Genomic DNA, 113,438 nt, shown 5'->3' on the forward strand with positions numbered 1-113,438 from the left:
GCGCCGATGATAGTGCGGATTCCCGTGTGAAAGTAGGTCATCGTCAGGCTAATATCCGGCAAACCCCTCGATTGGAAACAGTCGAGGGGTTTTGCTTTTTGGGCGTCGCAAAGTTTCTCGCTGCTTTCGGCGCTCATGCCTTAGAGATTTGAAGCATCGCTGAGCCATTTTTGCTCGAAGCTCCGAGGATCTTTGCCGCGATCAACTGGTCCACCAGTTCATTGGACCAATGGAGCAGGTCCCGGTCGGGAAAGAATCGTCGCCAAGCACTCACAAAGATGGGCGTTGATACCAGCCAGGCGAGCAACGCGTCGCGGGTACTGTGAACCACCTCAAGCATATGAAACGCAGTGAGGGCCTTCACCGCGTGCACCGCGTGGCGATGAGGTTCCCGTCGAAAGTAGTCCAAGCGCTCGCGTGCAATTCCGATGGCCTTGGCGATGTCCGTAAATGGCGCCCCGTGACCAGGAATGATGATTTCGGGTTTCAACCGTTCGATGATGTCGAGTGTGGCAGCCACTTCCTCGAAAGCGTCTTCGCCATCGAGTTCCGGAAAGACAATTCCGAAGCCCCGTTCCCACAGCGCATCTGCGGACAGCAGCGTCCCGCTGGATGGTTCATACAGGATCACCGAATGCGGGTCGTGCCCCGGCGCGGCATGGACATGCCAATCCCTCCCTCCCTGACGAAGCACTTGGCCGGGCGTGAGCTTTCCCGCTGGCGTGAACCGATCGCAGCGCTGGCCGGTCGAGCGGTAACTCAGCGCCGCCTCGTCCCAAGTCGAAATCGCGATGTACTCGCCCGGAGGAATGAGGATGGGACACCCATGCCGCTGCGCGATCAACGCATTCCCTCCGCAATGGTCGGAATGGAGATGCGTATTGACGATCAGGCGCAGCGACTCAGCCGGCAGCAAGCTGGCATCGAGTAAAGCGAGGGTCTGCTCTGCATGGCTGGCGTAGCCGGTGTCGACAAGGACTGCGCCCTCCTCCGGGGATGCGCCATGAAGCACGACGTTGTTGGACGAGAGCCAACCCCGCTCCAGGACGGAGACACCCGACGGCAACACGCAAGCGCCGCAGCCGTCACCGCGCGAGGCGCCCATCACTGCCGCAGTTCGCGTCGCAAGATCTTGCCGACGTTGGTCTTGGGCAGCTCATCGCGGAATTCGATGTACTTCGGCCGCTTGTAGCCCGTCAACTGCTTGTGGCAATAGGCGGCGAGGTCCTCCTCGGCGAGCGCCGGATCCTTCTTGATGACGAACAGCTTCACCGCCTCGCCGGAGTGCTGATCCGGAACGCCGATCGCCGCGCACTCGAGCACGCCGGGATGCAGGTTCACGACCTGTTCGATCTCGGTGGGATACACGTTGAAGCCGCTGACCAGGATCATGTCCTTCTTGCGATCCACGATGCGGGTGAATCCCTCCGCATCCATCACACCAATGTCCCCGGTCTTGAAGAATCCATCCGGTCCAATCGCCTGCGCGGTTTCTTCGGGACGATTCCAATAGCCAGCCATGACCTGCGGACCTCGGATGCAGATCTCGCCGCGCTCGCCGATCGGTAGATCCTTGCCGTTGTCGTCGCGGATTGCGATCTCGGTGTTGGGCACGGGCAAGCCGATCGATCCATTGAACTGGGCCAGGTCGAGGCGATTCACCGTCGCCACCGGAGAGGTCTCGGAAAGCCCATAGCCCTCGACGACAGGGCAGCCGGTAATGCGCGCCCATTTCTCCGCAGTGGCCTGCTGCACCGCCATGCCGCCGCCATTCGAGATCACCAGCTCGCTGAAATCGAGCTTGGCGAATGCGGGATCATTGGCCAGCGCATTGAACAAGGTATTGACCGCGGGGAACATGTTCACCCGGTAATTGCGCAGCGTCGCGATGAGCCCCGGAATGTCGCGGGGATTCGGAATCAGCAGATTCATGATCCCCATCCGCGCGCCCAGCATGTAGCAGGCCGTGAGCGCGAAGATGTGATACAGCGGTAGCGCGCAGACGATGGTCAGGGGCTTGTCGCCGAGCTTGTTCAGCATCGGCGCGAACCAGGCCTCGCTCTGCAGGATGTTGGCCACGATGTTCCGGTGCAGCAGGGTCGCGCCCTTTGATAGGCCCGTCGTGCCGCCGGTGTATTGGAGGAAGGCGGGGTCGTCCGGGCCGACCTGCACCGGCTTCAGGGACATGGCCGCGCCCTGCGCCAGCGCCTGATTGAAGCGGGAGACGCTGCGCCCGCCGGTCAAGGGTAGGCGGAATTCCGGCACCATCTTTTTCACGTGCCGGACCGCGAAGTTGATCAGCGGGCCACGCCACCAGCCCAGCATGTCGCCCAGGCCGGTCAACACCACATGCTTCACCTGCGTGCGGTCGATCACCTCCGAAAGCGTCTTGGCGAAGTTCTCGAGCACGATGATCGCCTCGGCGCCGGAGTCCTTGAGCTGGTGTTCCAGCTCGCGCGGCGTGTACAGCGGGTTCACGTTCACCACGACGAAGCCGGCCCGCAGGATGGCCGCGATGGTCACCATGTACTGCAGGACGTTGGGCATCATGATCGCCACGCGCGCACCGCGGACCAGGCCGCGCTGCTGCAGCCAGGCGCCCAGCGCCGCGGACAGCTCGTCGACCTGCGCGAAGCTCAGGCGCTGGTCCATGCAGGCGGCCGCGTCGCGGCGCGCATGCTTGCGGAATGCCTCCTCGAGCAGGGCCACCAACGAGGGATAGACGTCGACCGGGATCTCCGCAGGGACGCCCGGTGGGTAGTTCTTCAGCCAGGGCTTCGCGGTCGGTGGGGCGGTCGCCGGCGTCGCGGCGGTCGGTGCGGTGGTTGCAGTCATGTCTCCTCGTCGCGTTCTTGATGTGTCGGAGGGGCGCGCCCCTGAGGAACTGTCCATGCTGGCTGCTGGCGCGAAGGCGTCGTAGCGGGGATGCCCTAGGCCACCTCGTCACGTGAGGGACAACCGGTCGCCATTCCTTGGCCAGGCATGTCCATGCGCAGAGTTTTCCGAAGCGACGCCCTGGTCCAGCCCGCGCCTACACTCGTCGTTTTGATCGGGAGCCCGGATGAACGGCAGGCTGCAGCGCCTCACCTCGTTGTTTCGTTGGATCGTTGGACCGCTTTTGAGCCTGTGGGCCGGCAGTCACTGGGGGCCTTGGGTGGGGCTGGCGCTGCTCGCGCTTTTCGTGGCGGGGCCGCCCTTGGCGATGCTCCCCCACTTCCTGGTGTTGCGCTTCGTCCCGCCCGCGCCGGGGCTGCCGACCGCGCCGCTGGGCGACTTGCTGCAGGCCTGGTGGCGCGAGGTCGTCGTGGTCACGAGGGTGTTCAATTGGCAGCAGCCCTGGGCCGAACATCGCGAGCCGGACTTCCTGCCGCCGCCAGCGCAGGCGCGCGGCCGCCGCGGCGTCGTGTTCCTGCACGGCTACAGCTGCAATCGCGGCCTGTGGAACGGTTGGATGAAGGCCCTGCGGGCGCGCGGGACGCCGTTCATCGCGCTCACCCAGGAGCCCGCCTTCGGTTCGATCGACCGCTACGCGCCGCAGGTCGACGCCGCCATGCGCGCGCTCCATGACAGGACCGGCCTGGCGCCGCTCATCGTTGCCCACAGCATGGGGGGATTGAGCGCGCGCGCCTGGTGGCGCAGTCAGGGGCACCCCTTCGACCGTATCCATCGCATCCTGACGCTGGGCACGCCGCATCACGGCACGCTGCTGGCGAAGCTGGGCACCACCGAGAACGCCCGCCAGATGCGCGGCGATTCGGAATGGCTGAACGAGCTCGCGCGCCAGGAGCCGCCGCAGGTCGCGAGCCATTTCGATTGCCTCTACGGCCATTGCGACCAGATCGTCTTCCCGGCGGAGACGGCGGTGCTGCCCGGGGCCCGTGTGCTGCACCTGCCGGCGCGTGGCCACCTGCAGCTCGTGTTCGAGCCGCAGGCCTTCGAGCGGGCGCTGGCCCTGCTCGATGAGCCGGCCCAAATGAACACCGCCCAGCGGGTGAGCCGGGCGGGTTGAGTCAGGGGCGCGTCAGCGGGAAGTCAGCGCGGCGAGGCCGGCCGACATCCCGGACCATCAAGCGTCCGCCTTGAGCACGCCACGGCGGATCTGGTCAAGTTCGATGCTTTCGAACAGGGCCTTGAAGTTGCCCTCGCCGAAGCCTTCGTTGCCCTTGCGCTGGATGATCTCGAAGAAGATCGGGCCGATCACTTCCTTGGTGAAGATCTGCAGCAGCAGCTCGTGCGGCGCGCCCTGGTGCGCGGCGCCGTCGATCAGGATGCGCAGGCGGCGCAGTTCGTCCAGGTCCTCGTTGTGCTCGGGCAGGCGCTTGGTCACCAGGTCGTAGTAGGTGTCGATCGTGTCCTGGAAGACCACGCCCGTGCCCTTCATGCCTTCGACGGTGCGATAGATGTCGTCGGTACCCAGCGCCACGTGCTGGATGCCCTCGCCGTGGTACAGGTCCAGGTACTCGGCGATCTGGCTCTTGTCGTCGCTGCTCTCGTTGATCGGGATGCGGATCTTCCCGCAGGGACTGGTCATCGCCTTGGACTTCAGGCCGGTCAGCTTGCCCTCGATGTCGAAGTAGCGGACCTCGCGGAAATTGAACAGGCGCTCGTAGAACTCGGCCCATTCCTTCATCCGTCCGCGGAACACGTTGTGGGTCAGGTGATCGATGTAGGTCAGGCCATGGCCCTTGGGCGTGGACTGCACCGGCTTGCCCTCGGCATCGAGCAGCGGCACGAAATCGACGTCATAGATGCTGATGTTGCCGATCTCGCCGGGCGCCGCGCCGTTCTTGCCTTGCCAGCGGTCGACGAAGTAGATCAGCGAGTCGCCGATGCCCTTGATCGCCGGGATGTTCAGCTCCATCGGGCCGGCCTTGTTGTCGAAGCCCCAGGCGCCGAGCTCCAGCGCGCGGTGGTAGGCGAAGGCCGCATCCTTGACGCGGAACGCGATCGCGCAGATCGACGGCCCATGCAGGCGCGCGAAGCGCTGCGCGAAGGCGTCCTTCTCGGCGTTGATGATGAAGTTGACGTCGCCCTGGCGGTACAGCGTCACATCCTTGTGGCGATGGCGGGCGACGGCGACGAAGCCCATCGAGGTGAACAGCGCGCCCAGCGCCGCGGGATCGGGCGCGGCGAACTCGATGAACTCGAAGCCGTCGGTGCCCATCGGGTTGTCCCAGGGGGTGAATGCCATGCTTGTCTCCGCTACCCCGTCAAGGGGATCTGGTCAGGAATGCGATGGCGTCACTGTAGGGGGAGGGGGGCGCAGGATTTTTGCGATCCAAGGCGCCCGAAAGAGGGATGGCGCAGGAATCCTGCAAGAATCACGGGATGGACAAGCAGATCGAGCTCGATGCGATCGACCGACGCATCCTCCACGCCCTCCAAGCCGACGGCCGCATGACCTACGACGCGCTGGCGGCGCAGGTGAACCTGTCCTCGTCGGCGGTGCTGCGGCGGGTGAGGCGGCTCGAGGAAGGCGGCGTGATCACCGCCTACGTGGCGCTGGTGAGCCCGGAGCGGGTGGGCCTCGGCCTGACGGCCTACATCAACGTGCGCCTGGAGAAGCACACCGAAAGCCACAAGCGCACGCCGATGGACTTGTTCCGCGCGGCGGTCCAGACCTGGCCCGAAGTGGTGGAATGCGCCGCCCTGACGGGGGAGATGGACTACCTGCTGCGGGTGCTGGTCGAGGACATGAGCCACTACGCCCGCTTCATCAGCGACACGCTGCTGCGCCACCCGAGCGTGCAGGACTGCAAGACCAGCTTCGTGCTGGACCGGCTGAAGGACACGACGGCGCTGCCGGTATGAAGGTAGCGGCGCGGCTCAGCGCCGTTCCAGCACCACCGCGAGCTCGAACCATCCCCGCTCGTGCGGGCGCTGCGTGTAGGGCGGCGCCGGCCATTTCCACAAGGCCAGCGGGAACAGCGCCCGCATCGCATTGACGTCGCAGTGGTAGGGCGGGCCGATGACCTGGCCGTGCTCGGACTCGTCGCGGCGCGCCTGCATGAACAGGGCGAGCAGTCGGCCGCCGGGTTTGAGCCAGCGCTGCAGCTGCTCGGCATAACCGGTCCACTGGTCGGGATGCAGCGCGCAGAGGCAGGTCTGCTCGTAGATCAGGTCCACCGGATGATCGGGCCGCCAGGCCAGCACGTCCGCCTGCTCGACACGCCCGGGCACACCGGCCTCCTTGAGCGCGGTCCGGGCGATCTCCACCGCCGCCGGCGTGTAGTCCAGCCCGATCACGTCCAATCCCGCGCGTGCCAGCACCGACAGCTCATGGCCGCGACCGCAGCCCGGCACGACGATGCGCGCGCCGGTGGGCAACAGCCCGTCCGCCAACCACGCGGCCAGTTGGGGATGCGGCGCGCCGCGGTCCCAGCCGGTCTGCCCGGTCTCGAAGCGTTGTTGCCAGAACTCGCGGTCGGGGCCGGCCATGGTGTCTCCTCGCGTCGGTCGCATGCTGTCGGAGCGCGCAGCGTAACGCCGATGCAGCGCCCATGCGATGGCGTCGCGGCGATCCGCCGCCGCACCGCAGTTCAGAGCACCCCGTCGACCTCGTGGACCAGCTTGAGCGTGTGGGCGGGCGAGAGGTTCATCAGCGCGCCGATCTCGATCAGGTCGTCGGGCACGGCGGGGTTCTCCCAGCTCTGGGCGGTATGCCGCGCCAGCCGCACCGCCAGCGTCACGCTGCGGACCTGCGGATCGTTGGCCTTCTTGTCGTCGACGATGTGGGCGAGCAGCTCCGGCAGGTGCCAGCTGCGCATCAGCGCCTGTTCCAGGTCGCCGAGCTCGATGTTGAGCACCGCGCGCTGCGCCGCGACGCTGCGCAGCGCGGGATCGGCCTGCTGGCGGCGTTGGATCTCGAGCGCGAGGTCGGGAGCCTCGCACCACAGCAGCATCTCGGAGAAATCGTGCAGCAGCGCGGCGCTGTGGATGACCGCGGCATCGGGATCCGCGCGGTGCGCCGCGAAGCCCAGCGCGAAGCGCGCGGCGCGCTCGGCGCGATGCAGCACCCGCTGCACGCCGGCCAGCGCGTCCGGGCGCGAGGCCAGGCGCTGCTCGACCGTCGGCTGCGCGCCGAAGGCCTTGAAGAAGGGAGTGATGCCCATCAGCACCAGCGCGGCGGTGACCGTCTCGGTGTCGGTCAGCAGCCGGCTGGAGCGCTGCGACGCGGCATGCGCCAGCAGCTTGAGCGTCATCAGCGGATCCTTGCTCAGGATCTCGCCGAGCAGGTGCGCGTCGACCGCGTCCTCATTGGCACGCCAGATCTCCAGTTGCTCGGCCGTGCTGGCCAGCACCGGGATCTCCATGCCGCGCAGGTGCGCCGTCCACGCCGCCAGGTCCGGCAAGGGCCGGGTCAGCGGCTGGAACGGCGGGGGAACCGGCGGATTCCCCGCTCCGCTCCCGGACGGGGCAGAGGCAGCGGGCGGAACGCTCTGGGTCATGAAGCGAGGTCGCCGCGCGGGCGGCGATACACGGTGATCGTTCATCGTATATCGGCTCGGCGCCCGCGAGCTTGATCCCCACCGCGGCCACGGCGACCGCGAGCCAGACCGGCATCACAGCCGTTGCACACCCGCGAGGGTGCCCTGCAGTTGGCCGTCGACGTAGAGCCGGCCGGCGCCGTCGGCGTCGCCGTGGAACTCCAGCCCGGTGGCCGGTTCATCGCGGCGGGGCGCCGGAGCGACCTGCCACGCCCAGCTGATCAGGCGCCCGCCGGCGCCCAGCAGCAGGATCGCCAGCCAGCCCCGCAGGGTCTGCTGGCGGGCCAGGCCATGCATGCGGCCCGGCATCAAGGTGATCTCTTGCATGTCTTGTCTCCCTGGGCGGCCTGCGCCGGACCGGGAAGACGTCCCGATCCGTCGGAGGCGGCCCGTTCAAGGGCTGAAGTCGTCGTGCCGCTGAAGCGCGCGCTTCAGGGCTTGCTGTTCCTGCTGGCGTCGACCGCCGGCGGTGGGGCCGTGACGGCCCGCTGAACGGCCGTGGCTCAGCGCCACGAAGGGATTGCGCGGCTTGCGCGGTGTCGTTGCGAGACGCGGACGGGGAGTGATGAACTGGGCCATGGCAGCCTCCTGTGATGACGGACGGGACGGAAGGGAAAGGGGAGCGCCTCGGTCCCGGGACGGGCGCCAACTGCGCGGCCGTTGCGGCGGGGGCTCCAAAGTTGCGCAGATGATAAACATCTGATTATCAAGCGCAAGCGGTTTTTATCTGGCGTTGTCCCTCGGCGACGGGACGACGCCGCGCCGGGAGCCAGCGCCTCGGCGGCGGGGTGGCAACGGTTACGCGCGCAGGCGCGCACCTACGCACGCCGAGGGCCGAGGACCAGGCGGGACGGAAGGCGGAACGGAAGGGGCGAGGGACGTCGAAAGGATTGCCGGCGCGACGCCGCCGGGCGCGCGCTCAGCGCTTCTTCGGCTTCAGCGGCGCGATGCTCTGCTGCAGCTTGCGCCAATCGTCGACGTCGGAGGTCGCCGGCGCGGCTGCCCGCGGTGCGGGCGCGGGCGGCGCATTCGGCGCGGGCGGGGTCAGCACCTCGCCCAGGAGGTCGAGCAGCCGGGTGCGGGCCCGCTGCGGATGGCGGCGATAGTAGGTCAGCACCAGGCCGACGATGAAGCGCTCGTCATCGTCCTGCGGCAGGCTGGGGGAGTTGTCCGCTGCGGCCGGCCGGTGCGCGCTTGATAAAGCCCCGTTGCTCTGGGAGATACCGCCCGAGCCCGCGGCGGCGGTGCCCGGCGCCCCGTGTTCCTGGTCCATCCAGCCGTTGGGCTTGTGGCTGAGCTGCTCGAACTGGCGGGCCAGCCGCTCGCCGATCTGGCGCGAACGGCTCTTGATCTGGCTCCAGTAGCTAGGCTGGATCTGCAGGCGCTCGGCAAAGCGGCGCTCCAGGCCGCGCAGGGCGGCGGCATCGGGATGCTTGATCGTCGCGGCGACGAACTCGTCGAACAAGCGCATCGCGTTGTCCAGGCGGATCTGCGCGACATCGCGGGGGGCGGAACACATCCCGCAATGATAAAGCTTCGTTCACAAACGCCTGGCCCGCCGCCTCCGACCGGCCCCCGCGTCACAGGGGATCGGCGCCCCAGCGATCCCCGGCGGATGGGGGATTACTCCTCGTCCTTCAGGTGGTAGCCCGCCGCCAACTGGGCCTGCGTGTTGGGGGGCACCGGTTCGTAATGGGACAGCACCATCGTGTAGCGCCCCTGCCCGCTGGTCATCGCATTGAGGCGGTTCTGGTAGGCGCTGAGCTCCGCCAGCGGCGCCAGTCCCTCGACGCCGATCTGCCCCGGCACGCTGGCGCGGGTGCCCAGCACCTGGCCGCGCCGGGACGCCAAGTCGCCGGTGATGTCGCCGGTGGCGTGTTCCGGGGCGCTGATTTCGACCTGCACGATCGGCTCCAGCACCACCGGGCGCGCCTCGCGCACCGCGGCGATCAGCGCCTTCTTGCCGGCGGTGATGAAGGCGATTTCCTTGGAGTCCACCGAATGGTGCTTCCCGTCGAAGACCGTCACGCGCAGGTCCACCACCGGGTAGCCGGCCACCACCCCCTGGGCGAGGGCCTGGCGCACCCCCTTCTCGACGGCCGGCATGAACTGGCCGGGGATGGTGCCGCCCTTGACCTCGTCGCGGAACTCGAAGCCGGCGCCGCGCGCCAGCGGCTCGATGCGTAACCAGACCTCGCCGAACTGGCCCGCGCCGCCGGTCTGTTTCTTGTGCCGGTAATGCCCCTCCGCCTTGGCCAAGATCGTTTCCCGGTAGGCGATCCGCGGCGGCTGGGTCTGGACGTCGAACTTGTAGATCTCCTTGAGCCGCTCCAGCAGCACGCGCAGGTGGAGTTCCCCCAGCCCGTAGACCAGCGTCTCGCCGCCCTGCGCGCCCAGGCCGTCCTGGTCGCCGCCGCGTTCCAGGCGCAGGCAGGGGTCCTCCTCGACCAGGCGCGACAGCACCTCCCACAGCCGCTGCTCGTCCCCATGGCGGCTGGGCCGGATCGCGATGCCATGCACCGGCGTCGGCAGCGCCACCGGCGCCAGGTGCAGGTGCTCGTCCTCCGGCGCGTCGTGCAGCACCGCGTCGTAATGCAGCTCCTCGAGCTTGGCCAGCGCGCACAGGTCGCCGGGCAGCGCCTGCTCGATCTCCACATGCTCCTTGCCCTGGAGCATGAACAGATGCGCCACCCGCACCGCCTTGCGCGCATGTCCGACGTAAAGCTGGGCGTTCCTGCGCAGCGTGCCCTGATGGACGCGCAGCATCGCCAGCTTGCCGAGGTAGGGGTCGGACTGGATCTTGAAGACGTGCGCCACCACGTGCCGGGCCGGGTCCATGGTGATGACCAGCGGCTCGGCCTCCTCCCCCTCGCGGCGCAGGAACTGCGGCGGATTGGCCTCGTAGGGGTTGGGCAGCAGCTTCTCGATGACGTCGAGCAGTTCCGCCACGCCGGCGCCCGTGCGGGCGGAGACGAAGCACACGGGGATCAGGTGGCCCTCGCGGAAGGCCTGCTCCAGCGGCGCGTGGAGCTCGGTCGCCGGCACGTCGCCGTCATTGAGGTAGCGGTCGACGAAGTCCGGATCGACCTCCACCACCTGCTCCACCAGCGCCCGGTGGGCGGCCTCGACGGAGCCGAAGTCGCTGTCGCCGCTGCAGCCGAAGAAGCAGTCCTGGACGCGCGTGCCGCCCGCGGCCGGCAGGTTCAGCGGCAGGCATTCGCGCCCGAAGGCCTCCTGCAACTGGCCCAGCAGCGCCTGTGCGTCGACGCCGGGCGCGTCGATCCTGTTGACGACGATGAGCCGCGTGAGCCCGCGGCCGGCGGCGGCCTCCATCATCCGCTTGACCATCAGCTCCAGGCCGTTCTGCGCGTTGACGACGATCGCCACCGACTCGACCGCCTCCAGCGCGGGCAGCGCCTGGCCGATGAAGTCGGGCGCGCCCGGGGTGTCGAGCAGGTGGACGCGCAGGCCGTTGTGCAGCAGGTGCATCTGGGCCGCCTGCAGCGAGTGCTGCATCCGTTTCTCCAGCGGGTCGTGGTCGCTGACGGTGCTGCCTTTCTCGATGCTGCCGGCGCTCTTGATCGCGCCGGCCTTCAGCAGCAGGGCCTCGGCCAGCGAGGTCTTGCCGGCGCCGGCCGGGCCGGCCAGCGCCAGGGTGCGGATCGCCGCGATGCCGGGATGCTGGGGCACCGCGGCGCTGCCTGGGCTGCCGGCGGGGGCGCCTTCCAAGTCAGGGGTGGGACTGGGGCACATGGCTCGCTCCTCTCGGGAAGAGTTGGACGTGGGTCTGGAGCCGGATTGCGGCCAGCGTAGAGGAAGCGCCGGGCCCGCACAAGGCCAGGGCCATCCGGGCCGCGAGTCGCCAGCGGCGGCGGCGTGCACGCCGATTGCCCCGCGCGAAGGTCGCCATCGACGACGGCGGGGCCGATCCGCGCACCCGGTCGCACCGACGCGCGGGACGCCTAGACTCCCGGACTTCACGGCATCGTGACGCGGCCGCCGGGGCCGCGGCCTTTCACCCGGATCAGGAGAGTGGACATGAGCGTGGCGGAATGGATGTCGACCTTGGCCGTCGCCGCGGCGGCGGTGGCCTGCGGCGGCGGTGGCAGCGGCGGTGAAGACACCGCCGTGCCGTCGCAGCCCGGCGGCGGTGCCGCGGCGCCGACGCTGCAGACGCTCAACAGCGGGCTGGACCGCCCCTGGGGCCTGGCGCAACTGCCGGACGGCCGGCTGCTGGTGACGCAGAAGGGCGGCGCGATCGTGCGGCTGTCCGCGGCCGGCCGGACGGAGGCCACGCTCTCCGGCGTGCCCCCGGTGCTGGACAGCGGCCAGGGCGGCCTGCTGGGCATCGCGATCGATCCGGACTTCGGGACCGCCGGCAGCAACTGGGTCTACTTCGCCTACGCGGAGGCGGGCAGCGGCAGCGAAGCCGGCAAGGCCGGCACGACCGTGGCGCGGGGCCGGCTCGAGGGCGACGCGCTGACTGGCGTGCAGGTGATCTTCCGGCAGGCGCCGAAGGTCGACGGCAGCGGGCATTACGGCTCGCGCCTGGTCTTCGCGCGCGACAAGACGCTCTACATCACCACCGGCGAGCGCATGAAGGGCAGCCCGTCGCAGGACCTGCAGCAGACGCTGGGCAAGGTGATCCGCGTGAACCGCGATGGCGGCATCCCGTCGGACAACCCGAGCTTCGCCGGCGGCGCGCGGCCCGGCATCTGGAGCTACGGCCATCGCAACATCCAGGGCGCGGTGCTGCATCCGCAGACCGGCGAGCTGTGGATCACCGAGCACGGCCCGCAGGGCGGCGACGAGCTCAACATCGCGCGCGCCGGCAAGAACTACGGCTGGCCGGTCAAGAGCTACGGCTGCCCGTACGGCTCGCCGGTGGGTGATGCCTGCCGCATCGGCGGCGGCACGCACGCCCCCACCTACGTCGAACCGCTGACGACCTGGACGCCGATCTCGGTCGCGCCGGCCGGCCTGGTGTTCTACACCGGCAGCATGTTCCCGGAATGGCGCGGGCAGCTGATCTCGGGATCGCTGGCGGGCACGGCGCTGTGGCGCATCGCGATCAACGGCGAGACCGTCACGGCCAAGGAAAAGATGTTCGGCGACCTGGGCGAGCGCTTCCGCGACCTGATCCAGGCGCGCGACGGCGCGCTGCTCATCGTCACCGACGGCGGCAAGCTGATGCGGCTGTCGCGCTGACCGCTGACGCGCATCGCGTCAGGGCAGGCGCTTCCAGTACAGCGCGGTGCCGCGCAGCTCGCCCTGCGGGCTGGTGGCGAAGTCCGGGATCTCGCCGGCACGCTGGAAGCCCTGCGCGCGATAGAAGGTCTCGGCCGGCGAGTCGACCTCGGTGTCCAGCACCAGCAGCCGCAGGCCCTCGTCCCGCGCGACGCGCTCCAGCGCGGCCATCAACTGCGCCGCCACGCCGCGCCGGCGTGCGTCGCGATGCACCATCAGCTTCTGCACCTCGGCGCGATGGCGCCCGTTGGGCTTGCCGCAGAGCGACAGCTGCACCGTGCCGAGCGCCCGGTCGCGATCGCGGCAGACCCACAGGCGGTGCCGCGGGCCGAGCTGGTCGAAGACGCCCTCCCAGTACTCGCGCATCTGCGCCTCGTCGATGTCCTCGAGGAAACCGAGCGAGCCGCCGCCGTCGATGACGTCGAAGAACAGCTCGCCGAGCGCGGGCATCCAGTCGCGGTCGGTGCCGCGGAGGTCGATCAGTTCCATGGGGATTCCTGGAGGAGAGGGGAGGAGGAGGCCTCGAAGCGGCTCGCGCCGGAATCGCCGCTGAGCGATGCCAACCGTTGGTTGAGCTGGTGCATCAGCAGCACCTGTCGGGGTGGTCGACCGACACCGACTCCAGCATCACAGGAATGCAAGGCGCGGCGGATTGGCCAATCGCAGGTGTTTGTGGCATTGTTCAGGCTTCGTTTGAACCAATGATCAAATCCTAACCAATGGTCAGTAAATCGACAAGCGGCGGTCGAGCGCCCCTGCCGGATCCGCGCCCGAGCGGTCCGAAGGGCCTGCACCCCACCGCGGGCGTCGTGCAGGCCGGCCCGGCGGGCGCGGCCGACGCGCGTCCGGCCGCCAAGCCGCAACCGCGCGTGCGGCAGAAGGTGGCCAAGCCGGAAGGGCCGCTCAAGCGACAGGCGCAGCGCAAGGCGATGAGCGATGCAGGCGCCGAGGGCGCGAACGCGCTGGCGCCGTCAGACGAGGCGGGGCTGCCGCCGACAGCGTCGCAGCAGCGTCGCGCGGCGCACAAGCAGGCGCTGGAAGCCGGCATCCTGGCCGCCGCGCGGGAGCTGTTCGCCGAGCGCGGCGCCGAGGCGCTGACGCTGCGCGAGGTGGGCGCGGCGGTCGGGTACTCGCACGCGACGCTCTACAGCTTCTTCCATGACAAGGGCGAGCTGCTCGCGCGGCTCGCGCAGGACAGCCTGCAGGCGGTGCTGACGCGGCTGCAGGGCGCGGTCGACGGCGCGGCGCCCGGCGGCGAGGCGGCCGCGGTGGCGCGGGCCTTCGTCTCCTGGGGCCTGCAGCATCCGCACGACTACCGGCTGCTGATGCTCGACACGCCGGTCGCGTTGCGCGAGGCGCTGATCACGGGCCTGGACGCGTTGATCGCGCCGGCCGCCTTGCCCGCCGCGCGCGCCGCCGCGCTGTGGTCGGGCCTGCACGGGCTGGTGATGCTGGAGCAGGACGGGCTGGCGCTCGGCGGCGCGGTCTCGCGGGCGAAGCGGGTGGAGGCGCTGCTGGCCGGGCTGGTCGGCGCCGGGTGAGGCGCGCCGACCGTCGTCCAGGCGCGGGCTCGGACCGGGCGCGGGCTCAGACCAGGTGCGGCAGGCGCTTGTAGTACAGCACCGCGGTCTGCAGCTGGCCTTCGGCGCCATGGCAGTGGTCCGGGATCTGGCCGGCGCGTTGCCAGCCGAGGTGCGCGAAGACCGCCTCGGCCTGCGAATCGGCGCAGGTCTCGAGCTGCAGCAGAAAGCGCCCCTGCGTCGCCGCCGCGCATTCCAGGCGCGACATCAGCTGGCCCGCCACGCCGCGGCTGCGTTCCTCGCTATGCACCATCAGCCGCTGGACCTCCCCGCGGTGGTGCGCGTTCGCCAGCGGGCACAGCGAGAGCTGGACCGCGCCCAGCAGCCGGCCGGGACCTTCGGACTCGCAGGCGATCCACAGCATGTGGTGCTGGCCCAGTCGCGCGAAGACGCCATGCCAGTAGTCCAGCGCCTGGTAGCGCGACAGCGGCGCCAGGAAGCCCAGCGTCGCGCCGAGATGGACGTTGTCGATCAGCAGGTGGGTCAGCGCGGGCAGCCATTGGAGGTCGCGGGACGACAGCTTGAGGATCTCGATCGGCGCCCGCTCCAGTCGTGGCAAGGCGGCGGTATCGCTGGCCTGTGGATGGAGGGCGCGCGCGGCTCGGGGGTGGACGGCCGTGGGGCTGAGGGCGACGTGCATGGGCGGGAACTCCAGGTGGGACTGCGGCTGCCCGACCGATCTCGTGAATCGCGGCCGGGACCTGGAAAACCCTGACGCAAACGTCATGCCAGGTCGGCGCGGGGCCGCATCGCGCGGGCGATTGCCGCGCGGTGACGGCTCAGGCTCAGGCGGGCACCGCCACGCTGAGTTCCGCCTCGAGCCCCGGCTCGGCGCACAGGCGGCCCTTGCCCTGGCGCTTGGCGGCATACAGCGCGGCCTCGGCGCGGTGCAGCAGGTCCTCGATGTTGCGGTCGCCGTTGCGCAGCTTGGCCCAGCCGGCCGAATAACCGAGCGTGAAACCGAGCTCGCGCGGCGCCAGCGCCAGCAGCGCTTCGCGGACGCGGCGGTCGAGCGCCGGCGGACCGACCAGGTCCGAGCGCGCCATCATCACCGCGAAGCGCTGGCCATCGATGCGCGCGATGACGTCGCCCAGGCGCTTCTGCTCGTCCAGGCAGCGGGCGAACAGCGCGATCGCCTGGTCGCCCTTGAGCTCGCCATGGGTGGCGTTGATCGCCTTGCAGCCGTCCAGGTCCATGACCAGCAGCATCAGCGGCTCGCTGTAGCGACGCGCCATCGAGATCATGTCCACCGAGCGCTGCTGGAACGCGCGCCGGTTGGCCAGCCCGGTGGCGGCGTCGACCTGGGAGAGGCGGCGCAGCTCGACCTCGCTCTCGCCGCGCCAGGCCACCAGGATCGCGATCGCGGCGGCCAGCACGCAGACGTTGGCCACGACGGCGAAGGCCATGTTGAGCGGATGCGGCGCGTCGAAGCGCGGCAGGTTGCCGGTGTCGAAGCCGGCCAGGTAGGCGCGGGCCAGGTTGAGCAGCGCCAGCAGGCCCAGGCTGACGGTGAACAGCAGGCGCCAGCGCAGGTGGCCGACGGGGCCGCGCTTGACCGGCTGCATCAGGCTGACGCCGAACGCCAGCATCTGCAGGCCGATGCAGCCGTTGGACCAGGCCAGGCGCAGCGCGTAGTTGTCCCAGCCGGCGCCGTAGCCGACCATGACCAGCACCGGCATGCCGTACTGGAAGAAGCGGCCGAGCCGCCCGGGCAGCCAGCGGTCGGCGGCCATCCACAGCAGCGTCACGCTGGCGCTGAGCAGGCCCAGCGCCACGGTCGCGGTCAGGCGCGAGCCTTCGGGCGGCAGTAGCAGCAGGGCCCAGCCGGCGGCCTGGGCAGCGGCGCCGAGTTGCGCGCGGCGGGCGGCGATGCTGTCGCACCAGCCCAGCAGCAAGGGCAGCAGCAGCGCCAGCGCCAGGGACTGGATCAGCATCAGGCTGAACAGCGTCGGGACGTCGAAACGCATACGCGCGGCACCCGCCGGCGAGGCGGGCGTGAGCTGGTCATGACCGGCGATTGTGGCCCCGATGCGGCCGCGCACGTAAAGTCGCGGCCCCCATGAGCCTGACGACCACCCTCCCGTCCGCCCCGGCTCGCCTGCCGGGCGTGCCGTTCGCCTTCGCCGGCGGATATGGACCGCACTGCGGCGGCGTTCACGCGCTGGTGCGGGAGAACGGTGGTCGCGTGTGGGCGCGGCTTGCTGCGCCGCTCGAAGGCAGCCCGACCTGGCTCCATCTGGCCGAGGGCGGACGGCGGCTGCACGCGCTGCTCGAGGACAGTCACGAGCTCGCGAGCTTCGCGGTCGATCCCGACGACGGGGCGCTCACGCTGATGTCGCGGGTCGCGACGGGCGGCACGCTGCCGGTGCATCTGGCCTTCGACGACAACGCCGGCCGCGCGCACGAGGCATGGATCGCGCATTACGGCGATGGCAGCGTGCGGCGCGCGGTGGTGGAGAGTGACGGTGCGCTGCGTGCGCCCGATCGGTCGATCGCTCCCCGGCCCGGCACCGAGCCGCATGCGCACATGGTGCGCCGGCATCCGCGCTGGCCGTTGATGCTGGCCACCGACCTGGGCCAGGACTTGCTGCGCGTGTGGCGCGTCGATGAAGGCGGGGCGATGCCGATCGAGCTGGAGGGCCTGTCGCTGCCGCCGGGCAGCGGGCCGCGCCACCTCGTCTTCCACCCGATGGATGCGGGGCAGCTCTACCTGCTCAACGAGGCCGCGAACGCGCTCGACTGGCTGGGCCTGGACGCCGCGGGGCGCTTGACCCATCGGCTGCGCATCAGCAGCCTGCCGGCGGGTTTCGAAGGGCTGAGCTACGCGTCGGACCTGCTCGTCACGCCCGACGGCCGCCGGCTCTTCGCGCTGAACCGGCTGCATGACGCCATCGCCGTCTTCGACGTGGATGCGGACGGCCGCCCGTCCTGGCGCGGCGAAGTCTGGGCCCAGGGCAGCTACCCGCGCAGTGCGACGCTGAGCCCGGACGGCCACGAGCTCTGGGTCAGCCTGCAGCGCAGTCATCAGCTCTGCGTGTTCCGGCTCGACGGCGAGGCGCTGCCGCGCTTCGACGGCCGCTTCATCGCCATGCCGGGCGCGGCCTGCGTGGTGTTCCGCTGAGGCTCGACCTGATCAGCCGAACTGTCGCCGGTAGCGCGAAGGCGCGGGCAGTCCCAGCAAGCGGAAGTGCCGCCGCATCGACTCCGGCGAGCCCAGCCCCGAGAGATCGGCCACCGCCTCCACGTCCAGCGACTCGCGGGTCTCGAGCAGCTCCTTCGCGATGGCGACACGCTCGCGCGTCAGCCATTCGAGCGGCGCAAGGCCCGTGGCCGCCTTGAATCGGCGCTGCAGGGTGCGCGCGCTCATCGCGGCGCGATCAGCCATCGACGCGACCGTGTGGACCTCGCGCGGATGCGCGCGCAACCAGTCCTGCAGCACGGCGATGGGGCTGGATTCGTCGCTGGGCATCGGCCTGGGCACGAACTGCGCCTGGCCGCCCTCGCGATGCGGCGACATCACCAGCCGCTGCGCCACCGCGTTGGCGATGCGCGCGCCGTGGTCGCGCCGCACCAGGTGCATCAGCATGTCCAGCCCGGCGGCCGAGCCGGCCGAGGTGATCACCTGGCCCTCGTCGACGTAGAGCGCGCCGGGATCGACCTCGATGCGGGGGAACTCACGGGCGAGGCGCTCGGCATAACGCCAGTGGGTGGTCGCGCGCCGGCCGTCGAGCAGCCCCGCATGCGCGAGCACGAAGACGCCGGAGCAGATCGTGCACAGCCGCGCGCCGCGCGCATGGGCGGCGCGCACCGCCTTCAGCAGCGGCTCGGGCGGCCGCTCGGCGGCATCGCGCCAGCCGGGGATGACGACGATGTCGGCGCGACGCAGCATCGCCAGCGTGTGGGGCGCCTCGACGCGCACGCCGCCGGTGCCGCGCAGCGGGCCGGGCTCGGCCGCGCAGATCGCGTGGCGGTACCAGGCCACGCCGAGCTCGGGCCGGTCCAGCGCGAACAGCTCCACGGCGCAGCCGAACTCGAACATGCAGAGCCGGTCGTAGGCGAGGATCGCGACCAGCGGCGCCTCGGTCGAGGCGGCCGCCTGGGCCGATCGGCTCGACTTGGCGGCGTTGGCGCGGGCGGCGACGGGCCTCGCGCCGGCGGTGCTGCCCTTGCGGGGAGGGGGGCTCGATTCATGACGGGCGCGTGGCATGGCGCGATGTTACCGATACGCGGCATTCCGGCCACTCGTGCATGACACCACGCTTGGCGACACTGGGTGCCATCGATCCCCACCCAGCAAGGAACCCCTGATGAGCTCGCATGTCTCCGCCATTCCCGCCGCGCCCAGCGCCCAGGCGCTCGCCCACTTCGAGCAGGCCTTCGCCTTCGAGACCGACTGCTGGGACGTCCACGATGCGTTCTCCCGCGGCGTCCAGGACTTCGTGCTGCTCGACGTGCGCAGCCACGAGCTCTACCAGCGCGGCCACCTGCCCGGCGCGCTGAGCCTGCCGCACGGCAAGATCACCGAAGGCAAGATGGCGGCGTACCCGAAGGACACGCTGTTCGTCGTGTACTGCGCCGGCCCGCATTGCAACGGCGCGCACCGCGGCGCGGTGCGGCTGGCCCGGCTCGGCCGGCCGGTGAAGCTGATGATCGGCGGCCTGACCGGCTGGATCGACGAGGGCTTCGAGGTCGAACGCGCGCTGTCGCCGGTCGTCGCCGCGCCCTGACGCGATCCTCGGCGAGCGTCAGAGCCGGTCCAGCACCGGCGCCCAGTGCGCGCTGAGCTTGCGGTAGCCGGCGCTCGTCGGATGGATCTCGTTGAGCCAGTCGGCGGTCGCGCCGGTGTCGGTCACGCGTGCTGGCGTCAAGGTGCCCTGCGTGTCGACGACGTGCACCGATCCATCGGGCGTGGTCGCCGCGATCTGGAACAGCAAGGCCTTCAGCCGACGCAGCATCAACGCGCTCACGGCGGCCCATGCGTCCTGCGGGACGCCGTACTTCACGAGCGAGGGCTGCAGCCAGGGGCCGCGGCCGAAGCCCGCGCCGCTCGGACGCGGCACGGCCAGGTCGTAGGTGTGCAGCACCACCGGGATGCCGCGGTTGAGGCCCCGGTCGCGCTCCCGCAGCAGTTGCCGCATGACCGCATCCAGGTGAACGCTGAAGGTCTGCCAGCCCGCGTCGGAGAGATAGCGGTCCTCCGCGACGCCGGCGCCCCACTCCGCCTGCGTGGCCAGCAGGCGCAGCGCCGCCGGCTGCGTCGGGTCGACCGCGGCCGCCTCGATCAGGTCGTTGCCGCCGCCGGACAGCAGCAGCGCGCTCCAGCGGCGGGACAGCGGGCCGTTGAGGTGACGCAGGAAGCGGCGCTCCCGGACCGTATCCGTCATGCGCCTCAGCACGGCGCCGGGCGAGGCGAAATTGACCGCGCAGGCAGCGGTCCGTGTCGACATGCCGTCGAACAGGTTGGAGGACTGCAGCGGCAACCCGCCCATCGAGAACCAGGAGTCGCCCTGGGCGATGAACTGCCGGTTGAAGTCGGACAGCGGCGCCGGTCTGTCCGGGTGCTCGACCTCGTCGGGCGTGAAGACGGTGATCACGGGCATGGAGGACCGCCGCGCCTCACTTCACCGGGATGACGGTGCCGCGGTCCACCGGCACGGCGGTCACGCTGTTCTGCGGCGAGCCCTCGATGACGCGGTCCGAGTAGGTCAGGTAGACCAGCGTGTTGCGCTTGGCGTCGACCATGCGGACGACGCGCAGCCGCTTGAACACCAGCGAGGCGCGCTCGGAGAACACCTCCTCCTGCCGCGGCAGCGGCTTGGGGATGCTGATCGGACCGACCGCGCGGCAGGCGATGGAGGCCTCGGACTTGTCCTCGGCCAGCCCCAGGCCGCCCTTGATGCCGCCGGTCTTCGCGCGCGAGACGTAGCAGGTCACGCCGTTCACCGCCGGGTCGTCGTAGGCGTCGACGACGATCTTGTGGTTCGGGCCGATGAACTTGAACACCGTGCTCACGTCGCCGATCTCCTCGGCGTTCGCGCCCATGCAGGCGGTGGCGAGCAGGCTCAGCGCCAGGGCGCCGAGGGACAGGACCGCCGGACGGCGAGGGCGGGAGGAACGGGGGCTAGGCATGCTGGGGACTCCTTTGGCCCGCGGTTGTAGCACGCGTCGCGTCAACAAACTGCGACGGGATCCAGCGGTCGCGCCAGCCAAGGAAAGGCCGCTCGACCGTCCGGTAGAGCAGCCATCCGCCCAGCAGGCAGGCCGCCGCGATCACCGGCACCGCCGCGCCCGAGGTGCGCGTCAGCCCGACCGCCGCCAACGGCTGGATCAGCGCATGGGCGATCGGCTTGTGGGTGAGGTACAGCGCGTAGGACCAGCGCGCCAGCGCATTCGCGCCCGGGACCTCGACGCGGGACAGCGCGCCACGCGGTGCGAGCGCCGCCAGGGTCAGCAGCCCGAAGCTCCATGCGAGCGCGCTGTAGCCCCAGCTGCTCATCGCGTGGCCATAGCCGTAGCCGTCGATGTAATAGAAGTGCAGCATCAGCGTGAGCATGCCCAGGCTGGCCGCGACGCCGACGACCAACAGCATCCGCGAGCGACGCATCAGCGCGGCCCACAGGTCCGCATGGCCATGCTTCAGCAGGGCGATGGCGACGCCGGGCAGGAATTCGTCCAGGCGCGCGAGGCTGCCGTAATAGAGCTGCGGGTAGTAGCCGAGCGACGGATCCTGCGTGCCGTAGCGCCGCCACAGGTGATCGCGCCACGCGATGGCGGCCAGCGTCAGCCCGGCGATCAGCGACCAGGCCAGCACGCGTCGGCCCGACTTCAGTGCCGCGCCCAGCATCAGCGCGGCGGGGAGCATCAGGTAGAACTGCTCCTCGATGCACAGCGACCAGGCGTGCGAGAACGCCGTGCCGGGCGCCAGGCCTATGTTCTGGGTGAAGGTCAGGAAGCGCCACAGCGGCGGCGGCTCACGGCCGCCCATCAGTGGGGGCAGCAACAGGTAGAGCGCCAGCACGACGTAGAAGTTGGGCAGCGTGCGCAGCAGGCGCCGGCCATAGAAGCGCGGCAGCGACAGGCGCTCGCCGCGCGCGATCCCGCCCATCAGCTGGTTGGCGATCAGGTAACCGCTGAGCACGAAGAACAGGTCGACGCCGGCCCAGCCGATGCGGCTCAGCCAGCCGAAGGTCGACTCGCCGCTGACGAAGACCTGGTAGTGGTAGGCGAAGACCAGCAGGATGGCCGCGGCACGCAGCGTGTCCAGGCCATGCAGGCGCGGGGTGCCCGAGCCGGGCAGGGAAGGGGAGGACATGGGAAGCAAGCAGCCGGCTTCGAGGCGGCGTCGTTGGAATGGCGGCGATTCTCGGCACGCCGCGCGGCGCCGGCGCCATCCTGCGACGAAATCGCCCGCGCGATGGACGAGTCGGCAGCGCGAGAACCGTTACGCGCGTTACGCGGCTCTCGAGCGTCGCGCGACCGATGCGCCTATCCCGACACCGCCGATGCCGCCGACATCACCGGCGCCATGGCACTTCAGGCGCGATGGCGCTCGCGACTGTCCGTGGGCGCCTCGTCGCGCGCCTGCATGCCGTAATCCCGCAGCACCGCGGCGACGCGCAGCCGGTAGTCGGCGAACACGCCCGCGCGGCCCTCCGATTGCGCTTGGCGATGCGCCTCCAGACGCCGCCAGGACTGCACCGCCGCCTCGTCGCGCCAGAAGGACAGCGAGAGCAGCTTGCCCGGGTCGGTCAGGCTCTGGAAACGCTCGATGCTGAGGAAACCATCGATCTCCTGCAGCAGGGGCTTGAGCTCGGCGGCGAGCTCGAGGTAGCGGTCGCGACCGTCGGCGCTGGGCGTGACTTCGAAGATGACGGCGATCATGGGAAAAGCTCCTCGTCCTTGAATTGCGGAATGTCCATGTTGGGCAACGCCAGCGGCGCGACGGCGGTCGGCGGACGCAGCCCCGATTGCTCGGCGAGCCACTGCAGCGACGCGAGCGACGTGCCCAGCGCCAGGCCTTGTCCCGGGCAGCGGTGGGCGCCGTCGCCGAAGGGGTGGTCGGTGCCGGCCAGCGGCACAGTCACCGGCGCGGGGGGCTGCTGCCGGACGTCGAAACGCCGGGTCACGCGCACGGCGCCGCCCTCGCGTGCCAGGCGCAGCAGGGCCTCGCGCGTCGGCGCGCCGCCCATCCACGAATCACCGAGCAGCGCATGGCCCAGCAGCGCGGCGCCCGCTTCATGGCTCTGCCAGATGAGGGCGAGCCGATTTGCGGTGAACGCGGCGCGGTCGGTCCAGCGCGAGGGCGCGGCATGCCGGAGCAAGGTCCATTGCAACGGCGCATCGGGCGCGCGGTGCTCGGCGTCGTCGAGCGCGCCCAGCAGCGTCGCCACCGCTTCGCCGCCCGCGCGGACCGCCTCGCCCGTCGCCTGGGCGCCCAGGCCGGCCGCCATCGCGCGCAGTTGCCCGTGCAGTCGACGCTGGGCCGCGAGCTCGTCCATGGGCAGGCCCAGCAGGCTCGCGACCGTCGATGCCGGAACCGCCCAATGCCAGTGGGACCAGCCGCCCCGCGCGGCGATGGCCGCCTGGCGACGGGCATGGGCGCGGACGTCGTCATCGGACAGCGCCAGCAGCGCGCGCGACAGCACCGCCTTCTCCGGCGCGTGGTCCGCGTCGTCGCGCTGCCGCAGCCAGCGCGAGAAGACCTCGGCCAACGGCCCGCCCTGGGCGCGCAGCGGCGGCGGCAGCGGCTCGTCCGGCGGCCGCATCCGCAACGCGGGGTCGAGCAGTGGCGCGAGCGGCGCGTCGATGCTCAGCGCGTCGGCGATCGGGGCATCGGCGTCAACGGCGCCAGCGGCGTCAACGGCCTGGGCATCGGACTCGTGCCGCGCATGGAAGGGACAAGTGGTCATCGCGTGGGCGCCCGGGTGGGCGAGGGGAGGGGAGATGGGGGAATCTTCGCGATGGATCGCCGGGAACGCTTCGCTTAGCATCGAAACATGATTGACGCCCCCACCGCCGACGAGGCACTGGCGCACATCGCCGCCAGCATGGCCGAGCCGGTCCGCGCGCGCATGCTCTGCTGCCTGATGGACGGCCACGCGCGCACCGCCACCGAGCTGGCCGCCGTCGGCGAGGTCGCGGCCTCGACCGCCAGCGCCCACCTGGCCAAGCTGCTCGCGCAGGGGCTGGTCGGCTGCATGGCCCAGGGCAAGCACCGCTACTACCGGCTCGCGGGCGCCGAGGTGGGCCAGGCCCTGGAGGCGATGCTGGTGCTGGCCGGGCTGCCGCGCCCGCGCTTCGAGCCCAGCACCCCGCCCGCGCTGCGCCAGGCGCGGCGCTGCTACGACCACCTGGCCGGCCATTGGGGCGTGCGGCTGCACGACCACGCGCTGCGCCAGCGCTGGATGACGCCCGATCCCGACGAGGCCCGCGGTTACCGCTGCACCGACGAAGGCCTGGACGCGCTGCGCGCGCTGGGCGTCGATGTCGCCGCCGCGACCGGCGCGCGTCGACGGCGCCTGGCCTGCGCCTGCATGGACTGGAGCGAACGCCGGCCGCACCTGGGCGGCGCGCTGGGCGCGGCCTGGCTGCAGGCGATGCTGGCGCAGGACTGGCTCGACCCCGATCCCGACAGCCGCGCGCTGCGCGTCACGCGGCGCGGACAGGCCCGACTCGAACGACTGCTGGAGGACACGACGACATGAGCACCTCGATCCATGTGGGCATCGGCGGATGGAACTTCGAACCCTGGCGCGAGACCTTCTACCCGAAGGACCTGCCGGCGTCGCGCGAGCTGGAATACGCCAGCCGCAAGCTGACCGCCATCGAGGTCAACGGCACCTACTACTCGACCTTCAAGCCGGCCACCTTCGCGAAGTGGCGCGACACCGCGCCCGAGGGTTTCGTGTTCTCGCTCAAGGCCAACCGCTTCGCGACCAACCGGCGGGTGCTGGCCGAGGCCGGCGAATCGGTCATGCGCTTCATCGACAGCGGCGTCGCGGAACTCGGGCCCAAGCTCGGGCCCATCGTCTGGCAGTTCGCGCCGAGCAAGCGATTCGATCCCGTCGACTTCGGCGCCTTCCTGAAGCTGTTGCCGGCGCAGTCCGGTGGCGTGACGCTGCGCCATGCGCTCGACGTGCGTCACGAGAGCTTCCGCAGCGCCGAGTTCCTGGCGATGGCGCGCGACCACGACGCCGCCGTCGTGTTCACCGAGTCGGACGACTACCCGCCCATCCCGGACCTGACGACCGACTTCGTCTACACCCGCGTGATGCGCACCCGGTCCGAGCTGGTGACCGGCGTCACCGAGGAGGAGCTCGACGGCATCGCCGCCAGCGCCTCGCGCTGGGCCTCGGGCGGCCAGCCGGACCGCCTGCCGCTGGTCGAGGCCGACCGCACGCCGCCGCGGCGGCCGCGCGACGTGTTCGTGTTCTTCATCAGCGGCGCCAAGGAACGCGCGCCCGCCGCCGCGATGGCGCTGATCGACCGCCTGACCTGAGCATCTCTTCCGGAGCTTCGTCCGAGCTTCGTCCGGGTGCCACGGCTTGACGCCACCTTGACGGCTCGGGCCCGCGATGTAGGGGGACGGCCGTCGGTCCGGGATCACTACACTCGCTCGTCATGGCGTCCATCCACATCCCCACGCTGATGTTGGCGCTGCTGAGCGGCTTCGCGATGCTCGGCGTGCAGCTGTGGGCGGCGCAGCGCAGCCGGCTGCGCTACCTGGATCTGGCGGTGTGGACCTGGGGCTCGTGGACGCTGCTGGCCGGCTTCGCGATGCTGACGGCCCGGCTGGTGGTGCCGGTGTGGGTGTCGGCGCTGCTGGGCAACGGCCTGATCGCGCTGGGCATCGTGTTCTACAACGAGGCCATCCATCGCCACGTGCTGGGTCGCTCGCTGCCGCGCTGGATGTGGTGGAGCGCCCCGTTGGTGGCCTGGACGCTCACGGCCTGGATGCTGACCTGGCCGCTGGCGCTGCGCACCAGTGCGATCTCGCTGGTCTTCGCGCTGCTGCTGTGTCCGGCCATCCTCGTGCTGCTGGGGCCGGGCTGGCGTGGCGAGTCGTCGCTGCGCGCCGTCGGCCTGACGCTGGTCGCCGCGGCGGCCAGCCTGCTGCTGCGCAGCGTGCATGCGCTGACCAATCCGGAGGAGTACCGCGACCTGATGCAGAGCAGCCTGGGCCAGGGCCTGACCTTCCTGTTCAGCTTCATCTGCCTGATCGGCGCGGGCTTCGGTTTCGTGCTCGCCAACTTCGAGCGCATCGCGCGTCGCATGGAGGAGATGGCCTCCACCGACGGCCTCACTGGCTGCCTGAACCGGATGACGGCGGATGCGCTGCTGCGGCATGAGCTGGAGCGCGGTCGACGCGAAGGCACGCCGCTGGCCTTCGTGCTGCTGGACCTGGACCACTTCAAGGATGTCAACGACTGCCACGGCCACCATGCGGGCGACGACGCGCTGCGCGCCTTCGCGGCGGAGGTGCGCGCCCGGCTGCGCGCGTCGGACGTGGTGGGGCGCTGGGGCGGGGAGGAGTTCGGGCTGATCCTGCCGGCCACCGACGGACCGGGCGCGGCGCGCCTGGTGGAACAGATCCGCGAGGCGGTGGCGACGCTGCGGCTGTGCGACGGCGAGGGCCACGACTTCGCCCTGACCGTCTCCGCCGGCATCGCGGTGGCGGCGCCCGGCGGGCAGTTGACCGCCGACCAGCTGTTCATGCGCGCCGACCGCGCGCTCTATCGCGCCAAGGATGGCGGCCGCAACAACGTGCAGCTGCACGACAGCGGCTGGGAGCTCGGCATGGAGAGCCCGGCGGCCTGAATTTCAGCGGCGCTCGTACTTCCAGTTGCGGCGCTTGCCTTCCGCCATCCACGCGATGGCTTGCGCCAGGCGCTTCTCGCGGGTGCCGGCCTGCTTCGCCTCGACGATCCACTCGATGTATTCGCGCTGCTGGCTGGGTGGGAAGGCCTCGAAGGTCGCTCGCGCCGCCGCGTTGGCCTGGAGCGCCGCGCCCAGGTCGTCCGGCGTCGCCAGTGGTGGCCGGGGCGCGGCGGCCTTGGCGGGCCGGGCCTTCACGCCGTCCTCGATGAGGCGCATCGCGCGCCGCAGGATGGCCTGCTGCTCCGCCGGGGCCGGCAGGTCCTGGAGCGAGGCGACGCGGCCGAGATCGCCCATGGCGCCGTCCTTCGCATGCGCCGCGCCGACGGCGGCCGCCCCGTGCCAGAAGCCGATCGAGCAATGCGCCTTGAAGGCGGCCATGCCGGTCAGGATCCGGTCGCGGTAGGTGAAGTTGGGGAAGCCCCACTTGATCGTCTCGACGACCTCGGGGCAGTGGGCGTGCACGGTCGCGCGCCAGTGCCGCAGGATCTCCTGCGCGAAGGGAGCGGCGCGCTCGATGTAGGCATCGACTCGGGGATCGAGGGTGGGCATGGCGTCGCAGCCTAACGCGTCCACGGGCGGTCGACCATCGTGGTCTATGCTCGGTCCCCATGCGCGCCAAGCCCTCGAACTCCCTTCTCGCCCGCCTGCCGGCGGCCCTGCCGATCTGGACGCTGCTCGCGCCGCTGGCGGCGATCCTCGCGCTGCTGGGGCTGACGGCCGGCGGCAACTCGACGCTGGTGCTGGCGGTGGTCAGCGTCCTGCTGATCGGCGCGGTGCTCGCGGCGGTGCATCACGCGGAGGTGGTCGCGCACCGGGTGGGCGAGCCCTATGGCTCGCTGGTGCTGGCGGTCGCGGTGACCATCATCGAGGTGGCGCTGATCGTGTCGCTGATGCTTGCCGGGGGCGAGTCCACCAACACGCTGGCGCGGGACACGGTGTTCTCCGCGATCATGATCGTCTGCAACGGCGTGCTGGGCCTGTGCATCCTGGTCGGCGGCTGGAAACACCAGGAACTGGCCTTCCGCGTCGAGGGCACGAGCCCGACGTTGGCGGTCCTGGCGGCGCTGTCGGTGCTGACGCTGGTACTGCCGGCCTTCACGACGAGTTCAGCGGGGCCGACCTTCACCACCGCGCAGTTGCTCTTCGCGGGCGGCGTGTCGCTGGTGCTGTACGGCGCCTTCGTGTTCGTGCAGGCGGTGCGGCACCGCGACTACTTCCTGCCGGTGGCCGGCGTCGACGACCAGGACACGCATGCCGAGCCGCCGAGCTGGCGCGTGGCCGGGCTGAGCCTGGCGCTGCTGCTGGTGTGCCTGGTGGGCGTGGTCGGCCTGGCCAAGCTGCTGGCGCCGACGATCGAGCGCGGCGTGCATGCGATCGGCGCGCCGCCGTCGCTGGTGGGCGTGATCGTGGCGATGCTGGTGCTGCTGCCGGAGACGGTCGCGGCGGTGCGCGCGGCGCTGCACAACCGACTTCAGACCAGCTTGAACCTGGCGCTGGGATCGGGCCTGGCGAGCATCGGGCTGACGATCCCGACGGTGGCGGTGCTGTCGCCGCTGTTCCCGCATTCGCTGGTGCTGGGGCTCACGCCGCTGAGCATGGTGCTGCTGTTCCTCACCTTCATCGTCGGCGGCCTCACGCTGGGGGGCGGGCGCGCCACGGTGCTGCAAGGCGCCGTGCACATGGTGGTGTTCGTCGTGTTCCTGTTCCTGGCGGTCGTGCCCTGATCGGGCACGTGCCGCTGCCATCAGAAGGCCGCCATCGGGCGGCCTTCGTGCTTTCTGGCGCGCCGCGCAGCTTCTTGACCAAATCGGTGGCCGGGGACGCCCGGCGGCTTGCTTCGCGTGCGCAGCTCACAACAATACGAAGGTCTTCGTACACCGTGAATCTGATGTGGGTGTGATCGGAAATGAAGATCTTTCATGACGGCGACCATGGCAAAGCGCTTTGCGCGGATTGCGACGACGTGGTCAGGACCACCTACCGGCGACGCGACGTTCCCTTCAGCGACGGCAACGGCATGGCACGGAACATCCTGGTTGGCGTCTGCGATCGATGCGGCGCGACCGTTGCCATTCCGGCGCAGTCGACGCCGGCCATCTCGAAGGCCCGCAAGGCGGCCATGCGACCCATCGAGGCCAGCCTGCCGGCCATCTACCTCGACGTGCTGGACCATGCCGTTCAACGGATCGATGGCCAGGCTTCGACCGACTTCAGAAGGGCGCTGCTGACCTACTTCGTGCACAAGACGGCGATGGATGCCCGAGCCGCAGTGGTGCTTCGCTTGTCGCATCGGAGGGCGATCCAACGCTTTCCCGAAGAGCGTGGCGCTGCCCGCCGCCGCATTTCGATGAAGGTGCCCCAGCGCGTCACGGAGGACTTCCGGAAGCTGGAAGCGTCGTCCGAGCTGAACACGACGGAGCTGCTGAAGTCGGTGGTCTTCCTGATTCACAAGCAGGTCCTCGAGCAGCCAAAACCGCGATTGATCGGAGAGCTGCAAGCCCTCTCGGCCATCTGGGCCTGACGCGCCCCCCTGCCTCCTACGCCGCCAGCCTGAACGCGCTCACCAGCGCGTTCAGCTGCTCCGCCTGCGAGCGCAGGCTGCCGGCCGCGGCGGCGGATTCCTCGACGAGCGCGGCATTCTGCTGCGTCATCTCGTCCAGCCGCTGCACGGCGACGTTGACCTGGCCGATGCCATCCTTCTGCTCGGCGGCCGCCGTGGCGATTTCGCCGACGATGTCAGCCACGCGGCGCACGCCCTGCACGATCTCGCCCATCGTCGTGCCGGCGTCCTGCACCAGCCGCGTGCCGGCGTCCACGCGTGAGACGCTCTCGCCGATCAACGCCTTGATCTCCTTGGCCGCGCCCGCCGAGCGCTGCGCCAGTGCCCGCACCTCGCCGGCCACCACCGCGAAGCCGCGTCCCTGCTCGCCGGCCCGCGCCGCCTCGACGGCCGCGTTCAAAGCCAGGATGTTGGTCTGGAAGGCGATGCCGTCGATGACGCCGATGATGTCGTTGATGCGCCGCGAGCTCGACTCGATCTGCTGCATCACCTCGACCACCTCGCTCACCACGTCGCCGCCCTTGGAGGCCGATTCGCGCGTCGCGCTCACCAGCGCGTTGGCCTGCTGGGCCGAGCTCGCCGTGTGCGCCACCGTGCCGGTCAGCTCCTCCATCGACGAGGCCGTCTGCTGCAGGTTGGAGGCCGTCGCCTCGGTGCGCGCCGACAGGTCCTGGTTGCCGGTCGCGATCTCCTGCGTCGCGACGTTGATGGTCTCGGTGCCGTCGCGGACCTGCCGCACCATGCGCCGCAGCGCGTCCTGCATCGCGCTCAGCTCGCGCAGCAGCACGCCGATCTCGTCGCTGCGATCGACGACGATGTCCTGGCTCAGGTCGCCGCTGGCGATGGTCTGCGCCACCGCGCCGGCGCGCACCATCGGCGCCCGCACCGACTGCGTGATCCGCCACGCGATGAAGACGCCCAGCACCACCGCCAGGCCGGTCAGCGCCAGCATCAGCGTCGCCGCCTGCGAGGCCTGCTCGCGCTGGCGCGCGGCGTAGGCGTCGGTGTCCTCGGAGATCAGCGCCACGAGCTTCTCGACCGACGCGAGGTAACTGGTCGCCGCCGGGATCAGGGTCTGGTCGACCTGCCGGCCGCCCACCGCCGGGTCGGCCTTGATCGCGGCCATCACGCCCTTGCGGATGTCGACGTAGCGCTGGCGCTCGGCGGCGATGACCGGCAGCTGCGCCTTCTGCTCCGGGTCGTCGATGGCCTTCTCCAGGTCGGCCTGGAGCTGGTTGATGCGCTCGGTGGTGCGCGTCATCTCGCCGGAGAGGAATGCGGTCAGCCCGTCGTGACCGCCGGACTTGGCCATCGCCATCACGCGGTTGAGGTTGAGCTCGGTCGCGGCGCGCCAGTTCGTGGCCATCAGCCGGCGCTGCTCGAGCACGTGCAGGCCATCGCTCAGGCGCACCATCTCGCGCAGCTTCATCACGCCCACGCCGGTCATCAGGGCCGCCATCGCGAGCACCGCCGCGAAGCCGACCTGGAGCAGGGTGGTGATCTTCATCCGGTTCAGCGTCTGCAGCATGGCGGACTCCCGTCGACGTGGGTGCGATCGATTATGGGAGTGCCCCCTGGACACGGCAAGGCAGGGAAGGCCCGGGCCCCTCGGGTCGGGGGCTGTGCGGCAGGGGCCGGGTCATGCGCCCGGCCGGGCTCACATGCTGCGCCGATATTGCCCGCCGACCTCGAACAGCGCCGCCGTGATCTGCCCCAGCGAGCAGACCCGCACCGCGTCCATCAGCACCTCGAAGACGTTGCCGTTGTCGATCACCGCCTGCTGCAGCCGCTTGAGCATCGCCGGCGACTCGGCCGCGTGGCGCGCATGGAACTCGCCCAGGCGCGTCAGCTGGCTTTGCTTCTCGTCCTCGGTCGAGCGCGCCAGCTCGATGTGCTCCGGCACCGGGTCGCCATGCGGGTTGCGGAAGGTGTTGACGCCGATGATCGGGTACTCGCCGGTGTGCTTGAGCATCTCGTAGTGCAGCGACTCCTCCTGGATCTTGCTGCGCTGGTAGCCCGTCTCCATCGCGCCCAGCACGCCGCCGCGCTCGGCGATGCGCTCGAACTCGGTCAGCACCGCCTCCTCGACCAGCTCCGTCAGCTCGTCGATGATGAAGGCGCCCTGGCTCGGGTTCTCGTTCCTGGCCAGGCCCCACTCGCGGTTGATGATCAGCTGGATCGCCATCGCGCGGCGCACCGATTCCTCGGTCGGCGTGGTGATCGCCTCGTCGTAGGCGTTGGTGTGCAGCGAGTTGCAGTTGTCGTAGATCGCGATCAGCGCCTGCAGCGTGGTGCGGATGTCGTTGAACGCGATCTCCTGCGCATGCAGCGAGCGGCCCGAGGTCTGGATGTGGTACTTCAGCTTCTGGCTGCGCTCGTTGGCGCCGTACTTGTCGCGCATCGCCACCGCCCAGATGCGGCGCGCGACGCGGCCCAGCACGGTGTACTCCGGGTCCATGCCGTTGCTGAAGAAGAAGCTCAGGTTGGGCGCGAAGTCGTCGATGTGCATGCCGCGCGCCAGATACGCCTCCACGAAGGTGAAGCCGTTGGACAGCGTGAACGCGAGCTGCGAGATCGGGTTCGCGCCCGCCTCGGCGATGTGGTACCCGCTGATCGACACCGAATAGAAGTTGCGCACGTCATGGTTGACGAAGTACTGCGCGATGTCGCCCATCACCTTGAGCGAGAACTCGGTCGAGAAGATGCAGGTGTTCTGGCCCTGGTCCTCCTTGAGGATGTCGGCCTGCACCGTGCCGCGGACGTTGGCCAGCACCCAGGCGCGGATCTTGGCGGCCTCGTCGGCGGTGGGCTCGCGGCCGTTGTCGGCCTTGAACTTCGCCAGCTGCTGGTCGATGGCGGTGTTCATGAACATCGCCAGGATCGACGGCGCCGGGCCGTTGATCGTCATCGACACCGAGGTCGTCGGGTTGCACAGGTCGAAGCCGTCGTACAGGACCTTCATGTCGTCCAGCGTCGCGATGCTGACGCCGGAGTTGCCGACCTTGCCGTAGATGTCGGGCCGCGGCGCGGGATCGGCGCCGTAGAGCGTGACCGAGTCGAAAGCCGTCGACAGCCGCTTGGCCGGCATCCCTTCGGACACCAGCTTGAAGCGGCGGTTGGTGCGGAAGGCGTCGCCCTCGCCGGCGAACATGCGGGTCGGGTCCTCGCCCTCGCGCTTGAACGCGAAGACGCCGGCCGTGTACGGGAAGCTGCCCGGCACGTTCTCCAGCATCAGCCACTTCAGCAGCTCGCCCTGGTCCTCGTACGGCGGCAGCGCGACCTTGCGGATCTTGGTGCCGGACAGCGAGGTCGACACCAGCGCGGTGCGGATCTCCTTGTCGCGGATCTTCACGACGTACTCGTCGCCGGCGTAGGCCTTCTGCATGTCGGGCCACTGCGCCAGCAGCTGGCGCGCGTCGGCGTCGAGCCGGGCCTGGCGCGAGGCGGCCAGCGCCTGGAGCGCGGCGACGTCCGCGGACGCATCGGACTGGCCCAGCATCGCGGCGCTGGCGCTGAGCTGCTGGATCTCGCGGGCCAGCCGCGCCTGCGCGCGGGCGCGCTTCTTGTAGGCGCGGACGGTGTCGCCGATCTCGGCCAGATAACGCGCGCGCGCCGGCGGCACGATCGGTGTCTGGTGGGTGCTGAAGCGCGTCGCGGCGACCGGCAGGCGGCCCACGCCGTCCTGCAGGCTCAGGCCCAGCTCCGCCAGACGCGGCTTCAGCGCCTGGTACAGCGCGGTGACGCCGTCGTCGTTGAAGCGGCTGGCCATCGTGCCGAAGACCGGCATGTCCTCGGCCTTCCTGCCCCAGGCCTCCTTGTTGCGCTGCACCTGCTTGGCGACGTCGCGCCAGGCGTCGGCCGCGCCCTTGCGGTCGAACTTGTTGATCGCCACGAACTCCGCGAAGTCCAGCATGTCGATCTTCTCGAGCTGGCTGGCGGCGCCGAACTCCGGCGTCATCACGTACATCGGCACGTCCACGTGCGGCACGATCGCCGCGTCCCCCTGGCCGATGCCGGAGGTCTCGACGATGACGAGATCGAAGCCCGCGACTTTGGCCGCGGCGATCACGTCGGGCAGCGCCTGGGAGATCTCGGAACCGAAGTCGCGCGTCGCCAGCGAGCGCATGTACACGCGCTGGCCCGCGGCCCAGGGCGCGATGGCGTTCATGCGGATGCGGTCGCCGAGCAGCGCGCCGCCGCTCTTGCGGCGCGACGGGTCGATCGAGATCACCGCGATGCGCAGCGCGTCGTCCTGGTCCAGGCGCAGGCGGCGGATGAGTTCGTCGGTCAGCGAGGACTTGCCGGCGCCGCCCGTGCCGGTGATGCCGAGCACCGGCGTGCGCAGCTCACGCGCCGCGCCACGCAGCGACTGGGTGAAGGCGGCGTCGGCGCGGCCGTTCTCCAGCGCGGTGACCGCCTGCGCGAGCGCGCGCCAGGCGGCTTCCGAATGGCCCTGCAGCGCGGCGATGGCCGTGGGCGCGGCGGCGCTGAGGTCCTGGTCGCAGCGCATGACCATCTCGCCGATCATGCCCTGCAGGCCCATGCGCTGGCCGTCCTCGGGGCTGAAGATGCGCACGCCCTGGTCGGCCAGGTCGCGGATCTCGGCCGGCACGATCACGCCGCCGCCGCCGCCGAAGACCTGGATCCTGTCGCCGCCGCGCTGGCGCAGCAGCTCGACCATGTACTTGAAGTATTCGACGTGGCCGCCCTGGTAGGAGCTGACCGCGATGCCCTGCGCGTCTTCCTGCAGCGCGGCGGTCACGACCTCGTCGACCGAGCGGTTGTGGCCCAGGTGGATGACCTCCGCGCCCATGCTCTGCAGGATGCGCCGCATGATGTTGATCGCCGCGTCATGGCCGTCGAAGAGGCTCGCGGCGGTCACGAAACGGACCTTCTGGGTGGGGCGGTACTCGGCCAGGGCCTTGTACTCGGCGGACATCTCGGTCATGCGTGTGTCTCCGGCTGGGGGGCGCGGTCGCCTGCGGACGGCGAGGGTGGTCCCGCCGCGGCGCCTGTCGTGGGTCGATCCCTTCTGGGGACCGACCATGGGCGCCGATTCTAGGTGCCGGTTGACGTTTACGTAAACGTGAGAAGCCCGCGCTTGTCGAGGCGCGAAGGGCGGGTAATCCCTAGGGCGAGGGGCTAGCCGCGGCGGCGTCGGGCCAGCGTCGCCAGCAGCGCCAGCCCACCGAGGGTCAGCGCACCCATGCCCGGTTCAGGGACCGCGACGACCACGTCGGCGAAGGACTGGGCGTAACTGACGCCGGCGCCGTTCAGCGCGGTGAAGCCGCTGATGGCGTTGCCGTCGGCATCGGTGACCGAGGAGATGCCGTCCCAGTAGAAGCTGTTGGTGAAGGCGGCGTACGACTGCGCGGTGAGGGCGCCGATGACCGTATCCGCGCTGTCATGCAGGAAGGACGAGGACATCGCGGTGCCCTGCCACAGCATCTCGATGGGACGGCCGAACTCGAACTCCAGTTGCAGGTTGTAGATCCCGGTGCCCTCCCGCGAGCCGCCAGCGACGACGCGGTCGTTGACCATCGCCAGATAGTCGTACCCGTACTGCGACACCCAGCCCGGGCCGGGGAAGTCCGCCGCGACCCCCGAGGCACGCATCGTGAGGTTGGCGCTCCAGAAATAGGACATCTCGCGGTCGGGACCGGGGATGGGCTGCCCCGTCGTCGAGTTGGTGGAGGAATGGCTCATGCCGACGTCGCCCTCGAGCACGACGCGGAAGTTCATGACCCCGCGGGTGCCGTCCACGCAGGTGAGGCAGGTGATGACGAAGCTGTCGGCCCCCTCCGCGCTGGCCATCGACTCGGCACGGGTGCCGGGCTGCACGCCGGACACCGAGGTCTGCGTCGTCGCGGTGCGCGATACGAAGGTGAGGTGGCCGAAGGTCGCGGTGGCCGAGGAACGCGCCTCGGCGTTCTGCACGAGGCTGGACGACTGGTCCAGCAGCACGGCGTCGGCGGCCGACCAGATGGACGAGCCGCCGGTCTTCCATTCGCCGATCTGCTCGGCGCTGCGCGCCGCGGTCTGGCTGCTCGCGGTGGCGATGGATTTGAACTCGGCGGCGCCGGCGGCTGCGCTTCCCAGCGACAGCAACGCGACCAGCAGGACCTCGACGGACACTCGATGCGAAATGTGGCGCATGGCGCTCTCCCTGCGGCGGGGGTGCCGCAAGCTGCGACAGTACGGCGATCCGCCGCATCGCGCGGCCCCTCCCAAACAGGACCGCGGGCACGGTGGTTGCGCGGTGGCAGGCGCGGCGATTGCTCCGCGCTGGCGCGTTCCGCCCGGCCCGTGCGCTCGGCATGGAACTTGCGCCGTCTCGGCGGTGAAGCCGCCGCAAGCCCCCGTTGCCAGCCCGGAGCCGTCCGCTCCGGCGGGGCTGCGCGTGCTCGTCATCGATGACGGCGCGCACCGCGCGGACCTGCTGCGCGACGAGCTCGCGCGCCAGGGGCACGAGGTGGTCGGCGTCATCGAGCAGGCGACGCTGATCCACGACTGCGTGCTGCGCCTGCAGCCGGACGTCGTGATCGTCGACGCCGAATCGCCGACGCGCGACACGCTGGAGAACCTCGCCACGCTCTCCGCCAAGATGCCACGCCCGGTGGTCGTCTTTGCCGAGGACGAGGACCGCGGCACCATGCGTCGCGCGATCCAGGCGGGCGTCAGCGCCTATGTCGTCGCGGACCTTCAGGCGCAGCGCCTGGCGCCGGTGTTGCACGTCGCCATCGCGCGCTTCGAGCAGGACCTCGCGCTGCGTACCGAGCTGAGCCACGCGCAGGCGCAACTGGCGTCGCGCAAGCTTGTCGACAAGGCCAAGGGCATCCTGATGCGCGAGCAGGGCCTGCACGAGGACCAGGCCTACCAGCGGCTGCGCAAGCTCGCCATGGACCGCGGCGAGCCGATCGCGCAGGTCGCTCGGCGGGTCATCGATGCGCACGAGCTGCTGCGGGGCTGAACGCACCGCCGCGGCGCATGGGCGCCGCAGGACGGTGCGTGCCAGGCGCCGGTCGTGATCAGTCGCGCCGACGTCGCGCCAGCGCGCCCAGCGCCGCCAGGCCGCCGAGCATCAGCGCCCACGTGCCGGGTTCGGGCACGACGGCGGCCGCCAGCGCGTAGTTGTAGCCATCGGCGCTCAGCGCGGAGATGTTCCCCACCGGGTTGTTGTCCAGGTCGGTGACGTAGACGCCGCCGAAGGTGATGTTGTCGATCTGGTTGGACATCGCGAGTGCCCAGGCGTCGGTCTGGCCGCTCGTGCCGGATTGGACGGCGGCCGTCACCCACGAGTGCAGGTGGAGGCCGAAGGTGATCGGCTCGCCGTAGACGAACTGGAACATCACGGCGCCGTCGTCGCGGATCTCCCAGGCGGAGTGGTTGCCGTTGCTCTGGATGTCGTACAGGGTGTACGAGGATCCGGCCTGGTCCTGGTGCGGTTCGCCCCAGGGCGGGGGCGGGACGCCGGTGCTCGACGCGCCGTTGGAGGTGGAATAGTTCAGCGCCGTCGTCTGGTAGGCGCCTTCGGGCTGGCCGGTCCAGGGACTGAAGCCGCCGGTCGAGATGTACTGGCCGAGGTTGCCGCCCACGGCCAGGCCCGCCCACGCGATGGTGCCATTGACGCAGGTCGGGCAGGTGATGACGAAGGTGTCGGTCAAGGAGATCGAGGAGGTCACTTCGACGTAGGCCGACCGCTCGAACGCGAGGGTGTTCAGGAAGACGCTGGCCGACGCGAAGTTGGACAGGCCGGTCCGGCTGCCCTGGCTCCAGCCCGTGGCGGTGGCCAGCAGCGAACCCGACGAGTTGTCCGTGACCGTCAGGTTCGCCGAGTCCAGCTGTCCCGAGGCGAGCGTGCCGGTGCGGCTGATCGGTCCGGCGACCGGCGTGGCCGCCCCGTCCCGATAGATCGCGGCCTGCTTGGTGCTGGTGATCTCCAGCGCCAGGGCCTGCCCGGACAGGCCGATGGCGAGCACGGCGGCGGCCAGCGGCCGCGCGCTGCGGGGTAGTGGATGCATGGCGGTCTCCCTTGCCGCATCGTTCGCGGCGGCTTCACGGAAGTTAGCCGACGGCCGACGTTCACGCCGCCCCTCGAAACCGCTTCCGCGGGCACGCCGCGTGCGCGGCCTTGGCACGCTTCATGCGTAGTGATCGACAAGCCCTCGCAACGGCGTGAGGGCCGCCCCAACAAGGTTCGGACAAAGGCGTCCGATCGCACCCGCGCACCGCGCCGGGTCCGATCGCGACGCCTTTTTTGTTTTCTTTCCCGGAGGTCTTGAATGCAACACGGTTCCAAGGAGGGTCTGATGAGCGCTGAGCGTCGCAAGCTGCTCGCCGCCGGAGCGGCGCTGGGCGGGCTGTCCGCGCTGCCGGGCGGTGGCGCCTATGCCGCGGGCTCGGACAAGCCGGAGAAGGAGGAGGTCCGCATCGGCTTCATCCCGCTGACCGACTGCGCGTCGGTGGTGATGGCCGCCGCGCTGGGCTTCGACAAGAAGTACGGCATCAAGATCGTGCCGACCAAGGAGGCCTCCTGGGCCGGCGTGCGCGACAAGCTCGTCAACGGCGAGCTCGACATGGCGCATGTCCTCTACGGCCTCATCTACGGCGTGCACCTGGGCGTGGCGGGTCCGAAGAAGGACATGGCCGTGCTGATGACGCTCAACAACAACGGGCAGGCGATCACGCTGTCGAAGAAGCTCGCCGAGGCGGGCGCGGTCGACGCCGCGTCGCTGACCCGCGCGATGAAGAAGGAGCAGCGCGACTACACCTTCGCGCAGACCTTCCCGACCGGCACGCATGCGATGTGGCTCTACTACTGGCTGGCCGCCGCGGGCGTGAACCCGATGAAGGACGCCAAGGTGATCACCGTGCCGCCGCCGCAGATGGTGGCCAACATGCGCGTGGGCAACATGGACGGCTTCTGCGTCGGCGAGCCCTGGAACCATCGCGCCATCATCGATGGCATCGGCATCACCGCGGCCACGACGCAGGACATCTGGAAGGACCATCCGGAGAAGGTGCTGGGCACCACCGGCGACTTCGTGAAGAAGTACCCGAACACCGCGCGCGCCGTGATCATGGCCGTGCTCGAGGCGGGCCGCTGGATCGACGCGAGCCTGTCCAACAAGCAGAAGATGGCCGAGACCATCGCCGACAAGGCCTACGTCAACACCAGCGTCGACGCGATCAACCAGCGCATCCTGGGCCGGTACCAGAACGGCCTGGGCCGGACCTGGGACGACCCCAACTACATGAAGTTCTTCAACGACGGCCAGGTCAACTTCCCCTGGCTGTCCGACGGCATGTGGTTCCTCACGCAGCACAAGCGCTGGGGCCTGATCAAGGAGCATCCGGACTACGTGGGCGTGGCCCGCCAGGTCAACCAGGTCGAGCTCTACCGGCAGGCCGCGACGGCGCTGGGCGTGTCGGTGCCCAAGGAGACGATGCGGTCGGCGAAGTTCTTCGACGGCGTCGTCTGGGACGGCAAGGATCCGGCGAAGTACGCCGATGCCTTCAAGGTCCGCGCCTGAACGGCGCTTCATCCGATCCCCGCAGGAGGCCGTCATGGTCAGTGCCGTGTTCCATTCCCCCACCGACGCCGCCGAGCCGATGAGCGCCCCGGTGGCCCCGCCCAAGCCGCTGGCCCGCGACGCGGCCAACGAACCGGTCGCGCCGTCCACGCCGGCCGCGCCGTCCGCGCGCCCGCCGCGCGCCGGCATCGACTGGCGCAGCCTGTGGATGCGCGTGCTGCCGCCGGTGCTCGGGCTCGGCCTGCTGTGGCTCGTCTGGACCGTCGCCACGCTCAAGGGCGGCGCCTTCCCGACGCCCGGCGCCACCTGGGACGCCGCGGTCCAGCTGTTCGCCGATCCGTTCTATCGCAACGGCCCCAACGACCAGGGCATCGGCTGGAACATCCTGAACTCGCTGGAGCGCGTCGGGCTGGGCTTCGGCCTGGCGGCGGCGGTGGGCATCCCGCTGGGTTTCATCATCGGCCGCTTTGAATTCGCGAGCCGCATGCTGTCGCCGCTGATCAGCCTGCTCAAGCCGGTGTCCCCGCTGGCCTGGCTGCCGATCGGGCTGCTGGTGTTCAAGAGCGCCAATCCGGCGGCGATCTGGACCATCTTCATCTGCTCGATCTGGCCGATGGTGGTCAACACCGCGGTGGGCGTGCAGCGCGTGCCGCAGGACTACCTGAACGTCGCGCGCGTGCTGCGGCTGTCGGAGTGGAAGCTGGTGACGCGCATCCTGTTCCCGGCGGTGCTGCCCTACATGCTGACCGGCGTGCGGCTGTCGGTGGGCACGGCCTGGCTGGTGATCGTCGCGGCGGAGATGCTGACCGGCGGCGTGGGCATCGGCTTCTGGGTCTGGGACGAGTGGAACAACCTCAACGTGCGGCACATCCTGATCGCGATCTTCGTGATCGGCATCGTGGGCCTGCTGCTGGAATGGGCGCTGATGGCGCTGGCCAGGCGTTTCTCTTTCGACGATTGAGCGCATCAAGCGCGACCAGGAGATCCTGATGAGCACTCCCTTCATCCGCGTGCAGCGGGCCGACATGGTGTTCTCGACCCGCCAGGGACGCTTCCACGCGTTGCGCGACATCGACCTGGACATTGCCCAGGGCGAGTTCGTGACGCTGATCGGCCATTCGGGCTGCGGCAAGTCGACGCTGCTGAACCTGATCGCCGGCCTGCTGCGGCCCACCGGCGGCGGCCTGCTCTGCGACGGCCGCGAGATCGCCGGTCCGGGGCCGGAGCGGGCGGTCGTGTTCCAGAACCATTCGCTGCTGCCGTGGCTGACCTGCTTCGACAACGTGCTGCTGGCGGTCGAGTCCGTCTTCGGCGGCCGGGAACTGCGGCCGCGACTGATGGCGCGGACGGAGGAAGCGCTGTACCTGGTCGGCATGGGGCATGCGATGTTCAAGCGGCCGCATGAGATCTCGGGCGGGATGAAGCAGCGCGTCGGCATCGCGCGGGCGCTGGCGATGGAGCCCAAGGTGCTGCTGATGGACGAGCCCTTCGGCGCGCTGGATGCGCTGACACGGGCGCATCTGCAGGATGAGCTGCTGAAGATCGTCGCCGCGACGCGCAGCACCGTGGTGATGGTCACGCACGATGTCGACGAGGCGGTGCTGCTGTCGGATCGCATCGTGATGATGACCAACGGGCCCGCGGCGACGATCGGCGAGGTGCTGCCGGTGCGGCTGGCGCGGCCGCGGGACCGGGTTGCGCTGGCGGAGGATCCGGTCTACGTGCATGCGCGCAAGGCGGTGATCGACTTCCTCTACACGCGGCATCGCCACACGGAGGCCCGGGCGGCTTGAAGACCCTCACCCCAGGATGATCTGCAAGCTCTGCTGGTAATGCGCGGTGAGCAGGTCCAGCCGGTCAAGCAGGATCTCGCTGCTGCGGGCCAGTCCCGCGGCCGCCTCGCGGCCATGGGCGTCACGCAGGCTGCGCATCAGCCGCAGCCACTCGGCGCCGACCTCCGCCAGCAAGGCCCGGATCGCGTCGCTCGACAGCGGCGAGCTCTCCAGCTCCGCCAGCCCGGCGGCAAAACGATCCAGGCTGTCGAGCAGCACCGCCGGATTCCGGCTGGGCAGCAGGTCCGCCAGCAGCGCTTCCTTGGCCAGCTGCTGGCTCAGCATCCGTTGGCGACCGCAGAGGTTGACGACATGCAGCGGCTTGCCGCCGCCGCAGGCCGCGATGGCCGAGGCCAGCGCGTCGGAGTGCGCGCGAAGGTCCTCCGCGGCCGCGTCGGCGGCGAGCAGGGCCTCGGCCGTCGGCTTGCCGGCGAGCAGCGGCTCCAGGCGCCGCCAGGCGTCGATGACCGGATCGACCTGCAGCGCGGCCCGCGATGAGACCGACTCCGGCGCGGCGGAGGACGAAGGCCCCGGCGCGGTCGACATCGAGGGCGACATCGCGGCGGCCGGCGCGGGCGACATCGGCGATGACATCGGCGGCAACAACGCGGGCAACAGCGCCGGCAACCGCGACAGGTTGCTCGCCACGCGCGCGCAGGACTCGTCCTGCAGCGTCTTCGCCCGCTTGGCCTCGATGCCGGCGGCCCGCTGCGCCATCAGCTTCACCAGCCTCTGGCTGAGCATGCGCTGCTGCCCGGCGAGGTTGACCGCCTCGGCCAGCTGCGCCGACTGCACCACCGAGCGCGCCACCTCGCCCAGTCGCAGGTGCGCATGCATGGCGGTTTCGCGCAGCAGGCGGAAGGCGCTGTCCTCGTCCAGGTCGCGCGCCGACATCAGCAGGCCCTTGGCGCGCTCGGTCCACTTGCGGTCGTCGAGCTGCGCGCGCACCGCCGCGAAGCGGCCGGCCTGCCAGACGGCCCAGCGCAGCTGGCGGCGCAGCGCCTCGGCGGGAAGCATCGCCTCCAGGATGAGCTGCACCCCCAGCGCCAGCGCGCGCTGCTGGACGGGCGGTGGCAGCGCCGGTGCGTCGGGCACGACGGCCAGCCCGGGCAGCGCGCCCGGCGCATCGACCGCGGGCGACCTCCGGAAGGCCTCGCCAGCGGCCTCGATCGCATCGAGCCAGCCGTCGACCTGGTCGGCGTCGGCCAGCAGCACGAAGGCCTCGACGGCCTGTTCTTGTGCGGCACGCACCAAGCTGTCGCGTCCGGGCTGGTGCACGGACGCCACGATCCAGTGCGGCGGCGGGGCCAGCAGGTCGGACGGGACGCGTTCGCCGCCCAGCAGCAGCACGCGGCGGGGCAGGGCATCGCCGTCGTCGGCGGCGTCATCGAGGGGGCGTGAGGCGGGCGCGGGCAGGGACGCGGACATGGGCGGCAGGCGGGGCGCGACAGAGGAGGAAGGCGGCGTCGGCCGCCTCGTCGGGGCGCCGGGAACCGGGGTGGTCCTCGGCGCGTCGCAGCATAAGCCCTTCGCGCCGGCGGCGGGCGGCCTGGGTGCGGTGCAGCAGACTGGCACGCGACTTGCGAAGGAAGGTGCGTGGCGCAATGACGCGCCGCACCCGCGCGGGGTTCCGGCCCCGCGGTCTTCGCAGCGGGCCGCCGAGCGACCCGATGCCCCATCCGTCAGAAGGCCACGCCGAGCCCGGTGCTCGACGCGGCCTTTTTTCGTTCCAGCCACCCAGAGCCTCCCCGCCATGGCAGCGTTCCGCACCTTCCTGCGCTCCGGTCACGCCCCGACCCTCGGTGCGGCGTTCCTGTACTTCGCGTTCTCGTGCTGCATCTGGGTGCTGAACGGCGCGCTCGCGCCCTTCATCAGCGAGGCCTACCAGCTGACCGCCGCGCAGAAGGGCCTGATGCTGTCGATCCCCATCATGGCCGGCGCGCTGATGCGCTTCCCGCTGGGCGTGCTGTCGCAATACATCGGCCGCAAGAACGCGACGCTGGTCGAGATGGCGCTGATCGCCGTCGCCATGGGCTATGGCTTCTTCATGGTCAAGGGCTACGACGACCTGCTCGCCATGGGCGTGCTGCTCGGCATCGCCGGCGCGAGCTTCGGCGTCGCGCTGTCGCTGGGCTCGGGCTGGTACCCGCCCAAGTACAAGGGCCTGGCGATGGGCCTGGTGGGCGCGGGCAACGTCGGCACCGCGGTGTCGGTGCTGGTGGCGCCGCCGCTGGCGCAGTGGCTGGGCTGGCAGACGGTCTACGCGGTCGCCGGCGCCGCGATCCTGGTGCCGATGCTCGTGATGATCGTCTTCGCCAAGGAGCCGCCCGATGTCGACAGCCATGCCGGCCTGCGCAGCCACATGGCCTGCCTGTTCGAGAAGGACGGCTGGGCCTTCAGCCTGATCTACGCGGTCACCTTCGGCGGCTTCATCGGGCTCATCACCTTCCTGCCCACCTACTACTACGACCAGTTCGGCGTCTCCAAGGTGCAGGCCGGCCAGCTGACGATGCTCGCGGCGTTCATGGGCGCCGCGGTGCGCGTGATGGGCGGCTGGATCTCCGACCGCTGGGGCGGCGTCAACACGCTGACCGTGGTGCTGGTCGCGGTGACGGTGACGCTGCTGCTGGTGGGACTGGCCGGCGGCTCGCTGGTGGCCACGACGCTGCTGCTGATCGCGTGCTTCGCCGCGCTGGGCGCCGGCAACGGCGCGCTGTTCCAACTGGTGCCGCTGCGCTGGCCCGCGGCCACGGCGGTGGCGGGCTCGATGATCGGCGAGGTCGGCGCACTGGGCGGCGGCCTGGTGCCCAACCTGATGGGCCTGTCCAAGCAATACGCCGGCACCTACTTCTGGGGCTTCGCGATCTTCGCGGTGCTGTCGCTGCTGATGCTGGGCGTGATGCGCGTGATGCAGATCCGCTGGACCCGCACCTGGGCCGAGCGCGGCGGCCGTGCCCGCGTGACCGCCGCGGGCACGGCGAGCAGCGCCGCCTCGGCGCCGTCCCACGGGAGGGCCTATGAAGCGCGTTGACGCGGCCCGGCCGCGTTCAGCGCGGCAGGAACAGCAGCCACACCAGCAGCAGCAGGTTGAGCAGCGCCGACAGGCCGAAGGCCAGTTGCCAGGCCGCGAGCGGATTGCGACGGGCGAGCGCACTGCCGCCGGCGGCGGGCAGCGGGCGCGAGGCGCCGCGCTCCAGCGCCAGCAGCAACTCGTCGGCGGTCTCGAAGCGGGCCGCGGCCTCGCGATGCACGGCCTTCAGCAGCAGGCGGTCGAGCCAGATCGGCACATCGGGCCGCAGCCGCGAGGGCGGACGCGGGTCATGCCGGTAGCGGCCGCGTTGGTAGGGCTCGATCTCGCCATAGGGCAGCCGGCCGGTGAGCCACTGGTACAGCGTGACGCCCAGCGCGAAGAGATCGCTGCCGGCGTCCGCGGGCGCGGGCGGATCGTCCCATTGCTCGGGATTGATGTAGCTGGGCGTGCCGGCATGCAGGTCGCGCAGCGCCTCGGGTTCGTGGCCGGACAGCGCCACGCCCAGGTCCAGCACGCGCCAGCGGCCGTCGTCGCCCAGGTGCAGGTTGCCGGGCTTGATGTCGCGATGCACGATGCCGGCGCGATGCAGCCGGCCCAGCGCGGCGGCGATCTCGCCGGCCGCGGCGAGGAAGTCGGCCAGCGCCGGTCGGCCCTCGGCCATCAGGTCTTCGAGCGTGCGGCCGTCATGCCAGTCGGCCAGCAGGTACAACGCGCTGGCATCCGGCGTCTCGTGGCCGCGCACCAATCCAGGGTGGTCGCCGACGCGGCGCGTCACCCAGCCCTCGTGCGCGAGCATGGCGCGCTCCTGCGGGTCGTCGCCGCGGGCCTCGGCCAGCGTCTTCAAGGCGAGCGGTCGCAGGTCGCCGACGTCCTCGTCGCGGCGGGCGCGGAAGAGCCGGTGCACGCCGTTGTCGGCCACCAGCGCGGTGATGCGCAGGCCGTCGAGCAGATCTCCGGCCTTCAAGCGCGGCGGGACGGGCAGGCGCTGCGCGCCACGCAGCAGGTCGTCGTAATCGGCGATGCCCGGCGCGCGCACCAGCACCAGCAGCGCGGTGGCGTTGTCGCGTCCGCCCGCCTCGAGCGCGGCGCGGACCAGCGCCTCGGCCGCGGCCTGGGCGTCCTCTCCCATCGCCAGTTCGGCGAGCTGGCTCGCCCGCAGCGGGCCGTGCACGCCGTCGCTGGTGAGCAGCAGGCGATCGCCGGCGCGCAGGTCGCCTTGCGCGTAGTCGACGCGCACCGTGTCATCGAGGCCGATGGCGCGGGTGAGCCGGGCGAAGTCGCTCTGGTCGATGGCGTGGTCCTGCGTCAGCTGCGTGGCCTGGCCCTCGCGGATCAGCCAGACGCGGCTGTCACCGACATGGGCCACCGTGTAGCCACCGCCCTGCAGCACGACGGCGCTGAGCGTCGTCAGCGCCAAGCGCTCGCCGCGTCGGTTGTGATGGGCCAGCCAGCCGTTCTGCGCGGCGATCAGCCGGTCCAGCGCGACGGTGGTGTCCCAGTGGCGCGGCGTGGCGTGGTAGTCGCGCACCAGCGCGCCGACGGTCGTCTGCGCCGCCATGCGGCCACCGCCCTCGCCAGGTTGGCCGGGCTGTCCGGAGACGCCGTCGGCCAGCGCCGCGATCCAGCCCTTGCCGGCCTCACGCGCGTCCTGCGGCCGCTGCACGGCGGCGAAGTCCTCGTTGCGTTCCCGCGGGCCGCGGTCGCTGGCCAGGCCGATGGCGATGTCAAAACTCATGGTGGCGGCGATTCTGCCGTCATCGCCCGAATCCGATTGGAGCGTGCCGCATGAAAAAGATGAAGCTGGTGATGGTGGGCAACGGCATGGCCGGCGTCCGCACCCTGGAAGAGCTGCTGAAGATCTCGCCCGATCTGTACGACATCACCGTGTTCGGCGCCGAGTCGCATCCGAACTACAACCGCATCCTGCTCAGCCCGGTGCTCGCCGGCGAGCAGACGCTGGACGAGATCATCCTGAACCCGCTCTCCTGGTACGAGGAGAACGGCATCACGCTGCACCTGGGCAAGACGGTCACGCAGATCGATCGCATCAAGCGCAAGGTGATCGCGGCCGACGGCACCGAGGCCGACTACGACCGGCTGCTGATCGCCACCGGCTCCAACCCTTTCATCCTGCCGGTGCCCGGCAAGGACCTGGACGGCGTGATCGGCTACCGCGACATCACTGACACCAACACGATGATCGAGGCGGCCACCAGGTACCAGCACGCCGTCGTCATCGGCGGCGGCCTGCTGGGCCTGGAAGCGGCCAACGGCCTGATGCTGCGCGGCATGCAGGTCACCGTCGTGCACATCGGCGACTGGCTGATGGAGCGCCAGCTCGACGACCAGGCCGGCGACCTGCTGCGCAAGTCGCTGCAGGAGCGCGGCCTGCGCTTCCGCATGGGCGCGCAGACCGAGGCGCTGATCGGCGACAAGGATGGCCGCGTGATGGCCGTCCGCTTCAAGGATGGCGAGGAGATTCCCGCCGACCTCGTCGTGATGGCCGCCGGCATCCGCCCCAACACCGCGCTGGCCGAAAGCGCCGGCCTGCACTGCCACCGCGGCATCGTCGTCACCGACACGCTGCAGACGGTGACCGATCCCCGCATCTACGCCGTCGGCGAGTGCGCCGCGCACCGCGGCATCGCCTACGGCCTGGTGGCGCCGCTGTTCGAGCAGGGCAAGGTCTGCGCGAATCACCTGGCGCAGTTCGGCATCGGCCGCTACCTCGGCAGCCAGACCAGCACCAAGCTGAAGGTGACCGGCATCGACCTGTTCTCGGCCGGCGACTTCATGGGCGGCGAGGGCACCGAGGAGATCGTGATGAGCGATCCCTTCGCCGGCGTCTACAAGAAGCTGGTGATCAAGAACGACCAGCTGGTCGGCGCCTGCCTGTACGGCGACACCGTCGACGGCAGCTGGTACTTCAAGCTGCTGCGCGAGGGCCGCAAGATCGGCGACATCCGGGACAAGCTGATGTTCGGCGAAAGCAACATCGGCGACGTCGGCCACCAGGGCCACAACAAGGCCGCCGCGATGGCCGACAGCGACGAGGTCTGCGGCTGCAACGGCGTGACCAAGGGCGCCGTCTGCAATGCGATCAAGGAGAAGGGCCTGTTCACGCTGGAGGAGGTGCGCAAGCACACCAAGGCCAGCGCGAGCTGCGGCTCCTGCACCGGGCTGGTCGAGCAGCTGCTGATGTTCACCGCGGGCGGCGACTACTCGGCCACGCCGAAGAAGAAGGCCGTGTGCGGCTGCACCGAGCTGAGCCACCAGGAGGTGCGCGATGCCATCTTCAAGGAGCACCTGGTCAAGCTGGACGAGGTCTACGACCGCCTGAACTGGAAGACGCCCAACGGCTGCGCGACCTGCCGTCCGGCGCTCAACTACTACCTGATCTCCTCCTGGCCCAAGGAGGCCGTGGACGATCCGCAATCGCGCTTCATCAACGAGCGCAGCCACGCCAACATCCAGAAGGACGGCACCTACTCGGTGATCCCGCGCATGTGGGGCGGGGAGACAAGCGCCGACGAGCTGCGCCGCATCGCCGATGCCGTCGACAAATACAAGATCCCCACCGTCAAGGTGACTGGCGGCCAGCGCATCGACCTGCTGGGCGTGCGCAAGGAGGATCTGGTCGACGTCTGGAAGGACATCGGCATGCCGAGCGGTCACGCCTACGCGAAGGCGCTGCGCACGGTGAAGACCTGCGTCGGCTCCGAGTGGTGCCGCATGGGCACGCAGGACAGCACGCAGATGGGCAAGGACCTGGAGCGCGCGATGTGGCGCATGTACGCGCCGCACAAGGTCAAGTTCGCCGTCAGCGGCTGCCCGCGCAACTGCGCCGAGGCCGGCATCAAGGACGTCGGCATCATCGGCGTCGACTCCGGCTGGGAGATGTACATCGCCGGCAATGGCGGCATCAAGACCGAGGTCGCGCACTTCCTGGTCAAGCTCAAGACCGCCGAGGAGGTGATGGAGTACACCGGCGCCTTCATGCAGCTCTACCGCAAGGAGGGCTGGTACCTCGAGCGCACCGTGCACTACGTCAGCCGCGTCGGGCTGGACCATGTGAAGCAGCGCATCCTCGAGGACCACGAGGGCCGCAAGGCGCTGTGGGCCGAGCTGCAGTACGCGCTCGATGGCGAGCCCGATCCGTGGTTCGAGTTCGCCAAGGCCCAGGTTGACGTGCGCCAGTTCGAGCCGGTGGCCAGCGTCGCCGTCCCGGCCGGCGCGACGTCCGCCGGGTCCGCCGGTGCCGGCGCCAAACCCGTTCCCGCCGCGCCGCTGCGCGGCCCCTTCTGATCAAGAGGCCCCGCCATGACCGACTGGATCTCCGTGTGCGCCGTCACCGACATTCCCGTGCTGGGCTCGCGCCGCGTCGCCCGCGCCAAGGGCCCGCAGGTGGCGCTGTTCCGCACCGCCGACGACCGCATCCACGCGCTGCTCGATCGCTGCCCCCACAAGGCCGGGCCGCTGAGCCAGGGCATCGTCTTCGGCAACGCCGTCGCCTGCCCGCTGCACAACTGGACCATCGCGCTGGAGAACGGCTGCGCGCGCGAGCCGGATGAAGGCCGCACGCCGGTGTTCCAGGTCAAGGTCGAGGACGGCGTCGTGCTGCTGGACCGGCAGGAACTGGACACGGTGGGCATCGACCTGCCGCCGGTCATGGCCGGTCCCTGCACCCGCGTGGCCTGCTGAACGGCACCGGCCGATGAACGCCCGGGTGCCCCAGGATCGCGAGCCCGCCGCGTCCACGCACGCGCCGGCCGAGGGCGTGCGCAGCACGCGCTCGACCTGCCCGTACTGCGGGGTCGGCTGCGGCGTGCTGATCGACACGGCGGGCGAGGGCGATGCCACGCGCGTCGTCGGCGTGCGCGGTGATCCCGACCACCCGGCCAACTTCGGCCGGCTGTGCACCAAGGGCTCGACGCTGCACCTGACCGCGACGCCGCTGGTGCGCCAGCAGCAGCGCCTGCTGCAGCCGGCCTGGCGGCCCACGCGCGACGATGCGTTCGAGCCGCAGGACTGGGACACGACCACGCGCCGCATCGCCGAGCAGCTGCTGGCGATCCGCGCCGAGCATGGGCCGGATGCCATCGGCTTCTACATCTCGGGCCAGCTGCTGACCGAGGACTACCACGCGTTCAACAAGCTGGCGCGCGGCCTGGTCGGCACCAACAACATCGACAGCAACTCGCGGCTGTGCATGAGCTCGGCGGTGGTCGGCTACAAGCAGTCGCTGGGCGCCGACGCGCCGCCCACCTGCTACGAAGACCTGGAGCGGGCCGACTGCCTGTTCATCGCCGGCTCCAACACCGCATGGGCGCATCCCATCCTGTTCCGCCGCATCGAGGCCGCCCGCGCGGCGCGGCCGCAGATGAAGATCATCGTGGTGGACCCGCGCCGCACCGAGACGGCCGAGTTCGCCGACCTGCACCTCGCGATCAAGCCGGGCAGCGACATCGCGCTGTTCCACGGCATGCTGCACGCGGCGATCTGGGAGGGCTGGATCGACGCGGACTTCATCGAGCGGCACACCGCCGGCTTCGCGGAACTGAAGGCGCTGGTGCGCACGATGACGCCGAGCGAATCGGCGCGGCTCACCGGCCTCAAGGAAGCGCAGATCCTGCAGGCGGCGCAGTGGTTCGCGCAGTCGCCGTCGACGCTGTCGCTGTACTGCATGGGCCTGAACCAGAGCAGCAGTGGCGCGGCGAAGAACACGGCGCTGATCAACCTGCACCTCGCGACGGGCCAGGTCGGTCGCGCCGGGGCGGGGCCGTTCTCGCTCACCGGCCAGCCCAACGCGATGGGCGGGCGCGAGAGCGGCGGCATGGCGACGCTGCTGCCCGGTCACCGCGATCCAGGCAACGCCGCGCATCGCGATGAAGTGGCTGCGCTGTGGGGCGTCGACGCGATGCCCGACCAGCCGGGCAAGACGGCGGTGGAACTGTTCCAGGCCGCCGCCCGCGGCGAGGTCAAGGCGCTGTGGATCGCCTGCACGAATCCGGCGCAGTCCATGCCCGACCAGGCGCTGGTGCGCGCGGCGCTCGAGCGCTGTGAGCTGGTCATCCTGCAGGAAGCCTTTTCCGGCACGGCGACGGCGGCCTTCGCCGATGTGGTGCTGCCGGCCGCCACCTGGGCCGAGAAGGACGGCACCGTCACCAACAGCGAACGACGCATCAGCCGCGTGCGCGCCGCGCTGTCGCCGGCCGGCGAATCGCGCGCCGACTGGCGCATCGTGCGCGACGTCGCGCAGCGCATGGAGACGGTCCTGCGTCCGGGCCGGCCCAGCCTTTTCGACTGGGAGACGCCGGAGCAGCCGTGGATCGAGCATCGTGAAGCCACGCGCGGGCGCGACCTGGACATCGGCGGGCTGAGCTACGCGATGCTGGAGGAGGCTCCGCGGCAGTGGCCATGGCCGGCCGGCGCCGAGGCCGCGCAGGCCCGGCTCTACGAGGATCGTCGCTTCGCGCATGCCGACGGTCGGGCGCGTTTTATCGCGAAGCCCTTCAAGCCGACGGCCGAGATGCAGGATCCGAAATTCCCGCTGGCGCTGAGCACCGGGCGGCTGCGCGACCAGTGGCACGGCATGAGCCGCAGCGGCACCGTTGCGCGGCTCTTCGCCGGCGAGCCGGCGCCCGCGCTGTCGATGCATCCGCAGGACATCGCGCGCCGCGGGTTGACGGCGGGCGCGCTGGTGCGCGTGCAGTCGCGCCGCGGACCGCTGATCGTGCCGCTGCGCGCGGACGAGGGCGTCGGCCCGCAGCAGGTCTGGTTGCCGATGCACTGGGGCAGCGAGTTCCTCGGCGGGCGCGGCCAGTTGGGCATCAATGCGCTGACGCAATCGGCGTTCTGTCCGGATGCACGGCAGCCCGAGCTGAAGTTCGCGGCCGTCTCGGTGGAGGCGGTGGCGCTGCCCTGGCGCGTGTTCGGCGCGGCCTGGGTGAAGCCGGGCCAGGCCGCCGCGCTGCGCAGCCAGCTGCGCGTGCTGATGGACCAGGCCGAGTACGCCTGCTGCCTGCCCGGACCCGCGCAGGACGGGCTGGAGGGCTGGAGCCTGGAGCTGGCCTTTGCCGAGCCGCCACCCGCGCCGGTGGTGCAGGCCTTGTCGACGGTGCTGCAGCTCAACGGCGTCGGCGTGCTGCGGTATGCCGACGGACGGCGCGGCCGCAGCCGCTCCTTGCGGCTGGATGGCGAAGGCGCCGAAGCGCGTCTGCAGGCGCTGTTGCGCGTCGGCGAGGGCAGCGAGGGGGCATGGCTCGATGCGCTGTGGAGCGAGCGCGTGCCGGTCGCGCCCTTCGGCCGCCGCCTGCTGGCGCCGGATGCGGACGGGCCCGCCGTGCCGGTCAGTCCGCAGGTCTGCAATTGCTTCAATGTCCGCGAGGACGCGATCACCGCCTGCCTGCAGCGGCTGCCCGACGACGCGCCGCAGGCGCGCCTGGCGGCGCTGCAGGGCGCATTGCGCTGCGGCACGCAGTGCGGCTCCTGCCTGCCGGCGCTGCGCCGCATGGTGCAGACCGTCGTGCCAGGGTCTCCGGTTTCGAATGCAGTGAAGGAAGCGACATGACCTCCCTCGATGCCAGCGCCAACGCCAGCTCAAACGCCAGCTCATCCGCCAGCATGTCCGCCAGCGCGCCGAGCGTGTCCCTCGTCGGCGCGGGACCGGGCGATCCGGAGCTGTTGACCGTCAAGGCGATGAAGCGGCTCCAGCAGGCGGAGGTGGTGTTGACCGACGACCTGGTCGATGCGCGCGTGCTCGCCTGCCTGCCACCGACGGCGCGGGTGCTGCGCGTGGGCAAGCGCGGCGGTTGCGTGTCGACGGAGCAGCGCTTCATCCATGAACTGATGATCCGCGAGGCCCGGGCGGGCGCGCGTGTCGTGCGCCTGAAGGGCGGCGATCCGTTCGTGTTCGGTCGTGGCGGCGAAGAAGTTGATGCGCTGCGCGAAGCCGGCATCGAGGTCGAGGTGATCAACGGCCTGTCGGCCGGGCTGGCGGCGCCGGCGTCGGTGGGTGTGCCGGTCACGGACCGTCGCTGCACGCCGGGCGTGGCCTTCGTGACCGGGCACAACGGCGAGCACGGCATCGCGCCCGATTGGGCGGCGCTGGCGAAGAGCCGGCTGACGCTGGTGGTCTACATGGGCCTGGCGCGCGCGGCGGCGATCGGGCAGGCCTTGCAGGACGGCGGCCTGTCGCCGGGCACGCCGGCCGTGATCGTCAGCGCGGCGCACACGTCGCGGCAACGCGAATGCTTCACGACGCTGGCGGAGCTGCCGGCCGCGATCGAGCGCGAGGGCTTGCCCAGTCCGGCGCTGCTCGTGATCGGCGAGGTGGTCGCCTTGTCGCCGCAATGGCGCGAGAACGCCGGATTGACGGGTGCCGGTGCGGGCGGCGACGCCGATGCCGGCCGTGTCGGCGAGCCGCTGGCGACGTTCCGCGCGGCCTGAGCGAGGCGCAGAGGAGCGCCGCCGCGACGCCGTGGCGCGTCAGGCCGGGTTGCGCCGCTCCAGCGCGCGCAGGCGTCCCATGATCCCCATGCCGACGGTGAGCACCGCCGCGGTCAGCCAGAGCGAGGCGAGGTAGCTGCCGCTGGCCTGCGCCATCGCGCCGGCGAGCGCGGGCGCCGTGACCTGCGCGACGCCATAGCTGAGCGTGAGGCGCGCCATCGCCTTGCCCGGATTGCCGGGGGACCGCCGGCCGACGAGCGCGAGCGTGAGGCTGACCAGGCCGATGAAGGTCGCGCCGTAGAGCAGCGCGCCGATCAACGCGGCGGCGAGGCTGCCGGAGAGCGCCGGCAGCACGACGGAGACGATCTGCAGCGCGAAGGCGGCGAGCAGCGCGTTGAGATCGCCGAGGCGGCGCGCGACGCGGTCCCACAGGAACACGGCCGGCGTGGCCGCCAGGCCCACCAGCAGCCAGGCCCAGGGGCCCTGGCCGTGCAGCAGCGGTTGGCGCTCGACGATCGCGACGGTGAAGGTGGCGCTGATGACGAAGCCCCAGCCGGCGCAGAAGTAGCCGGCGATCATCCAGCGCATCCATCTCGGATCGGGGGCGGCGGCGGTGCTCGTCGCGGCGACGGGCGGCGGCACGGGCGGGCGCCACCACGCCGTCAGCGCGAGCAGCGGCAGGCCGACGACGACGAAGCCCCACCAGTGGCCGGCCCAGTCGAGCGCGAGGCGGTCCATCGCCATCGCGCCGAGGGCGGAGACGACGATGCCCAGGCCAAGCCCGAGGAAGTGGACGCCGAGTTCCGGTCGCTTGCCGGCGCGCATCAGGAAGCCGAGCACGAGGCCGGAGCCGAGCAGCATGCCGGCGGCGCCGCTGAGCCCGCCGAGGTAGCGCGACAGCGCCCACAGCGGCAGGCTGGGCGCGAGCGGCATCAGCGCGGTGGCGAGCAGGCCCAGCACCATGCCCCAGAGGTAGAGCCGCGAGCGCCAGCGCGGGTCGTCGATCAGCGCGGCGATCACCGCGCCGCTCATGTAGCCGGCGTAGTTGACGGCCGCGAGCGTGCCGCCCATCGCGTCGCTCAGACCGGCCTGCTGCTGCATCAGCGGCAGCAGCGGCGTGTAGGCGAAGCGCGCCAGGCCGATGCTCAGGACCAGGCCGGCGATGCCGCCGGCGGAGACCTGCCAGGGGCGGATCAGAACGTCTCCCAGTCGTCGCCGGGCGCGGACGTGGCGCTCGGGCCGGGAGCCGCTGCCGGCGCCTGCCTGGGCGTGGACGGCGCCGCGGGGGCGGGTCTCGCCTTGGCGACCGAGGCGGAAGGCGCCTTGGGCGGCGAGGGGCGCGTGGCCGCGGGCTTGGCTGCCACCGGCCGTGTGGTCGTCGGCTTCGCCATCGAGGCGGCGACTGCCGGCTTCGGCGTCGGCGGCGATGTCCGCGTCGGAGCTGGTGGCGGTGTCACGCCTACCGCGTCGACCGACCCCGGCTTGGGATCGCTGACCTTGAAGTGCCCGACCAGCGCCGTGAGCTTGCGCGCCTGGTCGCTGAGCGACTCGGCCGCGGCGGCGGACTCCTCGACCAGGGCGGCATTCTGCTGCGTCATCTGGTCCAGCTGCGCCACCGAGCCGTTGACATTGCCGATGCCCTGGCTCTGCTCGACGGTGCTCGCGCTGATCTCGCCGATGATGTCCGACACCCGCTGCACGCTGGCGACGATCTCCGTCATCGTGGCACCGGCATCGCGCACCAGCTGCGAGCCGGCCTCGACCTTGGCCACGCTGTCGCCGATCAGCGCCTTGATCTCGCGCGCCGCGCCCGCGCTGCGCTGCGCCAGCGCCCGGACCTCCGACGCCACCACCGCGAAACCCTTGCCGTGCTCGCCGGCGCGCGCCGCTTCCACCGCGGCGTTCAGCGCCAGGATGTTGGTCTGGAAGGCGATGCCGTCGATGGTGCCGATGATGTCGTTGATCTTCTTGGCCGAGGCATCGATCTGCGCCATCGTGCCCACCACCTCGCCGACCACCGTGCCGCCGCGCTCGGCCACCTCGGCCGCACTGCCGGCCAACTGGTTGGCTGTGCGCGCGCTGTCGGCGCTCTGCTGCACCGTGCCGGTCAGCTGCGCCAGCGAGGACGCCGCATGCTGCAGGTTGGAGGCTGTCTGCTCGGTGCGGTGGCTCAGGTCCTGGTTGCCGCTGGCGATCTCCTGGCTCGCCGTCTGCATGCCGTCGGCGCTGGCTCGCACCTCGCGGATCACCTTGCGCAGCGAGCTCTTCATCGCCGCCAGCGCGCGCTGCACGTCGCCGATCTCGTCGCGGCTGTAGTCGCGGTCGACATGGAACAGGTCGCCCTCGCCGATGCGCTCGGCCTCGGCCATCAGCGACTTCAGCGGCGCGGAGATCGTGCGCACGAAGTAGGCGGTGGCCAGGGCCAGCAGGCCCACGATCAGCGTCATCAGCGCCGCCACGCCCCACACGGTGCGCATGCGCTCGGCCCCCGCGGCCTCTCGCAGCGCCGCCGAGCGCCGCTGCTGCAGCGTGACGAAGTCCTGCTGCGCGACCAGGTACTGCTCGATGGCGGGCACGACCTTCTGCTGCAGCGCCTGGTGCGCGCCGTTCACATCGCCGCCGGCCTTGAGCTTGTTCGCCTCGTTGCGGGTGGCGATGTAGGCCTGGCGCCGTTCGGCGATCCGCGCCATCGCGGCCTTGTCGTCGTCGCCCTCGGCCAGGGCCTCGAGCTGCTTCTGGATCTCGTTGATCGTCTCTGTGGTCTTGGCGATGTCGCCCTTCATCGCATCGGCGACGGCGTTGTCGTTGGCCGCCAGCCCGGCCTGCACGCGGCTCGCGTTGGCCTCGGTGAGGCCGCGCCAGCGCAGCGCCAGCTCGAAGCGTTGCTGCTGTTTCTCCTGGGTCGCCTGCGCGACCTCGAGCAGGCTGCGGGTGCGCGAGGCCGCCCCCAGCGACATCACCACCGTCATGACGGACATGACGGCAACGGGAATCCAGAGTCGCGTGGCGATCGAGAACTTCATCGGTCTGGCGCCTTGTGTTGGGTCGGGGGGCTGCGCCGGGATGGTGCAGTCGACCTGCATCCCATCCTAAATCGGCCGAAGGGGGCACCGGCTTGAGGACAAACACTGCTAACCTGCCGCCCTGATCCGCGCCGGCCGCCCGATCCCGCAGAACTCCACAGAAGGTCCCGCCACGCCCATGAGCTTCCTGGCCATCGACATCGGCAACACACGCCTCAAGTGGGCGCTCTACGCGAGCCCCCAGCCGGGCAGCCCGATGCTGGCGCACGGTGCGCAGTTCCTGGAGAACATCGAGAAGCTGGCCGAGCACGACTGGGCCCGGCTGCCGGCGACGCCGGGCAGCATGCTCGGCAGCAACGTGGCTGGCGACGCGATGCGGCACCGCGTCGAGGAGCAGATGGAGCTGTGGGACATCGAAGCGCGCTGGGTGGCCTCGTCGGCGCAGGCGGGCGGCGTGATCAACGGCTACGACCACCCGGGCCGCCTGGGCGCGGATCGCTTCGTCGCGCTGATCGGCGCGCGGCACCACGTGCTGGCGCGCATGCGCGGGCAGACGCCGCGACCCGCGCTGGTGGTGATGGTGGGCACCGCGGTGACCGTGGACGCGCTCGACGCCGACGGTCGATTCCTGGGCGGGCTGATCCTGCCCGGGCACGGGATCATGCTGCGCTCACTGGAAGGCGGCACCGCCGGCCTGCGCGTGCCGACCGGCGAGGTGCGCGAGTTCCCCACCAACACCTCGGACGCGCTCACCAGCGGCGGCAACTACGCGATCACCGGCGCCATCGAGCGCATGCACCGCCACATCGTCAAGCGCTGCGGGCAGGAGCCGGTCACCTTGATGACCGGTGGCGCGGGCTGGAAGGTCTCGCCGGCGCTGGACATCCCGCACGAGTTGATCGACTCGCTGATCTTCGACGGGCTGCTGGCGTTGCAGGCTCATCGCCTGGCGCTGTAGACGGCACGGTCCGGCGCTGGGGCGCGTCGACCGCGCCCGACGCGTTTACACGTCGACCTTGAACCCGAGGTCGATCTCCGAGCCCGGCTGGCCGCCGCGCAGGCCCCAGTTCTCGCGCTCCACCTCGTTGAGGATGATCTTGACGTGGTCGGCGGGGACATCGAGCGCGCCGAGGCGGTCGACGATCGCGCGATAGAGGCGGCGCTTGGCCTCGATCGTGCGGCCGGAGAAGGCCGTCACCGTCACCAGCGTGTAGCGCTCGGGCCGCGAGAGCCGCGGCGGATGGATGAAGCGATGCGGCTCGTAGGCGATCAGGCGCACGCAGCGGTCTTCCGCCGGGATCTTGAAGCCCTCGACCGGCGCGGCCTGCACCGCTTCGATCAACTGGGTTTCCTGCTCGGGGGAACAGGCACGGCGGATTTCGATGAGGGTGCTCGGCATGGGCGCTGCGATGAGGGGCGACGGGAACGCGAGCTTATCGCGCGACGACCTGCCGGCTCTGGAAGTCGACGGGCACGGAGCTGTGCTGATGGACGACGCGCCATCGATCCTGCTCGCGTCGCATCAGCACGGTCAGCCGGTTCTCGATCGCGCGCAGCGCCTCGCCGCCGGCATCGAGCGCGGTGAACGCCAGCGTCGCCACGCCGCCGGCGACCTGGGTGTCGCACCAGGTCGTCACCTCCGTCGCGGTGACCCGCACGCGCACGTCGCGGATGCCGTCGAACCAGGCGGCGATCATGCCGCCCCAGTCCTCGCGGCCGGCGTAGTGCCAGCGGTCCCAGCTGTCGAAGACCTGGACGTCCTGCGCGTAGAGGTCCAGGAAGCGCGCCAAGTCGCGCTCCAGGACGGCGGCCGCGTAGTCGCCCAGGAAGGCATGGATCGGGTCATCGGTCATGGTGTGTCTCCTTGAAGCGGGATGGCTCCGTGGAGACGACGATCCAGGGCGGCGGATTTCGACCGGGACGGGGCCGGCGCTCGCCGGTCATCGGGCCCCCTGCTGATGCAGGCGCCAGTCGCGCTGCCATCGCGCGACGTTGTAGAGCAGCACGCCGACGGAACTCACCCAGAACATGCCCAGCCACAGGCCGACCACCTTGAGGGTGAAGATCATGTCGCCGTCGCAGCGGCCGCTGGCGTCGCAGGGGGAGGGGATGTAAAGGTCGATGAGCAGGGCCGTCGAGACGTTCCAGACCAGCAGACCCAGGAGGACGGAAATGAGCAGGCGATTCATGGCGGACGGGTTCCTTTCCTGGTGGAAAGCGGCCAGTTTCGCCACCGCTGCGGTGCTCAGGATGAGCCCGGTGTGAGCGCTCGGTGAGCTTGCCGTGCGGTGCACGGCAGCGGTCCGGTCACGCAGGGAGCCGTCAGCCCGCCCAGCTTTCCCGCAGCACGTCGCGGAACAACTCGGACAGCAGCGGCTCGACTTCCGGCCGATCCTTGGCGGGCAGTTCCAGACCCTCGATGCGGTCGAGCTCCCGCTCGATGAAGCGCTGGATCGGGACGATCTGCGGTGAGAGTCCCAGTTCGGGCGTCTGGCGCTTCAGGTCGACCAGATCGTGGATCGCGCTCAGCACGTCCTTGTCGTCATCCAGCGTCTGAAGCAGGCGCTGGAACTCGATAGGTGCTGGCTGATGCTCGCGTTCGAGCCAACGCACCGCAAGCAGCGGCCGCAGCACGTAGAAGTACTTCTTGAGCTTGACTTCGTCCGTTTGCAGGTGCGATCGATATGTCGTCTTCGCCATGCTGCGGTAGTGATGGATGCCGCGCACGATCGAGTACACGACCGGCAGCAATTCCAACGCCCGCGCGTGGAAGCGGCCGCGGCTCTCGTAGACGATCGGCGACTGGATCCATTCGACGAAGCCCGGGTTGGAGCCGCGGAACAGCCGCAGCGCCTTGCGCAGGTCCCAGCCGTTGATGTCCATCTCGTCGACGATCGGGTACTCGATGACGTCGCGCTGTTCCTCGAGGCCGATGGACAGGTACCAGTCCATGCGGTTGACGTAAATGAAACGGGCGTCGAAGTCGCTGTCGGGCGAAGCGAAACCCCAGGCGCGGCTGCCCGACTCGACGGCCAGCAGCACGCGCACCTCGTGCTCGGTTTCGGCCTTGCGCAGGCGCGCAAGGACCTCGGCTCGGGCCGGCTCGGGGATCGTGGAAAGGTGGCTAGTCGTGGTGGAACTCATTAGTCGATTGTCGGAGTGGCAGGCGAAGGGAAGATGGACCGGAGTCGCTTGAGGGCATAGGTGCTCCACAGGAATCGAACGAACTTGGTCAAGGTAGTACGCCGAAAGACTCTTTACTTGGCGACCGCTAGCCTTTCAGCGCGCGACTGATGTCCCGAAGCCGGATGAAACTTGGATCCTGAGCAAGAGAAGGCCTTGCAGCTTCAATGAAGTCCAGGCACTTCTCAAGGTCCCGTGCGTCCCACTTGAGCTCCTTCACCAGAACGTCGATGAGTTGCAGAGACTCGGCAGGAAAGCGCGTAGGGAGCCCCGACTGCCCTAACTTTCTAAGCGCGAAGTGAGGGCGCTCAAGCGGCACTAGCCAGTCTCGGATGGCGTGGAGCGCCTCAGGAAACCTGCCACCGGTGGCAATAATCAGATTGGCAATGTGGCTGCTGACAGCCTCGGATGCATAGTTTTTGTCCTTTGGCCATATGTCTTTCCAGAACGGGAGGATCTTCGTCTGCCAGTACTCCTCTCGTCGCTCACCAGCACCCTCCTGAGCATGCGCCAACGTGGCTGCAACCCGATGGAGGCCTTCCGGTGGAAGGCTTGTTATTGCTAGGCGAAGTTCGTTCGTATCGAATCCTTCTGCCGGCCGGATCGGCCCAAGTGCAAGGTAAGTCAGAAACGCGGCGAATTGATCTGAGTGTTTCCCAAGCTCCGAGAAGTGTGAGGCAGTTTGAAGCACGGATGGCTTCATCACTAGGAGAAGAGGCATATAGAGGCGAGGAGACCAAAGGAAGCCTTTCCAAGCAGCCCTTGCCTCATGGGCGTTCGTGTCCCAGTTGAATGAGGGGACTAGGAAAGACACTGTCCATTCTTGGTCAATTCGAAATAGAGTGATCAGACGTGAAGCAAGTATGACGCGACCGTGAAGATTCTGCGGGCGTGACATGTCAAACAGGTTGCTGAATCGAAATTTCAGATACGAGGGAAGACGATCGCCGTCACTTGGATTTCGATTGAACCAGTGATTGAGCAGCCCCTGCGTCACATGGCCAACCGGGTGATTGATGGCGCGAGTCAAAGGCTCGTCCGTATCCAAGGATTGCGGGTAATCGCCGTCGAGAACTCGGTCGCACAACTTGAAGAAGTGTGCATCGTTGTCATCAACGGCTGCTCCAATCGACTGAATCCAATAGGAGACGCTACGAGCCACGACATCGAATACTTGGTCCGGCATCGCAGCGATCAAGGGAGAAACCCAGCGCCAAGCCTTCACAGCCAAACCTGGTTCGCTCCATGCTTGAAGTGCTTCTTTCCAACGCTCAGCGGGCCAGACGTTCTCCCTACTCAAATCCCAAAGCGCCAATGCGGTGTGGAAAAACCTGGATCGGCAGGTTTCTCGCCAAGTGTCTTCATACAAGAATCCTCGCGGCGAAGCAGCTTGCATGAGCCACGCAACGATCTCGCGGCGCTTCCGCGGCGTAGGAACTATTTCTCGGAGCTGGTCGAAGTCTTCTTCGTTGGAGCTACTCATCCAATGCGAGAACTCCTCCGATTGATTCTCCGCGAGCCGCCATTCGGGATGCTTTGTGGCTATACGTTCCAGTCGTGCCGCAGCCCCTTTGCCTAGAACTACTCCGACTGACTGTAGCTTTGCGAGGCGAAGCCAGACGGCGTACTCGGCGATGAGGAGGTCTCGCTGCTGATCGATTTGATCGGATAAGGCGGCCCGAGCGCTCTTCACGGTCAAGGCATTTTCAAGCCGTAGTTGATTCCGCTTGTCGAGAGAGTGGCCACGAAGCGCAAGAAGTCGCAATACTTCCCGCTGGGTCTCAGAAGACCACAGCGTGAGGCCATTGTCGTCGATTAGCCAAGTGATCCAGTCCGTGACCGAAATAGCCTCTGAATGACTCGCGGCGAATAGGGCTAATCGTCGGAAGGTCGCATACCCGTAGGAAAACCAACCCCGCGCGATATGCGAGGCGCGCGCAACGTCCCGCTCGTGGATTCGAATCCAACCGTCCCGTAACAGCTCAATGAGCACTACCCATTCACGAAATCCGCGATTCTGGTTGTGCGGCTCAATTGAGGGGAGGTCCCAGAATGACCGGTCAGAAGTCGCGGAGGCGTCGCCGATTTCAATTTGCAGTTCAATGGCCTCGCGTAACAGCTGTTCCAGGTCTGGTAAGAACGTCGCTAATAGGTCGGGGAGTGCTGAGTCCCGCTCCTTGCCGGAGAGATAAGGCTGTACGTGCTCCGCGGCTAGGCAGGGCCCCCAGTCCAGCGCATACCGCACGCGTTGTCGTTCGTCGTCGAGCTCAAGCGATTGAGCAGACTCTCCACGCCACGACCGCCTCACTTCGAGTTGAGGTTCCAACAGGCTGCGAAGCTCTACACGTACCGAAGCTGTAGGTCCGAGGATCTTGGCTCGCTCAATCCACCCGTGTAGGTCGAAGAACCTAGCTGCAGATTTCACCCGGCCAGCAAGGTACATCCTCCAGAGGGCGCGCAAAGTGCGGCTTGGAATCGAGTTTGGTGATCGGTCGATCAGTGCTTTGATGGCCTCCATGTCGCTCTTGGCTTCAAACCCTTCGATCGCCGCGATCGCTGTTTCGATGCCGTACTTAAAGCTGGGGTGGGGAACGGTGCCTGTCTCGATGAACCAAAGAATCAGGTCGGGGTCGCCGATATGTCGCAAGAGCCAGCGCGACACCTGATGCATTACTTGATCGAGATTGTGGAATTGCGAGTCGGACCAGCACAGAGACATCCAAGGCGCGTGAGTGTATGGCGAGGGCCGCTGCAATAGACTGAAACGTAGCTTCTTATCTGGCACCGGGTTTGGACTCACACCGAACCGAATTAGATCTGAAAAGCAGAACCGTCGGTCCGTCAAAGCTTTAAGCCAACTGAGTGGGGGGCATGGCGTCATCTCGGCGAATCTCTTGGCCGGTAGTCCATCGGGATGCGCAAGCGCCCAAAGCATGCGTCCGACGAAATCGTCCTGCGCGGTGCTCTCCGACGGGTTTGCGGAAGCGTGCTCGGCAACTATTGCTTCTTTTCCCAGTGAGCCTGCTTGATATGTCTTTGCCCAGGCAGCAAGAGTGCGTGGCATGGCGGAGTGATCTTTCGAACCGTGAGCGCCAGCTAGTACTTCGTACAACACGGGTTCGACACCTTTTGCTCGCCATTCATCTTCCGTTGCTCGCTTGTTGTCGTTCTCGAACGAGCCGAACGCATACGCCTGCGGAGTAGCTTCGCCCAACATTCGATCTGCTGCGAGCGCGTCCATCATGTATCGGAGGACCGGATCGTTGATACCGTAACCGACGAAGCAGACGACGTAATTGCGAAACAGCTCGGTCACAAAGCGCGAGGCCCATCGCTCGATCAGATACGCTAGCCCGAAATCACCGCTTGTTACAACGAGGCGGTTTAGAGCGTGGGCATCAGCCTCTACCGGTTGTAGGCCGTGCAGGTATACGAGTCCATCCCATCGCGAATTCTTTGGGATTGGAAGGGACGGCGCTGAGTAGACGGTGTGCCTGTGCCGCAGACGCTTGGAAACAGTTTCGAAAATTCGATCGAAATTGGTGGTGACGAGTCGTAGCGCTCCGCGTTTATCTCGCGCAAGGCGGAGTAAGGCGTCGTGCGCGGTGGTCGCCATCGTGCGACGTAAATTCGGCTGAAGCGATTGGACCATTGCGTTGCGAACTGCGGGTCGGCCACCTTGATGTCGACGCTCTAGGAGGTCGAGCGTCACGTCAAACTGGGCCCTGTCAAAGGCGCCTTGCTCGAGCTGATTCATCGCCATTCCGGTCTTATCAAAGATCTGTTGCACCAATCCTTTGAACAAGGGCAAGCCCGCCGGATAGGAAATTCCAGCGCCGCAGAAGAACACGACCCGTCCCTCTTCCTGAGCTTGAATGAGTTCCTCGGGAACATCTGGACCGTTGATCACGAACTGCATTCCGCTTCCCTCCTGATTGATTGGCTGTGTGTGATGCGTTCCTCGTCGTCCTTGTGTGAGGACCAGATCCCGCCATCTACAGAGAACGGATTCGAGTCCTGAAAAGCGACAAAAAAATACCGGGCTTTGCCCGGCTTTTTTCGAAAGGGAAGGTTGCTTTACAGGATGAACCGGCTCAGGTCCTCGTTCTGCGCCAGCGCGCCGAGCTTCTCGTCGACCTGCGCGCCGGCGATCGTGACGGTCTGGCCGGCGTGCTTGTGCGCGTCGAAGCTGATGTCGTCCAGCAGTCGCTCCAGCACCGTCGCCAGGCGTCGCGCGCCGATGTTCTCGGTGCGCTCGTTGACCTCGAACGCGATCTGCGCCAGACGGCGGATGCCGTCCGCGCTCAGCTCCAGCGTCAGGCCTTCCGTCGCCAGCAGCGCCTGGTACTGCTTGACCAGGCTCGCATGCGTGCTCGACAGGATGGCCTCGAAGTCCTCCACCGACAGCGACTTCAGCTCCACCCGGATCGGGAAGCGGCCCTGCAGCTCGGGAATCAGGTCGCTGGGCTTGCTCAGGTGGAAGGCGCCCGAGGCGATGAACAGGATGTGGTCGGTCTTCACCATCCCGTACTTGGTGTTGACCGTCGTGCCCTCCACCAGCGGCAGCAGGTCGCGCTGCACGCCCTGGCGCGACACGTCCGCACCCCCGCTGTGCTCGGCACGGGTCGCCACCTTGTCGATCTCGTCGATGAAGACGATGCCGTTGTCCTGCGCATGCGCCAGCGCCGCGGTCTTGATCTCGTCCTCGTTGACCAGCTTGGCGGCTTCTTCCTCGACCAGCAGCTTCATCGCCTCGGCGATCTTGAGCTTGCGCGCCTTGCGGCGCTCCTGGCCCATCTGCGAGAACAGCCCCTTGAGCTGCTCCGCCATCTCTTCCATGCCCTGCGGGCCGACGATCTCCATCGACGGCCGCGCCTCGGCCAGCTCGATCTCGATCTCCTTGTCGTCCATCGAGCCCTCGCGCAGCCGCTTGCGCATCACCTGCCGGGCGGTGTTGTCGCCACCGGCGCTGTCCGCCGCCGGCGCGAAGCCGGTCGACGAGCGCGGCGGCGGTACCAGCGCGTCGAGGATGCGCTCCTCGGCTGCATCCTCGGCTCGGGCCCGCTGGAAGCGCATCTGGCGCTCGCGCTCCTGCTTGACGGCGATGTCGACCAGGTCGCGCACGATGCTGTCCACGTCCTTGCCGACGTAGCCCACCTCGGTGAACTTGGTCGCCTCGACCTTGATGAAGGGCGCGTCGGCCAGCTTGGCCAGGCGGCGCGCGATCTCGGTCTTGCCCACGCCGGTGGGGCCGATCATGAGGATGTTCTTCGGCGTGATCTCGCCACGCAGTTTCTCGTCGACCTGCTGGCGCCGCCAGCGGTTGCGCAACGCGATCGCGACGGCGCGCTTGGCATCGGCCTGGCCGACGATGTGCCGGTCGAGTTCGGAGACGATCTCCTGCGGGGTCATGCTGCTGCTCATTCGTGTGCTCCGGCGCCGGTCAGTCCAGCGTCTCGATCGTGTGGTTGCCGTTGGTGTAGATGCAGATCTCGCCGGCGATCACCAGCGACTGCTTGACGATGTCCACCGCGCTCAGCTCGCTGTGGTTGAGCAGCGCCTTCGCCGCCGCCTGCGCATAGGCGCCGCCGCTGCCGATGGCGACGATGCCCTGCTCGGGCTCCAGCACGTCGCCGTTGCCGGTGATGATCAGCGACGCCGTGCGGTCGGCCACCGCCAGCATCGCCTCCAGGCGGCGCAGCACGCGGTCGGTGCGCCAGTCGCGGGTCAGGTCCACCGCCGCGCGCACCAGATGGCCCTGGTGCTTCTCGAGCTTGGCCTCGAAGCGCTCGAACAGCGTGAACGCATCGGCCGTCGCGCCGGCGAAGCCGGCCAGCACCTGGTTCTTGTAGAGCTTGCGCACCTTGCGCGCCGTCGACTTCACGACGATCGAGCCCAGCGTCACCTGGCCGTCGCCGCCGATCGCGACCTGGTTGCCGCGCCGCACGCTGACGATGGTGGTGCCGTGGTACGGCGCAAGCGGGGAGGAGGAATCTTGGGACATGGTGGAGCGGACGTGCGGGGACGCCTTGAACGTCATGAAGGCCTCACGTGGGTTCCCGCGCGGGAATCACAAGGTGAGGAAAAGGGAGCGGCCCCGCCTGTGCGAATGCCGGTTGACGAGGCCGATGATCGGACATCCGGATGAAGAACGGGGCCAGAGGCCCCGTGGTCGCGAAGGTCGAAGCCGGCGCGCGGCGGTCGTCAGACGTGCCGCACCTTGACCCGGGCGTGCTCGTTGATGCCCATGGCGCCGAAGAACAGAGCCACCAGCCGGTGCGCGTCGCTGAATTGCACCGCGCGGTTCTCGCTGCGCCGCGCCAGCACCCAGTTCAGCAGGTCGCCGGCGGCCATGAAGTCCAGGCGGATCAGCTTCGGGCAGGCGATCGTCACCAGCGACGCGGCGCCGAGCTGCTCGGTCATCAGCGCCAGCGTCTCGCTGATGTCGCCGCTCAACTGGCCGGAGAGCTCCATCAGCGCCGCGGTGTTGACCGCGTCGGTCATCGTCGATTCAAGGAAGGCGATGCCGGTGTCCGGCGCCGCCGGCTGGATCGAGGAGGGCGAGCTCGTCGACAGCGCATTGCCGCTGATGCGGACATGGCACAGCGCCTTTTCCCAGCTGGGCGGCGACACCTCGTAGGTGACGCAGTAGTCGATCGCGACTTCGTCGAACTGGTCCGGGCGGTTGGCCAGGCGCAGCGCTTCCAGGCGCAGCATCCACAGGATGGGATCCGCGTCCCGGCTGCCGACCGGCGCCTGCTCCCGCAGCACGTTGAAGAAGTGGTCGCCCGACAGCCAGCGCAGGTCCAGCGCCTGCTGCGCCCAGGCGCGGAACAGGTCGCGCAGCTTGGCGCAGGCCTCGATGTCGATCTGGCGCAGCGGCGCCCAGTCGATCACCCAGGGCATCGGCAGGTTCTCGCAGCGGGTGCGCATCTGCGTCACCGCCTCGGTGTCCAGGTATTCCGGCGCCGTCCAGGAGACGCTGCTCGCGCGGCCGCGCGGGGCGCGCTCCTGCTGCACCGCCTCGGCCACCAGCTTGGGCAGCGAGAACCATTGCGGCGAGGACAGCCCGAACTGCTGCGCGTAGTCGTTGGCCAGCTGCTCGAACTTGCCCTGCTGGCCGGTCGCCCGGTACAGGTCGAACAGCACCAGCCAGGTCTCGGCGTGTTCGTGGCGCGCGCCACCCGCACGGGTGAGGTCGATCAGGCTGCGCTCGCAGTGCTCGTAGTCGGCATTGGCGAAGGCGATCACCGCCTCGTCCAGCTCGGCGTCGTGGACGACTTCGCTGACCTCGACCTGCGGATCCGCGACGCGGAAGCTCAGCGTCGGGATCTCCTTCTTCAGCTCGGGGATCGGCGCGGGCGCGGCGGCCGATTGCGGGGCCATGCCGCCGCCCATCGAGGCCGCGGCCGGCGCCGGCGACAGGTCCAGGCGCTCGATGTCAGCCGGCGAGGCGTGGTCGGACACCCGCGCGCCAATCTGGTCCGCCGGCTGCGTCGCGGCGAAATTGACCGGTTTGGTACTGGTCTCGAAGAAGCCGGGCGAGTGCTGGCCCTGCACCTGCGTGGGGACGAAACCTTCGCCCACCATCTGCTGCTCGATCTGGTCGATCTTGGCCTTGACGCTGGCTTCATCGCGGCGCGCGCCCTGGATCTCGCTGATGCGGCCCAGTTCGTCGATGCCGGAGGTCGCGTGGCCGCCAAGCGCGGCCAGCTGTTCAGGCGTCAGGCCTTCGCGGCGGATCTTGCGCAGCATGTCGAGTTCGCGCTTGCGCACGAAATCGTTGCGCCGCTTGCGCTCCACCATCGCCCGCAGCTCGGCCTTGGCGGCATCGGCCTCGGGATCGTCCTGGCGGGAGTTGATCTCCGCCCAGTCGGTCGTCGGATTGGCGACGAAGCGCGCCACCTTGCGGAAGAAGCTCTCGCCTTCTTTGGTGCCGTCTTTGGGGTCGGTCATGCTCTGGCGGACCTTGCTCTGCGCGCTGTCCGGCTCAATCGCCGAACATCTTCTGCTTCAGCTCACGGCGCTGCTGCGCTTCCAGCGACAGCGTGGCGGTCGGGCGCGCGATCAGGCGACCCAGGCCGATCGGCTCGCCGGTCTCGTCGCAGTAGCCGTACTCGCCGCTTTCCAGGCGCTGCAGCGATTGCATGATCTTCTTCAGCAGCTTGCGCTCGCGGTCGCGGGTGCGCAGCTCCAGGGCGTGTTCTTCCTCGATCGTGGCGCGGTCGGCCGGGTCGGGGACGATGGAGGTGTCCTCGCGCAGGTGCTCGGTCGTCTCGCCGGCGTTGGACAGGATGTCTTCCTTCAGCTGCGTCAGCTTGGCGCGGAAGAAGTCGACTTGCTTGTCGTTCATGTACTCGCTGTCCGGCATCGCCAGCACTTCGGCGTCGGTCAGTTCGGCACCGGCCTTGGATTTCCAGGCAGACGAGAGTTTGGGATCGGTCTTCACGGCAGGGCGGCTGTTCTGGTTCGTTGATGTCGGGGTCGAAGGCCGGACAGGGCTGTCCAGCAGAGAGACCGTGCTGTCGGGCGCGTCCGCGTCGGCGGGTTTGCCTGCCGCCGGAGCCTTGGCCACCTTGGCGGCGGCCTTGGGCGCGGCGGTCTTGGAGGCCGGTGTCTTGCTCACGTTCACTCTCCTAGCGGCTCTTTATACCTGCTCGACATGAGAAGCCGGGGCTTCCCGCGCTGGCGCAGGGGCCTGGTTCGGGCGCGGCGGATTGTAGCCACCTCCGCCGCCGCGCCGCCGATGGGTCTGAGCCATCGGTCAGTGTGGCACTAAGCCAGGCAGCCTTCCAGCCCCTGCATCAGGATGTCCTTCGGCAGATCGATGCCGATGAACACCATCTTGCTGACCTTCTTCTCCTCGGGCATCCACTTCGGACCGAGGTCGGACCCCATCAGCTGGTGCACGCCCTGGAAGATCACCTTCTTGTCGGTGCCCTTCATGTTCAGCACGCCCTTGTAGCGCAGCATCTTCGGACCGTACACCTGCACGATCGCGCCCAGGAAGTCCTCCAGCTTGGCTGGGTTGAACGGGCGCTCCGAGCGGAAGACGAAGGACTTCACGTCGTCGTCATGGTGGTGATGGTGCGGATGGTCGCAGTGCTCGCCGTGCTCGTGGTCGTGGTCGTGGTCGTGATGATCATGGGCATGGTCGTGGCCATGGTCATGACCGTGGTCGTGCGCATGATCGTGCTCGTCGGCGGCCAGGAAGTCGGGATCGATCTCCAGCTTGGCGTTCAGGTTGAAGCCGCGCAGGTCGAAGACGTCCTTGATCGGCACCTCGCCGAAGTGCACCTTGGACTGCGGCGCGCGCGGGTTCATGTGCTTGAGGCGGTGCGACAACGCGTCCACCGCGGCGGCGTCGACCAGGTCCGTCTTGCTCAGGAAGATCTGGTCGGCGAAACCGACCTGGCGGCGCGCTTCCTGGCGGGTGTCGAGCTGGTCGCCCGCATGCTTGGCGTCGACCAGCGTCAGGATCGAGTCGAGCAGGAAGGTCTCCGCGATCTCGTCGTCCATGAAGAAGGTCTGCGCGACCGGGCCGGGGTCGGCCAGGCCGGTGGTCTCGATGACCACGCGCTCGAAGTCCAGCTCGCCCTTGCGGCGCTTGGCGGCCAGGTCGGCCAGCGTGGTGCGCAGGTCCTCGCGGATGGTGCAGCAGACGCAGCCGTTGCTGAGCTGGATGATCTGCTCCTGCGTCTCGCTGACGAGGATGTCGTTGTCGATGTTCTCCTCGCCGAACTCGTTCTCGATGACGGCGATCTTCTGGCCGTGCGCCTCGGTCAGCACGCGCTTGAGCAGCGTCGTCTTGCCCGAGCCGAGGAAGCCCGTGAGGATGGTGGCGGGGATCAGTCCCGGCGCGGGACCCGTGGCTGGATTCGCGGCGGCGGTGTCAGGAACGGACGACATGGTGAACGACCAATCTATGGAGAAGCTTGGGCCCGGCAACTGGGGGCGGATGACTGTGTTTCAAGCGAATGTCAATGTCAATCGGTTATTCTGGCGCCTCCTCAACGACGGCACACACGACAGTGTCTGATCCCCAGCCTAGTCGGCCCGCCAAGCATGGCGGGCGTGGCAACGACCAACGCGGTCTCATCGATCGCGTGCTCGAATTCCTGCACCCCGGCCCGGACTCGACCAGCGAGCTGATCGAGAACTTCGCCGAAGCGGAGGAGCGCGATCTGATCGCGCCCGAATCGCGCCAGATGCTCGAGGGCGTCCTTCGGATGGCCGAACTCAGCGCCGGTGACGTCATGGTCGCCGCGCCGCGGATGGACCTGCTGGATATCCAGTCGCCGCCCGACGAACTGCTGGCCGCCGTCATCGATACCGGTCACTCGCGTTTCCCGGTCTACGACGGCCAGCGCGACAACATCATCGGCATCCTGCTGGCCAAGGACCTGCTCAAGCTCCAGCGCGCTCCGGAACTGAATCTGCGCGCGCTGTTGCGCCCGGCAGTTTTCGTGCCCGAGAGCAAGGGCCTCAATGAGCTGCTGCGCGATTTCCGTTCCAACCGGAATCACCTGGCCATCGTGATCGACGAATTCGGCAACACCGCCGGCCTGATCACGATCGAGGACGTGCTCGAGGAGATCGTCGGCGAGATCGAGGACGAATTCGACGTCGGCGACGGCGATGCTGGCATCTACACGCTGGCCGACGGCAGCTACCGCGTCGCGGGCGACGCCGAGATCGATGCGGTCAACACCGCCTTCGGGCTGTCGCTGTCCGACGCCGACTTCGACACCATCGGCGGCCTGGTGGCGCATGAGCATGGCCGCGTGCCGCGCCGCGGCGAGACCGTCGAGGTCGCCGGCCTGCGCTTCTCGGTGATGATCAACCGCGGCGGCGCGGTGCGCTGGTTCAAGGTGACCCGCGCGCCGGCGCCCGAGGCCGACGACCACAGCGGCTGATGCGCCGCGGCTCCTTGTCGGACCGGATCGACGGCGGGGCCCGCCAGGGCCGGTGGTCCTGGCAGCTTCATCCGGCGCTCGCGCTTGTCGCCGGGGCGCTGCACACCGCCTCGTTCTCGCCCAGTCCCGCCTGGTGGCTGCAGCCGCTGGCGCTGGCCTGGCTGGTCGCCGCCTGCGATGGCGTGCGGCCGCGCCGCGCCGCGCTGGCCGGCGCGCTGTTCGGCATCGGCTGGCTGGCCTCGGGGCTGTGGTGGCTCTACATCAGCATGCACGACTTCGGGCATCTGCCCGCGGCCGTGTCGGCGCTGGCGGTGCTGGCGCTGGCGTTGTTCCTCTCGCTCTACTACGCCGCCGGCATGGGTCTGGCGGTTCGCTGGTCCGCCGGCGCCGCGCCGACGCGGCGGGTGCTCGCCTTCGCCGCCCTGTGGCTGGGCGCGGAACTCGCCCGCGCGAGCTGGTTCACCGGCTTCCCGTGGATCGCCAGCGGTTACGCGCATGCGCAGGGGCCGCTGGCCGCGCTCGCGCCCTATGTCGGCGTCTACGGCATCACCGCGGTGGCGGCCCTGCTGGCGGCGGCGCTGGCGCTGCGCCACTGGGCGCTGCTGGGCGCGCTGGTCGTCGCCATCGGCCTGGCGCAACTCCTGCCGCGGGATTTCACGCGCCCGACCGGCACGCTGGCCGTGTCGCTGGTGCAGCCCAACATCCCGCAGGACCAGAAGTTCGACCGCGACCGCTTCGACCACAACCTCGACCAGATGACCGCGCTGATCGAGTCGGCCCGCGGGCAGGTCGTCATCACGCCGGAGTCGGTGCTGCCGGTGCCGCTGGCCTTCCTCGACGAGGCGCATGTGGAGCGCTTGCGCCGCGACGCCCGGCAGCGGCCGCTGCTGCTGGGCACCTTCCTGGGCAACACGACCGATGGTTTCGTGAACTCGCTGGCCGCCATGGGCTTCGCGGGCGAGTACGACTACGGCAAGCGCCACCTGCTGCCCTTCGGCGAGTTCATCCCGCCCGGCTTCCACTGGTTCGTCAGGGCGATGAACATCCCGATGGACGACCAGGCCAGCGGCACGCACCAGCGCGCGCTGGCCTTCGCGGGCCAGCGCCTGCGGCCGCTGATCTGCTACGAGGACCTGTTCGGCGAGGACGTCGTCGCCAGCGCGCTGGACCGCGGCGACGCGGCCGCCACGGTCTTCGTCAACGTGAGCAACCTCGCCTGGTTCGGGCCGCGCATGGTGCAGGACCAGCACCTGCAGTTCTCGCAGATGCGGGCGCTGGAATTCCAGCGGCCGATCGTGCGGGCGACCAACACCGGCGCGACCGCGCAGGTCGACCACCGCGGGCAGGTGCTGGCCCGGCTCCCGGCGGAGCAGGCGGGCGTGCTCGAGGTCACCGTGGAGGGCCGCAGCGGCGTCACGCCCTATGCGCGCTGGCTGTCGGCGGCGGGCCTGTGGCCGCTGTGGGCGCTGGCTGCGCTGGGGCTGCTGCCGGTGCTGGTGCCGGCCTGGCGACGCCGCCGCGACGGCGCCGGACGCGTCGCCTGACCGGGGCCCGCCGTCCCTGGGCGGCACGCCGGTGTCTCCCCCGGGCCGCACATAGAATCGGGCGTTTTGCTCCACCGCCGGCCCGACGGCCCGACGCCCCATGCTGACTTTCCAGCAACTGATCCTCCGCCTGCAGGAATACTGGTCCAAGCAGGGTTGCGCCCTGCTGCAGCCCTATGACATGGAGGTCGGCGCCGGCACCAGCCACACCGCGACCTTCCTGCGCGCGCTGGGTCCCGAGCCCTGGAAGGCCGCCTACGTGCAGCCCAGCCGTCGCCCCAAGGACGGCCGCTACGGCGAGAACCCGAACCGGCTGCAGCACTATTACCAGTTCCAGGTCGTGCTCAAGCCGGCGCCGGCCAACATCCTGGAGCTCTACCTGGGCTCGCTCGAGGCCCTGGGCTTCGACCTGAAGAAGAACGACGTCCGCTTCGTCGAGGACGACTGGGAGAACCCAACGCTCGGCTGCTGGGGCCTGGGCTGGGAGGTCTGGCTCAACGGCATGGAGGTGACCCAGTTCACCTACTTCCAGCAGGTCGGCGGCATCGACTGCAAACCCATCACCGGCGAGATCACCTACGGCCTCGAGCGCCTGGCGATGTACCTGCAGGGCAAGGAATCGGTCTACGACCTCGTCTATACCGACGGTCTGACCTACGGCGATGTGTTCCACCAGAACGAGGTCGAGCAGTCGACCTACAACTTCGAGCACAGCGACGTCGACTTCCTGCTGCAGGCCTTCGGCGCCTACGAGCGCAAGTCCAAGGACCTCATGGACACGCGGCTGGCGCTGCCGGCCTACGAGCAGCTGCTCAAGGCAGCCCACACCTTCAACCTGCTGGATGCCCGCGGCGCGATCAGCGTGACCGAGCGCGCCGCCTACATCGGCCGCATCCGCAACCTGGCGCGCGCCGTGGCCCAGAGCTACGTCGACAGCCGCGCGCGACTGGGCTTCCCGATGGCCCCCAAGGCCTGGGCCGACGAGGTCGTCGCGCAGATCGAGAAGAAGAGCGCCGAGGCCGCCGCGAAGTCCGGGAAGGCCGCGGAGCAGTCGGACAAGAAGACCGCCGCCTGACGACGAGGAACACCGCCCCATGACCACGAAGAACCTGCTCGTCGAACTGTTTGTCGAGGAACTGCCGCCCAAGGCGCTGAGGAAGCTGGGCGAGGCGTTCTCGGCGGTGCTGGCCGATGCGCTCAAGGCGCAGGGCCTGGCGCCGGCCGACGCGGCCGTGACCGCCTACGCCACGCCGCGCCGCCTGGCGGTGCATCTGGCCGGCGTCGCCGCCAAGGCCGCCGACCGCGCCGTCCAGCAGAAGCTGATGCCGGTGGCGGTGGCCCTGGACGCCGCGGGCAACGCCACGCCGGCGCTGCTCAAGAAGCTGGCGTCGGTGGGTGCCGACGCCACCGTCGTGCCCAGCCTCAAGCGCGCCCCCGACGGCAAGGCCGAGGCGCTGTTCCTGGACACCGTCGTCGCCGGCGTGTCGCTCAAGGACGGCCTGCAGAAGGCGCTGGACGAGGCGCTCGCCAAGCTGCCCATTCCCAAGGTCATGACCTACCAGCTGGCCGACGGCTGGAGCGACGTCAAGTTCGTGCGTCCGGCCCACGGCCTGGTCGCGCTGCATGGCGAGGACCTGGTCGAGATCGGCGCGCTGGGCCTCACCGCCGGCCGGACGACGCGCGGTCATCGCTTCGAATCCAAGGCCGGGACGATCACGATCCAGAGCGCCGACAGCTATGAGCGCCAGCTCCGCGAAGAGGGCGCGGTGATCGCGTCCTTCGACCAGCGTCGCGACGAGATCCTGCGCCAGCTGCAGGCGCAGGCCGCGCCGCTGGGCCTGACGCCGATCGACGCGCCCGAGCTGCTGGACGAGGTGACCGCGCTGGTGGAGCTGCCCAACGTGCTGTCCTGCCAGTTCGAGCCCGAGTTCCTGGCCGTGCCGCAGGAGTGCCTGATCCTGACGATGAAGGCCAACCAGAAGTATTTCCCGCTGCTGGACGCGCAGGGCAAGCTGACCCACCGCTTCCTGGTGGTCAGCAACATCCATCCGGACGATGCGTCCAAGGTCATCGAGGGCAACGAGCGCGTCGTGCGCCCGCGCCTGGCCGATGCGAAGTTCTTCTTCGACCAGGACCGCAAGAAGACGCTGGCCTCGCGCGTCGAGGGCCTGGGCAAGGTGGTCTATCACGGCAAGCTCGGCAGCCAGGGCGAACGCACCGAGCGCGTGCGCGCGATCGCGCATGCGATCGTCAACCAGCTGCGCATGGCCCAGCACCCGTACACGGTCGAGGCCAAGGACGAGTTCGACGTGCTCGACAGCAAGGCCCAGGAGGCCGCGCTGCTGGCCAAGGCCGACCTGCTGACCGACATGGTGGGCGAGTTCCCCGAGCTGCAGGGCATCATGGGCGGCTACTACGCGCGCCATGAAGGCTTGCGCGACGGCGTGGCCAAGGCGATCGAGGACCACTACAAGCCGCGCTTCGCCGGCGATGCGCTGCCGCGCAACCACACCGGCACCGTCGTGGCGCTGGCCGACAAGCTCGAGACGCTGATCGGCCTGTTCGGCATCGGCCAGCTGCCCACCGGCGACAAGGACCCGTTCGCGCTGCGCCGCCATGCGCTGGGCGTGATCCGCATCCTGGTCGAGAACCACATGCACCTGTCGCTGCCGGAGCTGATCCAGGGCGCGCTGCCGGCCTTCGGCGAGCTGATCCAGGACCCGACCGAGGCGCTGCTGGGCTTCTTCGCCGACCGCCTGGCGGTGAGCCTGCGCGACCAGGGCTACAGCGCCCAGGAGGTTGACGCGGTGCTGGCGCTGAGCCCGGCCCGCCTGGGCGATGTGCCCAAGCGCCTGGGCGCCGTGCGCGCCTTCGCCGCGCTGCCCGAATCGGCCTCGCTGGCCGCGGCCAACAAGCGGGTCGGCAACATCCTCAAGAAGATCGAGGGCGAGTTGCCGACCGAGGTCCAGCCCGCGCTGCTGACCGAGGCGGCCGAGCGGGCCCTGGCCGACGCGCTCGCCGGCGTGAAGCCGCAGGCCGACGCGCTGTTCGAGCAGCACGACTACGCCGGCTCGCTCAAGGCGCTGGCCGCGCTGAAGGCGCCGGTCGACGCCTTCTTCGACGACGTGATGGTGAACGCCGAGGACCCTGCGCTGCGCGCCAATCGCCAGGCGCTGCTCAAGCAGCTGCACGACGCGATGAACCGCGTCGCGGACCTGTCGCGCCTGGCGGCCTGACGCAGAACGGAGCCTTCGATGCCCAACCGGTCCGACCATCCGCATGGCATGAAACTGGTGATCCTGGGCCGCGACGGCACGATCAACCGCTACCGCGACGACCATGTGAAGTCGCCCGAGGAACTCGAGCCGCTGCCCGGCGCGCTCGAGGCCGTCGCGCGGCTCAACCACGCCGGCTGGCACACCGTCATGGCCACCAACCAGCCCGGCATCGGCCGCGGGCTGCTGGACATGGCCTCGCTCAACGCGGTGCACCTGCGGCTGAACCAGCTGCTGGCGGAGAAGGGCGGCCGGCTGGACGCCGCGTTCTTCTGCCCGCATGCGCCGGAAGAGAACTGCAACTGCCGCAAGCCGCTGCCGGGGCTGGTCGAACAGATCGGCGAGCGCTTCGGCGTGGACCTGCAGCAGGTCCACATGGTCGGCGCCAGCGTGCGCGACCTGCAGACCGCGCACAACGCCGGCTGCGTGCCGCATCTGGTGCGCGGCGACCGCCTGGCCGGCGTCGACGAGGCGCAGCTGCAAGGCCAGATCGCCCTGGTGCCCGGCTCGCGCGTGCACCAGGACCTGGCCGCCTTCGCCGAGGCCCTGATCCATGAGGAACGCCGCGCGCGCGCCGAGTCGCGCGGCGAATCCGCTGAACCCGATACCGCTCCTGGAGACCTGGGCTGATGCTCATCGCGCTGCGTTCGATCCTCTTCGTCCTCTACCTGATCGTCACCGTCGTGCCCTGGGGCACCGCGGTCGTGGTCTGCTCGCTGTTCCTCAACAGCACGCAGCTGTACTGGATGTGCGCCAACTGGCTGCGCGTGGCGATCTGGGGCGCCCGCTTGATCTGCGGCGTGCGCTGGCGCGTGCGCGGCATGGAGCACCTGCCCACGGACAAGGCCCAGTCGGTGATCCTGCTGTCCAAGCACCAGTCGACCTGGGAGACCTTCGCCTACCCGATGCTGATGCCGCGGCCGCTGGCCTACGTGTTCAAGCGGGAACTGATCTACATCCCGTTCTTCGGCTGGTCCATGGCGCGGCTGGACATGATCCACATCGACCGCAGCAAGCGCAGCGAGGCCTGGAACAAGGTGGCCGCGCAGGGCCGGCGCATCGCCGGGCTGGGCAACTGGATCATCATGTTCCCGGAAGGCACGCGGGTGGCGCGCGGCAAGGTCGGCGAGTACAAGACCGGCGGCACGCGACTGGCCGTCGAGACCGGCGTGCCGGTGGTGCCGATCGCGATGAACTCGGCGAGCTGCTGGCCGCGCAAGAGCTTCCTGCTGCGCCCTGGCGTGGTCGACATCTCGATCGGCCCGATGATCCCCAGCACCGGCCGCACGCCGGCCGACCTGATGAAGGAGGTGCAGGGCTGGATCGAGACCGAGATGCGGGTGCTGGACCCGGCGGCCTATCCCGCCGACGGCGCCGCCGCGATGACCGGCGTGCCGCCTGCGCCGCCGGCCCCGCCGTCCACGTCGGCCGCCGCCTGATTACACTCGCAGCCCATGCTGCCTTCCAAGCTGCGGGGATTGGGCGCGCTGCTGAACTTCACGCAGCTGTCGCTGTTCGACACCGAGCCCCCGCCCGCGCCTCCGCCGCCCGCACCGGATCCCGTCGCCCCGACGCCGCGCTTGCGCGGTGAGGCCGGCGCGTCGCTGCGCCAGGTCTTGCTGCAGGGACAGGCGATCCCCTACGAGCTCAAGCGCGCGCGCCGCCGCAGCATCGGCTTCACGGTGAGCGAGGAGGGCCTGCGGGTGTCCGCGCCGAAGTGGGTGCCGCTGGGCGACATCGACAACGCGCTGCAGCAGAAGGGCGACTGGATCCTGCGCAAGCTGGTCGAGCAACGCGAGCGCGCCAAGCGGACGCAGGCGGCCCGTGTCCACTGGGGCGACGGCTGCAGCCTGCCTTACCTGGGCGAGCCGCTGATCGTCGTGCTCGATCCGTCGATGACCGGCACGCGGCTCGACGAGGGCCAGGCCGATCCGCAGCCGACGCTGGCGACGGTGCCGCGCCGCATGCTCTACCTCGGCCTGCCGCAGACCGCGGCGCCGGAGCAGATCCGCGACGCGGTGCAGGCCTGGCTGCAGCGCCAGGCGCGGCAGCTGTTCGAGTCCCGCTGCAGACACTTCGCCGGGCCGCTGGGCGTCACGATGACCGGGCTGCGGCTGTCCTCCGCGCAGACGCGCTGGGGCAGCGCCAGCGCCGACGGCATGATCCGGCTCAACTGGCGGCTGATCCACTTCTCGCACGCGCTGATCGACTACGTCGTCGCGCATGAACTGGCCCATCTCAAGGAGATGAACCACAGCCCCCGGTTCTGGGCGGTGGTGCGGTCGGTGTTCCCGGAATACGAACTCGCGCGCGATCGCCTCAAGCAGGCGGTGCTGCCGCTGATGGACGAGGCCTGATGCCGCGTCGGGATTTCGTCAATCGTTCCGCTTGATAGCGGTAAACGTTCGCATTTCCCCCTTTGGGGGGGCTTGTAGCTGATTTGGGTGGGGCTGCACACTGGATACCGCTGTCATCACTCGCATCTGAGTCAGAACCTCCTCCCGCGTTCCGCTCCCGGCGGCGCTTTGGTCCCCCAGCCTTCCCGGCTGCGTCTGGTCGACCCGCGCTCAGAGCCGACAAGCTGATGCATAACAAGGCGCAGCGCCGCCGTCCCGTGATCGGGGCGGCGGCGACTGTCTTTCCGGGCCTCGTTTTTCTTCAGGCCGAGAAGCGATGGATGCCATCCGCATCCAGCGTCCGCCGCAGCAACCCGCCCAGCCACAGCCGATGCAGGTGAGCCACCGCCTCGCCCATGGCGAAGGTCGTCTGGTGCAGGTCCAACGGCCGGCGGAACATCATCGGCAGCAGCTCGGCCGCGTGGCAGGGCTTGGCGGTGCAGGCCTCCAGCACTTCGGCCAGCCGCTCCTGGTGGTGCTGCTGCAACTGGTCGATGCGCGCGTGCAATCCCCGGAAGGGCTTGCCGTGCGCGGGCAGCACCAGGGTGTCGGCCGGCAGCGTGCTCAGCCGCGCGATCGAATCGAGGTAGAGCTGCAGCGGATCCGCCTCCGGTTCCACGTCCACGACCGAGACGTTGGTGGAGATCCTCGGCAGCACCATGTCGCCCGAGATCATCACGCCCAGCGTCTCGCTGAACAGACTGATGTGCTCCGGCGCGTGGCCATGGCCGACAAGGCAGCGCCAGTCGTGATCGCCGATGCGCACGCTCATGCCGTCCATCAGCCGGCGGAAGGCGGGCGGGATCGACGGGACCATGCTCGGGTAATAGCTCGCGCGGCCGCGGATCTTGTCCAGCGCCGCCGGATCGGTCAGGCCGTGGCTGCCGAAGAAGGCCGCCGCCGCCTCGCCGCCCATGCCCACCGTCGACGAGGACGCCACCCGCGCCAGCTGATAGTCCGTCGCGCTGATCCACAGCCGGCACTGCCAGCGCTCGGTCAGCCAGTGGGCCAGGCCCATGTGGTCCGGGTGGAAGTGGGTGACGATGACGCGCAGCACCGGCAGGCCGTCGAGTCGCTCGGCGAAGACCCGTTCCCAGTTCGCCTTCGTCGCATCGCTGTGGATGCCGCAATCGACGATGGTCCAGCCCTCGCGCCCGTCCTGGACGTCCCGCAGCAACCACAGGTTGATGTGGTCCAGCGCGAAGGGCAGGCCCATGCGCACCCACCGGAGGCCGGGCAGCAGGTCGAGCGCCTCGCCCGGACCGGGGAGGGTGTCGCCCAGGGGGTAGGTGAGTTCGGATTCGCGAGGATTGGCCATGGCTTTAGACTTACGTTTACGTCAACGTCATTAGCCAGTGTAGCCATGAGCCCCTCACCCCGCCCGACCCCGGCCGATGACCTGCCCGAGGACGCGCTGCCCGAAGCCGGCGACGACGCGGGACCGCTGTTCACCATCACCGAGCTGGCGGCCGAGTTCGACATCACCCCGCGCGCGATCCGCTTCTACGAGGACATGGGCCTGCTGACGCCCGCCCGCGCCGGGCGCAATCGCGTGTACACGCAGCGCGACCGCACGCGGCTGAAGTTGACCCTGCGCGGCAAGCGGCTGGGGCTGTCGCTGCAGGAGATCAAGCAGCTGGTGGACATGTACGACAACCAGTCGGACACCGTGCCGCAGCTGCGCGCCTTCCTCGGCGTGCTGGACCAGCATCGCAAGCAGCTGCAGCAGCAGCTCAGCGACATCGAGGTCACCCTCGCCGAGATCGCCCAGCACGAGGAACGCTGCCACGCGCTGCTCGCCGAGGCCGGCCAGCCGGTCGACAGCTGAGCCGCCACCCGCTGACCGCGGCGCGCGGACGAAACCCGGCCCTGCGCGTCGCGCCGCCCCACACGGCGCCGCCCTACACTCCGCTGCCATGAACGGCCTGCATCTCACCGCCGACCTGGCCCGCTGCGCGCGCGCGGCGCTGCTGACGGACGCCCCCGGCCTGGCCCGCCAGGCTCGCGAGGCGGTGGCGTCGGCCGGACTGACCGTGGTGGGCGAACACTGGCATCGCTTCCCGGCCGCGGCCGACGGCTCGCCGGGCGGCATCACCGGCATGCTGCTGCTGGCCGAGTCGCATGTGGCGCTGCACAGCTGGCCCGAACTGGCCGCGGTGACGCTGGATGTCTACGTCTGCAACTACGGCGGCGACAACTCGGCCAAGGCGCGCGCGCTGATGGCGGCGCTGGTGGCGCTGTTCGAGCCGGCCGAGGCCGACCTGCAGTCGCTCGAACGGGGGCGTCCGGCCCCCCGGACCGAGTGATGACGCGACCGTGGCGTTTTCCCCGCTCGCCCCGGCGGGGGATCGGCGGGGACCGCCGGCTTCACTAGACTCTCGCCCGGGCCAGGACGGCCTGGGAGAAGAGGGATTGATCGAGAACAAGATCGAGCTGGAGCTGTTGCCCAAGGCACCTCCAGCCGCACCGCCGGCGCCGATGCCGCCGGCGCCGCGCGCGCCGGTCCTCAAGCCGGCGGTCGCCGCGCCGTCGGAGCAGGCCGGGCCGATGGCCACCGGCCTGCTCGCGAAGCTGCATGAGCAGCGACTGGAGTTCACCGGCACCGGCAGCGAGTATTTCCGCATCTGGGTCGTCAACGCCCTGCTGACGCTGGCGACGCTGGGCGTCTACTCCGCCTGGGCCAAGCGCCGCAAGGCGAGCTGGTTCGCGCGGCACACGCTGCTGGCCGGCGACGGCTTCGATTTCCACGGCGATCCGCGCCGCATCCTGATCGGCCGCGTGCTGGCGCTGGCGCTGCTGGTCTGCTACGGCCATGCGTTCGAGTGGTCCAAGGGCGCCGGCTTCGCGATGCTGGCGGTGCTCTACGCGTTTGGCCCGATGCTGTTCGCGGGCGCCCAGCGCTTCAAGCTCGGCAACACCAGCTGGCGCGGCGTGCGCTTCGGCTTCCAGGCCAGCGCCGCCACCGTCTACGCCTCCTGCCTGCCGCTGCTGGTGGCGTGGACCGTCGTGTCCGTCGGCGCCGGCATGGGACTGGGGCCCATCGTCATCGGCATCGCCGGCCTGGCGGTGGGGCTGCTCTTTCCGCTGGCGCATGGCTGGCTCAAGCGCTTCCAGCATCGTCATGCCCGCTATGGCGCGCTCGAGTTCGACTTCGAGCTCCCGGTGCGCAAGTTCTACGGCCTGTACCTGACGCTGGTCGGCGTGGGCCTGCTGGGCGGCTTCGTCGCCGGCGTGATCGCCGCGGTGGCGATCGGCGCGCTGAAAGCCGTCTTCGGCGCGCAGGCGTCGCTGGTGGCGATGTTCGCGCCGCTGGCCACGATGGGCGTGCTGTGGGTGATCGGCTGGCCGATCTACATCGCGCGGCTGCAGAAGCTGATCTGGGACAACACCCGGCTGGCCGGCGGCATCGAGTTCGCGTACCAGCTGCCCGCCTTCTCCCTCTTCAAGACGGTGATGGGCCACGGCCTGCTCACGGTGCTGACGCTGGGCCTGTACTGGCCCTTCCTCGCGGTGCGCATCGCCAAGCTGCGCATCGAGGGCATGACCGTGCTGTCCGATGAGCCGCTGGACGTCCTGGTCGTGCGCGCCGCCAGACGGCGCGGCCCCGGCGCGGTCGGGGACGGCGTGGCCGATGCCTTCGGCCTGGACATCGGCTGGTGAGCGGGGAGACATCGCCATGAGATCGCAGAGCTACACCGCCACCGCCCGGTGGTTCGACGGCGTCGAGAACCGCCCGCAGGAAGTGCGCGTGCGCCTGAGCCGCCACCACCTCGAGTTCATGCCCTGGCCGCCTCGCCCGCAGGCCTCGTCCTCGATGCCGCCGTCGGAGGCCGAGCTGGCCGCGTCGCGCCCGTCGCTGCCGGGGCTGCGTCGCTACACCCGCAAGGGCCTGTCGGTCGGCGAATGGTGGCGCGGCAGCCCGACGCCGGTCGGCCTGCCCGACGGCGGCACGCTCTGGGTTCCCGCGGACAACGCGATGGGACGCGCCCTGGGCGGCCAGTCGCTGACGACGCAACTGATCTCGAGTTGGGCGATGTCCCTGTGCTGCCTGGTCGCGCTGATCGCGCTGGTCGCCTGGTTCGACCGCCAGGGCGCGGGCCTGCTGGCGCGCGTGGCGCTGCCGCTGGTGCCCAAGCAGCTCGACATCGCCGTCGGCGACAAGGTCGAGCAGGAGGTGACGGCGCGCTGGCTCAAGCCGTCGACGGTCGCGCCGGCGCGGCAGGCCGCGCTGCGCCAGCGCTTCGAGGAGATCGCCGGGCGGACCTTCCCCGGCCAGGCCCTCAAGCTGCGTTTCGCGCGGCTGGGCAACAGCGGCGGCTTCAATGCCTTCGCGCTGCCCAACGGCACGCTGTTCCTGCTCGACGGGATGACGCAGGACCTGAGCGACGACGAAGTGATGGCCGTGCTCGGTCACGAGGCCGGGCATGTGAAGCATCGCCATGCGATGCGCCACCTGGTGCAGGGCATCGGCCTGGTGGCGGTGGCCGGCGTGGTGATGGGCGATTTCTCCACCGTCGCGGCCAGTTCGATGGCCTCGGTGCAGACGCTGCGCTACGGGCGCAACGCGGAGCGCGAAGCCGATGCCGAGGCGCAGCGCCTGATCCTGCGCGAGCACCTGCCCAACGAGACGCTGGTCGGCGTGTGGCTCAAGCTGCGCGACGCGATGCGGCGCGAGGGCCACACGAGCGAGGGCGTCGAGTGGCTGTCGTCGCACCCGCCGATCAGCGAGCGCCTGGAAAGCGCCCGTCGCGCCGCGCAGAACGCCGACCCGGTGCGCTGAGTCGGCGCGCTGACCCGGGGCCGGCGGCCCGGGACGGCCGGTCCCGGCCGCCGGCGACTCACTTCGCGCTGCCGCCGCTGGCGGCCTCCTGCTGGCCCTTGGCGACGGCGGTCGCGGCGGCCGGCGCCCCCGGCTTGAACTGGCCCATCACGTCGCGCTTGCCGCGCTCGAGGTAGGGCACCGGCTGGTCCATCCAGGCGGGCCGCGGACTGCCCAGCAGGTAATGGTCGAAGAACTCGGCCATGTGCACGGTGAAGTGCTTCATGTTGTCGCGGTCGCGCAGGCCGTGTTTCTCGCCGTTGTAGTTGAACCAGTAGGCCTCCTTGCCCAGGCGGCGCAGCGCGGTGAAGAACTCGATGCCCTGGTACCAGGGCACCGCGTCGTCCTCGTCGTTGTGGATGGTCAGGTAGGGCGTGGTGACCTTGTCGACGCGGAAGATCGGTGAGTTCTCCAGGTACAGGTCGGGCCGCTCCCAGGGCGTGGCGCCGATGCGGCTCTGGCCGTGCTCGTACTGGAAGGCGCGGCTGATGCCCGCGCCCCAGCGGATGCCGCCGTAGCCGCTGATCATGTTGGCCATCGAGGCGCCGGCCTCCGCCGCGCGGAACTCGTGGGTGCGGGTGATCAGGTAGTTGATCTGGTAGGCGCCCCAGCTGTGGCCCTGGATGCCCACCCGCTTCGGATCGACATAGCCCTTGGCGATCTGCTGGCGGACCGCCGGCAGCACCGTGTTCATCGCGCTGCGGCCCGGGTGGCCGGTGGTGTAGACGATGTCCGGGCGCAGCACCAGGTAGCCGTTGGAAACGTAGCGCGTGACGTTGATGTTCTGGCCCGGCGCCGGCGGCACGTAGCGATGGCGGTTGTCGCTCATCTTCTCGTAGATGTAGACCATCATCGGGTACTGCCGCTTCGGGTCGAAGTCGGCCGGCTTGGCCAGCAGCGCGCGCAGCTTCCGGCCGTCGGCCGCGGTGTACTCGATCAGCTCCTGCGTGCCCCAGGCATACCGCGACTGCTGCGGATTGGCCTCGCTGATGCGCTGCGGCCGCTCGAAGCTCAGCGTCGAGGTCCACAGGTCGGGGAATTCGGTGAAGGTCTGCTGCGTGAAGACGAGGCGGTCCGCGTCCTTGGCCTTGATCAGGCCGCCGATCATCTTGTCGTCCTGCAACAGCGTGGTCGGGACGCCGCCGCTGGCATCGACGCGGAAGTAGCCGCTGGCGCGCGTCAGGTCCTGCGTGCCGGCCAGCATCAGCGCATCGGCGGGCAGGGCGCGCTGGTCGGCGTCCTCGGGGTCCAGCGGCACCACGCGCAGCTGGACCTGCCGCTTGCGGCCCCAGCCCTGCGTCAGGTTGCGCGACTGGCCGGTCGCCGGCTGCACGGCCCAGAGGTCGAACTTGTCGTAGAGCACGACGCTGTCGTCCCCGGCGGTCCAGCCCGCGCTGCCGTAGGCGGTTGGCAGGTCGGGCACGTCGCGCTCGTCGTTGTCGAAGCGGGCCTTGATCTTCCCGGTCAGGTCGATCGCCTGCGCGGTGTCGGTGCGCCAGGCCATCCAGCGCGCGGCCGGCGCGTCGAAGCCCAGCAGGTAGCGGCCGGTCGGGGACAGCGTCGGCGCATGGCGCAGCTTGCGCGCGAGCGGCGTGGGCGCGCCGGTGTCCAGGTCGACCGCGTAGGCGTCCACGTACACGCCTTCCCAGGACATCAGCGGGCGATACGGCAGCTCGCTCAGGCCCAGCGCCACGCGGGCGTTCTCGTTGACCTGGATCGTCGGCAGGTCCACGGTGCCGAGCTGCACGAAGCGCGCGGCGTCCACGTCCTGGCCGAGGTGCACGACGGCGCGATAGCTGCGCGTGCGTTCGCGCTCCGCCTTGGCCTTCTGCGCCGACTGCAGCTCCGGATCCTTCCAGTGCCAGAGGTCCACCTTCATCGGCTCGGGCGCGTCCTTGGGCTCGGGCGCGGGCAGCTCGGCGGTGCCGAGGAACAGACGCTGCCCGTCCTTGCTGAAGGCCAGCGGCGCGTGCTCGCTCGGCGTCCAGCCGGAGGGCATGCCGGCGGTCGCGGCGCTGACCAGCACCGTGGCGCGGTCCTGGCCGGCCTGCCAGAGGAAGAGCTTGAACGGCGTCGGATCGGGCTTGTCGGCCTTCCCGTCCTTTGCGTCCTTCGCGCTTTCCTTGGCGCCGTCCTTCCGGTCCTCGGCTTCCCGGGCCTTCTCGGTGGTGCGGGTTTCGGCCACGTGGTCGCGGTTGGTGACGAATGCCAGGCGGCGGCCCGCCTCGTCGAAGCGCAGTTGCTTGTAGCTGCCCGCGCCCGACATCACCGCGCGTGCTCGCGTCGGCGCGCTCGGGTCGATCAGGTAGACGCCTTCGCGGGCGCTGTCGTCGGCCGCGGGTTTCGCCGCCGCGACTGGCGTGGCGGGGGGCACGGCGCCGAGCGCGTCCGACGCTGGCGGAGCGGCGGGCGCCGGCGGATTCGCCGAGGCCGGTGCGGACGGCTCCACGGGCCGGGGCTCCGGCGCGGCGGCAGGCGTCGTCTTCGCCGCGCCGGAGGCGCCGGCGGGGGCTTTCGCATCCTTCACCGAGACCACGTAGGCGAGCAGGGTGCCGCCGTTGTTCCAGGCGAAATCGGCGGCGTCCTTGAAGGTGTTGCGCTGGCCGGTCTGGGCGTCGATCAGCAGCAGATCGTTGCCGGGCAGCTTCTTCGCGGCTGGCGCGCCGCCTTCGGCCGGCGCTTCCTGGTCGAGGGGGACGTCCGCCCTCGTGCGGCCCGTGCCGGCGTCCAGCTCCGCGTCGACCAGGACCTCGCCCGCGGTTTCAGTCTCGCTGTCGGCCCTGGCGGCCGGCGCCTTGGGATCCTTCGCACCGTTCTTCTTCGCGGGTGCTTCCAGCAGCATCGCCAGATGCACGCCGCCGTCCTTGCCCCAGCCGAAGCGCTTCACGCGCTCGACCGTCTCGACCTTGCCGGTCGCCAGGTCCATCCAGGCCGCGCCGGGCTTGGGCGCGTCGTCGCCCTTCTTCTTGTCCTTCTTGGCTTTGTCGATCTCCACGCGCGTCGGCTGCACGGCGAAGGCCACGAAGCGGCCGTCGGCGCTGAACTGCGGCGCGGTGCCACGCGGCGCGCGGTACTCGCGGCCATCGGCGACGCGGCGTACGACCAGCTCGCCATCGGCCTCCTGCGCCACCAGCGCGTAGGCGATCCACTGCCCATCGCGGCTCAGCTGCGTGTGCTGGATGCTGCGCCAGGTGGCGTAGACGTCGTGCGTGATCGGCGGCAAGGCCGAGCTGGGCTGAACAGCGCTTGCGGCCGCGGCGGCGACCGGCGTGGTCGCCTGCGGCGGCGTGGCCGCGTTCAGCGGGGCGAAGGGCAGCAGCGCCAGCGAGAGCGCGGCCAGCGAAGGCGGAAGAAGCCGGGTGGGCATGGTCGAGGACGAGGACATGGGGTCGAGAGGGCAAATGGGGCGGAAGGGGCGAGGGGCGGCATCCGCGTGAGCGCGGGGTGGGCGCTCGATCAGGCGGCGGCGGTCAAGGTCTTCACGAGCCAGGCCTGCAGGGCCTGGATCTCATCCATGCTGACCTCGTGCGCCATCGGGAACTCGTGCCAATCGACCGCATGGCCGAGGCGGCGCAGTTCGGCCAGCGAGGCCTTCGCCCGCGCCGGCAGCACCACGCCGTCGCCGGTGCCGTGCGCCAGGAAGATTGGCGTGGCCGCGTTGGCGGGACTGCGCTGCGCCTCGGTCGTGTCGAGCAGCGGCAGGTAGCCCGACAGGCCGACCAGACCGGCCAGCCGCCGGGGGTAGCGCAGGCCCGTCATCAGCGTCATCGCGCAGCCCTGCGAGAAGCCCATCAGCACCACCCGCTCCGGCGGGATGCCGAACTCGCGCTCCTCGCGGGCGATCAGCTCCTCGATCAGCGCCTGCGACGCGCGCAGGCCGTCGGCATCCTCGCGCTGGCTGAGGTCGCCATGGCGGATGTCGTACCAGGCGCGCATGCGCATGCCGCCGTTGATCGTCACCGGGATCTCCGGCGCGCTCGGCAGCACGACCCGCAAGCCGCCCTGCGCCAGCACCGGCGACAGGTCCAGCGCCTGGACGACGGGCACGAAGTCGTTGCCGTCCGCGCCCAGTCCGTGCAACACCAGCAGGCTGAAACGGGGCGCCTCGCGCGTCTGCAATTCAATGGTTTCGAGCGTCATGGGCGGGAATGCTAGTCCGCGATGCCGTGCCGGCACTGGGTGGAAACGCCCTGTCGCGCGACATCCGCTCCGCATCGCGCCCACCTGCATCCGGTCGCACGCGGGTCGCGGCGGCGCGGGTCGCTGCGTAGCCTGCATTCCATCGCATCCCTCGATGCGCGACTTTCAGGAAAAGGAGCCCCCATGTCCGACAGCGAAGAACTCAATCGCCTGGCCGATCTCCACCAGCGCGGCGTGCTCAGCGACGAGGAGTTCGCCAGGGCCAAGGACCGGGTGCTGAATGCCGGCACCCGCCCGTCCGCATCGACCACCTACGCCTATGCGGCCCCCCAGAGCGGCGCGCCGGCCGTCAACGCGATCAATGCCTTCCGGCGCAGCCGCGACGACCGCTGGATCGGCGGCGTGTGCGGCGGCCTCGCCCGGCTCAGCGGCCTGGCCGCATGGTTCTGGCGCATCGTCTTCTTCGCGCTGACGATGTGTGCCGGCGGCGGGATGCTGCTGTACTTCCTGCTGTGGATCTTCGTGCCGATCGAGGACTGACGCTTCGGCCGCTCAGCGGCGGCCCTTGAGCAGGTACGCGGAGGCGAGCCAGCGGCGCTCGACCTCCGCGTCGGCCATCCGGGCCTCCAGATGTCGCCAGGGGCAGTCCAGCCCGTCCATGCGCAGGATCGAGTGCATCGCCGCGCCGAGCACGAAGCAGTTGCTCATCGGCATCCACGGCGGCGCCCAGGCCAGCCCGGCCGCAACGATGCGCGCACCCGGCTTCAGCACGGCCAGCGCGCGGTCGACGGCTTCGATGCTCTGCAGCACGTCGTGCGTGAAGAAGAACAGGGCCGCGTCGGCGCGGCGGGCGCCAAGCGCGGACGCATACGGTGCCTCCTCGGCCGTGGTCGGGAGGTAGTCGACCGGGGTTTCGAGGTGATCGGTGAGCGCGCGCTGGCGGGCCTGCCGCATCATCGTCTCGCAGGGTTCCACGGCGACGATCCGCCCCGTCGGTCCGACCGCCTGGCTGAGCCCGGGCAGGCTCAGGCCCGTGCCGGCGCCGATGTCGAGCACCGTCTGCCCCGGCGCCAGATCCAGCGCCGCGATCGCCTCGCGCCGCAGCGGGGCCACCGGCATCAGCTCGTAGTCGTAGATCGGCGCGCGGTGCGCGTAGAGCGCGTTCAGGGCCTGCAGCGCCGGCCGGGTGTCGGGCGTGTTCATGAGCTCCCTTTTTTTCGCGGGCCAGCTTCGCGTGGCGCCTCGCGCGGTGTCAAGCAAGAAAAACGGTGCGTCACGGAACCGTCACCCGCCGCCGAAAGAATCGCGGCCCATGTGCGTCGAACTCACCACAGGTACGCGGCTTGCCCGGCGTGCCGCCCGCGTCCTCCCGCCTCTTTGTGCGGCCCTGCTCGTCATGGCCACGATGCCGACGGCCCGAGCCGAACCCGCCGCCCGGGACACCCCCGCGCCGGTGGCCACGGCGACCGAGGTGGCCGATCTCAAGTTCTCCCAGTTCTTCAAGTCGCCGATCGGCCCCGCGGGCCTGGAACTGTCGGACGCGCTGCGCGCCGCCGACGGCCGTCCGGTGCGCCTGGTCGGCTACATGGTCGCGCAGGAACAGGCCCGGCCGGGCCGCTTCTGGCTGACGCCGCGGCCGGTGCGCATGAGCGAGCACGCCGACGGCGAGGCCGATGACCTGCCCGCCGCGACGGTGACCGTGCTGCTTGATCCGTCGCAGCAGGGTCGCCTCGTCGCCCATCGCGACGGGCTGGTGTCGCTGACCGGCACGCTGTCGGTGGGTCGCGTCGAGGACGAGACCGGCCGCGTGTCCTGGATCCGCCTGCGCCTGCCGCCCGGAGCGTTGGAGGCCGAGGCCGCCTCGGCCACGCGGCCCGATGGCGCGGGCCATCGCCACTGAGCGCGCCCGCGCACGCCCGGCGTCCCCGCAGCCCCTCCGCCCCTCCGCCCCTCTACCGATTCCTTCGATTCGAGCCCCGATGATGAAACACCTGCCTTCCTTGCTCGCCGGCGCTTGCGCGCTCCTGGCGCTGAGCGCCGCCCACGCGGCTCCCACCGTGACGCGCCTCACGCCGCCCAGCGAGTTGTTCTCCAGCGGCCGTCCCGAGCCGGTCATCGCGCGTTTCCTGCCCGGCCAACGTTTCGACCTGCAGGCCACGATCAAGCCCGATGCGGGGCAGCGCATCACCGCCGCGCGCTTCCTGATCGACGGCAAGCCGGTCGATGCGACCGTCGCGCTGCGCGACTGCTCGGCCGGCTGCGTCAAGGGCGTGGCGGCGGAGACCGCGATCGCGACGGTGCGCGCGGTCAGCCTGCAGAAGGCCGGCCGTCACACCTTCAGCGTCGAGGCGACCCAGGCCGACGGCCAGACGGTCAGCGCCACCGGCAACCTCGACGTGGTGTCCTTCACCACGGCCATGGGGCCCAAGGTCAAGAACCTCATCATCCTGGTGGGAGACGGCATGGGCGCGGCGCAGCGCACGGCCGCGCGCATCGTCAAGGGCGGCTACGCCCAGGGCAAGGTGATCCAGCCGCTGGCGATGGACACCTTCCCGGCGACCGGGATGGTCAAGACGGCCTCGCTGAACTCGGTGGTGACCGACTCGGCGCCCGGCATGACGGCCTACGTCTCCGGTAACAAGAACAACAACAATGAAGAAGGGGTGTTCCCGGACGACACGGTCGATGCCTTCGACAACCCGCGCATCGAATACCTGTCCGAATACCTGCACCGCACGCAGGGCAAGGCGCTGGGCGTCGTCACCACCGCCGACGTCTTCGACGCGACACCGGCCGGCAACGCGGTGCACACCAGCAATCGCGGCGCAGGCACCGGCATCGTCGACCAGTTCTTCGACGACCGCGCGCGCACCGGCCTGACGGTGCTGCTGGGTGGCGGTCGCAAGTGGTTCCTGCCCGCCGGCACGGCCGGCTCCGAGCGCGCCGAGGCGAGCGACTACGCCTTCTCCGCGAGCGATCCGCACACCGCGGAGATCGTGAAGCGCTGGGGCGCGGCGCCGGGCGCGAAGGACAAGGGCCGCGACCTGATCCGTGAGTTCCAGGACGCGGGCTACCGCTATGCGCCGACGCGGACGGCGCTGGACGCCGCTGTCGCCGGCGCGGGCGCTGACAAGCTGCTAGGCCTGTTCGCTTTCTCCAACATGAATGTGGCGCTGGACAAGATCGATGGCCGCCGTGGTGCGAAGAAGGGCCTGGCCGGTGGCAGCGTCGTGGACGACTACGGCTTCCCCGACCAGCCGATGCTCGACGAGATGGCCCGGGCCGCGCTCGCGACGCTGCGCAAGCAGCCCCAGGGCTTCGTGCTGATGATCGAGGGCGCTTCGATCGACAAGCAGGCGCACAACATGGACAGCGAGCGCTGGATGCTCGACACCATCGAGTTCGACCGTGCGGTGCAGGTGGCGCAGGACTTCGCGCGGGAGCAGGGCGACACGCTGGTGATCGTCACCGCCGACCACGAGTGCTCGGGCGCGGCGCTGATCGGGGGCTCGATGCTGACCGACCAGGCGCTGCTGGACGCGGCGACGAAGAAGGGCGCGGCCAACCTGCGCGACAAGGTGGTCGGCGTCTACGAGAAGGCGGGCTTCCCGCGTTATCGCATCGCCGCCGACGGCTATCCGGAAGCGACCGACATCGACTACCGCCTGCTGGTGGGTTATGGCGCGAACGCGGACCGCTACGAGGACTGGCGCACCAACCAGACGCCGCTGCGCGATGGGCAGCAGCCGCTGGCCAAGTCGGAGCCGCTGAAGTGGTACCCGGCCAATGCGGCCGAGCGCGACGACGCGCAGGGCGAATTCCTGGTCACCGGCCAGGTGCCCGGCGAGCAGGCGGTGCACACGGCGACGGACATCCCGCTGTCGGCCTTCGGCCCCGGCGCGCTGGCCTTCACCGGCGTCATCGACAACACCGATGTGTTCTTCAAGCTGGCGCAGGCGGCGGTCAAGGGCACGACGGCGCCCGCCGACGCCTCGGGCGCGAAGCGGCCGGCGAAGTCGCCGCGACGGTGAGCGCCGCGACGGCGCGGTAGCGACTGCGGGCGACCCGTCGACCCATCGACACGGCGACCGGCAACCCGCAACCCGCAACCCGCAACCCGCAACCCGCGATTCTCGGCTGGCGGCTGGCGGCTGGCGACTGGCGACTGGCGACTGGCGACTGGCGACGCTAAGCCAATATCGCCGACAGCCGCGCGACGGCCTCCTCGATCACCTCCGGCGGCGCTCGCTCGATGCGACGGGCCTGTCGCGCTTCCAGGTCCATCATCCGGATCTTGTTGATCAGCACCGCACCCTGGGTCTTGCAGCCCGTGCCCGTCAGCATCACCGCGAAGCCGGCATGGCGGGCGAAGTCGCCGCCTTGCGTGATGGGCGCCACCAGCACGTCGCCGAGCCGGTTGAAGGCCTGCGGCGTCAGCACCAGCGCCGGGCGCGCCCCCCGCTGCTCTCGGCCGAGCGTGGGATCGAAGGGCACGGCGACGATGTCGCCGCGATCGAAGGCCTTCCTCACCACGCCTCACCTCCCTCGGGCTTGAGCGCGTCCCAGGCGGCCATGTCGGCCGGGGGCGGGGCCGACAGGTCGCAGGCGGCGATCATCTCGTCGAGCGTGTATTTGCGCCTGGGCGTCAGGACGAGCCGGCGGTCCGCCGTCGTCTCCAGCGTCAACGCGTGGCCGGCGGCCAGGCCCAGGTCCCGCAGCACGGGCGGCGGGAGAATCAACGCGGTACTGTTCCCCATTTTCTTCAACACCACTTCCATGACCGTTCCTTCCCGCGGCAGACAGGTCCGCATTCTAGGCAGGCTGGCGGTCTCAAGTAAAACAAAGTTGTACGATCATTGCCTGGTCGGAAAGACCGCCGTAAGCGGTCGACTGACGGGCCTTGCGGCGGCATGCATCGAACGAGCAACCATCGTCCACGAGTCGGCCTCGATCGGAAATCGCCAAGAAGGGCGCCGCCCATCGGGGGAATCGGCGGGCCGTTTGGGGGGCGATGGTGGGGGTTGAAAGCCAGGCGTCAGGCTCGGACCGAGGGCTCGGCCCGATCCCCCTGGGGGACCATCGCCTCCGCTGCCCGCACCAGGCACATCGCCGACGCGCCGGCGGCAAGGCCGGCGCGCCACTGCCGGTCCTCCAGGACGCCACCGATGCCGACCACCGGCACGCCAGCCATCCGCGACCACCAGCGCAGTTGCGCCAGCCCCTGCGGGAGCCAGGGCATGTCCTTGGTCGTCGTCGGCCAGAGCGGACCGCAGGCGATGTAGTCGGGCGCGAGGCCGCGGGCCCGGCACAACTCCCACAGGCTGTGGCTCGACAGGCCCAGCTGCACGCCGTGCCGTGCGCGGCGCTGCCACAACGCCTCGCGATCCTCGCCCGCCAGGCCGGCCCAGTCCTCCTGACCCAGATGCAGCGCCCGTGCGCCCTCGTCGAGCGCCAGCCGCCAGTGGTCGTTGATCCACAGCGTGCTGGAGCGGCCGGCCATGTCCCGCACCGCCTCGCGGATCGCCGCGCGCAGCCGGTCCTCATCGACACCGGCACCGCGCTTGATGCGCAGCTGCACATGCTCGAAGCGACCGCTGAGCGCCATCGCGGCGACACGCTCCGGGCGGTCGGTGATCGCGTAGAGACCGCCGGCAAAGGTCGGCGGCCGGCGCGAGGCCGGCCACAGGACTTCGCGCCAGCGCGTCAACGTCGCCCGGTCGGGCGCGGTGTCGTCGCCGAAGCCCATCACCGGCATCGCGCGCGGGTCGTCGACGAAGCGGCGGTCCGGTCGCAGCGGTCCCGGGCCCGCGCCGGCCGCATGGCCGTCGCGCAGCGCCGACCAGGTCAGCATCTTCGCGAGGATCACCGCGTCTGGCACCGCGAAGCCGCGCGCCAGCGCCGCCGCCGCCGCGGCCGCGAAGGTGCAGCCGCTGCCGTGGTGATGCGCCGACGCGCCATCGCGACCGGACAGCCGCGGCAGCGCGATCCAGCCCGTCGCCAGCGGGCTGTCGAGCCAGTCCAGCGACAGCCCATCGGCCAGCGCCGCGTCGTCGCCGCCGGTGACCACCACGGCCTGCGCGCCCAGGCCGCGCAGCATCGCGGCGAGTTCCGGCACCGGCAGTTGCCCGTGCGCGACGCCCAGCAGCCGTTCCGCCTCGCGCCGGTTCGGCGTCAGCAGGGCCGCGGCCGGTACGAGCTGATGGCGATAGGCGCCCAGCAGCGCCTCGTCGCAGAAGGCAGCGCCGCCCGCACTCGCGCCCAGTACCGGATCAACCACCAGCAGCGCGTCGCCGCTTTGCGCCAGCAAGGCATCGACGGTCGCCGCGCTCGCGAGCAGCCCGGTCTTGATCACGCGCGGCGGCAGGTCCTGCCGCAGCGCGCTCAGCTGCGCGCGCACCTGGTTCGGCGGCAGCGGGAAGACCGCGTTCACGCCGAGCGAGTGCTGCGCCGTCACCGCGGCCACCACCGGACACAGATGCACACCCATCGCCGCGGCGGCGCGCGTGTCGGCGCTCAGACCCGCGCCGCCGCCGCTGTCGGTGCCGGCGACGCTCCAGATCACCGGGGGCGACGGGTCTTCGGTCCACGGCGTCAGCGCTGCGAGGTCGGGATCGACCGCCTCGGCCCACGGCGAAGGCAGGCTCGGATGCGGCACCAGAGGCGAAGGCAGTGCGCTGCCTGACGGCGATGCCCGGCGGTTCTCGCGTTCGCTCATGCGTCCCCCAGCAGGAAGGCGTGGCCGCTGACCGGCGTGCTCGCGACGGCGAACGACTGCGCCGCCATCAGGCCGGCGCGCCAGGCTCGCCGTCCCGCGCCCACCGCGTCGCGGAACGCGCCCGCCATCGCGACGGGGTCGCCGGCCTGCGCCACCGCGCTGTTCAGCAGCACCGCGTCGAAGCCCAGTTCCATTGCCCGCGCCGCCTGCGACGGCGCGCCCAGTCCGGCGTCGATGACCAGCACCGTGTCGGGCAGGCGCTCGCGCAGCGTGCACAGGCCGTGCAGGTTCAGCAGTCCCTGGCCGGAGCCGATCGGCGCGCCCCAGGGCATCAGCAGCGGGCAACCGGCGTCGAGCAGCCGGCGGCCCAGGATCAGGTCCTCGGTGCAGTACGGGAAGACGACGAAGCCCTCTCGCGTCAGCTCGGTCGCGGCGGCGACGAGCTCGAAGGGATCGGGCTGCAGCGTGTGCTCGTCGCCGATCACCTCCAGCTTGATCCACGCCGTGCCGTAGAGCTCGCGCGCCATGTGGGCGAGCTGCACCGCCTCGCGCGCGCTGCGGCAGCCCGCCGTGTTGGGCAGCAGCCGCGCGCCCTGTTCGCGCCCGGCGGCCAGCGCCTGCGCGAGCGCGCCGTTGTCGCCCGCCTGCAGCGTGCGCTTCAGGCCGACCGTCAGCACCTGCGACGAGGACGCGCGGATCGCCTCGCACAGCACCGCCGGGCTCGGATAGCCGGCCGTGCCCAGGAAGAAGCGGCTGTCGAGCGCGACACCGTCGATCAGCAGCGGATCGGATCTGTTCGTCATGTTCGTCATCTCAGCCTCCGACGATCGGTTGGAAGAACAGGACGACGTCGCCGTCGCTGAGGGCCGTCGCGGGACGCGCGTCGCGCGGCACGAAGCGGCCATTGAGCGCCGTTGCGACTGCGGCGGGCTCGCGCCGTTCGAGTTCCAGCAGTTGCGCGAGCGTGGCGCCGGCGGGCAGCGCCACGGCGCGGTCGTCGAGCCGCACGGTGATCGAGGGCAGGGCGGTCATGGGAAAGTCTCCAGGGAATCGGTGGCTGGAACGCGCTCGCCGATGAGCGCGCCGAGCGTGGCCAGGCCGGCCTCGCCGAGCAGCCGCTCGACCAGCGCGGGCGCCAGCAGCCAGCCGTGGCGGTACAGGCCGTTGAGCCGCAGCAGGCCGGGCTCGTGATGGGTGAAGGGCAGGTTGTCGGGGAGGGCCGGGCGCAGATGGCGATCCAGCCGCACGATGCGCGCCTCGGACAGCGCCGGCAGCACGCTCTGCGCCGCGGCCATCAGTTCGACGGCGGAGCGCAGCGACATGGGGCTGCGGTCCTCGCTCTCGATCTCGCTGGCGCCGACGACGAGCTCCTCGCCGGAGCGGGGGACCAGATAGACGCGATGGCGCGGATGCAGCAGCCGCGCGGGATGCCTCAGGCCATGGCCCGGCAGCGACAGCGTGACGATCTCGCCCCGCACGCCGCGCAGCGGCAAGGGCGGCCGCGCGCCTAGACCGCGCGCATCGATCGCCCAATCGCCGCGCCAATGCCCGCCATCGGCGAAATGGAACTCGCCCGGCAGCACCTGGTCGACGGGCCGCGCCCAGTGCCAGCGCGCCTGGGCTGCGCCCGCCTGCAACGCGGTCATCGCGGCGGGCGGCGAGATCAGGCCCTCGCGCGGCAGCAGCCAGCCGCGCAGGCCTGGCGCGAGCATCGGCTCCCGCGCCCGCAGCGCCTCGGCATCGAGGGGCTCCGCGCCCGGCATGCGCATCAGCGCGCGCTGCGCGGCGCCCAGATCCGCGCGATGCGCCAGCAACAGGCTGCCGTTGGCCTGCAGCGGCACGGGCAGCGGCAGCGCCGCCACGATGCCGGGCCACAGCGCCAGCGAACGCCATCCCAGCGCGGCGATCGCGGCGCCGCCCTGCTGCTGCTCGGCGAGCGGGCTCAGCATGCCGGCCGCGCTGAACGCGGCGGCCCCCTGCGCGTCGAAGGCGGGCGCCGGACCGGGCGACGCGTCGAAGACCTCGACGCGATGCCCGGCGCGCGCGAGCGCCCACGCGAGCAGCCGCCCGGCGAGCCCCGCCCCGGCGATGGCGATCGCGGCCATCGCGCTCAGTCCTGGCGGATCGGGATGTAGAGCTCGGCGCCGCCGGCGCGGAACTCCGCGCTCTTCTCGCGCATGCCGTCCTCCAGCTGCGCGCTGTACTCGCGCACGTCCTGCGTGATCTTCATCGAGCAGAACTTGGGCCCGCACATCGAGCAGAAGTGCGCCACCTTCGCGCTGTCCTTGGGCAGGGTCTCGTCATGGAACTCGCGCGCCGTCTCCGGATCCAGGCCCAGGTTGAACTGGTCCTCCCAGCGGAACTCGAAACGCGCCTTGGACAGCGCGTCGTCGCGGGCGCGCGCCGCCGGATGGCCCTTGGCGATGTCGGCCGCGTGCGCCGCGATCTTGTAGGCCATCAGGCCCTGCTTGACGTCGTCGCGGTCGGGCAGGCCCAGGTGCTCCTTGGGCGTCACGTAGCACAGCATCGCGCAGCCGAACCAGCCGATCATCGCGGCACCGATGCCGCTGGTGATGTGGTCGTAGCCGGGCGCGATGTCCGTCGTCAGCGGGCCCAGCGTGTAGAAGGGCGCCTCGTCGCAGTGCTTGAGCTGCTCGGTCATGTTGGCCTGGATCATGTGCATCGGCACATGGCCCGGGCCTTCGATCATGGTCTGCACGTCGTGCTTCCACGCGATCTTGGTCAGCTCACCCAGCGTGCGCAGCTCGGCGAACTGGGCCTCGTCATTGGCGTCGGCCAGCGAGCCCGGCCGCAGGCCGTCGCCCAGCGAGAAGCTGACGTCGTAGGCCTTCATGATGTCGCAGATCTCTTCGAAGTGCGTGTAGAGGAAGTTCTCGCGGTGGTGCGCGATGCACCACTTCGCCAGGATCGAGCCGCCGCGCGACACGATGCCGGTGCGGCGCTTGACCGTCATCGGCACGAAGGGCAGCCGCACGCCGGCATGGATGGTGAAGTAGTCGACGCCCTGCTCGGCCTGCTCGATCAGCGTGTCGCGGAAGAGCTCCCAGGTGAGGTCCTCGGCCACGCCGCCGACCTTCTCCAGCGCCTGGTAGATCGGCACGGTGCCGATGGGCACGGGGCTGTTGCGCAGGATCCAGTCGCGCGTGGTGTGGATGTTGCGGCCGGTGGAGAGGTCCATCACCGTGTCCGCGCCCCAGCGCGTGGCCCACACGAGCTTCTCGACCTCCTCCTCGATGCCCGAGCTGACCGCCGAGTTGCCGATGTTGGCGTTGACCTTGACCAGGAAGTTGCGGCCGATGGCCATCGGCTCGAGTTCCGGATGATTGATGTTGGCCGGGATGATGGCGCGGCCGCGCGCGACCTCGTCGCGGACGAACTCGGGCGTGATGATCCCGGGGATCCGCGCGCCCAGGCCCTGGCCGGCCAGGCGCTGCTCGCGCTCGCTGTCGGCGAGGTACTCGTGCATCCAGGCGCGGCGGCCGTTCTCGCGGATGGCGACGTACTCCATCTCGGCGGTGACGATGCCGCGGCGCGCGTAGTGCATCTGCGTCACGTTGGCGCCGGACTTCGCGCGCCGCGGCGTGCGGTTCAGCGCCGCGCTCTGCGCGCGCAGCGCCTGCTGCTGCGCGGCCTCGCGCAGGCCGTCGTCGAAGAGCTGGATCGGGCGGCCGGTGTAGGCCTCGGTGTCGCCGCGCGATTCGACCCAGGCGGCGCGCGTGGCGGGCAGGCCGCGGCGCACGTCGGTGGTGACGGCGGGATCGGTGTACGGACCCGAGGTGTCGTAGACGGCGATGCGCTCGCCGTTGGTCAGCGCGATCTCGCGCAGCGGCACGCGCAGCTGCGGATGCAGCACGCCGGCCTCATGCGTCTTGGTCGACGCCGGCAGCGGCGCGCGGCTGGCGGCGAGGCGGTCATGGAACTCCGCGGCGGCATCGGGGCTTGCGGCGGTCGGGGGCAGGTTGTGCGTCAGGTCCAGCATCAGGGTCTCCGGTTGGGCGCCGGAGGCTGGACTGAAGGGAACGCGGGCGTGAGGAACTGGGCCCTTCTCGTGGCACGGCGCACGGGCGGCGCGCGAGGAATGCGCGGGGATCGCCGAGGTGCGCCTGGAAGGGCGGGCTCTTCTTACGCCGGTACGAACCGGATCAAGTTCAGCGGGTCCACAGCTTCATCGCCATGTCTCAGCCCGTGCCGCGCCGCGCTGTCGCGCGGATCGGCCCAGGGCACCCCGGAGCAGGCGCGCAGTATAGGTCGGTCGGCGTGCGGGCCCGCGAGATCGTGACTTCCTCGACGCCATCGGCCCTGCGGCCCGCTGTTACATCCTGATTCCGGGCAAACCCCGAGGTCTCGTCACGGTGGTGACTTCTTACACTGCGGCGCTCATGCCGGGGCGCGAGAACCAAGACCAAGAGCCGTAGACAAGACCGGCGTTGTCTCCAAAAGAGAGCAACCAGCGCAATCGAGAGGGTGGAGTGATGAGCAGCCGTAGTCTCCTGAACGTCCGGCGTCACGGTCTGGCGCTGTGCCAGGTCTTGAGCTTGTCCCTGGTCGCGATGGCCGCGCAGGCGCAGACGGCGACGTCCGCCGCGCCCGCCGATCCCAAGGCCCCGATGAGCGATGTCGACCGCGCCAAGCGCGATGCCGACAAGGTTTTCCAGTGGATCAAGTTCCACGCCGAGAAGGGCGAGAAGAAGACCCCCGAACGACACGAGGCCAAGGCCGACGCGGCCAAGCCCGTTGCCCGTGCGGTGGCCACGGCCGCGCCGGCGCCGGCGCCCGCGGCACGCCGCCAGGACCTCGATCCCGCGGCCGAACGCGCGCTCGCCACGCGCAACGCCGCGCAGGAGGCGCCCGCGGTCGCCGCGGTCGGCGCCTCGCCCGCGCCGCTCGCGCAGACGGCAGCTCAGACGGTGGCGCCGCCCTCGACCGCGCCGCAACCGCTGTCGGAGGCGCCCGCGCCGCAGGTCGTGTCGATGGCCGCGCCGTCCATGGCCGCACCGGCCGGCCGTGCGCCCGAGCCGGAACCACCCGAGGCCGACGAGCCGGTGCCGCTCAAGCTCGTCCGCAAGGTCGATCCCGAGTACCCCCGCGCCCTGCTGGCCCAGCAGCGCCAGGGCTCGGTGCTGGTGCAGTTCACCGTCCGGCCGGACGGCTCGGTGGATGCGGCGCAGGCGATGCGTTCGCCCGATCGCAAGCTGAGCGCCGCCGCGATCAACGCGGTCAAGCAATGGCGCTTCGAGCCGATCCCGACGCCGCGCCAGGTGAGCGTGGAGATCGGCTTCCAGGTCGATTGACGCGAGGCGCCGCCGCGACGGCGGAGCTCAGAGCCCGTACATCGCCGCCTGGTCGAAGGGCGCGAGCTCCGCGGCCATCGCGTCGAGGAACAGCCGCGTGCGCAGCGGCATCAGCCGTCGCTGCGGGAACACCGCCCAGCAGGTCGATGGTTCCGCGCACCAGTGCGGCAGCACGCGCGTCAGCTCGCCGCGGTCGACGAAGCCCTGCGCGTACTGGTTGCCGACCCAGGTGATGCCGAGCCCCGCGCGCGCCATGTGCAGCAGCATGTCCGGCGCGTTGACCAGCGTGCGGCTGTCCGGCACGCCGACCCACTCCGTCCGCTGGTCGGCCTTGCCGTCGACGATCCCGGACAGTCGCCACGGCAGCGGCTCGCCGGCGCGGCCCAGGATCATCAGGCCATGCATGCTGAGCAGGCCCTCGGGCAGCTGGGGCTCGCCATGGCGTTGCAGGTAGGCCGGCGACGCGTACAGCCCGCTGCTGAAGATCGCCAGCCGACGCGCCGCCAACTGGCTGTCCGGCGGCAGCTGGCCCATGCGCACCGCGATGTCGAAGCCTTCCGCGATCAGGTCCACGCGCCGGGGCGACAGGTCCAGCTCCAGTTGCACCTCCGGGTAGTCGCCGACGAAACGGCTCAGCATCGGCGTCAGCATCTGGTGCGCGAAGTCCGCCGGCATCGACACCCGCAGCCGACCGGTGGGGCGCTGCTGCCGATGCAGCGCCAGCGCCAGCGCGCCGTCCACCTCGCCCGCCAGCGTCCGCGCATGCTCGAGCACGCCCTGGCCGAACTCGGTCAGCGTCAGCCGCCGGGTGCTGCGCTGGAGCAGCTTCTCCCCGAGCCGCTCCTCCAGCGCCGCGATGCGCCGCGACACCGTCGACTTGGGCAACTGCAGCCGCTCGGCCGCGCGGCTGAAGCTGCCGCTCTCCATCACGCGGGCGAAGACGAGGAGGTCGTCGGCATCAAGGCTCATGGGGGCATCCGTCGAAGAGGGGGACAGAGGGGGGAACGAGGGAAGAGCAGAGGGTAGGGAGGGGGAGCGGTGGATTGTTCGTCCAATGGAACAATCTTATCCAGTACGGCGTCTTCTGGTGTCGAGGTGGGATCAATACAGTTCATTCCATCCCATCACACCCCGGCTGATTCAGCCGAAACGCCCGGAGAAACGCACCATGAACATCCTCCAGATCAATTCCAGCGCCCGCCGTCTGCATGAAGGCCAGGGTTCGGTCTCGACCCTGCTGGCCAATGAAGTGGTCCAGCAACTGATCGAGCGCAACCCCGGTGCGAAGACGGTGGTGCATGACCTGGCGGTGCGTCCGCTGCCCCCGATGGACGAAGCCACGCTGGGCGCGCTGTTCACCCCGGCCGACGCCCGCAGCCAGGCGCAGGCCGACCGCGTGGCGTTCAACGACCAGCTGATCGCCGAACTGCAGGCCGCCGACGTGATCGTGCTGACCGCGCCGATGATCAACTTCGGCGTGTCCTCGCAGCTGAAGAACTGGATCGACGCCGTGGCCCGCGCCGGCGTCACCTTCAGCTACGGCGCCAACGGCCCGGTCGGCCTGGTCACCGGCAAGAAGGTCATCGTCGTCAGCTCGCGCGGCGGCGTGCACCGCGGCCAGCCGACCGACAACATCGTTCCCTACCTGCAGGTGACGCTGGGCTTCCTGGGCATGACCGACGTGCAGTTCGTGCTGGCCGAGGGCCTGAACATGGGCGAGGAAGCCGCGGCCAAGGGCCTGGCGGTCGCCCGTGAGGAAATCGCCGCGCTGTTCGGCGAAGCCCAGCCGGCCTGAGCTCGACCGATTTCGACCGTTGCCCACCCGATGCGGGTGGGCCCCTCCGGGGGAAGGGCCTCTCCCCCTCGTTCGACAATCCCTCTTTCTGGAAAGGATCCATCATGACCGCCGCCACCCCTGCCACCCCTCTTCGGACGCCCCGCCAGGTCGAGCGCCTGGTGCAGGGCAGGGCCACCCGCGACGGCGCGGGCGTCAAGCTGACGCGCGTGCTGACGCAGGACCTGCAGCGGCGCCTGGATCCCTTCCTGATGCTGGACGCCTTCGGCACCGACGACGCCGACGACTACATCGCCGGCTTCCCCGACCATCCGCACCGCGGTTTCGAGACCGTGACCTACATGCTGGAAGGCCGGATGCGCCATCGCGACTCGGCCGGCCATGAAGGTCTGCTGGGCCCGGGCGGCGTGCAGTGGATGACCGCCGGCCGCGGCGTGATCCATTCGGAACTGCCCGAGCAGCAGGAAGGCCGCATGGAAGGCTTCCAGCTGTGGCTGAACCTGCCCGGCCGCGACAAGATGCGCGACCCCTGGTACCGCGACATCACCAGCGCCGAGATCCCCGAGCTGGCGCTGCCGGGCGCGACGGTGCGCGTCATCGCGGGCGAGAGCCAGGGCGTGGCGGGCGCGGTGCAGCGCGACGCGACGCAGCCGACCTACCTCGACATCCGCCTCGAGCCCGGCGCGAGTTTCGAGCAGGGGCTGCCCGAGTCGCACAACGCCTTCGTGTACGTGTACCGCGGAGCGCTGCGCTTCGACACCGGCTGCCTGGTGCCGAGCGGCCGGATGGCGATCCTGGCCAACACGGCCGGCTCGGACGGCGTGCGGCTCACGGCGTCGGAGGAGGGCGCGCGCGTCATCCTCGTGGCCGGCCAGCCGCTGGGCGAGCCGATCGCGCAGTACGGCCCGTTCGTGATGAACACCGAAGGCGAGCTGCTCCAGGCCGTGCGCGACTTCCAGGCCGGCAAGTTCGCCTGAGCCCCGGTCCGACTCGACGCGCCGCCGGCGGGGACACGCGCCCCGCCCGCGACTTCTCATCGCGGCGTCTTGAGCGGCGGCACCACGGGCGCCAGCAGCCGCGGCCCGTCGAAGCCCTGCACCGCACCGAAGCGGCCGCCGTCCTCGCGGCTGTTCCATTCCTCGGCATAGGCCTGCATTTCCTCGCGGTTGCGGCCGACGAAGTTCCAGAACAGCAGCACCGGCTCGCCGAACGGCGGGCCGCCCAGCAGCAGCGCGCGGCTCTTGCCCCCGCCCGACAGCAGCTTCAGCGATTGCGCGCCCGGCGCCAGGTAGAGCAGCTCGCCGGGCTTGCTGGCGCCGGCGGACTCGCCGTCCAGCGTGACCGAGAGCTCGCCCTCCAGCACCATCAGCCCGTACTCGTGGTCCGGATGCAGCGGCAGCGTCGCTTCGGCGGCGCGCGTCGCGCTCAGGTCCATGCCCAGCAGCGGCGTGTGGCTGGGCACCGGCGAGCGCTGACCGCCGAACTCGCCCACCAGCAGCATCGTGTCGAAGCCGCCGGTCGCGAACGACGGCAGTTCCGGGAAGTGCTGGAAGGCCGGCTCGCGATGGCGTACCGCGTCGGGCAGCGCGATCCACAGCTGCGCCAGCTGGAGGCGGTCCGACTGTGATTCCTCGGTGTGGCTGATGCCCCGGCCCGCGGTCATGAGGTTCACCTGGCCGGGCCGCAGCATCTGCTCGGAGCCCAGGCTGTCGCGATGCAGCACCTCGCCCTCGATCATCCAGCTGAAGGTCTGCAGCCCGGTGTGCGGATGCGGGCCGACGCGCATCGCCGTCTCGGGCGTGAGGTCGGCCGGGCCGGCGTGGTCCAGGAAGCACCAGGCGCCGATCATGCGGCGCCTGGCGGTGGGGATCGCGCGGCGGATGCTCAGGCCGCCGACATCGCCCAGGTGCGCGCCGATGCGCTCCCAGCGGGCGGGGACGGGATCGGCATGCGGGCCGATGGCCGGGTCGAGGGGGACGCTCATGGGAGGGCTCCTTGTGAGAGGTCGTCGAGGATGGGGCAGTCGGGGCGGTCGTCGCCGTGGCAGCAGCGGGCCAGCTCGGCCAGCGCGCGCCGCATGGCCTGCATCTCCGCCAGCCGGCGGTCCAGGTCGGCGATGTGGGCCTCGGCGATGCGCTTGACCTGGCCGCTGGCGCGGCGGCGGTTCTGCCAGAGCTTGAGCAGCTCGGCGATCTCCGCCATCGAGAAACCCAGGTCGCGCGCGCGGCGGATGAAGCGCAGCGTGTGCACCTCCTTCTCGCCGTAGAGGCGGTAGCCCGAGCCGGTGCGCGCCACCGGCGGCAGCAGGCCGAGCGACTCGTAATGGCGCAGCATCTTCGGCGAGACACCGGAGCGCTCGGCCGCCTGGCCGATCGTCAGCGGCGCGGCGTCGTTGGCGGGCACGCCGTTGCCGGCGTCGGCCGCCTCGTCGCGGCGGTGCCTGGCGCCGGCGGCGCGGGTCCTCATCGGGGCGGCGGCGGTCATCGGGCGGATCCCTTCCAGCGCTTGAGCAGCAGCGCGTTGCCGAGCACGGAGACGCTGGACAGCGCCATCGCCGCGCCGGCGATCACCGGGCTCAGCAGTCCCAGCGCCGCCAGCGGCACGCCCAGCAGGTTGTAGATGAAGGCCCAGAACAGGTTCTGGCGGATCTTCGCGACCGTCGCGCGCGACAGCGCGATCGCGTCGGCGACCAGTCGTGGGTCGCCCCGCATCAGCGTGATGCCGGCGGCTTCCATCGCCACGTCGGTGCCGCCGCCCATCGCCAGGCCGACATCCGCCGCGGCCAGCGCCGGCGCGTCGTTGATGCCGTCGCCGACCATCGCTACGCGCGCGCCGCCGTCCCGCAGCCCGGCGACGATACGCGCCTTGTCCTCCGGCAGCAGCTCGGCGCGGACCTCGTCCAGGCCCAGTGCGTCGGCCGCGGCCTTTGCCGCCGCGCCGTTGTCGCCGCTGAGCATCAGCGTGCGCAGGCCCAGCGCCTTCAGCTCGGCGATCGCCGCGGCCGAGGTCGGCTTGGCGCGGTCGCCGAAGGCCAGCATCGCCAGCAGCACCGGCGCACCCCCGGGCTCGACCGCCGCGAGCCACGACAGGGTGTGACCACGCGCCATCTCGGCGTCCGCCTGCGCGGCCAGCGGCGACAACTCGACGCCCAGCGCCGCCATCCAGCGCCCGCTGCCCAGCTTCAGCGCGCGGTCATGGACGCGGCCCTCGATGCCGCGCCCCGCGACCGCACGGACGGCGGTGGCCGGCACCGTCGCCAGCGCGCGCCCGGAGGCGGCGTCGCGCACCGCGCGCGCCAGCGGATGCTCGCTGCCTTGCTGCAGCGCGGCCGCCAGCGCCAGCGCTTCGGCCTCGTCCTGGCCCGGCACCGCCGCGAAGGCGGTCAGCCGCGGCTTGCCCTCGGTCAGCGTGCCAGTCTTGTCGAACACGACCAGGTCGACGCGCCTCGCCTGCTCCAGCGCCTCGGCATCCTTGATCAGCAGGCCGCGTCGCGCCGCGACGCCGGTGCCGACCATGATCGCGGCGGGCGTCGCCAGTCCGAGCGCGCAGGGGCAGGCGATCACCAGCACCGCGACCGCATGGATCAGCGCGCGCTCCCAGTCGCCGCTCGCCAGGCCCCAGCCCGTCAGCGTGATGGCGGCGATCACCAGCACCGCCGGCACGAACACCGCGCTCACCTGGTCCACCAGGCGCTGGATCGGCGCCTTGTGCGCCTGCGCCGACTCGACCAGCCGCACGATGCGCGACAGCGTGGACTCGGCCCCCAGCGCGGTGACCTCGACCAGCAACAGGCCCTCGCCATTGACCGCGCCGCCGACGACGCGGTCGCCCGCGGCCTTCTCGACCGGCAGGCTCTCCCCGCTGATCAGCGATTCATCGACGTGGCCCGCGCCTTCGCGGATGCGGCCGTCGGCGGGAATGCGCTCGCCGGGGCGCACGACCATCAGGTCCCCCAGCCGGAGCTGCGCGAGCGGCACGTCGATCTCCCGTAGCGCATCGGCCGGGCCGCGGCGCACGCGGGCGTGCTCGGGGCGCAGCTGCTTCAGCGCGGCGATGGCGCTGAGCGTCTGGCGCTTGGCGCGTCCCTCCAGCCACTTGCCGAGCAGCACCAGCGTGATCACCGCGGCCGCCGATTCGAAGTACAGCGCGCCGCTCGCCGGTCCTTGCCGGAGCAGCTCGTAGACGCTCAGCCCGTAGGCGGCGCTGGTGCCGAGCGCGACCAGCAGATCCATGTTGCCGCTGCGGTCCTTCAGCGCGGCCCAACCGGCGCGGTAGAAGCGCGCGCCCAGCCAGAACTGCACCGGCGTGGCCAGCACCAGCTGCCACCCGCCGGACAGCATCAGGTGCCCGCCCCAGAGCATCGCGACCATCGGCGCGATCAGCGGCAGCGTCAGCAGCGCCGCTGTCAGCACCGGCCAGCCGGTGGCCGACCAGGGCGGCGGCGCGGGGGGCGCGTCGTCCTCGACGGCGAGCTGGCGGGCCTCGTAGCCGGCCTTGCCGATGGCCGCGACCAGCGCGGCCGCGTCCACGCCGGGCAGCAGCCGCACGGTGGCGGTCTCCAGTGCGAGGTTCACCTGGGCGTCCTCGACGCCGGGCACCTTGCGCAGCGCGCGCTCGACGCGGTTGACGCAGCTCGCGCAGGTCATGCCGGCGACGGCGAGCTGGAGCTCGCCGGCCGGCGCGGTGGGGGTGGGGGCGGTGTTCATGGCGGCAGTCAAGCTTGCCATGATGGGAAGGTCAAGGCCATGCCCCGGATGGGAGAAGCGTCATGCGGCGCTCGCCTTGACCCTGCCACGATGGCAAGGTTTAACCTTCGGGCCGTTCCTCCCGTTCCTTGTTTCCCAGGAGTTCCCCATGCATGAATTCAAGCTGCCCGACATGAGCTGCGGCCACTGCCTCGCCGCCGTGACCGAGGCCGTCAAGGAGGCCGACGCCAAGGCCGAGGTCGATGTCGACCTGCCGCAGAAGACGGTGCGGGTGGAAAGCGGCCTGAGCCGCGAGCAACTGGCCGGCGTGCTCAGCGAGGCCGGCTACCCGCCGGCCTCCTGAGTCCGCCGCGGGCGCTCAGGCCCGCTTCAGCGCCTCGCCGTCGAACGGCAGCTGGCGCAGCCGCTTGCCGGTGGCGGCGAAGATCGCGTTGGCCACGGCCGGCGCGATCGGCGGCGTGCCCGGCTCGCCGATGCCGCCCGGCGCCTCGGTGCTCTGCACGATGTGCACGTCCACCTTGGGCATCTCGTTCAGGCGCAGCACCGGGTAGTCGTGGAAGTTGCTCTGCTCGACCTTCCCGTCCTTGAAGGTGATGCGCCCATACAGCGCCGCGGACAGGCCGTAGACCACGGCGCCCTCGATCTGGCGGGCGATGGTCTGCGGGTTGACGGTCTGGCCGCAGTCCACCGCCGCGGTCACGCGATGCACCTTGATCGCCCCGTCCTTGCTGACGGACACCTCGGCCACCTCGGCCACCCAGGTGCCGAAGCTCTCGGCCACCGCGATGCCGCGGTGCCGGCCCTTGGGCAATGGGCGGCTCCAGCCGGCCTTCTCCGCCGCGAGCAGCAGCACGCCGCGCGCGCGGGGATGCTTCTCCAGCAGCGCCAGGCGGTACTTCAGCGGATCGGCCTTGGCCGCGTGCGCGAGTTCATCGATGAAGCTCTCGATGAAGAACGCGTTCTGCGAATGCCCCACCGAGCGCCAGAACCACACCTGCGGGCCCGGCTCCGCGCGGCCGTAGGCGACGCGCTGATGCGGGATCTCGTAGGGATGGTCCGCCAGGCCCTCGACGGCCATCGCGTCGACGCCGTTGTCGGGGATCTTCATGAAGCCGGAGGCGGCCATGATGGACGGGCTCGCGACCTCGGCCCGCAGCATCAGCGGCTGGCCCTTGTCGTCGAGCCCGGCCTCGAAGCGCACCCGTGAAGTCGGGCGGTAGTAGCCCGCGGCCATGTCGTCCTCGCGGGTGTAGACCAGCTTCACCGGGCTGCCGCTGAGCTTGGACAGCAGCGTGGCGTCGATGGTGAAGTCCGGCGCGAAGCGGCGTCCGAAGCCGCCGCCCAGCAGCAGCGTGTTGACCTTGACCTTGGCCGGCGTGACCTGCGCGACCTGCGACAGGATGCCCTGCGCCGGTCCCTGGCTCTGCGTGCCGGCCCAGATCGTGACCTCGTCGCCGCGCACCCAGGCCAGGCAGTTCAGCGGCTCCATGCAGGCGTGGGCGAGGTAGGGCACGTCGTACTGCGCGGTCAGGCTACGCGCTGAATTGGCGCTGCCATCCTTGACGTTGCCGGTCTCGCGCGCGATCGCGCTGGGGTTCTGCAGGGCTTCGTCCAGCGTCGCCGAGACCTTGTCGGTGGACAGGTCCGCGTGCACGCCCAGATCCCACTCGATGCCGAGCGCGTCGCGCCCCTGCTTCGCGGCCCAGTAGCCATCCGCCAGCACCGCCACGCCGGACGGGATCGCGATGACCTTGCGCACGCCCTTGATCGCCTTGGCCTTGCCCTCGTCGAAGGCCTTGGGCTTGGCGCCGGCGATCGGCGCGCGCGCCATCACCGCGACCAGCATGCCCTCGACGTGCGCGTCGATGCCGAACTTGGCGGTGCCGTTGATCTTGGCCGCGCTGTCCAGGCGGCGCGTGGGCTTGCCCATGATGCGGAAGTCCTTGCGGTCCTTCAGCACCGGCTTCTCGGGCACGGCCTGTTTCGCGGCGGCCTCGACCAGCGCGCCGTAGCCGAGCTGGCGGCCATTCGGGCCGATGACCTGGCCGCGCTCGGTTCGCAGCGACGCGGCATCCACGCCCCACTGCTGCGCCGCGGCCGCGACCAGCATCTGGCGTGCCGCCGCGCCGGCCTGGCGCACCGGCGTCCAGTGCGCGCGCACCGTCGTGCTGCCGCCGGTGGCCTGCATGCCGAACATCGGGTTGTTGTAGGCGGCGCTGGCCGGCGCCTGCTCGACCGAGACCAGCGCCCAGTCGGCGTCCAGTTCCTCGGCCACCATCATCGGGATGGCGGTCAGCACGCCCTGGCCCATCTCGGCCGAGCCGCAGACCACGGTGACCTTGCCGTCCGGCGTGATGCGCAGCCAGGCATTGGGTGCGAAGGTGTTGCTGGCGGGGGCCGAGGCGGCCTGTGCCAGCGCGGCGCGCGTCGTCGCCAGCGGCAGCGCGAAGGACAGGGTCAGCGCCGCGCCGGTCTTGAGCAGCCCGCGGCGGCTCGGGGATTCGACGGTGATGCCCATGATCAGCCTCCCTTCGCCAGCGTGGCCGAGGCGTCGTGGATCGCCGCCCGGATCTGGTTGTAGGTGCCGCAGCGGCAGACGTTGCCGCTCATCGCGCCATCGATGTCCGCGTCGGTGGGCTTCTTCTTGCCGGCCAGCAATGCGCAGGCGCTCATGATCTGGCCGCTCTGGCAATAGCCGCACTGCGGCACGTCGATCTTGAGCCAGGCCTTCTGCACCGCCCGGCCGGTGGGCGTGGCGGCCACGCCCTCGATCGTCGTGATCTTCTTGCCGGCCGCGGCCTCCAGGGGCGTCTGGCAGGCGCGCACCGGCTGGCCGTCCAGGTGGACGGTGCAGGCGCCGCACAGCGCCATGCCGCAACCGAACTTGGTGCCGGTCAGCTGCAGGTCCTCGCGCAGCGCCCACAGCAGCGGCATCTGCGGATCGGCATCGAGCGTCACCGCCTTGCCGTTCACGGTCATCGAAATGGACATGGGGGTTCCTCCTGGGGGCGCCTGGGGCGGATCCACCGCGCCCGGTCCTTCGCGAAGGGGCCGGGTCTTGCGGCGGGGGTGCGCAAGGGTAGCGCTTTCGCTTCAAAACCGTGCAGGGACAGGTCTTGATGCCGCCTTCGAGGGTCAACCCGGCAGGGTTCACCCGCACGAGAGGGCGATGGGCGCACCCGAATGGTGCCGCTCCCAGGCGGGAGGGTTTTCCCGCGCTTTGGGTGAGGTAACGGACCGTCCCCCATCCAAGTCAGCCCACTTTTGTAGCACTCGCGCGAGAAGCGCCCGGTTTTGCGAATAACGGACGGCGCGACGTGAAGGTTTGTTGCTGATTTGCAATGGATGACGAGGGACAGGGGGGAGGCCCCTCCCCAGAATCCGCCCCCTCGCGCCCATCGGGTGATCCCCCGGGCGCGATCCGGTCCTGCTCGCGGGCACCGGTCTCCTCGGCCGATGCGACCCATCCGGCCTTTCATCAATTCGCAAGTGGAAGTATGAGAAAGAACAACCAGCTCTCCCTGTCCCTGAGCGCCGCCGCGGCGCTGCTGTGCTGCGCCCAGATCGCGCAAGCCCAGGCACAGGACACGACCCAGCTCCAGCGCGTCGAGGTGACCGGCTCCAACATCAAGCGCCTGGCGTCCGAAACCGCCTCGCCGGTGCAGGTCTACAACCGCGAGGAGATCCGTCGCACCGGCGCCAACACCGTGCGCCAGGTGCTGGACACGCTGACCTCGACCTCGAGCACCGAGATCCGCGACGACGGCAACACCTCCAGCTTCGCCTCCGGCGCCTCGGGCGTGTCGATGCGCGGGCTGGGCAAGGGCGCCACGCTGGTGCTGCTGAACGGCCGCCGCGTCGCCAACTTCGGCCTGGCCGACGGCGCCAAGGACACCTTCGTCAACGTCGACTCGATCCCGGCCGATGCCGTCGAGCGCGTGGAAGTGCTGAAGGACGGCGCCTCCGCCATCTACGGCTCGGACGCGATGGCCGGCGTGATCAACATCATCACGCGCCGCAGCTACAACGGCGTCGGCGCGTCCGCCAGCTACACCTTCAACGAGAACCCCAGCCTGGGCGCGCAGCGCCAGGCCAGCATCGTGGCCGGCTTCGGCGACCTCGAGAAGGACCGCTTCAACGTCTTCGCCAACATCGAGGCCTATCGCCGCGAGGGCTACACCGTGGCCGACGTCAAGGACGACTACCCCGCGTGGCACAAGTCCTTCTACCTGGCCTCCTTCGGCGACCCCAGCCTGAACTCCTACCCCGGCAACCTGCGCGTGGGCACCAACCGCGTGCCGGTGGCGGGCTGCACGACGCTGAATTCGGCCGGCCAGTGCGTGACCGACATCAACGGCCTGAATGCGGTCTCCGATCCGGCCAGGCGGGTGAACCTGTTCAGCGCCGCCCGCGCGAAGGTCACCGAGGACATCCAGGCCTTCGCCGAGCTGAGCTACTCCAAGACGACCACCGAGTACCTGACGGTGCCGATGGCCATCGGCGCCGGCGCCACCTCGCGCTGGTACGACGGCTACAACAAGGTGGCCCAGTCCGTGCCGCACCCGGTGCTGTCGGCCACCAACCCGGCCAACCCGACCGGCCAGCCGCGTGGCATCGACTACCGGTTCATGGATGACCCCAGCCTGTTCAACTACGACGGCACCGGCAAGCAGTACCGCGTGCTGACCGGTCTGCAAGGCACCTTCCGCGACATGGACTGGGAAGTCTCGGTCGGCCGCAACGCCGCCGAGGCGGAGAAGCTGGCCCGCTGGGGCTCGCGCGACCTGTTCGCGGCCGTCGAATCCGGCGAGTACAAGATCGGCGGCGGCAACAGCCGCGAGCTGCTCGAGCGCCTGTTCCCGGTCAACGGCTCCAAGGGCAAGAACCACCAGACCTGGGTCGATGCCAAGCTGAGCGGCGAGCTGATGCAGCTGCCGGGCGGTCCGCTGGCCTTCGCGCTGGGCGCCGAACACCGCCAGGAAGGCGTGTCGATCAAGTCGACCGACAACGTCCTGAAGGCGCAGATCGTGGGCCGCGGCTCGGTGCTGATCGACGGCGAGCGCAACCTCGACGCCGCCTTCCTGGAACTGAACGCCCCGGTGTGGAAGGGCCTGGAGCTCAATGGCGCGCTGCGCTTCGACAAGGCCAGCGGCTTCGATGGCCGCGTGTCGCCCAAGCTGGGCGTGCGCTACGAGGTGTCGCCGCAGCTGCTGCTGCGCGGCACGGTGGCCGGCGGCTTCCGCGCGCCCAACATCCCCGAGACGCTGGGCCAGGTCGGCGTGACCGGCTTCTTCAACAACACGGTGGACCCGGCGCGCTGCGCGACCGCCACGGCCGTCAGCGACATCCTCAAGAAGGGCACGGCGGCCGACCAGGCCGATGCCGCGCTGGCCCTGGCCAGCGGCTGCCGCGCCTCGGTGCCGGCGATGATCTCGGCCAATCCGAACCTGAAGCCGGAAACGTCGAAGAGCATCACCCTGGGCTTCGTGTTCGAGCCGACCCGCAACGCGTCGATCGCCGTCGACTACTTCAAGATCGAGCGCAAGAACGAGATCAACTCGCGTGATCCGGACTACGTGCTGGAGCGCGAAGGCAAGCCCGGCTACGAGACCATGATCAGCCGCGCCTCGCTGACCGCGCAGGAGCAGGCCTGGGTGGACCGCGCCAACCAGCTGTCGGGCGGTTCGCTGGCCTGGCAGGCCGGCCAGATCACCTCGCTGCTGCTGCAGTACGAGAACTTCGGCAAGACCGAGACCTCGGGCGTGGACATCGACGTCAAGGGCCGCGTGGCGGCGGGTTCGTTCGGCACGCTGAACCTGGGCGTGGCGGCGACCTACGCGCTGACCTACAAGGCGTGGGACATCGACGCGAACAAGTGGCGTCCCAACCAGGTCGGCATGTATGAGAACCCGCGCCTGAAGGCGGTGTTCTCGGCCTACTGGAACAAGGGCGACTGGACCACCGGACTGCGCTTCAACTACACGTCCCGCACCGCGCTGAACCGCGACGAGACCGACCTGGCCAGCTGGGGTGAGTCCGCGTGCCAGGCCCGCCTGAAGCCGGGCGCGCTGCCTTGCTACATCGACGAGGACCTGCGCACCGACTTCAGCCTGGGTTACACCGGCATCAAGAACCTGCGCCTGACGCTGAACATCAACAACCTGATGGGCGACGAGCGGCCGGTGAACCTGCGCGATGGCTACCGCGTCCGTCCGCGGAGCTACAAGATCGGCGCGTCCTACGACTTCTGATCAAAGCGCCCCGCGCGTTCCGGAAGGCCGCCGCCCGCGGCCTTCCACCCCTTGCGAAGCCCGGCTTGTCCGGGCTTTTTTTCGTCCTTCGCGGGAGGGGCCCCATGACCTTTGGCATGGGTGATCCGCATGGCTTTTGGCATTGGGACTGCCTCGTCATGGTTATTCACCCCACATATCCGTAGTAGTCCCGCCTCCATTTGAGGGGGTTTCTGAGGATAGGGTTCCCCCGAATTTGACGCGTCCATCACGGGTTTCTTCTTATAGGTCTGTCGCATCTTTGCTGCGCGCTGTAGCAAATGTTTTTGTTGGTGAACCACACGTTTGCGTCACTGAAAAAATCGCGTTGCGCACCGCACCGGAGTTATCGATTCCGTGGCGCGCTGCGACGTCGGGAAGCAGCGCCATCACCGGGTGCGCCCCCCTTTTTCAAAAGAGGACCGTAATGTCTCGTCAACTGACCCACAGGGCGCTGGCACTGACCAGCATCGCGATTGCCAGCACATTGGCCTGCGGCGTGGCCGTCGCGCAAGACTCCAAGCAACTGGAGCGCGTCGAAGTCACCGGCTCCAACATCAAGCGCATCGACGCCGAAACGGTGTCGCCGGTGCAGATCATTACGCGAGACCAGATCGAGCGGACCGGCCAGCCGACGGTGGCGGACGTGCTGCGCAACCTGCCGTCCAACACCGGCAGCCTGGGCGAGAGCTTCAGCAACAGCTTCGCCCCGGGCGCAGCTGGCTTCTCCCTGCGCGGTCTCGGCCAGAAGACGACGCTGGTGCTGCTGAACGGCCGCCGCGTCGCCGGCTATGGCTTCGCACAGAACCTGCAGGACACCTTCGTCGACCTGAACTCGATCCCCTCCGCGGCGGTCCAGCGCATCGACATCCTGAAGGATGGTGCCTCGGCCATCTACGGCTCCGATGCGATCGCCGGCGTGGTCAACATCATCCTGCGCAAGGATTACCAGGGCTTCGACATCTCGGCCTCCGGTGGCTTCTTCGAAGGCAAGAACGACTACCGCGTGACCGCCGCCGGCGGCTTCGGCGACCTGGGAAGCGATGGCTACAACATCTTTGCCACGCTCGACTACTACAAGCGCGACCTGCTGCTGCAGAAGGACGTGGAGTTCACCGAGTCGCGCGACTTCCGCAAGTACGCCGGCGGCCGCAACTACCAGTCCCTGACCGGTGGCGGCACCTGGCGCGAAGTGGCGGCCAACGGCACGCTGACCAACAACTACCGCGCCATCAGCGACTGCAAGGGAACGGTCATCAACGGCCAGCAAGCCCTGGCGGCCGGCCTGATCAACCCGAACACCGCAGCCAACATCGCGATGACCGCGGCGTCCAACACGTACTGCATGCGTGACTTCAAGGACGAGTTCACCGCGCTGCCGGGCACCGAGCGCATCGGCCTGCTGACCCGCGGCACGAAGGTCTTCTCGCCCAATGCCACCGGCTACTTCGAGCTGGGGCTGAGCCGTTCGGACACCACGCAGACCTTCCAGGCCGCGTCGTTCGTCAGCACCGGCCTGACCACGGTCGCCGGCCAGCTGCAGCCGTTCAGCTACACCGCCAATTTCGCCCCCGGCGTGGCGGGCAACCCCTTCTCCAATCGCGCCCGCTATGTCGGCGTGCTCAATGACATGGGCACCCGGGACAACGAAATCCGCTCGGACTCGCTGCGCGCGGTGGCTGGCGTCAGCTACACCATCGGCAGCTGGGATTTCGACAGTGCGGTCGGCTACTCCAGCACCGACACCACCTCGAAGAACCTGAACCGCCTGACCCTGGCCGGGACCTCCGCCGCCTTCGGCATCCCGACGAGCGCGCAGCCGCCGGTGCCGCTGTCCAGCGCGTCGACCTACAACCTCGACAAGTGGACGACCAACAGCCAGGCGGTCCGTGACAGCATGCGCGGCAACTTCGACCGCAAGTCCAAGTCGGAGATGACCTTCGTCGACACGAAGGCCAACACGACGGTCGGGCAGATGGCCGGTGGCGACATCGGCCTGGCGATCGGCGCCGAGTTCCGTGAAGAGAAGCTGAAGGACACGCCCGCGGAGATCGCCGCCAGCGGCGGCATCATCGGCCAGGGCATCACCGCCACCAACGGTCGTCGCGACAACATCTCGCTGTTCTCCGAGATCTCGATGCCCTTCACCAAGAAGCTGGAGGTGCAGGCCGCGATTCGCTATGACAAGTACAGCGACTACGGCACGTCGACCACGCCCAAGCTGGGTGCGAAGTTCCAGGCCCTGGACAGCCTGCTGTTCCGCGCCAACTGGGGCAAGGGCTTCCGTGCGCCGACGCTGCCGGAGATCTCGCCGTCGGCCGCCTCGTTCTTCCAGTCCGTGATCGACCCGCAGGACGGCGTGACCCGCCAGATCTCCGGCGTGTTCGCGGGCAACCCCAACCTGAAGGCGGAGAAGTCCACGAGCACGACCATCGGTTTCGTGTTCGAGCCGACCAAGAACTTCAACTTCGGCGTGGATTTCTACAAGATCAACTGGCGCAACGTGGTGGCATCGCGGAACTTCCAGGACATCCTGGATGAGTCCTGCCCGAACGGCGGCACCGGCGCGGATCCGACGCAGCCGAACTGCCCGTCGACGCCCACGATCATTCGCGACGGCAATCCGCAGACCAACCAGATCATCACGATCCTGTCGAACTACGAGAACCTGTCTTCGCGCAAGACCAGTGGCGTGGACATCGACGGCACGCTGCGCGTTCCGACCAGCCTGGGCAAGTTCACGTTCCGCGGCAACCTGATCTACGTCAGCTCCTTCAAGGAAGACGGCGTGCAGGTGGTGGGCACGAACGGCGGTGCGAACACGATCCCGCGCATCCGCGCCGGTTTCTCGACCGACTTCGACTACGGCCCCTGGTCGGTCACCGCCGGCCTGAACTACACGCACCATGTGCGTCAGGAACTGCTGGCCGCGAGCTACTTCACGCCGCAGGATCCGCGCTTCCAGACCGGTGTGTTCCCGACCCATGTCCGCTCGAACACCACGATGGACCTGTTCGGCCGCTACGCCATCACGAAGCAGCTGACGGCCAGCGTGTCGGTCCTGAACGTGTTCAACCGCATGCCTCCGCATGACCCGGGCTTCAGCAGCACCTCGCTGTACGACTTCAGCCTGTACGACACCCGTGGCCGCCAGTTCCGCGCCACGCTGAGCTACTCGCTGTGATCTGAGCGTTTCGCAGGGACGCCGGCGGCCTCGCCCGCCGGCCCCTGGCCTCCAACCACAAGGGCCTTCGGGCCCCTTCTTTTTTGGTGATCGCGCTCGACGTCGCTCAGCGTCGGCGGCACGCCGCCGGCAACGGTCTTGTGAGAGCTCTCAGGAGGTCGGCTGCGGCAGATGCGGCCAATTGCGTCGTGCATGAACGACGTCCACGACCTGCACGGCGTCCGGGGTGATGCGATAAGGCACGACATAGTTCGCGGTCACCACGATCTCGCGCAGGCCCTCGACCCGCTCCGAGGCGCGGTACAGGTTGGGGAAATCCGTCACGAGCTTGAGACGCTTGCAGATCTCGCCGAACAGCTCCTTGGCCGCGTCGAGGTTGTGCTCGCCAATGTGCTCCAGGATCACGCGCAAGCTCTCCACGGCCTGGATGCGCCAATCAAGCTGCCTTGCTGACATGGCGCACCTCCAACTCGGAAAGGAACTGCGAAGTCGCCGCCACCAGTTCCGCATGAGAGATCGGGGGGCGAGGGTCCTCGAGGGAGCGGCGAATGCGCTCCCGGTACCAC

At 69.9% G+C, this 113,438-nt stretch carries 97 protein-coding genes and 1 riboswitch (1 of these 98 running past the window's edge); of the genes, 41 read left to right on the top strand and 56 right to left on the bottom strand.

Annotated features, from left to right (window positions below; all coding sequences use genetic code 11):
• Positions 1-133: 133 nt before the first annotated feature.
• Both FHT38_RS00005 and FHT38_RS00010 read right to left on the bottom strand, forming a co-directional pair.
• Positions 134-1,105, bottom strand: a complete 972-nt coding sequence (locus FHT38_RS00005) for an MBL fold metallo-hydrolase (RefSeq protein WP_183488636.1) — start codon at positions 1,103-1,105, stop codon at positions 134-136.
• The gene (locus FHT38_RS00010) at positions 1,105-2,835 is read right to left on the bottom strand and encodes a long-chain-fatty-acid--CoA ligase (RefSeq protein ID WP_183488639.1); all 1,731 of its coding nucleotides are present in this window, start codon (positions 2,833-2,835) and stop codon (positions 1,105-1,107) included. The genes FHT38_RS00005 and FHT38_RS00010 overlap by 1 nt, the downstream gene beginning before the upstream one ends.
• A 283-nt stretch (positions 2,836-3,118) precedes the next feature.
• Between FHT38_RS00010 and FHT38_RS00015 the strand changes: the two genes are divergently transcribed.
• Positions 3,119-4,009, top strand: a complete 891-nt coding sequence (locus FHT38_RS00015; protein ID WP_183488642.1) for a triacylglycerol lipase — start codon at positions 3,119-3,121, stop codon at positions 4,007-4,009.
• Between the two features lie 57 nt (positions 4,010-4,066).
• Here the strand turns inward: FHT38_RS00015 and hppD are convergent, their stop codons facing one another.
• Positions 4,067-5,191, bottom strand: a complete 1,125-nt coding sequence (gene hppD / locus FHT38_RS00020; protein ID WP_183488645.1) for a 4-hydroxyphenylpyruvate dioxygenase — start codon at positions 5,189-5,191, stop codon at positions 4,067-4,069.
• A 137-nt stretch (positions 5,192-5,328) separates the two neighbouring features.
• Between hppD and FHT38_RS00025 the strand changes: the two genes are divergently transcribed.
• Positions 5,329-5,811: an Lrp/AsnC family transcriptional regulator gene (locus FHT38_RS00025; protein ID WP_091724875.1), complete on the top strand. Its 483-nt coding sequence runs from the start codon at positions 5,329-5,331 to the stop codon at positions 5,809-5,811.
• A 15-nt stretch (positions 5,812-5,826) separates the two neighbouring features.
• Here FHT38_RS00025 and FHT38_RS00030 read toward each other — a convergent pair whose 3' ends face one another.
• The 6 genes from FHT38_RS00030 to fusA form a co-directional block, all read right to left on the bottom strand.
• Positions 5,827-6,438 (bottom strand): methyltransferase domain-containing protein, encoded by a 612-nt coding sequence (locus tag FHT38_RS00030; protein WP_183488648.1) that lies wholly within the window; start codon positions 6,436-6,438, stop codon positions 5,827-5,829.
• A 101-nt stretch (positions 6,439-6,539) separates the two neighbouring features.
• Positions 6,540-7,352: an HDOD domain-containing protein gene (locus FHT38_RS00035; protein WP_254783146.1), complete on the bottom strand. Its 813-nt coding sequence runs from the start codon at positions 7,350-7,352 to the stop codon at positions 6,540-6,542.
• A 210-nt stretch (positions 7,353-7,562) separates the two neighbouring features.
• Positions 7,563-7,814, bottom strand: a complete 252-nt coding sequence (locus FHT38_RS00040) for a hypothetical protein (protein ID WP_091719730.1) — start codon at positions 7,812-7,814, stop codon at positions 7,563-7,565.
• Positions 7,815-7,880: 66 nt separating this feature from the next.
• Positions 7,881-8,066 (bottom strand): hypothetical protein, encoded by a 186-nt coding sequence (locus FHT38_RS00045; RefSeq protein ID WP_183488651.1) that lies wholly within the window; start codon positions 8,064-8,066, stop codon positions 7,881-7,883.
• A gap of 340 nt (positions 8,067-8,406) precedes the next feature.
• Complete coding sequence (locus FHT38_RS00050; protein WP_183488654.1) at positions 8,407-9,006, bottom strand: hypothetical protein; 600 nt, start codon at positions 9,004-9,006, stop codon at positions 8,407-8,409.
• A 104-nt stretch (positions 9,007-9,110) separates the two neighbouring features.
• Positions 9,111-11,240 (bottom strand): elongation factor G, encoded by a 2,130-nt coding sequence (gene fusA / locus FHT38_RS00055; RefSeq protein WP_183488658.1) that lies wholly within the window; start codon positions 11,238-11,240, stop codon positions 9,111-9,113.
• A gap of 285 nt (positions 11,241-11,525) precedes the next feature.
• Between fusA and FHT38_RS00060 the strand changes: the two genes are divergently transcribed.
• The gene (locus FHT38_RS00060) at positions 11,526-12,695 is read left to right on the top strand and encodes a PQQ-dependent sugar dehydrogenase (protein WP_183488661.1); all 1,170 of its coding nucleotides are present in this window, start codon (positions 11,526-11,528) and stop codon (positions 12,693-12,695) included.
• Positions 12,696-12,713: 18 nt separating this feature from the next.
• Here FHT38_RS00060 and FHT38_RS00065 read toward each other — a convergent pair whose 3' ends face one another.
• A complete protein-coding gene (locus tag FHT38_RS00065; RefSeq protein WP_183488664.1) occupies positions 12,714-13,223 on the bottom strand; it encodes a GNAT family N-acetyltransferase in 510 nt (169 codons plus the stop codon).
• Between the two features lie 230 nt (positions 13,224-13,453).
• On the opposite strand from FHT38_RS00065, the gene FHT38_RS00070 reads away from it, so the two are divergent.
• Entirely contained in the window at positions 13,454-14,275 is an 822-nt protein-coding gene (locus tag FHT38_RS00070; RefSeq protein ID WP_183484272.1) for a TetR/AcrR family transcriptional regulator, read from the top strand.
• A gap of 46 nt (positions 14,276-14,321) precedes the next feature.
• Here FHT38_RS00070 and FHT38_RS00075 read toward each other — a convergent pair whose 3' ends face one another.
• Complete coding sequence (locus tag FHT38_RS00075; RefSeq protein WP_091719753.1) at positions 14,322-14,954, bottom strand: GNAT family N-acetyltransferase; 633 nt, start codon at positions 14,952-14,954, stop codon at positions 14,322-14,324.
• Positions 14,955-15,099: 145 nt separating this feature from the next.
• Positions 15,100-16,281: a GGDEF domain-containing protein gene (locus FHT38_RS00080; protein ID WP_183488670.1), complete on the bottom strand. Its 1,182-nt coding sequence runs from the start codon at positions 16,279-16,281 to the stop codon at positions 15,100-15,102.
• Positions 16,282-16,373: 92 nt separating this feature from the next.
• On the opposite strand from FHT38_RS00080, the gene FHT38_RS00085 reads away from it, so the two are divergent.
• Complete coding sequence (locus FHT38_RS00085) at positions 16,374-17,435, top strand: beta-propeller fold lactonase family protein (RefSeq protein WP_183488673.1); 1,062 nt, start codon at positions 16,374-16,376, stop codon at positions 17,433-17,435.
• A gap of 12 nt (positions 17,436-17,447) precedes the next feature.
• Here FHT38_RS00085 and ftrA read toward each other — a convergent pair whose 3' ends face one another.
• The gene (ftrA, locus tag FHT38_RS00090) at positions 17,448-18,521 is read right to left on the bottom strand and encodes a transcriptional regulator FtrA (protein WP_183488676.1); all 1,074 of its coding nucleotides are present in this window, start codon (positions 18,519-18,521) and stop codon (positions 17,448-17,450) included.
• Positions 18,522-18,621: 100 nt separating this feature from the next.
• On the opposite strand from ftrA, the gene FHT38_RS00095 reads away from it, so the two are divergent.
• Positions 18,622-19,041: a rhodanese-like domain-containing protein gene (locus tag FHT38_RS00095; RefSeq protein ID WP_091719769.1), complete on the top strand. Its 420-nt coding sequence runs from the start codon at positions 18,622-18,624 to the stop codon at positions 19,039-19,041.
• Between the two features lie 18 nt (positions 19,042-19,059).
• Here FHT38_RS00095 and FHT38_RS00100 read toward each other — a convergent pair whose 3' ends face one another.
• The 5 genes from FHT38_RS00100 to FHT38_RS00120 form a co-directional block, all read right to left on the bottom strand.
• Positions 19,060-19,914, bottom strand: coding sequence for an SGNH/GDSL hydrolase family protein (locus tag FHT38_RS00100; RefSeq protein WP_183488679.1), 855 nt, complete (start codon positions 19,912-19,914; stop codon positions 19,060-19,062).
• A gap of 16 nt (positions 19,915-19,930) precedes the next feature.
• Positions 19,931-20,356, bottom strand: a complete 426-nt coding sequence (locus FHT38_RS00105; RefSeq protein WP_233217840.1) for a CreA family protein — start codon at positions 20,354-20,356, stop codon at positions 19,931-19,933.
• Between the two features lie 79 nt (positions 20,357-20,435).
• Positions 20,436-21,626, bottom strand: a complete 1,191-nt coding sequence (locus FHT38_RS00110) for an acyltransferase (RefSeq protein WP_183488682.1) — start codon at positions 21,624-21,626, stop codon at positions 20,436-20,438.
• 221 nt (positions 21,627-21,847) lie between these two features.
• On the bottom strand, positions 21,848-22,195 hold the full coding sequence (locus FHT38_RS00115; protein ID WP_183488685.1) for an antibiotic biosynthesis monooxygenase: 348 nt from the start codon (positions 22,193-22,195) through the stop codon (positions 21,848-21,850).
• A complete protein-coding gene (locus tag FHT38_RS00120) occupies positions 22,192-23,223 on the bottom strand; it encodes a hypothetical protein (RefSeq protein ID WP_183488687.1) in 1,032 nt (343 codons plus the stop codon). Before FHT38_RS00120 ends, FHT38_RS00115 begins: the two co-directional genes overlap by 4 nt.
• A gap of 90 nt (positions 23,224-23,313) precedes the next feature.
• On the opposite strand from FHT38_RS00120, the gene FHT38_RS00125 reads away from it, so the two are divergent.
• From FHT38_RS00125 to FHT38_RS00135, 3 genes are all read left to right on the top strand, one after another.
• Positions 23,314-24,018: a helix-turn-helix transcriptional regulator gene (locus FHT38_RS00125; protein ID WP_091724877.1), complete on the top strand. Its 705-nt coding sequence runs from the start codon at positions 23,314-23,316 to the stop codon at positions 24,016-24,018.
• Complete coding sequence (locus FHT38_RS00130; RefSeq protein WP_091719792.1) at positions 24,015-24,812, top strand: DUF72 domain-containing protein; 798 nt, start codon at positions 24,015-24,017, stop codon at positions 24,810-24,812. The genes FHT38_RS00125 and FHT38_RS00130 overlap by 4 nt, the downstream gene beginning before the upstream one ends.
• Positions 24,813-24,934: 122 nt before the next feature.
• Entirely contained in the window at positions 24,935-26,131 is a 1,197-nt protein-coding gene (locus FHT38_RS00135) for a GGDEF domain-containing protein (RefSeq protein WP_183488688.1), read from the top strand.
• A 3-nt stretch (positions 26,132-26,134) separates the two neighbouring features.
• Here the strand turns inward: FHT38_RS00135 and FHT38_RS00140 are convergent, their stop codons facing one another.
• Positions 26,135-26,740: a YdeI family protein gene (locus FHT38_RS00140; protein ID WP_183488689.1), complete on the bottom strand. Its 606-nt coding sequence runs from the start codon at positions 26,738-26,740 to the stop codon at positions 26,135-26,137.
• Positions 26,741-26,799: 59 nt separating this feature from the next.
• Here FHT38_RS00140 and FHT38_RS00145 point away from each other — a divergent pair, with 59 nt between their 5' ends.
• Together FHT38_RS00145 and FHT38_RS00150 are read left to right on the top strand one after the other, a co-directional pair.
• A complete protein-coding gene (locus tag FHT38_RS00145; RefSeq protein WP_147240114.1) occupies positions 26,800-27,915 on the top strand; it encodes a calcium:proton antiporter in 1,116 nt (371 codons plus the stop codon).
• A gap of 182 nt (positions 27,916-28,097) precedes the next feature.
• Positions 28,098-28,712, top strand: a complete 615-nt coding sequence (locus FHT38_RS00150) for a hypothetical protein (protein WP_183488690.1) — start codon at positions 28,098-28,100, stop codon at positions 28,710-28,712.
• Positions 28,713-28,728: 16 nt separating this feature from the next.
• On the opposite strand, the gene FHT38_RS25520 is transcribed toward FHT38_RS00150, so the two are convergent.
• From FHT38_RS25520 to FHT38_RS00165, 3 genes are all read right to left on the bottom strand, one after another.
• Positions 28,729-30,279 carry a methyl-accepting chemotaxis protein gene (locus FHT38_RS25520; protein WP_221213713.1) on the bottom strand — a complete coding sequence of 517 codons (1,551 nt, stop codon included), beginning with the start codon at positions 30,277-30,279 and terminating at the stop codon, positions 28,729-28,731.
• Between the two features lie 129 nt (positions 30,280-30,408).
• Entirely contained in the window at positions 30,409-33,699 is a 3,291-nt protein-coding gene (gene icmF / locus FHT38_RS00160) for a fused isobutyryl-CoA mutase/GTPase IcmF (protein WP_183488691.1), read from the bottom strand.
• Positions 33,700-33,893: 194 nt separating this feature from the next.
• Positions 33,894-34,907 carry a PEP-CTERM sorting domain-containing protein gene (locus tag FHT38_RS00165; protein ID WP_183488692.1) on the bottom strand — a complete coding sequence of 338 codons (1,014 nt, stop codon included), beginning with the start codon at positions 34,905-34,907 and terminating at the stop codon, positions 33,894-33,896.
• Positions 34,908-35,151: 244 nt separating this feature from the next.
• Here FHT38_RS00165 and FHT38_RS00170 point away from each other — a divergent pair, with 244 nt between their 5' ends.
• Positions 35,152-35,721: an ANTAR domain-containing protein gene (locus tag FHT38_RS00170; protein ID WP_221213714.1), complete on the top strand. Its 570-nt coding sequence runs from the start codon at positions 35,152-35,154 to the stop codon at positions 35,719-35,721.
• A 58-nt stretch (positions 35,722-35,779) separates the two neighbouring features.
• Here the strand turns inward: FHT38_RS00170 and FHT38_RS25040 are convergent, their stop codons facing one another.
• Complete coding sequence (locus FHT38_RS25040) at positions 35,780-36,772, bottom strand: PEPxxWA-CTERM sorting domain-containing protein (RefSeq protein WP_221213715.1); 993 nt, start codon at positions 36,770-36,772, stop codon at positions 35,780-35,782.
• A gap of 288 nt (positions 36,773-37,060) precedes the next feature.
• Here FHT38_RS25040 and FHT38_RS00180 point away from each other — a divergent pair, with 288 nt between their 5' ends.
• From FHT38_RS00180 to FHT38_RS00190, 3 genes are read left to right on the top strand one after another with little or no spacing between them, the layout of a single operon-like run.
• The gene (locus FHT38_RS00180; RefSeq protein ID WP_183488695.1) at positions 37,061-38,284 is read left to right on the top strand and encodes a CmpA/NrtA family ABC transporter substrate-binding protein; all 1,224 of its coding nucleotides are present in this window, start codon (positions 37,061-37,063) and stop codon (positions 38,282-38,284) included.
• A 34-nt stretch (positions 38,285-38,318) separates the two neighbouring features.
• On the top strand, positions 38,319-39,245 hold the full coding sequence (ntrB, locus tag FHT38_RS00185; RefSeq protein ID WP_183488697.1) for a nitrate ABC transporter permease: 927 nt from the start codon (positions 38,319-38,321) through the stop codon (positions 39,243-39,245).
• A 28-nt stretch (positions 39,246-39,273) separates the two neighbouring features.
• Positions 39,274-40,077: an ABC transporter ATP-binding protein gene (locus tag FHT38_RS00190; protein WP_175538131.1), complete on the top strand. Its 804-nt coding sequence runs from the start codon at positions 39,274-39,276 to the stop codon at positions 40,075-40,077.
• Positions 40,078-40,083: 6 nt separating this feature from the next.
• On the opposite strand, the gene FHT38_RS00195 is transcribed toward FHT38_RS00190, so the two are convergent.
• Complete coding sequence (locus FHT38_RS00195) at positions 40,084-41,544, bottom strand: type IV pili methyl-accepting chemotaxis transducer N-terminal domain-containing protein (protein ID WP_221213716.1); 1,461 nt, start codon at positions 41,542-41,544, stop codon at positions 40,084-40,086.
• Between the two features lie 325 nt (positions 41,545-41,869).
• On the opposite strand from FHT38_RS00195, the gene FHT38_RS00200 reads away from it, so the two are divergent.
• A complete protein-coding gene (locus FHT38_RS00200) occupies positions 41,870-43,147 on the top strand; it encodes a nitrate/nitrite transporter (RefSeq protein ID WP_183488701.1) in 1,278 nt (425 codons plus the stop codon).
• Positions 43,148-43,163: 16 nt separating this feature from the next.
• Here FHT38_RS00200 and FHT38_RS00205 read toward each other — a convergent pair whose 3' ends face one another.
• Positions 43,164-44,882, bottom strand: a complete 1,719-nt coding sequence (locus FHT38_RS00205; protein ID WP_183488703.1) for a bifunctional protein-serine/threonine kinase/phosphatase — start codon at positions 44,880-44,882, stop codon at positions 43,164-43,166.
• Positions 44,883-44,932: 50 nt separating this feature from the next.
• Between FHT38_RS00205 and nirB the strand changes: the two genes are divergently transcribed.
• The 4 genes from nirB to cobA all read left to right on the top strand — a co-directional run bounded on the left by nirB (position 44,933) and on the right by cobA (position 51,595).
• On the top strand, positions 44,933-47,452 hold the full coding sequence (nirB, locus tag FHT38_RS00210; protein WP_183488705.1) for a nitrite reductase large subunit NirB: 2,520 nt from the start codon (positions 44,933-44,935) through the stop codon (positions 47,450-47,452).
• A 15-nt stretch (positions 47,453-47,467) separates the two neighbouring features.
• Entirely contained in the window at positions 47,468-47,848 is a 381-nt protein-coding gene (gene nirD, locus FHT38_RS00215) for a nitrite reductase small subunit NirD (protein ID WP_091719853.1), read from the top strand.
• Between the two features lie 76 nt (positions 47,849-47,924).
• Positions 47,925-50,717: a nitrate reductase gene (locus FHT38_RS00220; protein WP_183492340.1), complete on the top strand. Its 2,793-nt coding sequence runs from the start codon at positions 47,925-47,927 to the stop codon at positions 50,715-50,717.
• Positions 50,714-51,595: a uroporphyrinogen-III C-methyltransferase gene (gene cobA, locus FHT38_RS00225; RefSeq protein ID WP_255488561.1), complete on the top strand. Its 882-nt coding sequence runs from the start codon at positions 50,714-50,716 to the stop codon at positions 51,593-51,595. Before FHT38_RS00220 ends, cobA begins: the two co-directional genes overlap by 4 nt.
• A 39-nt stretch (positions 51,596-51,634) precedes the next feature.
• On the opposite strand, the gene FHT38_RS00230 is transcribed toward cobA, so the two are convergent.
• The gene (locus tag FHT38_RS00230; protein ID WP_310737387.1) at positions 51,635-52,804 is read right to left on the bottom strand and encodes a YbfB/YjiJ family MFS transporter; all 1,170 of its coding nucleotides are present in this window, start codon (positions 52,802-52,804) and stop codon (positions 51,635-51,637) included.
• Complete coding sequence (locus tag FHT38_RS00235) at positions 52,789-54,618, bottom strand: methyl-accepting chemotaxis protein (RefSeq protein WP_183488707.1); 1,830 nt, start codon at positions 54,616-54,618, stop codon at positions 52,789-52,791. Before FHT38_RS00235 ends, FHT38_RS00230 begins: the two co-directional genes overlap by 16 nt.
• 178 nt (positions 54,619-54,796) lie before the next feature.
• Between FHT38_RS00235 and FHT38_RS00240 the strand changes: the two genes are divergently transcribed.
• Positions 54,797-55,576: a type III pantothenate kinase gene (locus FHT38_RS00240; RefSeq protein WP_091719865.1), complete on the top strand. Its 780-nt coding sequence runs from the start codon at positions 54,797-54,799 to the stop codon at positions 55,574-55,576.
• Between the two features lie 45 nt (positions 55,577-55,621).
• Here the strand turns inward: FHT38_RS00240 and FHT38_RS00245 are convergent, their stop codons facing one another.
• From FHT38_RS00245 to FHT38_RS00290, 10 genes are all read right to left on the bottom strand, one after another.
• The gene (locus tag FHT38_RS00245; RefSeq protein WP_183488709.1) at positions 55,622-56,017 is read right to left on the bottom strand and encodes a tautomerase family protein; all 396 of its coding nucleotides are present in this window, start codon (positions 56,015-56,017) and stop codon (positions 55,622-55,624) included.
• A gap of 34 nt (positions 56,018-56,051) precedes the next feature.
• A complete protein-coding gene (locus FHT38_RS00250; RefSeq protein ID WP_183488712.1) occupies positions 56,052-56,471 on the bottom strand; it encodes a nuclear transport factor 2 family protein in 420 nt (139 codons plus the stop codon).
• Between the two features lie 87 nt (positions 56,472-56,558).
• Positions 56,559-56,807 carry a hypothetical protein gene (locus FHT38_RS00255; protein ID WP_183488716.1) on the bottom strand — a complete coding sequence of 83 codons (249 nt, stop codon included), beginning with the start codon at positions 56,805-56,807 and terminating at the stop codon, positions 56,559-56,561.
• Positions 56,808-56,940: 133 nt separating this feature from the next.
• Entirely contained in the window at positions 56,941-57,762 is an 822-nt protein-coding gene (locus FHT38_RS00260; protein ID WP_183488719.1) for a nucleotidyltransferase domain-containing protein, read from the bottom strand.
• Between the two features lie 127 nt (positions 57,763-57,889).
• Positions 57,890-61,720, bottom strand: a complete 3,831-nt coding sequence (gene dsr1 / locus FHT38_RS00265; protein WP_183488721.1) for an anti-phage defense-associated sirtuin Dsr1 — start codon at positions 61,718-61,720, stop codon at positions 57,890-57,892.
• A 158-nt stretch (positions 61,721-61,878) separates the two neighbouring features.
• A complete protein-coding gene (gene hslU, locus FHT38_RS00270) occupies positions 61,879-63,225 on the bottom strand; it encodes an ATP-dependent protease ATPase subunit HslU (protein ID WP_091719880.1) in 1,347 nt (448 codons plus the stop codon).
• Positions 63,226-63,244: 19 nt separating this feature from the next.
• Positions 63,245-63,805, bottom strand: a complete 561-nt coding sequence (gene hslV, locus FHT38_RS00275) for an ATP-dependent protease subunit HslV (RefSeq protein ID WP_091719884.1) — start codon at positions 63,803-63,805, stop codon at positions 63,245-63,247.
• Between the two features lie 200 nt (positions 63,806-64,005).
• Entirely contained in the window at positions 64,006-65,757 is a 1,752-nt protein-coding gene (locus FHT38_RS00280) for a hypothetical protein (RefSeq protein ID WP_183488723.1), read from the bottom strand.
• Positions 65,758-65,791: 34 nt separating this feature from the next.
• The gene (gene dksA, locus FHT38_RS25525; protein ID WP_175538132.1) at positions 65,792-66,427 is read right to left on the bottom strand and encodes an RNA polymerase-binding protein DksA; all 636 of its coding nucleotides are present in this window, start codon (positions 66,425-66,427) and stop codon (positions 65,792-65,794) included.
• Positions 66,428-66,576: 149 nt separating this feature from the next.
• On the bottom strand, positions 66,577-67,710 hold the full coding sequence (locus tag FHT38_RS00290) for a GTP-binding protein (RefSeq protein WP_183488725.1): 1,134 nt from the start codon (positions 67,708-67,710) through the stop codon (positions 66,577-66,579).
• A 122-nt stretch (positions 67,711-67,832) separates the two neighbouring features.
• Between FHT38_RS00290 and FHT38_RS00295 the strand changes: the two genes are divergently transcribed.
• From FHT38_RS00295 to FHT38_RS00325, 7 genes are all read left to right on the top strand, one after another.
• Positions 67,833-68,717 carry an HlyC/CorC family transporter gene (locus FHT38_RS00295; protein ID WP_233218109.1) on the top strand — a complete coding sequence of 295 codons (885 nt, stop codon included), beginning with the start codon at positions 67,833-67,835 and terminating at the stop codon, positions 68,715-68,717.
• The gene (gene lnt / locus FHT38_RS00300; RefSeq protein ID WP_183488727.1) at positions 68,717-70,261 is read left to right on the top strand and encodes an apolipoprotein N-acyltransferase; all 1,545 of its coding nucleotides are present in this window, start codon (positions 68,717-68,719) and stop codon (positions 70,259-70,261) included. The genes FHT38_RS00295 and lnt overlap by 1 nt, the downstream gene beginning before the upstream one ends.
• 100 nt (positions 70,262-70,361) lie before the next feature.
• Positions 70,362-71,336, top strand: a complete 975-nt coding sequence (gene glyQ / locus FHT38_RS00305) for a glycine--tRNA ligase subunit alpha (RefSeq protein ID WP_091719905.1) — start codon at positions 70,362-70,364, stop codon at positions 71,334-71,336.
• A 19-nt stretch (positions 71,337-71,355) separates the two neighbouring features.
• Complete coding sequence (gene glyS, locus FHT38_RS00310; RefSeq protein WP_183488729.1) at positions 71,356-73,497, top strand: glycine--tRNA ligase subunit beta; 2,142 nt, start codon at positions 71,356-71,358, stop codon at positions 73,495-73,497.
• 18 nt (positions 73,498-73,515) lie between these two features.
• The gene (gene gmhB / locus FHT38_RS00315) at positions 73,516-74,166 is read left to right on the top strand and encodes a D-glycero-beta-D-manno-heptose 1,7-bisphosphate 7-phosphatase (RefSeq protein WP_254783153.1); all 651 of its coding nucleotides are present in this window, start codon (positions 73,516-73,518) and stop codon (positions 74,164-74,166) included.
• Positions 74,166-74,975, top strand: a complete 810-nt coding sequence (locus FHT38_RS00320; protein ID WP_183484354.1) for a 1-acyl-sn-glycerol-3-phosphate acyltransferase — start codon at positions 74,166-74,168, stop codon at positions 74,973-74,975. The genes gmhB and FHT38_RS00320 overlap by 1 nt, the downstream gene beginning before the upstream one ends.
• Positions 74,976-74,990: 15 nt before the next feature.
• Positions 74,991-75,893, top strand: coding sequence for a M48 family metallopeptidase (locus FHT38_RS00325; RefSeq protein ID WP_183488731.1), 903 nt, complete (start codon positions 74,991-74,993; stop codon positions 75,891-75,893).
• A 301-nt stretch (positions 75,894-76,194) separates the two neighbouring features.
• On the opposite strand, the gene FHT38_RS00330 is transcribed toward FHT38_RS00325, so the two are convergent.
• Entirely contained in the window at positions 76,195-77,250 is a 1,056-nt protein-coding gene (locus FHT38_RS00330; protein ID WP_091719918.1) for an MBL fold metallo-hydrolase, read from the bottom strand.
• A gap of 45 nt (positions 77,251-77,295) precedes the next feature.
• On the opposite strand from FHT38_RS00330, the gene FHT38_RS00335 reads away from it, so the two are divergent.
• The 4 genes from FHT38_RS00335 (at position 77,296) to FHT38_RS00350 (ending at position 80,712) form a co-directional block, all read left to right on the top strand.
• Positions 77,296-77,760: a MerR family DNA-binding transcriptional regulator gene (locus tag FHT38_RS00335; RefSeq protein WP_183488733.1), complete on the top strand. Its 465-nt coding sequence runs from the start codon at positions 77,296-77,298 to the stop codon at positions 77,758-77,760.
• Positions 77,761-77,848: 88 nt separating this feature from the next.
• Complete coding sequence (locus tag FHT38_RS00340) at positions 77,849-78,238, top strand: S-adenosylmethionine decarboxylase family protein (protein ID WP_183488735.1); 390 nt, start codon at positions 77,849-77,851, stop codon at positions 78,236-78,238.
• Positions 78,239-78,344: 106 nt separating this feature from the next.
• Positions 78,345-79,592 carry a YjgN family protein gene (locus tag FHT38_RS00345; protein WP_183488738.1) on the top strand — a complete coding sequence of 416 codons (1,248 nt, stop codon included), beginning with the start codon at positions 78,345-78,347 and terminating at the stop codon, positions 79,590-79,592.
• A 16-nt stretch (positions 79,593-79,608) separates the two neighbouring features.
• Entirely contained in the window at positions 79,609-80,712 is a 1,104-nt protein-coding gene (locus FHT38_RS00350) for a M48 family metallopeptidase (RefSeq protein WP_183488741.1), read from the top strand.
• Between the two features lie 58 nt (positions 80,713-80,770).
• Here FHT38_RS00350 and FHT38_RS00355 read toward each other — a convergent pair whose 3' ends face one another.
• Positions 80,771-84,118 (bottom strand): prolyl oligopeptidase family serine peptidase, encoded by a 3,348-nt coding sequence (locus FHT38_RS00355; protein ID WP_183495064.1) that lies wholly within the window; start codon positions 84,116-84,118, stop codon positions 80,771-80,773.
• 89 nt (positions 84,119-84,207) lie between these two features.
• A complete protein-coding gene (locus tag FHT38_RS00360) occupies positions 84,208-84,891 on the bottom strand; it encodes an alpha/beta hydrolase (RefSeq protein WP_183484369.1) in 684 nt (227 codons plus the stop codon).
• Positions 84,892-85,074: 183 nt separating this feature from the next.
• On the opposite strand from FHT38_RS00360, the gene FHT38_RS00365 reads away from it, so the two are divergent.
• Positions 85,075-85,431, top strand: coding sequence for a PspC domain-containing protein (locus FHT38_RS00365; RefSeq protein ID WP_183488747.1), 357 nt, complete (start codon positions 85,075-85,077; stop codon positions 85,429-85,431).
• Between the two features lie 12 nt (positions 85,432-85,443).
• Here FHT38_RS00365 and FHT38_RS00370 read toward each other — a convergent pair whose 3' ends face one another.
• Positions 85,444-86,094, bottom strand: a complete 651-nt coding sequence (locus FHT38_RS00370) for a methyltransferase domain-containing protein (RefSeq protein WP_183488750.1) — start codon at positions 86,092-86,094, stop codon at positions 85,444-85,446.
• 202 nt (positions 86,095-86,296) lie between these two features.
• Here FHT38_RS00370 and FHT38_RS00375 point away from each other — a divergent pair, with 202 nt between their 5' ends.
• Complete coding sequence (locus FHT38_RS00375) at positions 86,297-86,791, top strand: hypothetical protein (protein ID WP_183488753.1); 495 nt, start codon at positions 86,297-86,299, stop codon at positions 86,789-86,791.
• A gap of 82 nt (positions 86,792-86,873) precedes the next feature.
• The gene (locus FHT38_RS00380; protein ID WP_221213718.1) at positions 86,874-88,922 is read left to right on the top strand and encodes an alkaline phosphatase; all 2,049 of its coding nucleotides are present in this window, start codon (positions 86,874-86,876) and stop codon (positions 88,920-88,922) included.
• A gap of 157 nt (positions 88,923-89,079) precedes the next feature.
• Here FHT38_RS00380 and FHT38_RS00385 read toward each other — a convergent pair whose 3' ends face one another.
• The 7 genes from FHT38_RS00385 to thiC form a co-directional block, all read right to left on the bottom strand.
• Positions 89,080-89,424, bottom strand: coding sequence for a type II toxin-antitoxin system ChpB family toxin (locus FHT38_RS00385; protein ID WP_091719961.1), 345 nt, complete (start codon positions 89,422-89,424; stop codon positions 89,080-89,082).
• The gene (locus tag FHT38_RS00390; protein WP_183488759.1) at positions 89,418-89,669 is read right to left on the bottom strand and encodes an AbrB/MazE/SpoVT family DNA-binding domain-containing protein; all 252 of its coding nucleotides are present in this window, start codon (positions 89,667-89,669) and stop codon (positions 89,418-89,420) included. Before FHT38_RS00390 ends, FHT38_RS00385 begins: the two co-directional genes overlap by 7 nt.
• Before the next feature lie 257 nt (positions 89,670-89,926).
• A complete protein-coding gene (locus tag FHT38_RS00395) occupies positions 89,927-91,606 on the bottom strand; it encodes a bifunctional hydroxymethylpyrimidine kinase/phosphomethylpyrimidine kinase (RefSeq protein WP_183488762.1) in 1,680 nt (559 codons plus the stop codon).
• The gene (locus FHT38_RS00400) at positions 91,603-92,409 is read right to left on the bottom strand and encodes a thiazole synthase (RefSeq protein WP_183488765.1); all 807 of its coding nucleotides are present in this window, start codon (positions 92,407-92,409) and stop codon (positions 91,603-91,605) included. Before FHT38_RS00400 ends, FHT38_RS00395 begins: the two co-directional genes overlap by 4 nt.
• Before the next feature lie 10 nt (positions 92,410-92,419).
• Positions 92,420-92,638: a sulfur carrier protein ThiS gene (gene thiS, locus FHT38_RS00405; protein WP_091719973.1), complete on the bottom strand. Its 219-nt coding sequence runs from the start codon at positions 92,636-92,638 to the stop codon at positions 92,420-92,422.
• The gene (locus FHT38_RS00410; protein ID WP_183488768.1) at positions 92,635-93,711 is read right to left on the bottom strand and encodes an FAD-dependent oxidoreductase; all 1,077 of its coding nucleotides are present in this window, start codon (positions 93,709-93,711) and stop codon (positions 92,635-92,637) included. The genes thiS and FHT38_RS00410 overlap by 4 nt, the downstream gene beginning before the upstream one ends.
• Before the next feature lie 5 nt (positions 93,712-93,716).
• Entirely contained in the window at positions 93,717-95,606 is a 1,890-nt protein-coding gene (thiC, locus tag FHT38_RS00415; protein ID WP_183484392.1) for a phosphomethylpyrimidine synthase ThiC, read from the bottom strand.
• Between the two features lie 123 nt (positions 95,607-95,729).
• Positions 95,730-95,865, bottom strand: a riboswitch (TPP riboswitch).
• A 234-nt stretch (positions 95,866-96,099) separates the two neighbouring features.
• Here thiC and FHT38_RS00420 point away from each other — a divergent pair.
• Entirely contained in the window at positions 96,100-96,918 is an 819-nt protein-coding gene (locus FHT38_RS00420) for an energy transducer TonB (protein WP_183488771.1), read from the top strand.
• 27 nt (positions 96,919-96,945) lie between these two features.
• Here FHT38_RS00420 and FHT38_RS00425 read toward each other — a convergent pair whose 3' ends face one another.
• Entirely contained in the window at positions 96,946-97,887 is a 942-nt protein-coding gene (locus FHT38_RS00425; protein WP_091719985.1) for a LysR family transcriptional regulator, read from the bottom strand.
• A gap of 199 nt (positions 97,888-98,086) precedes the next feature.
• On the opposite strand from FHT38_RS00425, the gene FHT38_RS00430 reads away from it, so the two are divergent.
• A complete protein-coding gene (locus FHT38_RS00430; protein WP_183488774.1) occupies positions 98,087-98,713 on the top strand; it encodes an FMN-dependent NADH-azoreductase in 627 nt (208 codons plus the stop codon).
• A 104-nt stretch (positions 98,714-98,817) separates the two neighbouring features.
• Positions 98,818-99,690 carry a pirin family protein gene (locus FHT38_RS00435; RefSeq protein ID WP_183488777.1) on the top strand — a complete coding sequence of 291 codons (873 nt, stop codon included), beginning with the start codon at positions 98,818-98,820 and terminating at the stop codon, positions 99,688-99,690.
• A gap of 56 nt (positions 99,691-99,746) precedes the next feature.
• On the opposite strand, the gene FHT38_RS00440 is transcribed toward FHT38_RS00435, so the two are convergent.
• Genes FHT38_RS00440 through FHT38_RS00450 form a run of 3 tightly spaced genes read right to left on the bottom strand, consistent with a single transcriptional unit; the run spans position 99,747 to position 103,419 of the window.
• Entirely contained in the window at positions 99,747-100,697 is a 951-nt protein-coding gene (locus FHT38_RS00440; protein WP_183488780.1) for a pirin family protein, read from the bottom strand.
• Positions 100,694-101,197: a Cu(I)-responsive transcriptional regulator gene (gene cueR / locus FHT38_RS00445; RefSeq protein WP_091719999.1), complete on the bottom strand. Its 504-nt coding sequence runs from the start codon at positions 101,195-101,197 to the stop codon at positions 100,694-100,696. Before cueR ends, FHT38_RS00440 begins: the two co-directional genes overlap by 4 nt.
• Complete coding sequence (locus FHT38_RS00450; protein WP_183488783.1) at positions 101,194-103,419, bottom strand: cation-translocating P-type ATPase; 2,226 nt, start codon at positions 103,417-103,419, stop codon at positions 101,194-101,196. The genes cueR and FHT38_RS00450 overlap by 4 nt, the downstream gene beginning before the upstream one ends.
• Before the next feature lie 148 nt (positions 103,420-103,567).
• Between FHT38_RS00450 and FHT38_RS00455 the strand changes: the two genes are divergently transcribed.
• Entirely contained in the window at positions 103,568-103,762 is a 195-nt protein-coding gene (locus tag FHT38_RS00455; RefSeq protein ID WP_091720003.1) for a heavy-metal-associated domain-containing protein, read from the top strand.
• A 15-nt stretch (positions 103,763-103,777) separates the two neighbouring features.
• Here the strand turns inward: FHT38_RS00455 and FHT38_RS00460 are convergent, their stop codons facing one another.
• Entirely contained in the window at positions 103,778-105,937 is a 2,160-nt protein-coding gene (locus tag FHT38_RS00460) for a xanthine dehydrogenase family protein molybdopterin-binding subunit (protein WP_183488786.1), read from the bottom strand.
• Positions 105,938-105,939: 2 nt separating this feature from the next.
• The gene (locus FHT38_RS00465; RefSeq protein WP_217648365.1) at positions 105,940-106,410 is read right to left on the bottom strand and encodes a (2Fe-2S)-binding protein; all 471 of its coding nucleotides are present in this window, start codon (positions 106,408-106,410) and stop codon (positions 105,940-105,942) included.
• A gap of 506 nt (positions 106,411-106,916) precedes the next feature.
• On the opposite strand from FHT38_RS00465, the gene FHT38_RS00470 reads away from it, so the two are divergent.
• Together FHT38_RS00470 and FHT38_RS00475 are read left to right on the top strand one after the other, a co-directional pair.
• Positions 106,917-109,670, top strand: coding sequence for a TonB-dependent siderophore receptor (locus FHT38_RS00470; RefSeq protein WP_183488789.1), 2,754 nt, complete (start codon positions 106,917-106,919; stop codon positions 109,668-109,670).
• A gap of 445 nt (positions 109,671-110,115) precedes the next feature.
• A complete protein-coding gene (locus tag FHT38_RS00475; protein ID WP_183488792.1) occupies positions 110,116-112,872 on the top strand; it encodes a TonB-dependent receptor in 2,757 nt (918 codons plus the stop codon).
• A 150-nt stretch (positions 112,873-113,022) separates the two neighbouring features.
• Here the strand turns inward: FHT38_RS00475 and FHT38_RS00480 are convergent, their stop codons facing one another.
• Positions 113,023-113,328 carry a type II toxin-antitoxin system RelE/ParE family toxin gene (locus FHT38_RS00480; RefSeq protein WP_183488795.1) on the bottom strand — a complete coding sequence of 102 codons (306 nt, stop codon included), beginning with the start codon at positions 113,326-113,328 and terminating at the stop codon, positions 113,023-113,025.
• Positions 113,309-113,438, bottom strand: partial view of a hypothetical protein gene (locus FHT38_RS25710; protein WP_404932361.1) — the 3' portion only. Its footprint extends 137 nt past the window's final position; only the last 130 of its 267 coding nucleotides appear in the window; its start codon lies beyond the right edge, outside the window; it ends in the stop codon at positions 113,309-113,311. The genes FHT38_RS00480 and FHT38_RS25710 overlap by 20 nt, the downstream gene beginning before the upstream one ends.

Origin of the sequence: Mitsuaria sp. BK041, assembly GCF_014193085.1 — a bacterium.
Classification (GTDB): Bacteria; Pseudomonadota; Gammaproteobacteria; order Burkholderiales; family Burkholderiaceae_C; genus Roseateles.

Excerpts from the sequence above, each read along its gene's own strand:
- FHT38_RS00100 (WP_183488679.1), bottom strand. The coding sequence starts at position 19,914 with ATGCCCGTGATCACCGTCTTCACGCCCGACGAGGTCGAGCACCCGGAC.
- FHT38_RS00050 (WP_183488654.1), bottom strand. The coding sequence starts at position 9,006 with ATGTGTTCCGCCCCCCGCGATGTCGCGCAGATCCGCCTGGACAACGCG.
- cueR (WP_091719999.1), bottom strand. The coding sequence starts at position 101,197 with ATGACCGCCGCCGCCCCGATGAGGACCCGCGCCGCCGGCGCCAGGCAC.
- FHT38_RS25040 (WP_221213715.1), bottom strand. The coding sequence starts at position 36,772 with ATGCATCCACTACCCCGCAGCGCGCGGCCGCTGGCCGCCGCCGTGCTC.
- icmF (WP_183488691.1), bottom strand. The coding sequence starts at position 33,699 with ATGACCGAGATGTCCGCCGAGTACAAGGCCCTGGCCGAGTACCGCCCC.
- FHT38_RS00065 (WP_183488664.1), bottom strand. The coding sequence starts at position 13,223 with ATGGAACTGATCGACCTCCGCGGCACCGACCGCGACTGGATGCCCGCG.
- FHT38_RS00045 (WP_183488651.1), bottom strand. The coding sequence starts at position 8,066 with ATGGCCCAGTTCATCACTCCCCGTCCGCGTCTCGCAACGACACCGCGC.
- fusA (WP_183488658.1), bottom strand. The coding sequence starts at position 11,240 with ATGTGCCCCAGTCCCACCCCTGACTTGGAAGGCGCCCCCGCCGGCAGC.
- FHT38_RS00455 (WP_091720003.1), top strand. The coding sequence starts at position 103,568 with ATGCATGAATTCAAGCTGCCCGACATGAGCTGCGGCCACTGCCTCGCC.
- FHT38_RS00245 (WP_183488709.1), bottom strand. The coding sequence starts at position 56,017 with ATGCCGAGCACCCTCATCGAAATCCGCCGTGCCTGTTCCCCCGAGCAG.
- FHT38_RS00470 (WP_183488789.1), top strand. The coding sequence starts at position 106,917 with ATGAGAAAGAACAACCAGCTCTCCCTGTCCCTGAGCGCCGCCGCGGCG.
- FHT38_RS00435 (WP_183488777.1), top strand. The coding sequence starts at position 98,818 with ATGACCGCCGCCACCCCTGCCACCCCTCTTCGGACGCCCCGCCAGGTC.
- FHT38_RS00145 (WP_147240114.1), top strand. The coding sequence starts at position 26,800 with ATGCGCGCCAAGCCCTCGAACTCCCTTCTCGCCCGCCTGCCGGCGGCC.
- FHT38_RS00140 (WP_183488689.1), bottom strand. The coding sequence starts at position 26,740 with ATGCCCACCCTCGATCCCCGAGTCGATGCCTACATCGAGCGCGCCGCT.
- FHT38_RS00190 (WP_175538131.1), top strand. The coding sequence starts at position 39,274 with ATGAGCACTCCCTTCATCCGCGTGCAGCGGGCCGACATGGTGTTCTCG.
- FHT38_RS00095 (WP_091719769.1), top strand. The coding sequence starts at position 18,622 with ATGAGCTCGCATGTCTCCGCCATTCCCGCCGCGCCCAGCGCCCAGGCG.
- FHT38_RS00250 (WP_183488712.1), bottom strand. The coding sequence starts at position 56,471 with ATGACCGATGACCCGATCCATGCCTTCCTGGGCGACTACGCGGCCGCC.
- FHT38_RS00400 (WP_183488765.1), bottom strand. The coding sequence starts at position 92,409 with ATGACGAACAGATCCGATCCGCTGCTGATCGACGGTGTCGCGCTCGAC.
- FHT38_RS00460 (WP_183488786.1), bottom strand. The coding sequence starts at position 105,937 with ATGGGCATCACCGTCGAATCCCCGAGCCGCCGCGGGCTGCTCAAGACC.
- FHT38_RS00105 (WP_233217840.1), bottom strand. The coding sequence starts at position 20,356 with ATGGGCGCGAACGCCGAGGAGATCGGCGACGTGAGCACGGTGTTCAAG.
- nirB (WP_183488705.1), top strand. The coding sequence starts at position 44,933 with ATGAAAAAGATGAAGCTGGTGATGGTGGGCAACGGCATGGCCGGCGTC.
- FHT38_RS00110 (WP_183488682.1), bottom strand. The coding sequence starts at position 21,626 with ATGTCCTCCCCTTCCCTGCCCGGCTCGGGCACCCCGCGCCTGCATGGC.
- FHT38_RS00360 (WP_183484369.1), bottom strand. The coding sequence starts at position 84,891 with ATGACGCTCGAAACCATTGAATTGCAGACGCGCGAGGCGCCCCGTTTC.
- FHT38_RS00365 (WP_183488747.1), top strand. The coding sequence starts at position 85,075 with ATGTCCGACAGCGAAGAACTCAATCGCCTGGCCGATCTCCACCAGCGC.
- FHT38_RS00085 (WP_183488673.1), top strand. The coding sequence starts at position 16,374 with ATGAGCCTGACGACCACCCTCCCGTCCGCCCCGGCTCGCCTGCCGGGC.
- FHT38_RS00030 (WP_183488648.1), bottom strand. The coding sequence starts at position 6,438 with ATGGCCGGCCCCGACCGCGAGTTCTGGCAACAACGCTTCGAGACCGGG.
- FHT38_RS25520 (WP_221213713.1), bottom strand. The coding sequence starts at position 30,279 with ATGCTGCAGACGCTGAACCGGATGAAGATCACCACCCTGCTCCAGGTC.
- FHT38_RS00120 (WP_183488687.1), bottom strand. The coding sequence starts at position 23,223 with ATGACCACTTGTCCCTTCCATGCGCGGCACGAGTCCGATGCCCAGGCC.
- FHT38_RS00465 (WP_217648365.1), bottom strand. The coding sequence starts at position 106,410 with ATGTCCATTTCGATGACCGTGAACGGCAAGGCGGTGACGCTCGATGCC.
- FHT38_RS00350 (WP_183488741.1), top strand. The coding sequence starts at position 79,609 with ATGAGATCGCAGAGCTACACCGCCACCGCCCGGTGGTTCGACGGCGTC.
- FHT38_RS00335 (WP_183488733.1), top strand. The coding sequence starts at position 77,296 with ATGAGCCCCTCACCCCGCCCGACCCCGGCCGATGACCTGCCCGAGGAC.
- FHT38_RS00330 (WP_091719918.1), bottom strand. The coding sequence starts at position 77,250 with ATGGCCAATCCTCGCGAATCCGAACTCACCTACCCCCTGGGCGACACC.
- FHT38_RS00425 (WP_091719985.1), bottom strand. The coding sequence starts at position 97,887 with ATGAGCCTTGATGCCGACGACCTCCTCGTCTTCGCCCGCGTGATGGAG.
- FHT38_RS00060 (WP_183488661.1), top strand. The coding sequence starts at position 11,526 with ATGAGCGTGGCGGAATGGATGTCGACCTTGGCCGTCGCCGCGGCGGCG.
- FHT38_RS00205 (WP_183488703.1), bottom strand. The coding sequence starts at position 44,882 with ATGAGTTTTGACATCGCCATCGGCCTGGCCAGCGACCGCGGCCCGCGG.
- FHT38_RS00260 (WP_183488719.1), bottom strand. The coding sequence starts at position 57,762 with ATGAGTTCCACCACGACTAGCCACCTTTCCACGATCCCCGAGCCGGCC.
- FHT38_RS00420 (WP_183488771.1), top strand. The coding sequence starts at position 96,100 with ATGAGCAGCCGTAGTCTCCTGAACGTCCGGCGTCACGGTCTGGCGCTG.
- FHT38_RS00240 (WP_091719865.1), top strand. The coding sequence starts at position 54,797 with ATGAGCTTCCTGGCCATCGACATCGGCAACACACGCCTCAAGTGGGCG.
- FHT38_RS00200 (WP_183488701.1), top strand. The coding sequence starts at position 41,870 with ATGGCAGCGTTCCGCACCTTCCTGCGCTCCGGTCACGCCCCGACCCTC.
- FHT38_RS00150 (WP_183488690.1), top strand. The coding sequence starts at position 28,098 with ATGAAGATCTTTCATGACGGCGACCATGGCAAAGCGCTTTGCGCGGAT.
- glyS (WP_183488729.1), top strand. The coding sequence starts at position 71,356 with ATGACCACGAAGAACCTGCTCGTCGAACTGTTTGTCGAGGAACTGCCG.
- FHT38_RS00025 (WP_091724875.1), top strand. The coding sequence starts at position 5,329 with ATGGACAAGCAGATCGAGCTCGATGCGATCGACCGACGCATCCTCCAC.
- FHT38_RS00180 (WP_183488695.1), top strand. The coding sequence starts at position 37,061 with ATGAGCGCTGAGCGTCGCAAGCTGCTCGCCGCCGGAGCGGCGCTGGGC.
- ftrA (WP_183488676.1), bottom strand. The coding sequence starts at position 18,521 with ATGCCACGCGCCCGTCATGAATCGAGCCCCCCTCCCCGCAAGGGCAGC.
- FHT38_RS00135 (WP_183488688.1), top strand. The coding sequence starts at position 24,935 with ATGGCGTCCATCCACATCCCCACGCTGATGTTGGCGCTGCTGAGCGGC.
- FHT38_RS00480 (WP_183488795.1), bottom strand. The coding sequence starts at position 113,328 with ATGTCAGCAAGGCAGCTTGATTGGCGCATCCAGGCCGTGGAGAGCTTG.
- nirD (WP_091719853.1), top strand. The coding sequence starts at position 47,468 with ATGACCGACTGGATCTCCGTGTGCGCCGTCACCGACATTCCCGTGCTG.
- thiS (WP_091719973.1), bottom strand. The coding sequence starts at position 92,638 with ATGACCGCCCTGCCCTCGATCACCGTGCGGCTCGACGACCGCGCCGTG.
- dsr1 (WP_183488721.1), bottom strand. The coding sequence starts at position 61,720 with ATGCAGTTCGTGATCAACGGTCCAGATGTTCCCGAGGAACTCATTCAA.
- hppD (WP_183488645.1), bottom strand. The coding sequence starts at position 5,191 with ATGGCATTCACCCCCTGGGACAACCCGATGGGCACCGACGGCTTCGAG.
- FHT38_RS00390 (WP_183488759.1), bottom strand. The coding sequence starts at position 89,669 with ATGGAAGTGGTGTTGAAGAAAATGGGGAACAGTACCGCGTTGATTCTC.
- FHT38_RS00290 (WP_183488725.1), bottom strand. The coding sequence starts at position 67,710 with ATGTCGTCCGTTCCTGACACCGCCGCCGCGAATCCAGCCACGGGTCCC.
- FHT38_RS00430 (WP_183488774.1), top strand. The coding sequence starts at position 98,087 with ATGAACATCCTCCAGATCAATTCCAGCGCCCGCCGTCTGCATGAAGGC.
- FHT38_RS00165 (WP_183488692.1), bottom strand. The coding sequence starts at position 34,907 with ATGCGCCACATTTCGCATCGAGTGTCCGTCGAGGTCCTGCTGGTCGCG.
- FHT38_RS00010 (WP_183488639.1), bottom strand. The coding sequence starts at position 2,835 with ATGACTGCAACCACCGCACCGACCGCCGCGACGCCGGCGACCGCCCCA.
- FHT38_RS00440 (WP_183488780.1), bottom strand. The coding sequence starts at position 100,697 with ATGAGCGTCCCCCTCGACCCGGCCATCGGCCCGCATGCCGATCCCGTC.
- FHT38_RS00280 (WP_183488723.1), bottom strand. The coding sequence starts at position 65,757 with ATGACCGACCCCAAAGACGGCACCAAAGAAGGCGAGAGCTTCTTCCGC.
- FHT38_RS00070 (WP_183484272.1), top strand. The coding sequence starts at position 13,454 with ATGGTCAGTAAATCGACAAGCGGCGGTCGAGCGCCCCTGCCGGATCCG.
- glyQ (WP_091719905.1), top strand. The coding sequence starts at position 70,362 with ATGCTGACTTTCCAGCAACTGATCCTCCGCCTGCAGGAATACTGGTCC.
- FHT38_RS00325 (WP_183488731.1), top strand. The coding sequence starts at position 74,991 with ATGCTGCCTTCCAAGCTGCGGGGATTGGGCGCGCTGCTGAACTTCACG.
- FHT38_RS00450 (WP_183488783.1), bottom strand. The coding sequence starts at position 103,419 with ATGAACACCGCCCCCACCCCCACCGCGCCGGCCGGCGAGCTCCAGCTC.
- FHT38_RS00130 (WP_091719792.1), top strand. The coding sequence starts at position 24,015 with ATGAGCACCTCGATCCATGTGGGCATCGGCGGATGGAACTTCGAACCC.
- gmhB (WP_254783153.1), top strand. The coding sequence starts at position 73,516 with ATGCCCAACCGGTCCGACCATCCGCATGGCATGAAACTGGTGATCCTG.
- lnt (WP_183488727.1), top strand. The coding sequence starts at position 68,717 with ATGCGCCGCGGCTCCTTGTCGGACCGGATCGACGGCGGGGCCCGCCAG.
- hslV (WP_091719884.1), bottom strand. The coding sequence starts at position 63,805 with ATGTCCCAAGATTCCTCCTCCCCGCTTGCGCCGTACCACGGCACCACC.
- FHT38_RS00340 (WP_183488735.1), top strand. The coding sequence starts at position 77,849 with ATGAACGGCCTGCATCTCACCGCCGACCTGGCCCGCTGCGCGCGCGCG.
- FHT38_RS00320 (WP_183484354.1), top strand. The coding sequence starts at position 74,166 with ATGCTCATCGCGCTGCGTTCGATCCTCTTCGTCCTCTACCTGATCGTC.
- FHT38_RS00370 (WP_183488750.1), bottom strand. The coding sequence starts at position 86,094 with ATGAACACGCCCGACACCCGGCCGGCGCTGCAGGCCCTGAACGCGCTC.
- FHT38_RS00075 (WP_091719753.1), bottom strand. The coding sequence starts at position 14,954 with ATGCACGTCGCCCTCAGCCCCACGGCCGTCCACCCCCGAGCCGCGCGC.
- hslU (WP_091719880.1), bottom strand. The coding sequence starts at position 63,225 with ATGAGCAGCAGCATGACCCCGCAGGAGATCGTCTCCGAACTCGACCGG.
- FHT38_RS00410 (WP_183488768.1), bottom strand. The coding sequence starts at position 93,711 with ATGGCCGCGATCGCCATCGCCGGGGCGGGGCTCGCCGGGCGGCTGCTC.
- FHT38_RS00395 (WP_183488762.1), bottom strand. The coding sequence starts at position 91,606 with ATGAGCGAACGCGAGAACCGCCGGGCATCGCCGTCAGGCAGCGCACTG.
- ntrB (WP_183488697.1), top strand. The coding sequence starts at position 38,319 with ATGGTCAGTGCCGTGTTCCATTCCCCCACCGACGCCGCCGAGCCGATG.
- FHT38_RS00235 (WP_183488707.1), bottom strand. The coding sequence starts at position 54,618 with ATGAAGTTCTCGATCGCCACGCGACTCTGGATTCCCGTTGCCGTCATG.
- FHT38_RS00005 (WP_183488636.1), bottom strand. The coding sequence starts at position 1,105 with ATGGGCGCCTCGCGCGGTGACGGCTGCGGCGCTTGCGTGTTGCCGTCG.
- thiC (WP_183484392.1), bottom strand. The coding sequence starts at position 95,606 with ATGCTGGACCTGACGCACAACCTGCCCCCGACCGCCGCAAGCCCCGAT.
- FHT38_RS00475 (WP_183488792.1), top strand. The coding sequence starts at position 110,116 with ATGTCTCGTCAACTGACCCACAGGGCGCTGGCACTGACCAGCATCGCG.
- FHT38_RS00115 (WP_183488685.1), bottom strand. The coding sequence starts at position 22,195 with ATGATCGCCGTCATCTTCGAAGTCACGCCCAGCGCCGACGGTCGCGAC.
- FHT38_RS00195 (WP_221213716.1), bottom strand. The coding sequence starts at position 41,544 with ATGTCCGCGTCCCTGCCCGCGCCCGCCTCACGCCCCCTCGATGACGCC.
- FHT38_RS00255 (WP_183488716.1), bottom strand. The coding sequence starts at position 56,807 with ATGAATCGCCTGCTCATTTCCGTCCTCCTGGGTCTGCTGGTCTGGAAC.
- FHT38_RS00380 (WP_221213718.1), top strand. The coding sequence starts at position 86,874 with ATGAAACACCTGCCTTCCTTGCTCGCCGGCGCTTGCGCGCTCCTGGCG.
- FHT38_RS00040 (WP_091719730.1), bottom strand. The coding sequence starts at position 7,814 with ATGCAAGAGATCACCTTGATGCCGGGCCGCATGCATGGCCTGGCCCGC.
- cobA (WP_255488561.1), top strand. The coding sequence starts at position 50,714 with ATGACCTCCCTCGATGCCAGCGCCAACGCCAGCTCAAACGCCAGCTCA.
- FHT38_RS00375 (WP_183488753.1), top strand. The coding sequence starts at position 86,297 with ATGCCGACGGCCCGAGCCGAACCCGCCGCCCGGGACACCCCCGCGCCG.
- FHT38_RS00355 (WP_183495064.1), bottom strand. The coding sequence starts at position 84,118 with ATGCCCACCCGGCTTCTTCCGCCTTCGCTGGCCGCGCTCTCGCTGGCG.
- FHT38_RS00080 (WP_183488670.1), bottom strand. The coding sequence starts at position 16,281 with ATGCGTTTCGACGTCCCGACGCTGTTCAGCCTGATGCTGATCCAGTCC.